Genomic DNA, 115,343 nt, shown 5'->3' on the forward strand with positions numbered 1-115,343 from the left:
AAGCAGCTTGAAAACATGCTGGCGAACTTCCTCGGGATGGAAGATGCCATTCTGTACTCCTCCTGTTTCGACGCCAACGGCGGTCTGTTTGAGACCCTGCTCGGCGCAGAAGATGCCATTATCTCCGATGCTCTGAACCATGCCTCCATTATCGACGGCGTGCGCCTGTGTAAAGCAAAGCGTTTCCGCTATGCCAATAACGACATGGCAGAGCTGGAAGCCCGCCTGAAAGAGGCGCGTGAAGCGGGCGCTCGTCACGTAATGATCGCTACCGATGGCGTATTCTCAATGGACGGCGTGATCGCCAACCTGAAAGGCGTATGCGACCTGGCAGATAAATACGCTGCGCTGGTGATGGTCGACGACTCCCACGCGGTCGGTTTTGTTGGCGAAAACGGCCGGGGTTCTCACGAATACTGTGACGTCATGGGCCGCGTGGACATCATCACCGGTACGTTGGGCAAAGCGCTCGGCGGCGCATCGGGTGGCTATACTGCTGCGCGTAAAGAGGTGATTGAGTGGCTGCGCCAGCGCTCTCGCCCATATCTGTTCTCCAACTCCCTGGCGCCAGCCATTGTTTCAGCGTCGATCAAAGTGCTGGAGATGGTTGCGTCCGGTGCTGAACTGCGCGATCGCCTATGGTCCAATGCCCGGCTGTTCCGCGAAAAAATGAGCACTGCAGGGTTTACGCTGGCTGGTGCCGATCACGCCATTATCCCGGTCATGCTGGGCGATGCGGTGGTCGCGCAGAACTTTGCGCGTGAGTTGCAGAAAGAGGGCATCTACGTGACCGGGTTCTTCTTCCCGGTAGTACCAAAAGGTCAGGCGCGTATCCGCACGCAGATGTCTGCGGCGCATACGCCTGAACAAATTGAACGTGCGGTGGAAGCCTTTACCCGCATCGGCAAACAGCTGGGCGTAATTGCCTGAGGACGTGTAATGAAAGCGTTATCCAAACTGAAAGCAGAAGAAGGGATTTGGATGACCGACGTGCCGGAGCCGGAAGTCGGTCATAACGATCTGCTGATCAAAATTTGTAAAACGGCCATCTGCGGGACTGACGTACACATCTACAACTGGGACCAATGGTCGCAGAAAACTATTCCGGTGCCGATGGTTGTTGGTCACGAATATGTCGGCGAAGTGGTCGGAATGGGTCAGGAAGTGAAGGGGTTTGAAATTGGCGACCGCGTGTCTGGCGAAGGCCATATTACCTGCGGTCACTGCCGTAACTGTCGCGGCGGACGTACGCACCTGTGCCGCAATACTGTCGGCGTGGGTGTTAACCGTCCGGGCTGTTTCGCTGAATATCTGGTGATCCCTGCATTCAACGCCTTCAAAATTCCGGATAACATTTCTGACGATTTGGCCTCCATTTTTGACCCGTTTGGCAATGCAGTGCACACCGCGCTCTCCTTCGACCTGGTGGGAGAAGATGTGCTGGTCTCTGGCGCAGGTCCAATCGGTATTATGGCGGCAGCGGTCGCTAAACACGTAGGCGCGCGCAACGTCGTGATCACCGATGTGAATGAATATCGCCTGTCGCTGGCGCGCAAAATGGGCGTCACCCGCGCGGTGGATGTTTCTAATGAGAGCCTGAACGACGTCATGGAAGAGCTGGGCATGACGGAAGGCTTCGACGTGGGCCTTGAGATGTCCGGCGCGCCACCGGCGTTTCGGACCATGCTCGACACCATGAACCACGGTGGTCGTATTGCGATGCTGGGTATTCCCCCGTCCGATATGTCCATCGACTGGAACAAAGTCATCTTCAAAGGGCTGTTCATTAAAGGTATTTATGGCCGCGAGATGTTCGAAACCTGGTACAAAATGGCGGCACTGATTCAGTCTGGTCTGGATCTGACCCCCATAATCACGCACCACTTCTCTATCGATGAGTTCCAGAAGGGCTTCGACGCGATGCGGTCAGGCCAATCCGGGAAAGTTATCCTGAGCTGGGATAAGTAATCTACAGGGGCCTGAGGCCCCTTTTCATTACAGAGCTGTGCGCTCGCCGCCAAGCTTACTCGTGACGTTTGACGAGATACTACCAATATCGATTTTATTGTGGCGCTTATCATAAATCAGCTGCTCTGCGTTCTGACCAATCGGCGAAAATATCGTATTGCCTTCAAAATTTTTATTATGATCAAGCAGCATTGAAAAATAGATGGCAATGAGCTTTTTATCAAAAGCACAGGCGATATGAACGATGGCTGTATCCACAGACACCACCAGATCAGCTTTTTTGATGAGCGTGATGGCATCCCACAGCGAACTGAATCGACAAACCGTAATATTCGCGTTATCGAAGCGTAGGTCGGCTAATTTTCGCCCTTCGCCAATAATGAAAACGTGCGTATCCGGGTGCTGCACAATATCATTAGCCAGTTTTTCCAGCTGCACGTGCGAGAGACTGCGTTCGTCAACGCTGGCGAAAGGGTTTAGCACAACGATTTTTTTGCCAGCATAAGGTTGCAGATAATGGTCTATAAAATCCTCATGCTCGGGCAACACAGGCAAAGCGTAACGAAGAGATTCAGGCTTAACGTTTAATGCGTTAAGGATCTGTTTTTGCGGATGGGTAATGTGGAAATCAGAATTCACAGGAAGCATTAAGTTATAAGGCTTGTTCAACCAGCCGCCAAACCCAATTGCATATTTATAATGGATTTTATGCAGCAGTTGCGTATTGAATAACTCCTTTCTTTTCATCCATGAATAATGGCTGATCACCAAATCAGTGTCGATAGGCTTTATTGCATCGATATTTTTGATATCAGCAATATAGACCTCATCGATATCGGATATCTTTTCAAACAGATCGCGATTTCGCTCCTCAACCACAACCTGTAGCGTATAGCCCGCTTGTTTCAAACTATGCCAGGTTCCTGTGTGGCACACGGCATCGCCAATACCGAGATCAACAAACGGAAATAAAATCCGCTTAATGCTGGGAATGTTTATATCTTCGTGGCGTTTATCCTGTAATTGCCGCGATAAAGACAGAAGCTTTAACCGCCTTTTTAATTCTTTGGTTTTATGGTTTCGCTGTCTGTTGATTTCCTTTAAATAGCCGATTATTTTCTTCATGATCCCACTAAACCAAATTAAGTATTAAACTTTGGTTAGTATAATCTTAAGTTTCACGAAAAGGAATGTCAGCGAGAACAGCGTGGCACTTACACAAATTTAACCTTATTTAACAATGGATTAAAGAATGTGCCTTCAAGGGTATTTTCCATTTTTTTGGTGCAGGACAGTACCCGGCTCAACGCGAAAATAATAAAAAAGGTTTGGATTGGGCAGTGACAATGATGGTGGCTGGCGCTATCTTACGCTTATTATCAGCGAATGAATATCTCGAGTGGGAGATAACATGTTCAGGCTCACTGTATGTCTTTTGACATACAACTCTGCACGTTTATTACGTGACGTATTAACGCCTTTAATGCGCATTGCAGATGAGATAATTGTTATTGATTCTGGTAGTACGGATGACACATTATCTATTCATGAAGAATATGGAATTACTCCAATATATAACCCATACACTATGCACGGTGAGCAGATGAATATGGCTATTTCGCATGCCTCTAATGATTGGGTGTTATGTATGGATAGCGACGAAATACTCGATGACGAGACGCTAAAGTATATTCTCAGGTTAAAATCTGGAGATGAACCGCCTGCAGACAGAGGCTGGTGCTTATCGCGTTACTGGTATGTCTTAGGTGAGCAAACCCGAACCCTCTATCCCATTTCCTCCCCGGATTACCCCTTGAGGTTGTTTAATCGTCATCATGTCAGGTTTAATCACCGCCCCGTGGATGATAAAGCGACAGGAGCCGCGCAGGTTACGCGGATACCGGGCCACGTACGACACGATACCTTCTATTCTCTGCATGAAGTGTTCAGTAAATTAAATATTTACACAACCCGAGTGGTGAAATATCAGAATCTCCGGCCTCCAATCGCACGTGGCGTAGCCAGCGCAGTGGGTGCTTTTTTCAAATGGTACCTGTTTAGCGGTGCGTGGCGAAGGGGAAAAGTCGGGGCCGTTACGGGGCTTTATGCGACGCTATACAGCTTTATGAAATATTTCAAAGCCTGGTATCAACATCAGGATAAACGAGAGTCGGCAGCCCGGGAGCGTACCGACTCTCATCTTATAGACTAGCTAGCTTTTCTTGCCCCAGCCCTGCCACTGATGCTGAAAATACTGCACCAGGGTGCTTTGATTCACGCTTTCGCTAAGCACGGCAAAGAACCGGGTGGCATATACCGGCTCCGGTGCGAGCTTCGCTTTACAGAGCCTGACCCCTGTGAAGGGATTTCGCGGCTGCGTTGAAGGTGGCTGAGAACTGCCGGGACGAGACGTATCGACCTGCGGTTCGTTGAGTAGGTCGCTCGGACGTACCAGCGTGATATCCGAAGGTAGTGTCGGCAGCATTTGTTGCAGAACGCGAACGGTCGAGGGATGAGGGTGGCCGATTGCAATCGCCGAGCCATTGCGGCGCGCCAGCTGCACTGCGCGATTAAACTGCTTGCGAATGTCGGCGTCGTTCTGGGTATCATCCAGGAACACCTTGCGCTTAATCACCTTCACGCCGGTCCCCTGAGCTGCACGCATCGCCTGGCTGTTGCCGATGGTCATGCTGTCAAGGAAATAGAGATTATAACGTTCCAGCGACTGCATCACTTTTAGCATACCGTACAGGCTGGACGTCATCGCGCTGCCCATGTGGTTGTTCAGCCCCACGGCATACGGCACTTTGTTATACGCGTCGCTGATGATGCGATCGATCTCATCGCTGCTCATCTCCGGGCGCAGGGTGTCTTTTTCCAGCGGCTGCTTGCTGATCGGCGCCATTGGCAGATGGATAAGCACCTCATGCCCGCTGTTGTGGGCTTTGGTCGCCATCTCACGGGCGTGCGGGGCATTAGGCAGAACAGCGACAGAGATGGCCGGCGGCAGGGCCAGCACCTGATTTTCGTAGTGTGGACGATAACCAAAGTCATCAATCACGATGGCGAGTTTGCCTGCGTATACCGGTGCAGCCAGCGCCAGTGCGCTGGCGACGGAGAGCATAATTCGACGAAATTGAAGCAAAACTTATCTTCCCAACCACGGCTGTGGATTGACCGCCTGACCCTGGCGACGAATTTCGAAATAGAGTGACGGGCGGCCCTGACCGCCACTGCTGCCCACAAGGGCGATGGGTTGGCCTGCGCGCACCTGAGTGCCCACGCTGACCAGCGCGCTCTGGTTGTAGCCATAAAGACTCATATCGCCTTTACCGTGCTCTACCACCACCACAAGCCCGTAGCCCTGCAGCCAGTCGGCCAGGATCACGCGGCCATCGGCAATGGCTTTCACTTCGCTACCCTCAGACGCGCCGATAACTATCCCTTTCCAACGTAGTTCACCCTGCAGCTGTTCGCCATAGCGATGCAGAATTGACCCACGAACGGGCCAGAAAGCCTGACCGCGAGGCGCGCCTAAACCGCCGGTACGCGATATCAGGGAGCGTTCGCTTTCACTTGGCTTATAGGTGGTGCCTTTACGAGAGGCTTCCTGCTGCTTGTTGCGAACGGCCTGCGCCTCACGCGCTTCTTTTTCGGCACGCGCTTTAGCCGCGGCTTGCGCACGGGCAATACTGTTGCGCAGCTTCGCTTCGTTGGCGCGCATTTCGCTCAGCTGGCTTTGGCCTGCCTGGATGGAGGATTCAAGGCCTGAAAGGGTTTTCTTACGCTCGTTGCGCGCCTGCTCAAGCTTTGCCTGCTGGGCCTGCTGCTCGTAGAGCAGTGTCTGCTGCTGGCTCTGCTTCTCTTCCAGCTCGGCTTTCTGGCTGGCGACCTCTTCACGCGTCTGTTTTAGCTGGGCGATAGTCTCCTGACGCGCCTGGTTCAGGTAGCCAAAGTAGGCCTGCAGGCGCTGCCCGCGCTGGCTCTCTTCGCCGCTGAGGATCAATTGAAGGCCCGTGTGTTCACCCTGGCGGAACGCGGCATCAAGCTGTGCGGAAAGGTTACGTTCCTGGGCGTCGCGCTGGCGCTCGAGTCTGGCAATCGACGCGTTCATCTCATCGATCTGCTTATTCAACTGTGCGAGGGTATTTTGCGTTTCACGCAGATTTCGCGTGGCGGCGGAGATTGCCTCTTCCTGCTTTTTCAACTGGGCCAGAAGCGAGGCGCGTTGCTGTTGTTGCTGGCGAACCACACGCTCTTTGGCGGCGATATCGGCCTGAATAGATTTTAGCTGGTCGCGATCGTCCGCATGAGCGGATGCGGCGCACAGCAATACGCCAGCGCTGAGTGCGCTGGCGCAAAGCAGGGGCCTGACTGATAACCTAAGCGGCTTCACGACCCATGTGATTGAAAAATTCGCCTTTCCCCTCATGGGGAGCGATTATTCCACGATGAACAGCGGCTTACCAGTCATCTCTTCAGGGATTGGCATACCCATCAGCGTCAACATGGTTGGCGCGATGTCGGAAAGCTTACCGCCTTCCACTGCTTTCAATGATTTATCACCAATATAAATCAGTGGAACCGGCAGGTTGGTGTGGGCGGTGTGCGCCTGGCCGGTGGCCGGGTCACGCATTTGCTCCGCATTGCCGTGGTCAGCGGTAATCAACAGCTGACCGCCAACGGATGCCACCGCTTTCGCCACCTGCTCAACGCAGTGATCCAGCGCTTCAACAGCTTTGACTGCGGCTTCCATCACGCCGGTATGGCCGACCATATCACCGTTAGGGTAGTTACAAATGATGGTGTCGTACTTGCCGCTTTCGATTGCCGCGACCAGTTTTTCTGTCAGTTCGGCAGAGCTCATTTCGGGCTGCAGATCGTAGGTTGCAACTTTCGGCGAGTTGATCAGAATGCGGTCTTCGCCTTTGAACGACTCTTCAACACCGCCGTTGAAGAAGAAGGTCACGTGCGCGTATTTCTCGGTTTCGGAGATTCGCAACTGTGTTTTATCGTTTTTCGCTATCCACTCGCCGAAGGTGTTAGTCAGTGACGCGGGTGGGTATGCGCAAGGTACCGGGATATCTGCGGCGTATTCGGTCAACTGTATAAAATCGAGATTGACCCCTTTCTTACGGGTAAAACCGTCGAAATCGCTGTTCACGAATGCACGGGTAATTTCACGCGCGCGGTCAGCACGGAAGTTCATGAAAATCAGCGCATCGCCATCTTCCATTGCGGCATCGGCCTGACCTTGCGCGCGAATCACGGTCGCTTTGACGAATTCGTCATTTTCTTCACGCGCGTAAGCGGCTTCCAGACCTTCCACGGCGGTGGCGAACTGGAACTCACCTTTTGCCAGCGTCAACAGGTCATAGGCTTGTTCAACGCGATCCCAGCGGTTGTCGCGGTCCATGGCGTAGTAACGGCCAATGATGGAGGCCACCCGGCCCTTGCCCAGCGCGGCAAATTTGTCATCAAAGGCTTTGAGTGAACCTTCTGCGCTGCGAGGTGGAGTATCGCGACCATCAAGGAAAGCATGCAGATAGATTTTTTCAGCGCCGCGTTCCGCTGCCAGTTCAACCATCGCCATGATGTGATCCTGGTGGCTGTGAACCCCGCCCGCAGAGAGCAGGCCCATAATGTGCACCGCTTTACCTGCACCAACGGCTTTATCTACCGCACCACACAGAATCGGGTTGCGAAAGAACGTGCGTTCTTTGATCTCAACGTCCAGACGGGTAAGGTCCTGATACACGATACGGCCCGCGCCCAGGTTTACATGGCCCACTTCGGAGTTGCCCATCTGACGATCCGGCAGACCCACTTCCAGGCCAGATGCATCAATCAGAGTATGGGGACGTGTTGCCCATAGCGCATCCATAACCGGAGTTTTGGCGTTGAAAATAGCGTTATCCTGGCTATCTTCACGGTAGCCATAGCCATCCAGAATCACCAGTACCATAGGTTTTTTAGAAACTGACATTGCGACAACCTCATGCTCAAGAGACGAAAAATAGGCGTAATTTTACTATAGCTGAATCGATATAATAGCCGCAGAAGATCAAAGAATACGCAGGGACAAGGGCGGCCACTGACGATTTTGCGTCTTTTTTTTCGTGGCATGCCGCATAAAATGGATTAGCTTATTGTCGCTGGCTGTATTTGCCACAACGCACAGGTATACTCTTGTCCTGGTTTTTTTAATCACTTAGTCGGGAGTTGTTACCCTCCATGCAAGAAATTATGCAATTTGTAAGCCGCCACCCGGTTCTGAGCATCGCGTGGATTGGCCTGCTGGCCGCAGTGCTTTTCACCACCTTTAAAGGCCTGACGTCTAAGATTAAGGTGATCACCCGTGGCGAGGCCACGCGGCTGATCAACAAAGAAGACGCCGTAGTAGTCGATCTGCGTCAGCGCGACGATTTCCGCAAAGGTCACATTGCAGGCGCTATCAACCTGCTGCCGGCTGAAATCAAAGCAAACAATCTTGGTGAGCTGGATAAGCATAAAGCTCAGCCGATTATCGTGGTTGACGGGACCGGGATGCAGGCGCAGGAGTCCGCTAACGCTCTGCATAAAGCCGGTTTCGAAAACGTAACCGTACTGAAAGAAGGTATTTCCGGCTGGAGCGGGGAAAACCTTCCGCTGGTGCGGGGTAAATAAGGAGTGCAGTGATGGCCAATATTGAAATCTACACCAAAGCGACCTGCCCGTTCTGCCATCGCGCGAAAGCGCTGCTGAACAGCAAAGGCGTAACCTTCCAGGAACTGCCGATCGATGGTGACGCGATCAAGCGCGAAGAGATGATTCAACGTAGTGGTCGTACGACGGTTCCGCAGATTTTCGTTGATGCGCAGCACATTGGTGGCTGCGATGACTTGTATGCGCTCGACGCCCGTGGTGGACTCGATCCACTGCTGCGCTAAGAGACTTTAGGACAATTAAAAAGGGTTTTTCCATGTCAGAACAAAACAACACCGAAATGACTTTCCAGATCCAGCGCATCTATACCAAAGATGTTTCTTACGAAGCGCCAAATGCGCCACACGTTTTCCAGAAAGATTGGCAGCCAGAGGTTAAACTTGATCTGGATACCGCATCCACCCAACTGGCAGATGATGTGTATGAAGTCGTATTGCGCGTGACCGTTACCGCTTCTCTGGGCGAAGAGACTGCATTCCTGTGCGAAGTACAGCAGGGCGGCATCTTCTCCATCGGCGGCATCGAAGGCAACCAGATGGCGCATTGCCTGGGTGCATACTGCCCGAACATCCTGTTCCCGTATGCGCGTGAATGCATCACCAACCTGGTTTCTCGCGGTACATTCCCGCAACTGAACCTTGCGCCAGTTAACTTTGATGCGCTGTTCATGAACTATCTGCAGCAGCAGTCTGGCGAAGGTGCCGAACAACATCAGGATGCCTGATGAGCATTGTTAATGCGTCAATGACTGTGATCGGTGCCGGTTCTTACGGCACCGCTCTTGCCATCACGCTGGCAAGAAATGGTCACGAGGTGGTCCTTTGGGGCCACGATCCTAAACATATCGCCACGTTGCAACACGACCGCTGCAACGTGGCGTTTCTTCCGGACGTTCCGTTCCCTGACTCTCTGCATCTGGAAAGCGATCTCACGGCTGCCCTGGCGGCCAGCCGTAACATTCTGATTGTGGTGCCGAGCCACGTGTTTGGCCAGGTGTTACATCAGATTAAGCCGCTGATGCGGGCGGATGCGCGCATTGTATGGGCGACGAAAGGGCTGGAGGCGGAAACCGGGCGCCTGTTACAGGATGTGGCCCGCGAAGCGCTGGGCGATACCATTCCGCTGGCGGTGATTTCCGGGCCGACGTTTGCCAAAGAACTCGCTGCGGGCCTGCCGACCGCCATTTCACTGGCATCGACCGACCAGACTTTCTCTGACGACCTTCAGCACCTGCTGCATTGCGGCAAAAGCTTCCGCGTCTACAGTAATCCCGATTTTATCGGCGTGCAGCTAGGCGGGGCGGTGAAAAACGTGATTGCGATTGGTGCCGGGATGTCCGACGGTATCGGTTTTGGCGCGAATGCGCGCACTGCGTTGATCACCCGTGGGCTGACAGAAATGTCCCGCCTGGGGGCGGCGTTGGGTGCCGATCCCGAGACCTTTATGGGGATGGCGGGACTGGGCGATCTGGTGTTGACCTGTACCGACAACCAGTCGCGTAACCGCCGTTTTGGCATGATGCTCGGACTGGGCAGCGATGTGCAAAGCGCGCAGGAGAATATTGGTCAGGTGGTTGAAGGCTACCGCAATACCAAAGAAGTTCGCGAATTGGCGCACCGTTTTGGTGTCGAAATGCCAATAACCGAGGAAATTTATCAGGTACTGTATTGCGGAAAAAATGCGCGCGAGGCAGCATTGACCTTATTGGGTCGCGCCCGCAAGGACGAGCGCAGCAGCAACTAACCGAGAACACTCGTCACCTGAATGACCCAGCCAGCGCAGAACTGGCTGGTCATTATATTATCGTCTGGAGCAAGCAATGCCGTGTGAAGAACTGGATATCGTCTGGAACAATATTAAAGCTGAAGCCCGGGCTTTGGCCGACTGCGAGCCTATGCTGGCCAGTTTTTACCACGCGACGCTACTCAAGCACGAAGACCTCGGCAGCGCCCTGAGCTATATGCTCGCCAACAAGCTGGCCTCATCAATTATGCCTGCTATCGCCATTCGTGAAGTAGTGGAAGAGGCCTATGCCGCTGACCCGGAAATGATCGCCTCCGCCGCCTGTGACATTCAGGCCGTGCGCACGCGCGACCCGGCGGTGGACAAGTACTCTACGCCGCTGCTGTATCTAAAGGGGTTTCATGCGCTTCAGGCTTACCGCATTGGTCACTGGTTATGGAATGAAGGCCGCCGCGCGCTGGCTATCTTCCTGCAAAACCAGGTTTCGGTGACCTTCCAGGTTGACATCCACCCGGCGGCGAAAATTGGTCGCGGGATCATGCTCGATCACGCCACCGGAATTGTTGTGGGTGAAACGGCGGTGATTGAAGATGACGTGTCTATCCTGCAATCGGTCACGCTGGGCGGTACCGGTAAAACCAGCGGCGACCGCCATCCTAAAATTCGTGAAGGGGTGATGATTGGCGCAGGCGCCAAGATCCTCGGCAACATCGAAGTTGGACGTGGGGCGAAGATTGGGGCGGGTTCAGTTGTACTGCAGCCGGTTCCTCCGCACACCACCGCCGCTGGCGTTCCGGCGCGTATCGTCGGCAAGCCAGGCAGCGAAAAACCGTCAATGGATATGGATCAGCACTTCAACGGCATTCACCATACGTTCGAATACGGTGACGGTATTTAACGTCTAAGAATGGCGCCAGGATAACCTGACTGACGCCAGGCTTCATACACCACCACCGATACCGCATTTGAAAGGTTCATGCTCCGGCTATCCGGCATCATAGGGATCCGTATTTTCTGCTCAGCGGGCAGGGCGTCCAAAATGGTCGCTGGCAGGCCGCGTGTTTCCGGGCCAAACATCAGATAATCATCGTCCTGATAGCTTACCGCGCTGTGTGCAGGCGTGCCTTTGGTGGTCAGAGCAAAGATGCGCTGCGGTTTTTCGGCTTCCAGGAAAGTGGAATAATCGTGATGGCGAACCACTGCCGTAAATTCATGATAATCCAGCCCCGCACGGCGTAGACGCTTGTCGTCCCACGTAAAGCCCATTGGCTCAATGATATGCAGTCGAAAGCCGGTGTTAGCGCACAGGCGGATGATGTTGCCGGTATTCGGCGGAATTTCTGGTTCGAATAAGACGATGTTAAGCATGCAGCCCCCTTAAAAAACGGGGGCAGCATACCACCCCCTTTCACCAAAGGGGAGACTAAGCCGCATCCCCCTGCGCCAGCGGTGCCAGCGCCGCAGGAATTTTACTCAACTCTTGTACCAGCGAATCTTTACTGATTCCACCAATTGTTTTTGCCCCGGTCAGCGTCATCGCCACTTTCATCTCTTTTTCGATCAGGTTCAGCAGATTTGCCACTCCCGCCTGGCCGTATGTCGCCAGCGCGTAAAGGTACGCTCGGCCCAGCAGCACCGTGTCCGCGCCGAGCGCAATCATGCGTACCACGTCCAGTCCGTTACGAATGCCGCTGTCGGCCAGAATGGCGATATCGCCTTTCACCGCATCGGCTATCGCAGGCAGGGCGCGCGCAGAGGAAAGTACACCATCGAGCTGGCGCCCGCCGTGGTTCGACACTACGATCCCATCCGCGCCAAAGCGCACCGCGTCGCGCGCGTCTTCCGGATCGAGGATCCCCTTGATCACCATCGGGCCATCCCAATATTCGCGGATCCACTCCAGGTCTTTCCACGAAATCGACGGATCGAAGTTATTCGCCAGCCAGCCGATGTAATCTTCCAGGCCCGTCGGTTTACCAAGATAAGCCGAGATATTCCCCAGATCGTGCGGACGACCGTTAACGCCCACGTCCCACGCCCACTGCGGGTGCGTCACCGCCTGCCAGTAACGACGCATCGCCGCATTGGCACCGCTCATGCCGGAGTGCGCATCACGGTAGCGCGCGCCCGGGGTGGGCATATCGACGGTAAACACCAGCGTTGAACAGCCTGCCGCTTTGGCGCGCTCAAGCGCATTGCGCATAAAGCCGCGATCGCGCAGGACATACAGCTGGAACCACATCGGGCGCTTTATCGTCGGCGCGACTTCTTCAATTGGGCAGACGGAAACCGTGGAGAGAGTGAACGGAATGCCTTTGGCATCCGCCGCTGCAGCTGCCTGGACTTCGCCCCGACGGGCATACATGCCGCACAGGCCGACAGGCGCGAGCGCCACCGGCATGGAGAGCGTTTCGTTAAACAGCCTTGTCTCAAGGCTCAGGTCGGACATATTTTTCAGCACCCGCTGGCGCAGGGCCACGTTCGAGAGATCTTCTACGTTACGACGCAGGGTATGTTCGGCATAGGCGCCGCCGTCGATATAGTGGAACAGGAACGGCGGCAAAATACGCTGCGCCGCGGCGCGATAGTCACTGGCTGCGGAAATAATCATGCTTTTTTCTCCCAGGAAGTCTCGTTGTCGCCGGGCAGACGGGTTATGCGCGCCTGCCGGGCCTGATCTTCATCGAATTGTTTAATGGTGGTGTGAACGAACCCCAGATGCGTCATCATGGCTTTGCGCGCGGCATCGGCATCAGCCGTCAGAATGGCGTTGAGCACCGCCTCGTGCTGCTCGGTCAGCCGGGCAAAGACCGGTGGGACCAGATACATACGCTGGCGGCTCTGTTTGACGGAGGATTGCAGCAGGTCAAAGAAGCCGCGCATGGTCTGGAGCAGAACCACGTTGTGCGATGCTTCGGCAATCGCCAGGTGAAAACGCACGTCCGCCTGTGAGGCGATATCCGGGTTGCTGCTTTGCGTGGCCTCGAAGCAGGCTCTGAGCTTCTCTTTATCGGCTTCTGTCGCCCGCATCGCTGCATGCCAGGCTGTACTGGTTTCAATAGCGTGACGCGCTTCAAGGATATCGAAGCTGTAATCAGGGTCGTTCTCCATCAGGGACTTGAGCGGCTGGATAATGTTTTGCTCTGACCACTCATCATGTTGCCAGCGGACAAAGGTGCCGCCGCCGCGACGGCTCAGCAGTACCCCTTCGTTGGCAAGCGTCGCCAGCGCCTCGCGCAGTGAATTTCGCGACACGCCAAGCTGGGCGGCAAGCTGGCGTTCGGCGGGCAATTTCATGCCTGCTTCCAGATTTTGTTCTTCAATTAGCGCCCGAACGCGAGTGGCTATCTCGTCGGACAGGCGTCTGGGCATCACTATCATGGAATCATCCAGGTTAAGACATAGGCCTGCAGGGTGGTTATCACCCCCACCATGCAGGTAAATATCAGGCTGTGTTTAACGGTAAAGCGAAACAGATCCGACTCTTTCCCCACCAGACCCACCGCCGCACAGGCAATGGCGATGGATTGTGGAGAGATCATTTTGCCGGTCACGCCGCCGGTGGTATTCGCGGCCACGAGCAGCACGTCCGAGACGCCAATTTGCTGAGCGGCTGTCGCCTGAAGTGCGGCAAAAAGGGCATTAGACGAGGTATCCGAACCGGTCAGGAACACCCCCAGCCAGCCGAGGAACGGCGAGAAGAAGGTAAACGCGTGGCCGGTATGCGCCAGCGCCAGCGCCAGGGTTGACGACAGGCCGGAGTAGTTCGAAATAAAAGCAAACGCCAGCACCATGCCGATGGAATAGATCGGCAGCATCAGCTCTTTAAGGGTAGCCACAAAAGTCTGGACCGCGGCGGCAGGCTTCATGCGCAGCCACACCACAGAAAGGAGGGCGGCAAACAGGATGGCGGTACCGGTTGCGGAGAACCAGTCGAACTTGAACACAGCCGCATAGGGCGTGGCGTCATGCACGACTGGCGGCATACGGGCGATCATCTTGTCGAGGAACGGCACAGGGATGTTAATTACCATGTCGTACAGCGCCCCCCCAGGGGCAAATAGCGCTTTAAACGGGGGGATGCTCCACAGCGTAACGGTTGCGGTCAGGAACAGGAACGGTGACCAGGCACGAACGACTTGTCCGACGGTATAACCGGTGCGGGCCAGAGTCTGATCGACATGCGAAGCGCCCATATCGGCAAAACGGAAGATGCGTACCGGCTTCCAGCGTTTCAGGAACAGCGTCAGGCAGACCAGCGAAACCAGGGAGGAGATAATGTCTGGCAGCTCAGGGCCGAGGAAGTTAGAGCTGAGATACTGGGCAACCGCGAACGAGCCACCTGCGACCATTACCGCAGGCCAGGTCTCTTTCACGCCGCGCCAGCCGTCCATAATCGCCATGATCCAGAACAGTACAATAATGGTCAGGAACGGCAACTGACGACCGACCATCTGGCCTATTTCAAAGCTGTCCAGCCCGGTGACTTGTCCGGCGACCAGAATCGGAATGCCCATCGCGCCGAAGGCCACCGGGGCGGTATTGACAATCAGGCACAGTCCCGCGGCATACAGCGGGTTAAAACCCAGGCCAACCAGCAGTGCTGCCGTTATGGCTACCGGCGCACCAAAACCTGCCGCCCCTTCAAGAAATGCCCCGAAGGAGAAGCCGACAATCAGCATCTGCAAACGCTGGTCCGGCGTGATAGAGAGGATTGACGAGCGAATGATGTCGAACTGTCCGGTTTTCACCGAGATTTTGTAGACAAATACTGCGGCGATGATTATCCACGCTATCGGCCACAGGCCGTAGAAGAAGCCGTACACAACGGACGCCAGTGCGCGGTCGACCGGCATTTTGTAGAACAACAGCGCGACCATCAGAGCAATGGCAACGGTGTAAGTCGCCGCCAGGTAGCCTTTCAACTTGAGCTTAATCAGCGCGAAAAAGAAAAACAGGATCGGAAGCGATGCGATCAGGCTCGATAGCCAAATATTCCCGGCCGGATCGTAATTTTGTTGCCAGAGGCTCATGCAGGTCTCCTGGGGACCACACGGACTGCGTTGCGGTGAGTCTGTGCTCATCTCTGCGTCACGGTCAGTGTAAAAGTGGTCCTGCCAATATTGTGATGTAGGGTTAATGACAACGAATGGTTAACCAAATGTTATTTTTGGGCAATGGCTTTGTGATTTGGAATGATGAAAGTGTGAACCAGGGAAGGGTTGATTGGTGGATTGGTTGGGCCAATTTGAGCGGGGCTTGATGGTCATATTGACAAGCCCCGGAATAGCGGTTAGTTCAAAAACGTTCACTCAAACAACGTTTTGAATTTCTTCTGATTCTTCTACCATTATGAGACCATCATTTTGTTTGAGTTGCTTATTTTTAATCTGTTGCTCAATAACTTCCGAAATAACACGCCTAAGAACACTGCTGGTTGATTTGAAACCAAGCATTCTGGATACGGCTAAAATAATCTCATCTTCTGTTGCCCCCAGACTGGTTCTGACAATTTCTATTGCCCCAGCCGCGATTTCTCCTGGAGCGATCAGTTCAGGTTTACGTAAACCCGCAGACAAAACATTCTGCCTGTTTCTTAGCCTAATCACTGAACCTGAATGGAAGAAGAAGCTATTGTCTTCGTAAATATTGCCTTTCTTACAGGCCATTTGAGCGGCTTGACCGACGACGCTTTCAATGCGAGCCCCTGCTCGCTGTAATCCCCATGCTGAACGAAGACGTGTAATAATTTCGTTCATATGAATTGGCGATTCTGTGAAGACAATTTTTTCAATCATATCTGCAAGTATACCCGTTGGTGTTTCATGCAATGCATATGAAAGATTGGCTTCAGGCTTGGCTTCTTCATAATTAACATACTGGTCATTCGCGGAATGGGTTCGATCTAAGCCAACTTCAATAACATCTTCTCGTTCAACCGTGACGATACCTACAGGAACGGCACGCGAGCGTCCCGATAAATATTCCGCTCTGCTATTAAGCTCTATTTTTGCATTATCAATGGCATTGATTACTCTTTGCAGTTGCTCCTCAGGTCTTTGGAACCAATCGGTACTCCAGATTCGGTGTATAATCCATCCGTGGTCTTCAAGAACGGCCTGACGGAGACGGTCGCGTTCTCGGGCAGAACGGGAGGAATGATAAGCGCTTCCATCGCATTCAATGCCCAGCAGATAACGACCCGGTAATTCAGGATCGGCGATTGCTAAATCGATAAAGAAGCCCGCAATCCCCACTTGCGGATGTACTTGATAGCCTCTGGCCTGGAGAGCAGAAGCGACTTGCTCTTCGAATACGCTGTCCATAGGGCGACCAGAAGGGGTGGACATTGATAACCGACCAGTGCGGGCGTATCGAAGGAAGAGTTTAAATGCCAGAACGCCAACCCCTTTGACACGCTCAATATCGATATCTTCGTCAGTGATTGAGGCAAAAACCTCACAGCGACGTTTAGCTCGGCTGATCAGAACATTCAGGCGACGCTCACCGCCCTGTGATCCTAATGGCCCAAATCGCATTGCGAGATAGCCTTGTTTGTTTCGTGCATATCCCACTGAAATCATTATCACATCACGTTCATCACCCTGAATATTCTCCAGGTTTTTGATGAAGAATGGCTCGCCAGGGTGAGCGTTAAAGAAATCTTCATATTGCGGGTTTAAACGACGGAGTAGTTCTAATTCATCCTGAATAGCTTTACGTTGTGAAACGGAGAATGTTGCAACTCCCAAGGACAGCTCTGGATTTAGTTGAACATGCTCAAGGATTGCAGTGGCAATTTTCTTAGCTTCGATAGGATTGGCATTACCTGCACCTGATTCAAAAACACCGTCTTCAACATAATGGAATCGTAGCCCCATGCCTGCTTCTTCGGTATATGGGCTAGGAACGATAAACAATTTATTCTCGTAAAACTGGCTGTTTGAAACTGCAATCAGCGATTGGTGTCTGCTACGATAATGCCAGCGTAGCATTCTTTGTGGTAAACCTCGTGCAACAAATAATCCAAGAATACTTTCAATATCAGCAACCTGGGTTGCATCATCATCGTTATCATCATTGCTAGCTTCAGTCATACGAGAGAAGAAACTCGTGGGCGGCAATTGACGTTCATCACCAACGACGACGACTTGCTGGCACCGCGCAATTGCGCCAATGGCATCGACGGGTTGTATCTGGCTGGCTTCATCCATTACAAGTAAATCAAATGTTTGCTTTCCTGGTATCAGAAATTGTGCGACAGAAAGCGGGCTCATCATCATGACGGGTTTCAGCGCCTGAATTGCAGGACCTGCCTTAAGCATTAACTGGCGGATAGGCATGTGACCTCTTTTCCTCGCCATTTCAGCTCGCAATACTCCTACGGGACCCGCAGCTCCGATTTTCGAAGGGATACGGCGATGATGCGCGCGGGCAACTTCAAGGCTTGAGGTTTTAATGCGACGTAGATCCATTTCGGCAAAGTGATTCACTTTTCGGGTATGCAACTCACCATCAAAACGTGAAAGGGAAGGCGTCTGCTTAGCCATTTGACTAAATAGCGATTCATAATAGGTATATTCGGCGGCACTGTAGCAAACGGAAAGAGATAAGCGACCATCCTCAAGTCTCTCTACAACTTCAGAAAGGCCCTGCTCATTAGCCTGGTTAAGTCTGTGCTGCCAGGCAACCCATTTCGAAAGTTGTTCAGCATTCTCAATCCATGATGTTAGCTTGTTTATTACGCTATCCATTCGTAGGCGATTATCATCTGATGGGAAGAGCAGGTCAGAGGTGGATTTTAGTTCGTTGGTCAGAGTATCTAATTCCTCCATAATGGATGAACTTGCCGATAAAATCTTGTTGGCAGAGGCCAGAAGTTCAGTACGATCGTTAATGGTCGCGCAAATGAAGCGTAGATCTCCGTGTTTTTCCATCCATGCATGATCGCGACGTAGCCCCTGCCAATCAGATAGGCTGCTAAGCCATTCACTACCAAATGCTTTACTCCCCAATTCCGATTGGGATTCAATTACCGACTTTTGATGCTGAAGATTGATAATTTTGTTAATAAGCTCCAGACGTTCACCCGGCTGGTCTGCGGGAACTTTTATTATCTGATGAGACATTGAATCGATACGATCGAGTTTTTGAACCATCGCTTCAGTGAAACCCAATGGAACGCGCTTAATTGAATAATGGTTATCAAACCAAGAATCCACAGTAGAGCCAAATGATTTCCAGAGTAGTTCAAGCTCAATACTGGCTTTATTAAGAAGCTGTTCAAGATGATGGTTAAGATGCTTTACCGTATCACGATCTGACAGTTGGCTCGCAAGGATACGCGCTTCAGACCCGACATCTTTAAGCGTAGCCATCCATTCAACTAACGCTTTTAAGGTATCGCTTTCACTGTTTTCCCCACGCCAGTGCGAACCAAACGCGCTAGCACCAAATTCGCTACTGTTTGCGATTTTTTTCCGTAATGTTTGAGCCTGAATAACGTTATCTAAAAGTTCAATTTGCTGCTGTACGGGTTGGCTTGAATCTCGAATCAGAGTGCGGACAAGTGCATGCGAACGGCGCCACTCGCCGCTCATAATTTTAAATACTCCAGTGTGTATCGCGAGGTTATGTCGAATTTGTGTTAGCTCTGTATCCCATACAGCATCAGATATATGGGGATCTATTTTCTGGGGTAGTGAATGTAAAGTAGCAATAGAATCCACCAGATCCATGGCTTGTTCAACGCCGTGTTCCCATACTGAAGCAATGAAAGCTTGGGGACTTGCATCAGGTGCATCCGCAACGCGTGAACTGAGTGCGATTAGATTTTTGATTTCCTGAGGTGTTTGATAAAGAGATTCCGTACCCAATTCTTTAGTCAGATTTGCCACTGCTGCAGAGATTTGTGGTACTAGCGTTAGCAGTGTTCTTGCTGCGGCAAAACCCTCAGGCAACAGGTTCGAAGGTATAGTTTGCAGCTCATCACGAAGTTGCAAAAGTGGGGTATCAAACTGATCGTCGTGAATAAGATTTTTGATCTCTTCAAAATTAATCAGATATGACGTGCCCTGTTCGGTAAGAGCTTTTATTTCGAAGAGCGCAGTAGACCATATAGGGCTTATTAATGATGCCTCTTCAAATTTTGGTGCCTGATAAACCTGTTCTGCAATTTCAACAATTTTTTCTACTTCACTGAAGCGGATCGGCTCAGGGGTTACGCCTACGCGCACAGCAATAGCCACTATTGCAGTTTGAAATTCATAGACATCATTCAATAAGGCATTCATTTTTGGCACCAGCCGATCAAGTTCACCAGGCAAAATTGATTCTCGTTTTACGCCATTCCAGGGATGAATGTGTGGTAGCCCAATGTCTTCTATTCGTTCGACAAGCTCTTTGACGAGATCTAAACGTTTAATCAGGTCGTTATTAGTCCATTCTTCGAAACCATGAAGATGGAAGTCTGTTGGCGTTTGTCCATTTTGACGTAATCGTACTAACTGCCCAATCACCTGATAAGGGCTTAAACCTGAAGGGATATACATTTTGTGAAGTTGGACAGGATGAGCATTCAGCGAATCACGGGCTTCTGTTAAGTTCTCAATCAATTCATCAGGGTATTCGCCACGTGGAGAGCCTAACTCCCATACTCGCTTTAGCTCTTCCAGTAATATCCTTTTATTAGCCTTGTTGCTATGAAGCTCAAGGCAAGCATCCCCCACGCCAGTTTGGTCTAAACGTCGTTTTACGACTTCCAGTGCGGCCATTTTTTCAGCAACAAAAAGCACTGTTTTACCATCAGCAATGGCCGAGGCAATAATATTAGCGATTGTTTGTGATTTACCGGTTCCGGGAGGTCCCTGGATTACAAGGTTTCTACCTTTTCTGACTTCATGGATAGCTAATGTTTGAGAACTATCGCTGTCCATTATATGGAGCATATCTTTTGGCATTATGATGGGATCGATAGGACTGTCTTCAGAAAGAAGCCCATCGCTTTCGTCAAACCCCTCTTCCATCAACGCACGTATAAGGTACTTTGAGGTAATTGCTTCGTTACCGGGCCAATTGGCAGGATCTAAATCGCGATACATTAGAAATTTAGAGAATGAGAACAGTCCCAGGATAATATCGTTAGACTTAACCTCCCAGTCGGGCTTCAATGTTATAGCTTGTTTGATAGCATTAAAGTAATCACTCACGTTTATTTCATCGCTATCACCAGGTTGCAGTTCTGGCAGGGTAATATGATGCACACGCTCAAGAAAAGCGTCTAATGAGAGATTAGGGATAATGTCTTCTTGCCGTGCTTTTAATTTAAACCTCTCACCAGCATTTCCTCGTTCCAGGCTAACGGGCACGAGTATTAACGGTGCATAACGAATATTTCCTTTGTTAGCCGGATCGACCCATTTCAGTGTTCCCAGGGCAAGGAAAAGTATGTTTGCACCTTGTTCTTCTTCCAGCGTTTTTGAGTCGTGATACAAATCGAGTAAACGACTCTGCAAACCTTTAGGTGTTAGACGGGTCTGAAGTTTTGTATCAAAGTGCTGTGACTTAGCTTCAGGGCTAGTTTCATCAAATTGATATATAAATCTTTTTTCGTCAGTCGAATCTTCTTCTGAATCGATATTTTCTTCTTTACCTGACTTACCATGAAGGAATGTGAAGGTCTTTTTTTCATTAAAGAGAAGGTCATAGATTAGCTCAGAACGTTCATCAATCACCTCCAGAAAACGGGTGTTTTTAGACCGGGGGATGTTCAGCAGGCGGTTCCTTGCCCCTAAGTCAAGGAGTTCAGCCCTGGCTTTTTCAAGTTTTTGTTCCAACGAAAGGGCGCTATTCTGGAAGGTTGAGCTCTCAGTAGAATTCATAAAATTTATAACCTAATGCAATGACAAACCATCAGGCCAGAGAAAATATACTATATTTCAATGGCATGCCGTGTGTATTAATTTAGATTCGAAAGAAATGAATATCCACTCTACTCTCATGCAAGAGAATTGTGAATCTATCAAATTTCGATATTACATGTTTACATTCATTCAGTGGAGATTGGGTTTGTTGCATATATAAAAGCCCAATACATTTATATGATGAATGTATTGGGCTTAAGTTGATGGGGCCTAAGTTAAATTGATTAGAACGCCGTCCTACAAAAACCCGTCATCTCTTTCAGGCCCATTTCGCGGCCAAGTTCGGTCATTGGGTGCACCACCACCAGGCCACGGACGCTTTTCTTCAGCTTGCCCATATCAGCCTGCTCTTTTTTGGTGATGGCGCGACGGTGCGGCATATCCATCAGCTTCTGCGCTTCTTTGCTGAGCTTCTGGCCTTTGACGTCGCGCAGACGCTCAATCTCCGTTTCCAGCGTTGCCGCCTCTTTCTCAAGCTCGGCATACTTCTCAGCGGAATCCACCAGTGAGAGACCCGCCATCTGGTGGCGGATCAGATCCAGGCGGTCGCTCAGGCGTTTAATTTCATTCTTTTCGACTTCTTTCATGACAAATGACTCTGAATCGGGGGAATTTACAGGAAGGATACACCAATGTGAGCAGGCTTACTTCTGAAACGCTTTTTTTAAGCTGATTCGGGAAATCAGCTCAGTCAGGGAAAGAACCATTGTCGAACGGACAACCTGTTGATAGCGCTGCTTTTGCATGGCGTAAAGCTCTGGGTCGCTGCTATCAAAACGGGGAGCAGGAGGCAGTGCGCTAACGCAATGCAACTCACCGAAGGGACCTAAAATTTCATCGTCGGTAAAGGAATACTCATTACCGTCATGATTGAGCTCCTCGCGTAGCGCCATCAACAGTTCAGCGTCTTCGTACTCTGACCTGTTTAGTACGCCGAGACCATAAATCAGCTTCAGACGTACTGATAAATCGCCCAGCGGTCCGTCTCCGTCCAGTAACGGTTCTACAGCATATTTTACCGCATAGTCGTCTTTGCGAAACACCTGAAGCACCAGAATATTCACTGCCTCGGTTAATAGTTCGACGGCAGCAATCAGGAAGCTTCGTACGGTTTTGCCAGCATTCAGACGCTCAAGCACACGATTTTCAAAGGCCTGGGTTTGTTCCATTATTGCCTGCATATCTGACAATCTGTTATCTGGGCGCAGGATAACCTGCGCCGCATTCTGCATCATTTGGTTGCGTGATAAGCAGTTACCGCCTCCACAACCACGCTACTGTTGGCATCCAGACCGGAAATCTGCGCCAGTGCGGCCTGCGGGCCTTGATCGTCAATCAACTGAGCCAGTTCCAGCGCTTGCGGATCTTGCTCGCTGCGGTAGTGCATCGCGGCGGCAATTCCTTTTACCAGGTTAGCGTGCGGCAGGCCGTATTCCAGCGTACCCAGCAGCGGCTTAATCAGGCGATCGCCTGCGCTTAGCTTACGCAGCGGCTGACGACCCACGCGCTCAACATCATCTTTCAGATACGGGTTTTCAAAACGACCGAGGATTTTGTGGATGTACGCCGCATGTTTTTCTGCATCAAAACCGTAGCGTTTGACAAGCACCGCGCCGCTCTCTTCCATGGCCCCTTTTACCACCGCGCGGATCTTCTCATCGAGAATAGCGTCACGAATGGTCTGATGACTGGCCAATTTTCCGAGGTACGCGGTTATAGCATGACCCGTGTTCAGCGTGAAGAGTTTACGTTCGACAAATGCCATCAGGTTATCCGTTAACTCCATACCCGTGATGGCCGGCAGGTCGCCTTTAAATTGGGTTTTGTCCACGATCCACTCGCTGAACGTTTCCACAGTCACTTCCAGCGGGTCATGGGTGGAGGATTCTGACGGAGGAACGATACGGTCGACGGCGGAATCAACAAAGCCGACATGTGCTTCCACCCAGGCTTTATCTTCATCGGCGACGGCCGCCAGCACGTGGCCTTTCAACTGCGTCGTACCGCGCACCATGTTTTCACAGGCGATAATGTTCAGCGGCGTGTCGTTCCCTTGTGCCTTACGTTTTGCCAGCCCTTTTGCCAGCGCAGGGGCGATGCGTTCAAGTACCACTGGACCAACGGCCGTGGTGATAAGGTCTACGTTAGTGATGAGGTCAATAACCTCGTCGCTAATGCTACTCACTGCGTTAACGCCTGATACGGTGTCGACCTGCTCGTTTTCTCCCACCACATGCACCTGGTAGCTATGACGGGCATTCAGGGCATCCAGGACCACCTGATTCACATCGGCGAATGTCAGCGTAATGCCCGCGTCAGCCAGCAGTTTGCCGATAAAGCCACGACCAATGTTACCTGCGCCAAAATGTAATGCTTTCATAGAGTTAACCTTAATCAATGTTTTTACCCGAGAGGGCTGGGGTGAGGAACTGTCTCCCCTCACCCTAGCCCTCTCCCCAGAGGGGAGAGGGTAGAGAAGTTACTTGTTCAGCAGCGCCAGAACTTCTTCCACGCTGGTGGTGCTGGCCAGACGCTCAATGACCGTTTCATCGTCCAGGGCGTTGGTCAGGCTGGTAATGACCTGGATGTGCTCATTGTTACGCGCGGCGATACCAATCACCAGACGGGCAATGTCATCATCTTCTTCACCGAAGCGCACGCCATCAGGGTACTGACAGAACACAACGCCGGTTTTCAGCACCCGGTCTTTTGCCTCAACCGTACCGTGAGGAACCGCGATGCCTTCACCCAGATAGGTCGGGGTCAGTTTTTCACGTTCCAGCATCGCATCTACATATTCAGGCTGAACGTAACCGCCTTTCACCAGTTGTTCACCGGCAAAGCGAATCGCTTCTTCTTTATGAGTCGCAGTACGGCCGAGGAAGATGTTCTCCGCGCCCAGTTTAAACAGGTGGCTGTCATTCGCATCGAAGCTGTCTTTCAGGCTGTCGCGGACTCTGACCTGGTTCTCTTCGTGGCGTTGTGCTGCAACCAGACGCTCGGTCAGGCTGGAGTACAAACCGCTGTCGAGGAAGTTAGTCAGCGAAATATGCTGCGCCTGCGGTACCTGGCGCATGGCGCGCTCGGTCAGATCGCGGTGGGTGATAACCAGGTCAACATCCGGTGGCAGGCTGTTGATCGCGCAGTTGGTCACAGAGATGTTGCTCAGGCCCGCATCCTGCACTTTCTTACGCAGCACGCCCGCACCCATTGCGCTGGAACCCATACCGGCGTCACAGGCAACGATGATTTTCCGCACATGGCTCAGGTCGTTTGAAACCTCGCCAGCGGCCAGCGGCGTAGCGCCTTTGGATTCCGCTTTCATATCGTGCATACGACGAGTTGCCGCTTCGATATCATCTTCTTCTTTCACTTTGCTGGTTTTCAGCAGAATGGCCGATACCACGAAGGAGACCGCCATTGCCGCACAGATAGCTGCAATGTTAGCGAAGTAAGCGCCTTTCGGGGTCATTGCCAGCACCGCCAGGATAGAGCCCGGAGATGCAGGAGAAACCAGGCCGCCGCCCAGCACGCTCAGGGTGAATACGCCAGTCATACCGCCGAGGATAACGGCCAGGATCAGACGTGGGTTCATCAGCACGTACGGGAAGTAAATTTCGTGAATACCACCGAGGAAGTGGATAATAGCCGCGCCGCCAGCAGACTGCTTCGCGCTGCCGCGACCAAAGAACATGTATGCCAGCAGCACGCCCATACCCGGACCCGGGTTGGCTTCAATCAGGAAGAAGATAGACTTGCCGATATCATGAGACTGCTGAATACCCAGCGGTGAGAAAATACCGTGGTTAATGGCGTTGTTGAGGAACAGGATTTTAGCCGGTTCAACAAAGATAGACGCCAGCGGCAGCATGTCGTGCGCAACCATAAAGTTAACGCCGGCTGCCAGCAGTTTGGACAGTATCTCAACGGCAGGACCAATGCCGAGGAACGCCAGAATCGCGAGGATCATCCCGATGATGCCCGCAGAGAAGTTGTTCACCAGCATTTCGAAGCCGGATTTGATCTTGCCATCAACCCAGACGTCGAATTTCTTAATTGCCCAGCCGCCCAGAGGACCGGCAATCATGGCACCGAGGAACATCGGCATATCCGCACCGACGATAACTCCCATGGTGGTGATAGCACCCACCACGCCACCGCGGTCACCGCCCACCAGACGACCACCGGTATAACCGATGAGCAGAGGCAGCAGATAGGTAATCATCGGGCCGACCAGTTTCGCCAGCGTTTCGTTTGGCAACCACCCTGTCGGAATGAACAATGCAGTGATGATACCCCACGCGATAAACGCGCCGATATTTGGCATCACCATATTGCTGAGAAATCGACCAAAGCTTTGAACTTTGATCTTGAAATCGGATGACATAAAACACCCCTTCTTATGTTTACGCTTAGGCTTGCGGCCCGAGGTTTATCGTTAGTGTGCGGCGGCAGGGTAGCCGGGCCCTGTTCTGATGCTGTGAAATCTGGCACTGAATCGTTCAACTGTCCAGACAGCGAAAATTTATGTGATCTCAGTCACGTAAATGTAGGGGGTGTAGGGATTAATGCAGTGATCCGTATCACATAATGGGTGGGTAAAAAAAAGCCAATGTGCAGAAATAGAGCAAAACCCGCGTATTTTTGTGATGCTTATCACTTTTTGTGGCCGCGGGTTTGTTTATTAATTGTGATGAAATTCACAAAATATTTTTATGCAGATTTCTCCGGATGTGATCGACACCAAACTTTGCTTTGTCGTTTACCGCACGGATATCCGGGAAACGCGCAGGAATACGACGACCCTACCTGCCCTTTTTTCAGCGCTTGATCCATACTGAGCTCTTTATGGGCATTCCGGAGCAGGCAATGCAACTCATCGGCAGTTATACCAGTCCCTTCGTGCGTAAAATCTCGATTCTCCTGCTGGAGAAGGGGATTGAATTTGAATTCGTGAACGAGCAGCCCTACAACGCTGAAAATGGCGTGGCGCAGTACAATCCGTTAGGAAAGGTCCCGGCGCTGGTGACGGACGAAGGCGAATACTGGTTCGATTCGCCGATTATTGCGCAATACATTGAACTGCTGGACGTGGCGCCGGCCATGTTACCGGCCGATCCGCAAGCGGCACTGGCGGTGAAGCAAACAGAGGCGCTTGCCGATGGCATTATGGATGCGGCGTTAACCTCCGTGCGCGAGCAGGCAAGACCGGCTGGGCAGCAGTCGGAAACGGAACTGGTACGCCAGCGCGATAAAATCAGCCGTAGTCTGGACTTGTGCGAGCAGCTTATGCGTGAAGGCAAAATTCAACCCGATAGCCTGAACCTGGGGACGATTGCCATCGCCTGCGCCATTGGCTACCTCAACTTTCGTCGTGTGACACCGGGCTGGTGCGTTGAGCGTCCGCTGCTGGTGAAACTCGCCGGGACGCTGTTCCAGCGTGAAAGCTTCGCCCGTACTGAACCGCCAAAGGCTTGATGCGGGTTATAACAAGTTTGTGGCTGGAGGCGGTACAATCCCTCCACATGTTAACTCCCTCTCCCGTCGGGAGGGGGGAAGATATCTACTCGCCAGGCGCTTTCATGACTACTCATCACTCCCTGTACAGCCAAATCCCTGCTACTGACCGTCTCCTGCGAGAGCCTCAGGTTCTCACCACGCTGGAGCGGTTCGGCCATACTGCGACAGTCAATATGCTCCGTTTGCTTCAGGACGAAGCCCGGGCCTCTATTCAGGCACAAAATGCATTGCCCGGCTGGTGCGCTGCATGGGGGCTGGAGGTTGAAAAAAGGCTGGCTGAGAAAGCGCAAAGCGCCTTACGCCCGGTCATTAACCTGACGGGGACAGTGTTGCACACCAATCTGGGACGTGCGCAGCAGGCGGAAGAGGCGGTCACGGCGGTCGCGCAGGCCATGCGTTCGCCGGTAACGCTGGAGTACGATCTGGACGGGGCGGGGCGCGGGCACCGCGATCGGGCGCTGGCTGATATTCTGTGTCAGCTTACGGGTGCAGAAGACGCCTGTATCGTCAACAACAATGCGGCGGCGGTACTGTTGATGCTGGCGGCTACTGCCAGCGGCAAAGAGGTTGTCGTCTCACGCGGCGAGCTGTGGAGATTGGCGGCGCGTTCCGTATTCCGGACGTGATGCGCCAGGCTGGCTGCACGCTGCATGAAGTGGGCACCACTAACCGTACCCATGCGAAAGATTATCGTGGCGCGGTGAATGAAAATACTGCGCTGCTGATGAAGGTACACACCAGCAATTATCATATCGAAGGTTTTACTAAAAGCGTTGAAGAGGCGGAACTGGCGGCTATCGGCCAGCAGCTGAATGTTCCGGTGATTGCCGACCTCGGTAGCGGTTCGCTGGTGGAGTTGACTCAGTACGGTCTGCCGAAAGAGCCAATGGTGCAGGAGATGATTGCGGCCGGCGTCAGTCTGGTCAGTTTTTCCGGCGACAAACTGTTGGGTGGGCCACAGGCGGGGATTATCGTCGGTAAGCGCGATCTGATTGCCAGGTTACAGCAGCATCCGCTCAAACGCGCCCTGCGTGCAGATAAAATGACCCTCGCGGCGCTGGACGCGACGCTGCGTCTGTATCTTCATCCGGAAAAACTGGCCGAGCGTTTGCCCACGCTGCGCCTGTTAAGTCGCGATGCCGCCTCAATTCGCGCCCAGGGTGAATTAGTGTTAGCGAAAGTCGCCCCAGGCTATCCCGATTTTGATGTAAGTATTGAACCTTGCCTGTCGCAAATTGGCAGCGGCTCGCTGCCGGTCGACAGGCTGGCGAGCGAAGCGCTTACGTTCACCCCGCGCGACGGGCACGGTAGCCAGCTTGACGCACTGTCGGCGCGCTGGCGCGCCTTGCCAACGCCGATTATCGGGCGTATATACGACGGCCGCATGTGGTTAGATCTACGCTGCCTTGAAGATGAAGAGCGGTTTCTGGAGATGTTGTTGAAATGATTATTGCCACCGCCGGTCACGTTGACCACGGAAAAACCACCCTATTGCAGGCGATTACCGGCGTAAATGCTGACCGTCTGCCGGAAGAGAAAAAGCGCGGCATGACCATCGATCTCGGTTATGCCTACTGGCCGCAGCCAGAGGGGCGCGTGCTGGGTTTTATCGACGTACCGGGGCACGAAAAATTTCTTTCCAATATGCTGGCTGGCGTGGGTGGTATTGATCACGCCCTGCTGGTGGTGGCGTGCGATGACGGCGTGATGGCGCAAACCCGGGAGCATCTGGCGATCCTGCAACTGACGGGTAACCCGCAGCTGACCGTGGCGCTGACCAAAGCCGATCGCGTGGATGAGGCGCGCGTAAATGAGGTACGTCATGAGGTGCAGGCCACAGTGCGTGAATTCGGTTTTGCCGATGCACCGTTGTTTGTCACCGTGGCGACAGAGGGCCGTGGCATTGATGCCCTGCGCGTGCATTTGCAGCAACTCCCGTCGCGTGAACACGCCAGCCATCACCGCTTTCGTCTGGCGCTCGACCGGGCGTTTACCGTGAAAGGGGCGGGTCTGGTCGTTACCGGTACCGCGCTGAGCGGTGACGTTAAGGTGGGCGATACGCTATGGCTGACCGGTGTCAATAAACCGATGCGTGTGCGTGGTTTACATGCGCAAAACCAGCCCGTCGGGGATGCCCATGCCGGGCAACGCATTGCGCTGAATATTGCGGGTGATGCTGAAAAAGAGCGGCTTAACCGCGGCGACTGGCTGTTAGCCGATGCGCCGCCTGAGCCTGCAGAGCGGGCGATCGTCTCTTTGCAGACCCACGTCTCGCTCACGCAGTGGCAGCCGCTGCATATCCACCACGCGGCCAGCCATATCACCGGGCGCGTATCGCTGCTGGAAAATAATCTCGCTGAGCTGGTTTTCGACGCTCCGCTCTGGCTTGCGGATAATGACCGCCTGGTGTTGCGCGATATCTCGGCACGGGAAACGTTGGCTGGCGCACGCGTGGTGACGCTCAATCCGCCGCGTCGTGGCAAGCGGAAGCCTGAGTATCTCCAGTGGCTGGCTACGTTGGCGCAGGCCACGGATGATAACGCCGCGCTGCTAGCACATCTCGAACGGGGCGCCATCGATCTGGCCGATTTCGCATGGGCACGTCAGCTCAGTGGAGAAGGCTTGCGTCAACTGACCCAGGCGCCTGGTTTTATTCAGGCAGGTCACAGCCTGTTGAACGCGCCGGTTGCGGCACGCTGGCAGCGTAAAATCCTGAGCACGCTCGGTACCTACCATGAACAGCATCAGGATGAGCCTGGCCCGGGGCGTGAACGTCTGCGGCGTATGGCCTTGCCGATGGAAGACGACGCGCTGGTGCTGCTGTTGATTGAAAACATGCGTGAAAGCGGCGTGATTAAAAGTCACCACGGCTGGCTGCATCTGCCCGATCATAAAGCTGGCTTTAGCGCAGAGCAGGACGCGGTGTGGCAGAAAGTGGCGCAACTGTTTGCCGATGAACCCTGGTGGGTGCGCGATCTCGCGCGTGAAGCGAACACCGATGAGCAGATGATGCGTCAGGTATTGCGCCATGCGGCGCAGCAGGGGTTGATAGTCGCGATCGTTAAAGATCGTTATTACCGTAACGATCGAATTGTGGCGTTTGCTAACCTCATCCGCGAAATGGATCGGGAGAAAGGCTCTACCTGTGCGGCTGACTTCCGCGATCGTCTGAACGTCGGGCGTAAGCTTGCTATCCAGATTCTGGAATATTTTAACCGTATCGGATTTACGCGTCGTCGGGGCAACGACCATACGCTTCGCGACGCGCAGTTATTCCCGTAAGGCGCTAAGCCCGGCGTGCAAACTTCTGCTTAGCCAGCCAGACCGCGCCCAGCCTTCCCGCCTGATTACCCAGCTCGCAGGGAAGGATGGGGACCTTGAGCGCCTCCCACTCTTCGAAGCGCTGGAGATATTTATCGAGCAGGAGATAGATTTTTTCCTGCTCGCTGATACCGCCGCCAATCAGTACCGCCTGCGGGTCAAACATGGAGATTACGCTGTAGACCCCGCGTGAAAGAAAATGTGCCCACTCCTCAATGGCTTCACGCAGATGTACATCGCTTTCCATCCGTTTGAAGAGTTCTTCACCGTGGGGCATCTCGTCTTCGGTAAGCCGCAGCGCGCGGCTACAGGCTTTCATCAGCCCGCTGGTCGATGCCACTTCGTGCATACATTCGCCGTTATTGCCGACGGGAAGCACGCCAAACTCACCCGCCCGATAATGCGAGCCGCGATACAGATCGCCTTCCATCACGATCCCACCGCCGATACCGGTTCCGATAGTGATGCAGACGAAATTTTCATAATCTGTACCCGCACCCCGCCAACGCTCTCCTAATGCCGCGCAGTTTGCGTCGTTTTCAGCGGTGACGGGAAGATCGGTTAGCTCGCCAAAAAGCGCACACAAGTTTACGCCATCAAGAAACGTAAGTGCGCCCGCTTTTGCGGCTTCGCCAGTATGGTGGTTAATGTGGCCGGGGAAACTCACGCCGATACCCACGATGTCATGATCTTTGCCGTAGTCTTCCACCACCGCTTTCCATTTCTGTTTAAACGTCTCTTTATCGTCTGGAGTATCGTACTCATCGGACGTCAGTTCGTTACCGTTTTCGTCAATCACACCGTGTTTGATGTGAGTTCCACCCACGTCAAAGCCAATAAATAGCCGCATCGCATCGTTCCTCATGAGCCCTTTAACTGTTAAGTATGGCTCAGCGGTAGAAACGAAACGTAAAGTACGGTAATCGGTGATAGACCGCGTAAATACGCCCTTAGGGTTATTTCGGCGGGTGGCGGGCAAGACGCTCTTTTTATAAAAAATAAATAACAAGCCCGGCGTTACCGAGCTTAATTGATTCTTCATATGTGATGTAACGAAACAGAGTTCTCGGCTATGCTTCATCAACCCAAATACGCATTTCTCCCTCGCCCCGGTTGGCCCAGCTAAACCATGGAATAAAGGTTAACCTTTGGGGCTGACGCTGCACCGGCGAGCGATCGTATTGCCAGAGCGCTTCTGAACCTGTGGCCTGACAACCGATGCCTTCCGCCTGAATCAGCATCTTATGCGCGAATATGCCTTTACCCTCAAAGACGCTGAATACACTCTCTTTAGGCAGGGAGAGATTATGCAGGTTTGCACCGTTGTCGGCCTCCTCGAGGCAGTAAACCAGTGGGCCGCGCTGGAGGGCGACTTTTCCAGCCTGCTGGCGTACCTGTGGATGGCCATACACGCGGCGCACCGGCATGGGTAGCGTCAGCGTGAGTGTGTCACCCTCCTGCCAGCTACGGGTAAGGTAGAGATAGCCACGCGATACCTCGCCTGTAACCCCAACACCATTCAGCGAAACTTCAGGCTTCTCGCACCAGTCCGGTAGCCGCAGGGCCAGCGTGTGGGCCACCGCAACAGGAGAGGTGACCTCAATGTTTACCTGTTCATGCCACGGATAATTGCCGCTTATCCGCAGCTGTAGCTCCCGACCGCCAACCGGTATGGCGACGTCATTCCCCACGTACAGGTTGATAAACAGCGCATCCGGACGAACGGTATAAATATAATGGCCTAATGACGTCAGCACGCGGGCGATATTTGGTGGACAGCAGGCGCAGCCGAACCAGCGCTGGCGAACCGGCTTTACGTGATCGTAGAGATGGTTAAAGGCCAGGGTTTTCGGGTGCGCCTCCAGCGGATTCACATAGAAAAAGTGCTTACCGTCCAACGCCATACCGGCCAATACCGTATTGTATAAGGCCCGTTCCATGACGTCGGCGTACTGGCTGTCCGCTTCCATCTCAAGCATCCTGCGGGCAAACATCATCAGACCGATCGAGGCACAGCTTTCGGCATACACCGTATCGTTGGGCAGGTCGTAATCGCTGCTGAAGGCTTCGCCACTGCTCTGTGCGCCGATTCCGCCGGTAATATACAGCTGGCGTTGCGCCATATTTTTCCAAAGACGTAAACAGTCCTGCCGCTTGCCTTCGTCGTTGCTCAGGCGTGCCAGGTGCGCCATGCCCGCCATCAGGTAAACAAAACGCACCGCGTGGCCGATGGCGGCCTGCTGTTCTACAAGCGGTTGATGCGCCTGGCTATAGGCTTTGTCTTTGACCATCCATGCCGGACCGTAGGTGTGCCAGTGTGATGTCTTGCCGCGTTTTTCATATTCGATATCGTAGAAGTGAGGCTGTGCGCCGCGCTCCTCAATGAAGTATTTCGCCAGCTTCAGGTAACGTGGTTGACGGGTGATGTCATAGAGCCGCATCAGCGCCAGCTCGATTTCCGGATGGCCGGGGTAACCGTGCAGTTGGTGCTCGCCGGGACCAAACACGCTGTCGACATGGTCCGCCAGCTTGCATACCACCTCCAGCAGGCGGCGTTTGCCCGATCCCTGAAAATAGGCCACGCCTGCTTCAATCATATGCCCGGCGCAGTAAAGCTCGTGGCATTCGGCCAGATTAGTCCAGCGTTCGACCGGCGCTTTAACGGTGAAATAGGTGTTGAGGTAGCCATCTTCACACTGCGCCGCCGCGACCAGTTCGATAACCTCATCAGCCGTTCTTTCCCGTTCCGCGTCGGGTTTCTGGCACAGCGACCATGCTACCGCTTCCAGCCATTTCGCCACGTCGCTGTCCTGAAACACCATGCCGTAGAACTCACCTGTTTCCAGCCCTGCCGCGATACGAAAGTTAGCGATCGCGTGGCTGGGTTCGGCTTCCGTGACGCGGTCGTTGAGCGCATCCCATTGATAGGGAATGACCACATCACGCACCAGCCGTTGATACTGGCCAAGAAACGGATCGTTAATCTTCAGTTTGTGCAGGTCGGCTTCCATTATGGACATCTCATTTTCCTCAGGAGGGTACATGACGCTGGCGCAGATCAATGGAGATGCGCGACATCATCGGATTGTTAAGTCTGCACCAGCGAACAGAGAGGGCCAGTAGCAGATGGAAAAGGGCAGGGAGTAGGGTCTCCATCGTAGTGATGCCTTGCAGCGAGGCAGGCGTCTGATTACTCACGCCCGGCTGGTAGGCCACGATGATAAATACCAGGCTTACGATCCCGGCGCTGGAGGCCCACGCGAGCTTGATGAAAAACAGGTTGAAAGCGAAGTTCATGCCCGAAGAACGCACGCCTGTTTTCCACTCGCCGTAATCATCGGCAAAAGCCATTAGCGAGAAGTGCAGCGGCAGGGTAAAACCAAGGATCACGCCGTTACTTAAAATCACTATCAGCCAGAGCGTCTGGTCATCCGGGCCGGTTGGCAGGAACCACATCCCCACAGCCAGCGCGGCGAGCGCCAGGTTGGTGGCGTAATAAAGTTTGACGGTATCAATCCGGCGCGTCAGCGGATTAACAATCACCGCGCCCAGAATCGCGGCAAAGGTCACCATGGTGAAAAAAAGCGAGGTGTAAGCGGTACTGCCCTGCAGCACGTAGGTGATGAAATACATGTACCCGCTGCCGCGAAGGTTGAAAACGTTGATCAGCAGAAATGACATCACCAGCATCAGCAGCAGTTGGTCGTTTTTACACAGACTAGCCAGATGTTCACGTAACGTGTATTTGCCCATCCGCGCCAGCGGTACGCGTTCGCGAACCCAGAAGAAGCAGCACAGGAACATCACCACGGCGATGGCGCACAGTATGCCAACCCCAAGCTGATAACCCCGCGCGGCATTACCCTGACCGAGCGCCGCGACCAGCCACGGCAGGCCAACCGAGACTAAAAAACCTGACACACCGCAAAGCACAAAGCGCCAGGACTGACAGGAAATCACTTCATTTTGGCGCGTCGTCAAGGTGTTGATAAGCGCACAGTAAGGCACGTTGATGGCGGTATAGCCCACCGACAGCAGCAGATACGTCCCGAATGCCCAGGCAATTTTTATGCCCATACTGGCTTCAGGAACGGTGAAGGTCAGTATGCCGATAACCCCAATCGGGAACGCAACCCATAGCTGCCAGGGACGAAAACGCCCCCAGCGGCTTTGTGTGCGGTCAGCTATGACGCCCATCACCGGGTCGGAAACGGCGTTAAATACGCGCAGGGCAATAAACAGCGTGCCCACCAACGCAGGGGTCAGGCCAAAAACATCGGTGTAGAAAAAGGTCAGAAAATTCATGATAAGACAGGTTATGACCGTACCGCCCGCATCGCCAAGGCCGTAGCCAATTTTCTCACGGACGGACAAACGCTCGCCCGGTATCCGCTGTGCAACGTCAGATTCTGTTATCGGTGTAGAAGTCATGAGGTAACTCCTCGGTAATCGATTTTTATCGTATTTATGCAAGGTACCTTATTTATTCTGCACTGAACCCGGGGACCAACAAGGGAAGGGAAAAGTATAAAAAGGTGACGATTCCGACTTGATGGTAAATTTGTGATGTCGATTGGGCAGGTAAATGAATATTTATTAATAATCAACGGGTAAATTACATAAATAGGGTGATTAACGCGGAATAATGTCTATCTATGCTCGAATTATCCGTAGCGCTTCCGATTAACGTACAAAATGGCGGCTTATTTATCTCCCGGGGTGTTGGCCGTCATCCTGCGCGTAAACTGAGGTCGTGGGAGATTATTTTTGTCGAAAAAGGGTTATTAACGATCCAGGAAGAAAAGAATGTCTTTGAAGTGAAAGCAGGAGAAAGTTTGTTGCTCTGGCCGGACCGTCGACATGTGGGTATTGAAGACTTTGCGCCCGACCTGCGCTTTTACTGGCTCCATTTTGAGATTGAGCTTCATCGCACACAGCAGGCCAATCTGGCAATAGAGCAACATTGCTGCGTGAAAGATGCACAATATGTTATAACGCTTTTTCGCCAGTTCCTGAGCGAGCAGGAAAAATTACAGCGAAACGTGGCGCTGGAAATAATTTTACTGCTCATATTACAGCAACTATCCCTTTCAACGGAATATGACGATAAGACGGACGAAGCCGGGGCGGCAATGGCCTGGAAGGCAAAACAGCTTATTCACACCCAGTTTCATTTACCGTTGTCCACGTCGCAACTGGCAAAAGAGTTGCACTGTAATGCCGATTATCTCGGTCGTGTGTTTCGCCGGACATTTCATTTAACCCTGACGGAAGCGATCCATCGTCAACGCGTCAGGGCGGCAGAAAAATTATTATTGAACGACTCCGCATCATTAAGCGAAGTGGCACGCCGCTGTGGATTTAATGACGTAGGCTATTTTCGGCAGATATTTTCGAAGCATACCGGGCTTACACCCGCCGTGTGGAAACGGCGGTACTGTAAAGAGCACATCAATTCTGGTTGATCACTGTCCAGGCCCGATTTGTGGTGAAAACCTTACTGACCGTCTTCTCGCCAGGCGCTTTCAATCTCCTCGGCAAGAATTTTCACCCCCGCTTCGATTTTTTCCGGATCCGGGACGTAGTTCATGCGCATGCACTGATGCGTATGTGGCCAGGGTTTATCCAGCCCTGGGAAGAAGTAATCGCCCGGCACCATCAGCACGCCGCGTTTTTTCAGCCGCTGGTAGAGAAGCTCTGTTGTAATCGGCAGATCCTTAAACCACAGCCACAGGAAAATAGCCCCTTCCGGTTTGTGGATCAGGCAGCGTTCTTCCGGTAAATAGCGGCGAAGTAGCGCGATCGTTTGCTGAACACGTTGATAATAGAACGGTTTAATGACCTCGTTTGACAGACGTAGCAGATCGTTGCGTTTAATCATTTCGCACATCATCGCCGGGCCGATACCGCCTGGAGAAAGGCTAATAATGCCGTTCATGTTGGTCACGGCAGTGATGATTTTTTCATTAGCGATGATGATGCCGCAGCGGCTGCCGGGCAGCCCCAGCTTGGAGAGGCTCATGCACAGAACGATGTTCGGATTCCACAGCGGACGGGCTTCGCTGAAAATTATCCCCGGGAACGGTACGCCGTAGGCGTTATCGATCACCAGTGGAATGCCGTGCTGGTTAGCCAACGCGTCCAGTTTCATCAATTCGTCGTCGGTGATGACATTGCCCGTTGGATTGGTTGGACGCGATACGCAGATCATGCCCGTCTCCTCACCAATGTGCAGATGTTCAAAATCGACGTGATATTTGAACTGGCCTTCCGGCAGCAATTCAATATTAGGACGCGCAGAGACAAACAGATCGTCTTCGAGCCCGGAATCGGCATAACCGATGTACTCCGGTGCCAGCGGGAACAGGACTTTTTTAGTGGTGCCGTCGGCACGTCGTCCTGCGAAAAGGTTGAACAAGTAGAAAAACGCGCTCTGACTGCCGTTTGTCAGTGCAATATTCTGTGGTTCGATATCCCAACCCAGCTCTTCGCGTAGCAAATCAGCGAGGAGCCTAAGCAACTCGGTTTTACCCTGCGGACCGTCGTAATTGCAGAGTGCGTCGGTCGCTTTGCCGCTTTCCAGCATCTGCGCAAGCAAAGTCTGGAAATAGGTGTTCATCTCCGGGATTTGAGCCGGATTTCCACCGCCGAGCATGATTGCGCCCGGTGTGCGCAGCCCGTCGTTGAGGTCCTCCATCAGGCGGGTAATGCCTGAATGGCGGGTAAATTTGTCGCCGAAAAGTGAAAACGTCATAGCAGGTGTTCTGTCGTGCTTATTATGAAAGGGGGTAACCATAACGCGAGCATCGTGCTGGTGCAAATCGAGACAGGCGGGAGGCTTTGTCGTTTTGTGTTGTGGGTTTTGGTTTATGCAGTGTAAAGCTCCGGCAGGCCTCACGCTAGCCCTCTCCCCAAAGGGCGAGGGGGGGTATACATGTCTACCGATCTCCTGCCCACACGACCATCACTTTATCGCCATTATGCTCACGCACAAAGCCGTACCCTTCCTTCAGGGACAGCGTGGTTTGCCTGCCTTCGCCAATCGCCGGATGGCGAGCGCGATACTGTCCCAGACGCTGCCAGTGGGCGACGGTTAAAGCCTGTTTGCCCGCTACGTCCTGCCAGTTCATCTCCGAGCGGGTTCCCTGTAACGGGTCCGAGCCCGTTGGGCCGAACGGGCGCTCAGATTCATCTCCGTAGAAGATTTGTACGCTGCCCGGTGCCAGTAACAGCAATTCAGCGGCACGTTGGCCCCCTTCGCGGAACAGGCGTGTATCGTGCGATGAGAGATAGCTGAGGACGTTAAAGCTTTGCAGTTTATCCGCCATTTGCTGCCAGGTCATATCGATATCGGCCAGGCAATCTACCGCTTTAGCCGCCTGCTCCTGATAGTCGAAGTTGATCATCGCATCGAATCCGTGGCGGTAGTAATCGCTTTGCATAACGCCGTGGCCCCAGGATTCCCCGGTCATCCAGAATGGCGCATCGTCGCGCTTTTTATCCGGATTCTCGGCTTTCCACGCAGCCAGCGCCTGGTTTGCCTGGTCTTTTAACTGCTGCCATGCTTCAGGCTCGACGTGTTTAGCCGTATCGACGCGAAAACCATCGATGCCGTATTCCCGCACCCACCGGCTTAGCCAATGGGTCAGGTAATCGCGTGGGGTGTAGCCGGGGAGAGCTTTCGCTTCTGTATCGGGTTTATGTTGATAAAAATGAGGTAAGCCGGAAAGCGTTGTGGAATCTGTTTTCAGATCCGGTAAAAAGGCCAGCGACAGGGTCAGGTCGTCAAAGCCTGGGTTGTCGTAGTCGCCGATGTCGGTACGGATCCACTTTTTACCCCACCATTTTTCCCATGCCGCTTTGTCGCTAAAGTTGATGTAATCGTTAAAACTGTGCCAGCTTTGCCCTGCGTCCGGCTTCCAGTCCGTCCAGCGTTCACCCAGCGTTTTTTTCAGCTCATCACCCCGCAGGTACAAGGCACCAAACTGGTACTCCTGCATGTCGGCAAGCGTTGCATAACCCACGTGGTTCATGACGATATCAAAGAGAATACGGATGCCGCGCCTGTGGGCTTCGTCGACCAGATGCCGTAAATCATCTTCGGTGCCCATATTGGCATCAAGCCTGGTCCAGTCCTGGGTGTAGTAGCCGTGATAGGCGTAGTGGGGGAAATCCCCCTTTGTACCGCCGCCAACCCAGCCGTGGATCTGCTCCAGTGGGGAGCTTATCCAGAGTGCGTTAACCCCCAGTTGCTGTAGATAATCAAGCTTACTGGCAAGTCCTTTCAGATCGCCTCCGTGGAAGGTGCCAATTTCCTGGATGCCATCTTTATGCCGTCCATAGCTGTTGTCGTTGGCGGGGTTACCATTAACAAAGCGATCAGTGAGGACAAAATAGACGGTGGCATTCTGCCAGCTAAACGGGGCGAGTTTGTCAGTCCCGGCACGTTCAAGCAGCAGCAGACCGTTGCTGTTGGCGGCAGGCTGTAGGGTGATTGTTCCATTCGTAACCGTCGCGGTCTGCTGACTGTAGAAATCGCGCACCACGGAGCCTTCCGGGAAGGTATGGCTGACGTCCATCGTGAGCGGTTTGCCGTCCCACTTCGGACACTGGCGGGTAACGTTTGCGACAGGTTTATCGGCTACGCTGTGGATCGTCAGCATCAGTGTCGGCGTACCGGAGCGGGTATCAATACGCATCTGGTACTCACCATCGCGGAAAAGACGCCATTGCGGCGGGGCGCCCTTACAGGGTTTCAGCGAAAGCATTTCATTGAGTTTTATCGCCTCTGTTGGTTGCCAGCACGCGTTGTCAAAACTTAGCGTTAGAGGACGCGTACCCTTCGAAAGCTGGGCCTGACTGGTAAAGATCCCGCTTCCTTCAGCACTAAAAACGCTAAACCCCGGTGATGACCAGCCTGCGTGTGCCAGTGCGGGTAACATCAGATAAGCGAATGCAGTGCGTTTCATCCCATTTTCCTGTCGCGGCATTTTTAACCAGTTTGCCATTACGGCATAAGGAAAAACTCATCCTCTGGGGCTTTCTACCAGGAGGATGCGAAGGGATGAGTGATCCCGCGCAAAATTAGGCTGTTATCTGCGATATCGCGCACGTTTTTTTTATGAAATCACGCTTCATTGAGCATCTTTCGGATGACATGGTTTCGGAATTGGACTATTTCTGGACGTGCTCTTGAGGTCTATTTTTGCTATGATTTGAGATTCCGCTCTCAATATTGTGAAAAAATAAGGTGTTGGAATGTTTATATCCGACCAGGAGACTTAATGATATCGACTCCCATTCGACGATATGGGGCTGCGATACTCATGTTACTCACCCTGGCATTTTCGGGTGAGGTGCTTGCAAAGACGCACACGGACACAACGAGTAAAAAAGCCCACGTCATAAAGACGACAAGTAGTAAGGTTAGCAGTAAACAAGAGTATTCTCGCAATAGTGCAAAGAGTCGTTCACTTCCTGATTTGCGAAAATACCCTTCCGGGACGCCAAGAAAAAAAGCGTTTCTCCGGACGGTAATGCCTTACATAACGAGTCAAAATTCCGCGATTACGGCGGATCGCAACTGGCTGATTTCAAAACAGTACGATAGCCGCTGGTCGCCGTCTGAGCGCACGCGCCTGAAAGCAATCTCCAAACGCTATAAAGTTAGCTGGAACGGAAACACGCGTCGTGTGCCGTGGAACACACTGTTAGAGCGTGTAGATATCATTCCAGGCAGTATGGTCGCGACGATGGCCGCAGCCGAAAGTGGCTGGGGGACCTCGAAGCTGGCGCGCAATAACAATAACCTGTTCGGCATGAAATGTGCGAAAGGTCGCTGCAGTAACGCGCCTGGCAAAGTGAAAGGCTACTCACAGTTTGAATCTGTTAAAGATTCCGTGAATGCCTATGTGGTGAATCTGAATACCCACCCGGCCTATGCGTCGTTCCGTAAGTCTCGCGCTCAGTTGCGTAAAGCGGATCAGGAAGTGACGGCGAGCGCGATGATCCACAAGCTTAAAGGCTATTCCACACAAGGGCAGCGCTATAACAACTATCTGTTTGCGATGTACCAGGATAACCAACGCTTAATTGCAGCACATATGTAATTCCTGAGAACGCCTTCCGCTGGAAGGCGTTTTGCTTTCTATATCAATACCTCACTGTGGCGTTCCCGATACTCTTTTGGTGTGGTGTCGTACTCTTTCCTGAACACCGAGTAAAAATACTGCAGCGAGGGATAACCACACATCTGCGAGATTTCGTTGATCGACAGCGAGGTGGATATCAGCAAGCTGCGCGCTTTCTCCAGCTTTTCTGCATGTATCACGGCATGAATGGTTTCGCCCACTTCCTCTTTAAAACGTTTTTCCAGGTTCGAACGGGAGATGCCGACAGAATCCAGCACCTGATCGACTTTTATCCCTTTACAGGCGTGGTTGCGAATGTAGTGCATGGCCTGAATAACCGCAGGATCGCTTAAAGAGCGATAGTCCGTCGAGCGGCGTTCTACCACCCGAACGGGGGGAACCAGCAAGCGCTGAAGCTGAAGGGATTCGTTATCCAGCAGGCGGTGCAGCAGCTTTGCGGCCTGGTAGCCCATCTGACGTGTCCCCTGAGCCACCGAAGAGAGCGCCACGCGAGAAAGATAACGGGTAAGCTCTTCGTTATCAATGCCAATCACGCACAGCTTTTCAGGCACCGGAATATGCAAATGTTCGCAAACCTGCAGCACGTGGCGGGCGCGAGCATCCGTTACCGCAATAATCCCGGTTTGGGGCGGCAGCGTTTGCAGCCAATCGGCCAGACGATTCTGAGCGTGTTGCCAGTTTTCAGGGGCAGTTTCCAGCCCCTGATAGACCACCCCGCGATACTTCTCCTGCGCTACCAACTGACAAAACGCGTACTCGCGCTCCATCGCCCAGCGCTTTCCGCTGGTGGTGGGTAAACCGTAGAAGGCGAAGCGGTGAACCCCCTTTTCCTTCAAATGCAAAAAGGCGGTTTCGACCAGAGCGTGGTTATCGGTAGCGATATAGTGGACCGGGGGATAATGTTCCGGCGCATGGTAAGAACCGCCGACGCCCACGATGGGAACGTCGACGTCTGTCAGCAATTGCTCAATAACAGGATCGTCATAATCAGCGATAACGCCATCGCCCAGCCAGTCTTTAATGTTCTCCAGCCGGGTGCGAAAATCTTCTTCAATGAAGATGTCCCATTCGGATTGCGACGCCTGCAAATATTCGCCAACCCCCTCCACCACCTGGCGGTCGTAGGCTTTGTTGGCATTGAATAACAACGTAATGCGGTGACGCTTTTCAAACATGGCTTACTTTCCCATTAAAGTCACGATACTGTTCTCAGGCGCGTCGTTTGGTGGCTGAGTCCATCCAGACTGCCAGCAGAAGAATGGCCCCCTTGACGATATACTGCCAAAATGTCGGAACGTCCATCATACTCATTCCGTTATCCAGCGAAGCCATAATAAATGCGCCCATCACGGCTCCGGCTACGCTGCCGATACCGCCAGCGAGGCTGGTACCGCCAATAACGCAGGCGGCAATCGCATCCAGCTCGGCGATATTACCGGCGGACGGAGAACCGGCCCCCAGACGCGAGCTGAGGATCAACCCGGCAATGGCGACCATCAGGCCGTTAATGGCAAAGACGGCGAGTTTGGTACGCTCCACGTTGATACCCGACAGGCGTGCTGCCTCAAGGTTGCCACCGATGGCATAAATTCTGCGACCAAATGCAGTGCGCGTAGCCATAAACATCCCCCCCAGCAATAACAGCGCCAGCAGCAGGACGGGCGTCGGCACGCCGCGATAATCGTTAAGAAGCCAGATGGCCCCCAGCACAATTACCGCGGTGAGCGCCTGTCGCCCCACCGTAGATGTTGATGCAGGCGAGGCCAGCCCGAGCGCCTGACGGCGCAAACGTCCACGCCACTGCCAGCCGATAAATGCCATCAGACCTATCACGCCAATCGTAAAGCCCACGCCATCAGCGAGGTAGCTTTGGCCAATCTGCGACATGGCCGCACTGGTGGTGGAAACGGTGGTACCGTTAGTGATGCCAATGAGTATCCCGCGGAAGGCTAGCATCCCGGCCAGCGTGACGATGAACGAGGGCACTTTACGGTAGGCTACCCACCAGCCATTCCAGGCTCCACAAACCAGACCCAGCACCAGGGTTACGGCAATAGTCAGCGGCAGCGGCCAGCCGAGCCAGACGTCAAATATCGCCGCCACGCCGCCGAGCAGACCCATCATCGAGCCTACCGACAGGTCGATTTCCGCAGAGATAATCACGAACACCATCCCCACTGCTAAAATGCCGGTAATGGCGGTCTGGCGCAGCAGGTTAGAGATGTTTCGCGCGCTCAGATATGAGCCATCGGTCATCCAGGTAAAGAACAGCATGATGACGACAATGGCCGCGATCATCACAAAAATCTGCAGGTTAAGCGCTTTTAGCCCCGCGAACGCGCCGGGCGCTGGAACAGCGGCTTTGATATCAGACGGATTGATTTTCGACATGACGTTCGCTCCTTAAAGCGGCTTCCATCACCTGCTCCTGCGTCAGGTTCTGGTTTTTCAGGTTGGCTTTTAATTTTCCTTCATGCATGACCAGCACACGGTCGCTCAGGCCCAGCACTTCAGGTAGTTCAGATGAAATGACGATGACGGAAATCCCTTGCTGCACGAGCTGGTTAATCAGCTTGTAGATTTCATACTTCGCGCCGATATCAATTCCGCGGGTCGGTTCATCGAGGATTAAGATGCGTGGGTTAAGGAGCAGGCAGCGAGCCAGAATCGCCTTTTGCTGGTTGCCACCGCTAAGACGTCCTATGGCCAACTCAGGAGAGGATGTTTTGACCTTGAGCCTGGCAATCGACTGAAGAATGCACTGCTGCTCGGCGGCATCATCCAGGCTCGTTAGCGCCCCGGAGAACTGATTAAGCGCCGCCAGGGTAATATTTTTACCCACGGCCATCACCGGCACGATGCCGTCTTTTTTGCGATCTTCCGGGACCATGGCAATTCCACGGGCAATCGCCTGCTGGCAGGTATTGATTTTCACTGACTGGCCGTCGATATAAACGCTGCCCTCCCAGCGGCCTGGCCATACGCCAAAAAGGCACTGCACGGCTTCGGTGCGCCCGGCGCCGACTAAGCCCGCAATCCCCAGGATCTCTCCCCGGTGGAGTGAGAAGGAGATATTATTAACGCGCTTAATGTGACGGTTTATAGGGTGCCAGGCGGTCATGTTTTCCACGCGTAGTACCTCTTCACCAATGGTGTGAGGTTCATTCGGGTAGAGTGCCGTAAGCTCGCGTCCCACCATCATGGTGATGATGTCATCTTCACTCATGCCCTCTGCGTCACGGGTGCCGATATGTTGTCCGTCGCGGATGATGCAGATCGTGTCCGAAATGGCTTTGACCTCATTGAGTTTGTGCGAGATGTAAATGCAGGCGATACCGTGGTTTTGCAGGTCGCGAATAATATTAAGCAGGACGGCTGTTTCTTGTTCGGTGAGCGAAGCCGTCGGCTCATCAAGGATCAACAGCCTCACCTGTTTGTTTAGCGCCTTGGCAATCTCCACCAGCTGTTGTTGACCCAGGCCTAACTCTCCCACGCGGGTATCAGGTGAAATCGCAAGGCTAACCTGAGCCAGCAGTTTTTCGCAGCGCAGCGTCATGGTGTCGTAATCCAGCACGCCATGGCGCGAAATCTCGGCCCCGAGGAAGATATTTTCCAGCACAGTGAGATGCTTCACCAGCGCCAGCTCCTGGTGAATGATGGCGATGCCTTTGCGTTCAGTATCGCGAATGTGGGTGGCCTGGATGACCTCACCTGCAAAGACGATCTCGCCGTCGTAGCTGCCGTACGGATAGATCCCGCACAACACTTTCATCAACGTTGACTTGCCTGAGCCATTTTCCCCGCACAGTGAAACCACTTCGCCAGGGTTTAACCGCAGGCTCACGTTATCGACCGCTTTCACGGCGCCAAAGGCTTTGGTGATACTTTTCATTTCAAGTAAATAAGACATAGCTGCTCCACGTGACCCAGGTAAGAACAGGACAAGTCAGTGCGCCCCCACAGGGCAGGGGCAGCGCTGGTTTACAGATCGCTTTTCTTGTGGAAGCCGTCTTTCACCACGGTGGCATCAATGTTCTCTTTATTGACTTCAAGAGGCGTTAGCAGACGAGATGGAACATCTTTGAGCCCATTGTTCAGGGAGGCGTCTGCTTTGGGCTGCTGGCCATTACCCAGCTCGACGGCAATGTCCGCGGCCGTATTAGCAAGCTCGGTAATGGGTTTGTAGACCGTCATGGTTTGTGTCCCCGCAATAATACGCTTTACCCCTGCGAGATCGGCATCCTGGCCCGAAATAGCCACTTTCCCCGCCAGGCCCTGGGCGCTTAACGCCTGAATGGCGCCGCCTGCGGTGGCATCGTTAGAGGCGACAACCGCGTCAATTTTGTTGTTGTTGGCGGTTAAGGCGTTTTCCATAATTTTTAGTGCATTTTCTGGCAGCCAGCCGTCAGCCCATTGATCGCCAACCACTTTAATCTTGCCGGCGTCAATATACGGCTTAAGGACTTTCATCTGTCCTTCGCGGAATAATTTGGCGTTGTTATCAACCGGTGAACCGCCCATCAGGAAATAATTTCCCTGAGGCACTTTGTTGATCAGACTTTTAGCCTGTAATTCACCGACTTTTTCATTATCGAACGAAATATAAAAATCAATATCCGCGTTATTAATCATACGATCATAGGCCAGAACTTTTATCCCTTCTTGTTTGGCTTCTTTCACCACGTTACTTAATACCTGACCGTTGTACGGGATAATGACCAGCACATCGACGCCGCGGTTGATCATATTCTCAATTTGCGACATTTGCGTCTCTTCGTTGCCATTCGCCGACTGAACAAACACGCTTGCACCCAGTGATTCCGCTTTTTTCACAAAGATATCGCGATCTTTTTGCCAGCGCTCCAGGCGTAAGTCGTCTATCGCCATGCCGATTTTGACCTCTTTAGCATGCCCGGCGAAGCTTGCAAGCAGAAGAGTAGTGCAGAGTGTAAGGGACAGGTTCTTTATCTTCATAATTATTTGGCCTTTTTGTAGGGGTAGGTGATGTCGAGATAAAAGAAACATTCACTGCTGAGACGCAGCAAATTTTTAACGTGGAAAGGCCTGCTGGCAATTACAGATTTTTATCTTCTCGTTATGATATTTCGTTTATTTCTGAATTTATGACCGCGATCGGATTTTAAAATACGTAACTTATTAATTACATGTGAATCTGGAATCTGTGCCGAAAAATAGTTCGTCTGCACAGTATTTTGCGAGCCAGCGCACAGTTGTGCATTCTCTCAATAGCAGTGTGAAATAACGTAATTGAGCAACCTCGAATGTGTATTCACTATTACTCTTGTTTCTATGACTCGCCGCATACCCTGATTATGGAGCTCAATATGCAAGCTTATTTCGACCAACTCGATCGTGTTCGTTACGAAGGCCCGAAAACGACCAATCCTTTAGCATTTCGTCACTACAACCCGGATGAGCTGGTGCTGGGTAAGCGCATGGAAGATCATTTGCGCTTTGCCGCCTGCTACTGGCATACCTTCTGCTGGAACGGAGCCGATATGTTCGGCGTGGGTGCCTTTGACCGTCCATGGCAGCAGCCGGGTGAGGCCATTGAGCGGGCGAAGCGCAAAGCGGATGTCGCCTTTGAATTCTTCCACAAGCTGAACGTACCGTACTACTGCTTCCATGATGTGGATGTCTCGCCGGAAGGTGCTTCCCTGAAAGAGTATTTGAACAACTTTGCGCAAATGGTGGATGTGCTGGCTGCAAAACAGCAGCAAAGCGGCGTTAAGCTGCTCTGGGGCACGGCTAACTGCTTCACCAACCCACGTTATGGCGCGGGTGCGGCAACAAATCCGGATCCAGAAGTGTTTAGCTGGGCGGCGACTCAGGTCGTCACCGCCATGAACGCAACGCACCAGCTCGGCGGTGAGAACTATGTACTGTGGGGCGGACGTGAAGGTTATGAAACGCTGCTGAACACCGACCTGCGTCAGGAGCGTGAGCAGATTGGCCGCTTTATGCAGATGGTTGTTGAGCATAAGCACAAAATTGGCTTCCGCGGCACGCTGCTGATTGAACCAAAACCTCAGGAGCCGACCAAGCACCAGTACGATTACGATGTGGCAACCGTGTACGGCTTCCTGAAGCAGTTTGGTCTGGAAAAAGAGATCAAAGTGAACATTGAGGCCAATCACGCGACGCTTGCCGGGCACTCATTCCATCACGAAATTGCATCGGCGATTGCGCTGGGCATCTTCGGTTCTGTGGATGCAAACCGCGGCGATCCGCAGCTTGGCTGGGATACTGACCAGTTCCCAATCAGCGTAGAGGAGAACGCGCTGGTGATGTACGAAATTATCAAAGCGGGCGGCTTCACGACGGGCGGCCTGAACTTCGATGCCAAAGTCCGTCGTCAAAGCACCGATAAATACGACCTGTTCTACGGCCACATTGGCGCGATGGACACCCTGGCGCTGGCGCTGAAGGTGGCGGCGCGTATGATTGAAGACGGAGCGCTGGATAAGCGCGTTGCCCGGCGTTATAGCGGCTGGAACAGTGAGCTGGGCCAGCAAATTCTGAAAGGGCAGTTATCACTTGCGGATATCGCGAAGTACGCTGAACACCATCAACTGGCTCCGCAACACCAGAGCGGGCATCAGGAACTGCTGGAAAACCTGGTCAATCACTATCTGTTCAATAACTAGCAGATAGTTGAGTACAACGCAGGCCCGGTCGCTGTGCGCCATCGGGCATTTTGGTTAAAGGAGTCACCGAATGTATATCGGGATCGATCTTGGCACATCGGGCGTGAAAGCCATCCTGCTCAGCGAGCAGGGCGACGTGTTAGCAACGCAGACAGAAAAACTACAGGTTTCACGTCCGCATCCGCTATGGTCGGAGCAGGACCCGGAGCAGTGGTGGCAGGCGACGGATCGTGCAATCACAGCGCTAGGCGAACAACACAGTCTGCGAAACGTTAACGCGCTGGGGATTGCCGGACAAATGCATGGCGCAACGTTGCTGGATAACCAGCATCGCGTATTGCGCCCTGCGATCCTCTGGAACGATGGCCGCTGCGCAGAAGAGTGTGCCATCCTTGAGGAGCGCCTACCTGCCTCCCGCGAGATCACCGGTAACCTGATGATGCCGGGTTTCACCGCGCCGAAATTGCTGTGGGTACAACGCCATGAGCCGGAGATTTTCCGCCAGGTGGCGAAGGTGCTCCTGCCAAAAGATTATTTGCGCTTTCGCATGACGGGTGATTTCGCCAGCGATATGTCAGATGCCGCAGGCACGATGTGGCTCGACGTGGCGAAGCGCGACTGGAGCGAGGCAATGCTTGATGCCTGCCACCTGACACGCGAGCATATGCCTGAACTTTTCGAAGGCAGTGAAATTACCGGAACGTTGCAGCCAGCCATTGCAAAGCGCTGGAATATGCCTGCCGTGCCGGTGGTTGCCGGAGGCGGCGATAACGCGGCCGGTGCGGTGGGCGTCGGGATGGTTGACGCCGGTCAGGCCATGCTCTCGCTGGGCACCTCTGGCGTCTATTTTGCCGTCAGCGACGGCTATCGCAGCAATCCTGAAAGCGCGGTACACAGTTTCTGCCATGCGCTCCCTGGGAAATGGCATCTGATGTCGGTCATGCTGAGTGCGGCGTCCTGCCTCGACTGGGCAGCGAAGCTCACCGGGATGGCTGATGTGACAGCACTGATTGCAGCCGCTCAGCACGCGGATGAAAACGCGGGTCCCGTCTGGTTCTTACCGTATCTTTCCGGCGAACGAACGCCGCACAACAATCCGGAAGCGAAAGGGGCGTTCTTTGGCCTAACGCATCAGCATGGCCCCGCCGAACTGGCGCGCGCGGTTCTGGAGGGGGTGGGGTACGCCCTGGCGGATGGGATGGACGTAGTCCACGACTGCGGTCTTAAACCCGCAAGCATTACGCTCATTGGCGGCGGAGCACGCAGCAGCTACTGGCGGCAGATGTTGGCCGATATCAGCGGTTTACAGCTGGACTATCGCACGGGTGGTGATGTTGGGCCAGCCCTCGGCGCAGCGCGACTGGCGCAGATAGCCGTGAACCCAAACACGCCGCTTTCACACCTGTTGCCGCAGCTTGCCCTGGAACAGGCACATTTGCCTGATGCCACTCGGCATACGAATTACGCAGAAAGACGCGGCGTGTTCCGCAAAATCTACCAGCAGCTACTGCCGTTAATGTCATAAAATCGATTGTCCGGAAGCGGCACGAGGATGTCCTTTTTTGGTCTGTTCGTGCGCTCAAGTCCTCGCCAGGATAAGATCATACCCACTGGCGAGGAGTACCATCATGTCACGCACTGCTTTACTCAACATCGATACCCAACAGTCTTTCCAGCATCGCGATTACTGGCAGGAGAAGGATACACCCGCCTTTCAACAGGCGATGCTGGGTCTGATTGAAGGCTGCGCGTCGCGTAGTATTCCTGTGGTCGATATTTTTCATGTGGATGAAGACGGCCCCTTCTCACTGCAAAGTGGCTACGTCAAGCCCATGGCCTTTTTATGTCATCAGCCTGCCGTTATATTTCACAAGCACGTTCACAATGCGTTTACCGATACGGGGCTTGACCGTTGGCTGCGCGAACGTGATATCAACCGCCTAATAGTGTGTGGCATCCGCACCGAGCAGTGCTGCGAAACAACGGCACGGGTGGCCTGCGATCTGGGCTATGCTGTGACCTTTGTGGGTGAGGCGACGCTGACGTTTCCGATGACGCACAAGGTGATCGCCCTTAGCGCGGATGATTTGCGCCATCGTACTGAAACGGTGCTGGACGGGCGGTTTGCCGACATTAAAACCGTAGTGGAGACGCTGGAGTCACTTTAATGAGTATCGACGTCTGGTTTGTCATGCAGCCAGGAATATTGTCACTAGATATGACCGGCCCGGCAGAGACCTTTTCGCTGGCGGGCGGGGCATTTCGCCTGCATTTCATTGGCCCGCAACCGGACGTCTCAACCTCTATTGGCCTGACGATGAGCGGCATCCAGCCGCTGCCGGAAACGTTGCCGAAGGGAAGCTTGCTGGTGCTGTCTGGCGTGAGTGACTCCAGCTATCAGTTCTCGACGCCGTTGACGCATCGCATTCAGCACTGGCTTATGCGCCTGCAGCCACAGATCCAGCGTGCGGATATTACCTTGATGTGCGTGTGTTCAGGGGCGCTGCTGGCGGCGAAATCAGGCCTGCTGAATGGCAGACAGTGCACGACCCATCATGATGTAATCAGCCGGTTGCGCCGCGCTGCCCCCACGGCAATGATTAAAGAAAACCGCATTTTTGTTCAGGATGACAATATCTGGACCAGCGCCGGGATTACATCGGGCATCGATCTGGCATTGCATATGATTAACCGCCTGTGCGGGCCGGAAAAAGCGCTGGCCGTGGCGCGGGAGATGGTGGTCTGGTTTCGCCGGTCCGGCGAGGATCCGCAGCTATCCCCTTGGTTACGCTATCGTAATCATATTCATCCTGCTATCCACCGTGCTCAGGATGCCCTGACCGCCGAGCCGCAAAAGGCATGGAATGTCCCGGATATCGCAGAGCAGGCGCACGTTAGTCCGCGCCATTTAACCCGGCTTTTTCAGGCGCATTTAGGGATAAGCGTCCGGGATTATCTTGAGCAACTGCGGCTGGCGGTGGCTGAACAGTGGCTATTGCAGGGCCGTGGCGTCGAGCAAGCGTCACTGGCGGCGGGGTTTTCCTCCCCGCGCCAGTTTCACCGCGCCCGTCAGCGGTTCGTCAGCTCACGAAGCGGCGCGTATCGATCCTCTCTGCAGCAGCATCGACAGCAGCAGGCTCAGGGCAATCGTAACGATGAAAATCCACGCAATATCCAGCACCGGCCAGCTTTTCAGCTCAACGCCCCGGGTGCGCAGGGCATGGATCACCAGCGCATGAAAACCGTAAATCCCCAGAGAGTGGCGCGAGATAAACCCCAGTACGGGCAGTGGGCGAGCGTTTAGGGTGTTTTTGACCAGCGTCAGTAGCGATACCGCGCAGATAAACACCATTGGGCCGCAGTACAGATACCAGGTGTCGGCAAAATTACCGCGCCATTGCAGCTCATGCAGCGTCCCGCGTGAAATCACCGCTACACCGATGATAAACAAGACTGCGCACAGCGCGTTCATCCCGCGTTTTTGGGTATCCAGCATGCCGATGGCGCGTCCCAGCATGCCGTACACAACGTAGTAAAAGGTATCGCCGTTGATGTAGAGGTTAACCGGCAGCCATTCAAAGCCGTCAATTTCCTGCGAAAGCGTATTCGGGTTTGCGACTACGCCAATCACCACCATTAGCGCCAGAAGCATTTTACCGCTGACATTTTTGACCTGAATGAGCGGTGAAACCAGGTAAATAACGATAATGGCGAAGAAAAACCACAGATGGTAGAACACCGGCTTTTGCAGTAAATACGTAAGCGATAGCCCGGCGTTAATCGAGGTGAACAGGGTGATATAAAGAAAAGCGACGGTGCTATAGAACCCCAGGCACGCAGCGATGCGGATAAAATGCCTCGGCTGGGCGCTGCGTTCACCAAAAAAAAGAAAGCCAGAAATCATGAAGAATAGCGGCACGCTCACCCGCGAGGCGGCGTTGAGAATATTGGCGATATCCCAGTTAACGGGGCTGATACTGTGTGCGTTTGTGACATACCAGGTCGTCGTGTGGATCATCACCACCATCAGACAAGCTATTCCTCGCAGATTATCAATCCAGTTAATTTTTGACTGCATCAGTTCCTCTTATTCCCTGTAAAGAGAGTGTGACTGTTATTGTGTAAAAGTCTTGCTATGGAAAAATCTGAGATTGATTACCCAGGCTTGTGTGAAGGCCGAGAGATTCGCAGAATGCCTGACCATAATCTATAAAAGTGTAGATACTAAAAATAACAGCCATTGGGCAGGGCGGTAACCAAAATGATGACAAAGCGAGTCGCACCCCTCTTTCTGCTGCTAACGCTTGCAGGATGCAGTGCGTCGCAGGACGCTCCTGCGCAAAAAGCCCAGCAGGGCAGAGTGAGCCCGGAACGTTCGCTGAATATGGAGCAAATCTGCAAAGACCGGGCGGCCCACCGTTATAACTCCGCTGTTCAGAAAATTGATGTCACCGGGTTTGAGCGCTTCCAGGGGAGCTATGAGCTGCAGGGCTATACATCCCGTAAAGAGGGCTTTGTCTGTTCTTTTGATGCGGACGGCCAGTTTTTGCATCTCTCGATGCGCTAACGTGCTCGCATAATCAGCAGCCAGACGCTTCTGCCGTTCTGGCTGAAAGGCTTATTTTCTAATTTTGCCTAAACAACCCCGTTTCGTACTGTATATCTTGCAGCCAGCGGGTATACTGATCCCTTCCTTTTGAAACCACACGTATCCAGCACGAAATATTATGCAAAAGTTTGATACCAATACCTTTCAGGGCCTGATCCTGACCTTACAGGATTACTGGGCTCGTCAGGGCTGCACCATTGTTCAACCTTTGGACATGGAAGTTGGCGCAGGCACCTCACACCCGATGACCAGCTTACGCGCGTTGGGGCCGGAGCCAATGGCGACCGCCTATGTGCAGCCATCCCGTCGTCCAACCGATGGCCGTTACGGCGAAAACCCGAACCGACTGCAGCACTATTATCAGTTCCAGGTCGTCATTAAGCCATCGCCTGACAATATTCAGGAACTGTACCTTGGGTCACTGAAAGAGTTGGGTCTGGATCCCACCATTCACGACATTCGTTTCGTGGAAGATAACTGGGAAAACCCAACGCTGGGTGCCTGGGGTCTGGGCTGGGAAGTGTGGCTGAACGGGATGGAAGTGACGCAGTTCACTTACTTCCAGCAGGTTGGCGGTCTGGAGTGTAAACCGATTACGGGTGAAATCACCTACGGTCTGGAACGTCTGGCCATGTATATTCAGAGCGTAGACAGCGTTTACGACCTGGTCTGGAGCGACGGCCCGCTGGGTAAAACCACCTACGGCGACGTTTTCCATCAGAACGAAGTGGAGCAATCCACCTATAACTTCGAATACGCGGACGTAGACTTCCTGTTCACCTGCTTTGAGCAGTACGAGAAAGAAGCGCAGCAGTTGCTGGCGCTGGATACGCCGCTGCCGCTCCCTGCTTACGAGCGTATTCTGAAGGCCGCCCACAGCTTCAACCTGCTGGACGCCCGCAAAGCCATCTCCGTGACGGAACGTCAGCGCTACATTCTGCGCATTCGTACCCTGACTAAAGCCGTTGCAGAAGCTTACTATGCGTCCCGTGAAGCCCTTGGCTTCCCGATGTGCAACCGAAACAAATAAGAGGCGGCCATGTCTGAGAAAACTTTCCTGGTGGAAATCGGCACTGAAGAGCTGCCACCAAAAGCCCTGCGCAGCCTGGCGGAGTCTTTTGCTGCGAACGTGACCGCTGAGCTGGATAACGCTGGCCTGGCACACGGCAAAATTGAATGGTTTGCCGCACCGCGCCGTTTGGCCCTGAAAGTGGCGAACCTGGCTGGATCTCAGCCGGATCGCGAAGTCGAAAAGCGTGGCCCGGCGATTGCCCAGGCGTTCGACGCTGAAGGCAAGCCGAGCAAAGCGGCAGAGGGCTGGGCGCGTGGTTGCGGTATCACCGTTGACCAGGCCGAGCGCCTGACCACGGACAAAGGCGAATGGCTGCTGTATCGTGCCCATGTCAAAGGCGAGATCGCAGAAGCGCTGCTGCCGGACATGATTGCGACTTCGCTGGCTAAGCTGCCGATTCCAAAATTGATGCGCTGGGGGGCGTCGGATGTTCACTTTGTGCGTCCGGTTCACACCGTGACGCTGCTGCTGGGCGATACCGTTATTCCTGCCACTATTTTAGGTGTGGCATCCGATCGCGTGATCCGTGGTCACCGCTTTATGGGCGAGCCGGAGTTCACCATCGACAATGCCGACCAGTATCCAGCTATCCTGCTGGAGCGCGGTAAAGTGATCGCTGACTATGAACAGCGTAAAGCCAAAATCAAAGCCGACGCGCAAGCTGCGGCGCGCCAGATTGGCGGTAACGCTGATTTGAGCGAAAGTCTGCTGGAAGAAGTGACTTCGCTGGTTGAATGGCCTGTCGTACTGACCGCGAAGTTTGAAGAAAAATTCCTGGCCGTTCCGGCAGAAGCGCTGGTGTACACCATGAAAGGTGACCAGAAGTATTTCCCGGTATATGCCAACGACGGCAAGCTGCTGCCAAACTTCATCTTCGTGGCGAACATCGACTCTAAAGATCCGAGCCAGATTATCTCTGGTAACGAGAAAGTGGTTCGTCCGCGTCTGGCGGATGCCGAGTTCTTCTTCAATACTGACCGTAAAAAGCGTCTGGAAGATAACCTGCCGCGTCTGCAGACCGTGCTGTTCCAGCAACAGTTGGGTACGCTGCGCGACAAGACCGACCGTATCGCGGAGCTGTCAGGCTGGATCGCCCGTGAAATCGGTGCGGACGTGAACCATGCGACGCGTGCGGGCCTGCTGTCCAAATGCGACCTGATGACCAACATGGTGTTTGAATTTACCGACACCCAGGGCGTGATGGGGATGCACTACGCGCGTCACGATGGCGAAGCGGAAGATGTGGCGGTGGCACTGAACGAGCAATACCAGCCGCGCTTTGCGGGTGACGATTTGCCGTCTAACCCTGTTGCCTGCGCCGTAGCGATCGCCGATAAGATGGACACCCTGGCGGGTATCTTTGGTATTGGTCAGCATCCGAAAGGCGATAAAGATCCGTTCGCGTTGCGCCGTGCTGCGCTCGGCGTGTTGCGTATCATTGTTGAGAAGAACCTTAACCTCGACCTGCAGACCCTGACCGAAGAGGCCGTACGTCTGTACGGTGATAAGCTGACGAACGCGAAGGTCGTGGATGAGGTGATCGACTTTATGCTCGGCCGTTTCCGCGCGTGGTATCAGGACGAGGGTTACACCGTCGATACGATTCAGGCGGTACTGGCGCGACGTCCGACGCGCCCGGCAGATTTCGATGCGCGCATGAAGGCGGTTTCTCACTTCCGTACGCTGGAAGCGGCCTCTGCGCTGGCTGCGGCCAACAAGCGTGTATCAAACATTCTGGCAAAATCCGACGAAACGCTAAACGAGCGAGTTAACGCCGCGACGCTGAAAGAGCCAGAAGAGATCGCGCTCGCGATGCAGGTCGTGGTACTGCGCGACAAGCTGGAACCGTATTTCGCAGAAGGCCGTTACCAGGACGCGCTGGTTGAACTGGCTGAACTGCGTGAGGTTATTGACGCTTTCTTTGAGAAAGTGATGGTGAACGTAGACGATAAAGCTCTGCGTATTAACCGTCTCTCTATGCTCGAGAAACTGCGCGAACTGTTCCTGCGCGTGGCGGATATCTCGCTCCTGCAGTAACCTGCCCTGTGCCCGGCGGCGCTTCGCTTGCACGGGCCTTCTGATAGTAGTATGACTTGCGCCACTGGAGATGCCAGGCTCGCTGGTGGCGGAACCCGACAGGGTTGGAACGACTGGCCTGATGATGTGGCGTTAAACATAAACCCCCGCAGAGGCGGGGGCGTACAACGCGGTGTTACGCGATATGCTTACTGAGCGCTGGGTTTGTCTGAATCAGACGCATCAGTTTTAGCTCAGCTGGCGTAGGTTTTTCACGTTTCGACTCCCACTCCAGCACCATGGCTACACTGACACCCATTGCTCTGGCGAATTCGTCATTTTTGAGGCCTGACCCTTTGCGCAATTGCTCAAATTCTGTAAAGGGGTTGGGCTTTTGTTGCAGAGTAATTGTCTGCGGGACATCTTTAAAAATAATCTGTTCCAGGCTGCTCAGCAGCTCAAACTCAGGATCTTTATATTCCATTGAGAACTCCTCTTAAATCACAAACAGGGATCAAGAACATCAGAGAGCAATATAAGAATAGTCATTAATAAGCAGGCAGGATCGTCACGGCGGTGATTAATCGTGCGGTAAGTATCGCTTTACGCGTTTCAGCTACAAAAACAGATATGCTAATTACTTGATTAACCCTATGTTGGTTTCGCCAGGTATTTTTTTGTAAATAGTTAGACGTAAAACGGCATTACCCGTTTTGCATGAAAAGAGTATCTTGCCGGGCTGACCTGGACTATCCTTGTCAGCGTTGGGCACGCGTGTGCCGGTGTGCGCTTTTTGGGTGAAAGGAGTAATAAAATGGCGACAGGAAAGTCCTGCTCTCGCTGGTTTGCGCCTATTGCGGCGTTGTTGATGGTGGTTAGCCTGAGTGGGTGTTTTGATAAAGAAGGCGATCAGCGCAAAGCGTTTATCGATTTTCTACAGAATACAGTGATGCGCAGCGGCGAGCGTCTGCCTACGCTGACTGCGGATCAGAAAAAACAGTTTGGTCCTTTCGTGTCTGATTACGCCATTCTGTATGGTTATTCACAGCAGGTGAGTCAGGCGATGGATTCCGGTCTGCGTCCCGTGCTGGATAGCGTTAACGCCATCCGGGTGCCACAGGATTATATGACCCAGCGTGAACCGCTGCGCCAGTCTAACGGTGCGCTCGGTGTACTGAGCCAGCAGTTGCAGAATGCGAAGATGCAAGCCGATGCCTCGCGCTCCGCGCTGAAACAGAGCGACGATCTCAAACCGGTTTTCGACAAGGTGTATGAGAAAGTAGTGACCAAACCGTCTGACGCGATGCAACCGTTGATCCCTGCCGCGCAGATCTTCACGCAGCAACTGGTGCAGGTTGGCGATTTTATCTCCGGACAGGGGACCCAGGTGAGCTTCGTTGCTAACGGCATCCAGTTCCCTACTTCCCAGCAGGCGAGCCAGTACAATACCCTGATTGGGCCGCTGGCAGCACAGCACCAGGCCTTTAGTCAGGCGTGGAGTGCGGCAGTCGCCGCAACGGATTAAGAAAAAACCCCGCGCAAAGCGGGGTTTTTTATGCCCGTTTAAAATAAAGCTTGCTATCCTTCTACCACATCGGTATAACTATGCCTGTCGGTTTGTTACACAGACCTAAAGCAGTTTAGTTAAGCAGTCCAGATTGTTATCCATAGATACCCTTCGTAGTGACCCTTCCTTCATCGCTTAAAAATCTGTAACGCAACCATCGTGCCGGAAGGCAAAACAAATTTTTAATAAGGTAATTTCTATGTCTGGTAAAATGACTGGTCTGGTAAAATGGTTCAACGCTGATAAAGGTTTCGGCTTCATCACTCCTGACGATGGCTCAAAAGACGTGTTCGTACACTTCTCTGCTATCCAGAACGATGGCTACAAATCTCTGGACGAAGGTCAGAAAGTTTCCTTCACCATCGAAAGCGGCGCTAAAGGCCCAGCAGCTGGTAATGTTGTAAGCCTGTAAGCTTCCAGCTCAGTAGCAAAAATTCAAAAACCCGCCTTCTGGCGGGTTTTTTCATTTCTACTGTCGTACCTGCGGGTTTACACAGTTCTTCTCAACGCGTCCTTCCAGGGCGGCAATAAGATTATCCACCGCAGTAGCGGCCATGTTATAGCGCGTTTCATGCGTTGCCGAGCCGATGTGCGGCAGGGCGACGACGTTTGGCAACGTTAACAGCGGGGAATCTACCGGCAGCGGCTCCTGTTCAAACACATCCAGACCTGCAGCGTGGATCGCGCCGTTTTGCAGCGCGTCAATTAACGCTTTTTCGTCTACTACAGGACCACGTCCGGCATTGATGAAAATGGCGGATTTCTTCATCTTTTTAAACGCGGATTTGCCAATCAGATGATGGGTTTCGTCCGTCAGCGGCAGGATCAGACAGACATAGTCCGCTTCCTGCAGCAGGGTATTCAGTTCACAATAGCGGGCGTTGAAGCGTTCTTCGGCTTCAGGGTGATGGTGACGCGCGTTATACAGAACAGGCATGTTAAAGCCGAAATGCGCGCGCTGCGCCAGCGCCATACCGATACGGCCCATGCCAACAATCCCCAGCGTTTTGCCGTGAACATCAACGCCAAACCAGTCCGGGCCAATGCTTTTGTTCCATTCGCCAGCTTTAACGCGTTCAGCCACTTCCACCACCCGGCGAGCGGTGCTGAGCACCAGTGCCATCAGGGTGTCAGCCACGGTTTCCGTCAGGGCGAAGGGGGTATGCATCAGCAGAATTTTGCGGACATTCAGGGCATCCACGTCGAAATTATCATAACCCACTGAAATGGTTGAGGTCGCCCGAAGCTTCGGCATTTTCTTCAGCAAAGCGGCATCTACTTTTTCGCTTGAACCCAGCAGCCCTTCGGCACTGGCGAACGCATCCGCATATTGCGCCAGGGTATCCGGGCTAAGGTTTTCCACCTGTGTGACGGTGAAATGTTCTTCCAGGCGTTTTCGCAGATCGTCGGGCAGCGCTTTATATAAAATGACGGACGGCTTCATGCTAATCTCCGTTGATTTAAAGGGTTCAGGCGTGTCGGGTGCCCACTGGGTGTTGTTGATTATTATCAGGCTTAACAATCAGAGTAAGCCACACCGAGCCAAAAAGTGCCACCCCCATAAAGATATCAAAGAACGAGCCCAGCGCGCCCATGCTGTTGATCAAGGCCATTGCGCCACCCGCGACATTACGTGGCAGCATCTCCGGGATAATGGCAAAGAATGGACCATAGGGGCGTACATGGCTGCGCCGGCAATCACCAGAAGAGTGTAAGAAGCCCAGAAATTATTCCCCCCATGGCCCAGGAGCAGGCAATCATGGCGAGGGTTGCGGCCAGATAGGGCACGGACGACAGCCAACCCACCTCTACCATGCCGAGATTTTCACCACCGCTACGGATAATCGATGGTCGCCACAGCACAAAACCGTACACGCCTATGCACCATGCAAAATACTGCGCGCACAACAGAATCACGTTGCGGGAACGGAAGGCTTCACCATAGTTGCGTACCGCCTTCAGCCCCTGCTGCTCTTTATCCAGTTGCGCCTGCAGTGCCGCTTTTTGCTCTTCGGAAAGCCATTTCACCTGCGCAGGCTTATCTTTAACCAGCACCCACCAGCAGAACGCCCAGATAACCGCAGGCACACCTTCGATAATAAACATTTCTTGCCAGCCGAAAGACTGGATCAAATAGCCGGAAACGACCGACATCCACAGCACCGTGACCGGATTACCGAGGATCAGGAAGGTGTTGGCGCGGGAACGCTCGGACTGAGTAAACCAGTTGCTGATGTAGATAAGCATGGCAGGCATGACTGCCGCCTCAACCACACCGAGGATAAAGCGGATAGCGGCCAGCGCGGGAATGTTGTTCACCACACCGGTGAGTGACGCACATCCGCCCCACAGGATTAGGCAGATGAAGATCAGTTTGCTTACGCTGCGGCGTTTCGCATAAATAGCGCCGGGGATCTGGAAGAAGAAGTAGCCGAGGAAGAAAAGGGCACCCAGCAGCGAGGAGACCCCTTTGGTTATCCTGAGATCTTCGGTGATCCTAGCGGCAGATGAGAAACTGAAGTTGGCACGATCAAGATACGCCAGGCTGTACGTGATAAACACGATTGGCATGATGTACCACCAGCGTTTTTTGCATGGTTTACGTCTCACGCAGCAGGTTGACGTAATGACGGGTAACGGCGTTCAAATCGTCCCCTTCCAGAGGGAATTCAACGCCGCGCGGGCCTCGGTCGGCAACTGGTCCAATAGTGCCAGCCAGCGAGCATCGGCGTGGTCCGGCGCAACGGCAGACCGCTTCGAAGCGCTGCATTGGCGCCAGTCGGCCGCAGTTGGTCTGGTCGTTCTCGACCACCAGCGTCATGCCCCTTTCAATGAGCAACGTGCGCAAGGTTTCCAGCGGTTGATTATTGCTGAAATGCCCCAGCGAGACTTTCAGCCACAGGGCGTTAAGGGCGCTGGCCTCTTGCAAATAGCGCGGAAGGTCTGGATTGAGCATGCCATCAGGCATAAACAGGGCGGCGGACGCCAGCAGCCCAGTTGTTCGATGTCGCCCCCCAGCGCAGGTAATGCCTGTAACTCAGCGCTGTTGAACAGTTCGCGGCGGATCTCAACCCCCTCGGCCCTTGCCCGCGCAATGACGGCAAGCATGGCATGTTGTCCGCCTTTCTGCCGTACCCGGTCGGCGCCATGTGCAGGCCAATGCGCTTCAGGGAATGCCGCTCCTGGTCCACCTCGTTATTGGTGTTACAGACCAGCGGCGTAAAACCTTTTTCGCGACAGGCAGCTTCAATCCCGCTGAGTACGTTGACGGAGTAGGGATTGGTGATATCGGCGATAATAAGCCCGATAAGACGGGTTCTGCCACGCTTGAGGCCGCGCGCCATAATGCTGGGGCGGTAGTCGAGGTCGGCAATCGCCTGCTCAATACGTGCCAGTAGCGCATCGGACAGCAGGTGTTTTTCGCCACGTCGCTGATAGTGGCCCGTGTTGGTTTGTTCATCGCTGATGTCCCTGGAGTGCGTGACAACACCTTAGCGGGAAAATCAACGTTGGCTAGCTGCTTAATGCCGAAGGAATATCATGACAAGGGTATTTCTGCCAGAGACTATAACGTCTGTACCGAATGAGTCACGCTCTCAGCAGTCTTTGGACAATTCACTCTATATCTGTTCCGTCATTTACAACGAGACAGTCATTGGAAGTGGGCGGGTTGTCTGAGACGGTGTTCTGGCATTCAGTATGTAATGGTATAACCTGAATATCAGAAATGTTTTGGTGTTGGCAAAAGTATCATGCGGAAATTGCTTTCATACATTACAACGTTACATTCTACCAGGTCGCTGATCTTTACAACAGTGCCCTTCGGCGGTTGTTTCACGACAGTCGTCGAAGGGCTTTCGCCCTTATGGCGAGAATAGTGTCCGCAGTAAAATCTCATCTTAATGGGTTTAGCATGACTGTCTTTGAAAAGAGCAATTCGATGGCCATTGGTGGCTACTGGATGAGAATCCGGGGCCAGTGGTATTATGCTGATCGTACTGGCACTGGCGGTAGTCAGCCTGAAGTACCGTCAGACCCAGCTACAGGGCTAGTGACCGGGTAGCTGCCCCACGACGCCGGGCTGTTCCGAATTAGCCCGTTCGCGTGCATCGCTGTAAGGGTTTGTTGTACAGCCAGAAACAGCCACAGCGGCAATAACGGGTACGCGTTTTTTCATCTTATTTCCTTAATCCTTTTTATTCTTTGCCTCAGCGCACGTGGCAGTTGATTATGATGTCCAGAGATGAAGAAAATTCAGCGTATCACGCTGAAATTTGTCACAAACCATAAACCGCCTCAATGAGAAGGCCGTCAACCTGCACGCAATCAGGAGCGCACGCTTGAGCACCTCAACGAAAACTATTCTGACCGCCGCCCACTGGGGGCCGATACGGGTTGAAACCGATGGTGAGAATGTTCTCTCATCCTGCGGGGCATTGCCCACTCAACATCCCAACTCGTTACAGACCGTCGTTCGCGAACAGGTGCACAGCAAGACCCGCGTGCGTTGGCCCATGGTGCGAAAAGGGTTTCTGGCGTCGCCGGAAACGCCGCAGGGTATTCGCGGCCAGGATGAATTTGTTCGCGTGAGCTGGGACCAGGCGCTGGCGCTTATCCACGCGCAGCACAAACGTATCCGCGACAGTTACGGACCATCGTCCATTTTTGCCGGTTCTTATGGCTGGCGCTCGAACGGCGTGCTGCATAAAGCCTCTACGTTGCTTCAGCGCTATATGAGCCTTGCCGGGGGATATACAGGCCATCTGGGAGACTATTCGACTGGCGCGGCGCAGGCGATCATGCCGTATGTCGTCGGGGGAAATGAGGTTTACCAGCAGCAGACCAGCTGGCCGCTGGTGCTGGAACATACTGACGTGGTGGTACTGTGGAGCGCCAACCCGATCAACACGCTGAAAATTGCCTGGAACGCCAGCGACGAGCAGGGCATTCCTTATTTCGACGCCCTACGTAAAAGCGGTAAGCGCATCATTTGTATTGACCCGATGCGCTCAGAAACCCTGGATTTCCTCGGCGAAAGCGCCGAGTGGCTGGCGCCACATATGGGCACTGACGTGGCAATGATGCTGGGTATTGCCCACACGCTCGTCGAGAATGGCTGGCAGGATAGCGATTTCCTCGCGCGTTGCACCACTGGCTTCGACACATTTGCTGACTATCTGACGGGCAAAGCGGACGGTACCGCCAAAACGGCAGAGTGGGCCGCCGACATTTGTGGTATTGAAGCGGGTAAAATCCGCGAACTGGCCGATATTTTTCATAAAAACATCACTATGCTGATGGCGGGCTGGGGAATGCAGCGTCAGCAGTTTGGTGAGCAAAAGCACTGGATGCTGGTTACGCTTGCCGCGATGCTGGGGCAAATTGGCACGCCGGGCGGAGGATTTGGCCTTTCATATCACTTCTCGAACGGCGGCAACCCTACTCGCAAAGCCGCCGTGCTGGCCTCTATGCAAGGTTCGGTGCAGGGCGGTATTGATGCTGTCGATAAAATCCCGGTGGCGCGTATCGTCGAGGCCCTGGAAAATCCCGGTGGGTTTTACCAGCACAACGGACAGGACCGCCACTTCCCGGACATTCGCTTTATCTGGTGGGCTGGTGGGTCCAATTTTACCCATCATCAGGACACCAACCGTCTGATCCGTGCCTGGCAGAAGCCTGAGTTGGTGGTGATCTCCGAAGGCTTCTGGACCGCCTCGGCTAAGCACGCCGATATCGTTCTGCCAGCTACTACCTCGTTTGAGCGCAACGATCTCACCATGACCGGCGACTACAGCAACCAGCATATGGTGCCGATGAAGCGCGTCGTGCCCCCCCGCGATGAGGCGCGTGATGATATGGAGATCTTTGCCGAACTGAGCGAGCGGTGGGAAGCGGGCGGTCGTGAGCGCTTCACCGAAGGCAAAACCGACATGCAGTGGCTGGAAACCTTCTACCAGATCGCCGGTCAGCGGGGCGCTTCCCAGGGGGTGACGTTACCGCCGTTTAGCCAATTCTGGGAAGCGAATGACATTTTCGAAATGCCGGAAAGCGAGCAGAACGCGCGGTTTATTCGTTTTGCGGATTTCCGCCGCGATCCGGACAACCATCCGCTGAAAACCGAGAGCGGGAAGATTGTCATTTTCAGCCAGCGCATCGCCAGCTTTGGGTATGCCGACTGTCCGCCGCATCCGGCGTGGCTGGAGCCAGACGAATGGCATGGCAATGCCAAAGCGGAGCAGCTCCAGGTCTTGTCGGCCCATCCGGCGCATCGTCTGCATAGCCAGCTTAACTATTCCTCTTTGCGCGAGCTGTACGCCGTGGGCGGACGTGAGCCAGTCACAATCCATATCGACGATGCGAAAGCGCGCGGCATTGTCCAGGGGGACGTGGTACGCGTGTGGAACCCGCGTGGACAGGTGCTGGCGGGGGCGGTGGTTAGCGACGGGATCCGCCCGGGGGTGATCTGCATTCACCAGGGGGCATGGCCCGATCTGGCGCTCAGCAACGGCGGTATTTGCAAAAACGGGGCGGTCAATGTGCTAACCAAAGATCTCCCCAGCTCGAAGCTGGGTAATGGCTGTGCGGGAAATACCGCGCTTGCCTGGGTCGAGAAATATCAGGGGCCGGATCTCAGGTTAACGGCGTTTGATCCCCCTGCCAGCTCATGATCCACGTCGGGTGTTGGGTTTCATCTTGCCAGGCGCTGTCTTCAATGCGAAAACCCTGAGCATGGTAGAAATTTACCGCCCGGGTGTTTTTCTGGTATACCTCCAGGGTTAACCAGGGGAAGCGCTGTTGAACATGCTTCAGCAGTGCGCGGCCAATCCCTCGCCCAATAAAGGGCGTGGCGACAAACAGTGCACCCACAAACTGCGGCTGCATCACGCTAATAAATCCGCGCAGTTTGCCGTCTTCCTCCCAGACCCAGGTTTGCGCGGCAGGAAGGTAATCGTCCCGCACTGTGCTTACGCTCTCCTTCCAGTAGCCTGCATCAATAAACGGATGGGCCTGGATGGTGCTTTCAAGCCATAAGCTCAGGAGCGGCTCAGTATTTTCACTTTGCCATGTGCGGATCATGGTGGCCCCCCGGGTGACAGAAGCAGTCCGTAATATGGTCATTGACCAGCCCACAGGCCTGCATAAAGGCGTAACAAATAGTGGAGCCGACAAATTTAAAACCGCGTTTTTTCAGCGCCTTAGACAGTGCATCTGACACAGGGGTAGAGGCCGGGATCTCCGCGAGCGTCGCGGCTTGCGTGACGAGCGGGGGAGTATCGGCAAATGACCAGACAAACGCCGGGAACGATTCGCCGTTTTGCTCCATAGCGAGATACGCTCGTGCGTTGCCGATGATGGCCTGAATTTTACCGCGATGACGGATGATGCCAGCATCCTGCACCAGACGTTCTACGTCTTCGTCGGTCATGGCGGCGACGGCGACAGGATCAAACTGATGAAAGGCGTTGCGGTAGTTTTCACGCTTTTTCAACACCGTAATCCATGACAAACCCGCCTGCTGGCCCTCAAGACAAATCATCTCGAAAAGCTTTTTGCCGTCCGTTTCCGGCACACCCCATTCCCGATCGTGATAGTCAATATAAAGTTGATCCTGGTTTACCCAACCGCAACGCTGCATAGTTATCTCCCCTGGTGACGCTGTTATCGCAAAAATTTCATTCCGTCAGTCTTGACGTGTCGACGATAAAGACAATAGTTAATACAGGGCTATATGCCTCAAAACCTCTTCAACAAAATGATAAATATCGCCGAGTTCGGCTCTCTATGGAGTCGTTTTGATGATGATAAAAAAAATCAGTGGCTGCCATGTTGTTTTTGGCCTTGTGGGCGTTTCATCCTGCTTATTTTTTAGTAATACCGCACGGGCCTGGCAACAGGAGTATATCGTTTCGGATGCGCAAAGCACCACGGTGGAACGCTATACCTGGGATGCAGATCGCCAACCGCGGTATGACGATATTCTCGCTGAACGTATTCAAACGTCGCAAAATGGAGCAGGACTTGCTCTGTCTGTTCCTTCCGGGCCGACGGCGGAAAGCGCCATGAGCGTGGGCTGGAATATGCCGGTTGATGGTCAGACGACGACCGGCCCGGTAATGGCGTGGCGTTATGACAGTACCACGGCCGTAATGACCAATGCGTTTGGCGATGGCATAACAACGCAGGCGCTCACCAACCCACTCTGGCACGCCAGCGTAAGCACGCTTGGCTGGCGCGTAGACACGCAATATGGCGATCTTCGTTCGTGGGCGCAGATTAGCTACAACCAGCAGTTTGGCGAAAACCAGTGGAAAGCGCAGTTTGGTCGGCCACAAACGCCTGCGCCCGCCCAAAACAGTAACTGGATGGATGTGACCGTCGGCACGGATATACCCTTTACTACCCGCATGGCGGCCTGGGCGACTTTAGCACAGGGTGAGAATACCCTGACAGGGGAGCAATATATGTATACCCTTGGGGTGAGCGCGAACTTTTAAGATTGTTACTTTTTTAAACGTTGCCATAACATCTTGAACACAACAGCCACGGGGCTTGTAGCGATAGCAGACGCTAACACACGCTAACACACGTTCGCTTCAGTTCCCCGTAAGGCCATTCATTCCCAATTTCAGGCATTTCATTCCGTCCTCTCTGCATCTCATGCCGTTTTCCCCCACCTGTTTTAAGGTTTTGTTTATCGTTGTCCTCAGCGAATTCCTTTACTTTCTCTTGCAGGACAACTGCCATGAACACATCAACTTATAACCGTACGCGCTGGCTGACACTCATTGGCACCATCGTCACCCAGTTTGCGCTGGGTTCGGTTTATACCTGGAGCCTGTTTAACAGCGCGCTGTCTGATAAGCTCGGCGCTCCGGTAAGCCAGGTCGCTTTCTCCTTCGGCCTGCTGAGCCTGGGGTTAGCGCTGTCTTCTTCCATCGCCGGTAAATTGCAGGAGCGTTTCGGTGTTAAGCGCGTGACGATGGCTTCCGGGATCCTGCTTGGCGTCGGCTTTTTCCTGACGGCGCACTCAAGTAATTTGATGATGTTGTGGCTGAGCGCCGGGGTGTTGGTGGGTCTGGCCGACGGCGCCGGTTACCTGCTGACGCTGTCGAACTGCGTAAAGTGGTTCCCGGAGCGTAAAGGTTTAATCTCCGCCTTTGCCATCGGTTCTTATGGGCTGGGCAGCCTCGGGTTCAAATTCATCGATTCTCATCTGCTGAGCACCGTGGGCCTTGAAAATACCTTTATGATCTGGGGCGTTATTGTTCTGGTGATGATCCTGTTCGGCGCCATGCTGATGAAAGACGCGCCTTTGCAGGAGGTTATATCCGTTGACGGTGTGGTGGAGAACGACTTTACGCTGGCTCAATCCATGCGCAAACCGCAATACTGGATGTTGGCGGTGATGTTCCTCACGGCGTGCATGAGCGGTCTGTACGTGATTGGGGTGGCAAAAGATATCGCCCAGGGAATGGTGAAACTCGATGCCGCAACGGCGGCCAACGCGGTTACCGTGATCTCAATCGCTAACCTTTCTGGCCGTCTGGTGCTGGGCATTCTCTCTGACAAAATCGCCCGTATCCGCGTGATTACGATTGGCCAGGTGGTATCGCTGGTGGGCATGGCGGCGCTGCTGTTTGCGCCGCTGAATGAAGCAACCTTCTTTGCCGCGATTGCCTGCGTAGCATTCAACTTCGGCGGTACCATTACCGTCTTCCCGTCACTGGTGAGCGAGTTCTTTGGACTGAATAATCTGACGAAAAACTACGGGGTCATTTACCTGGGCTTCGGTATCGGCAGTATTTGCGGCTCGCTAATCGCCTCGCTGTTTGGCGGTTTCTATATCACGTTCTGCGTAATATTTGCCCTGTTGATTATCTCTCTGGCGCTGTCGACCATGATTCGCCAGCCGCAGCGCGAAGTCTATAAAGAAGCGCATGCGTAAGCGTTGAATACAGAGGCCGGGTTTCCGGCCTTTTTAATGTTTATTACGGCTCTACTTAGACGATAATCTCGCCGCGCGGATTGCCTTTTTTGTAAAAAACTGTACCGATCACATTCTCTGTTGCCACTTTTTCCTTTCCCTGTGGTCTACTTACCACGCTTATAGACGTTTATTAGAACGATCCCCTGAGCGAATTTCAAATCTGCCTTCCAGTCATATCCGGCGGGTGGCGGTACAGTCCCTTTTTCCGGGTAGCATGCATGAAATACATTAAATCGATGGCGCAACAAAAGCTCTGCTTTTTGCTGGCGTTGTACATCGGCCTGTTTATGAATGGCGCAGTCTTTTTCCGTCGGTTTGACGGTTATGCGCACGATTTTACCGTCTGGAAAGGAATTGCAGCGGTTGTCGAATTGGTCGCTGCGGTATTGGTCACCTTCTTTTTGTTTCGCATTCTCTCTCTGTTTGGTCGCCGCGTATGGCGGGTGCTGGCAACGCTTATCGTGCTCTGTTCGGCGGGCGCCAGCTATTATATGACCTTTATGAACGTGGTGATTGGCTACGGCATTATTGCTTCGGTTATGACCACAGATATCGATCTCTCGAAAGAGGTGGTCGGGTTGCACTTTATTCTCTGGCTGGTGGCGGTGAGCGCTTTGCCGCTGTTGCTCATCTGGAGCAACCGGTGCCGGTATACGCTGGTGCACCAGATCCGTACCCCCGGTAAACGTTTCAGGAGCGTCGCGGTCGTTCTGCTCGCAGGGCTGCTGGTCTGGGGACCTATCCGTCTTCTGGACGTGAAGCAGAAGAGTGATGAGCGCACTTCAGGTGTGGATATGCCAAGCTATGGCGGCGTGGTGGCGAACTCGTATCTGCCCTCTAACTGGATTTCTGCGCTGGGGCTGTACGCCTGGGCGCAGGTGGATGAATCCTCGGATAACAAATCGCTGATGAACCCGGCGAAGAAGTTTACCTATGACGCGCCAAAAGACATCGATGATACCTATGTTGTCTTTATTATTGGCGAAACCACCCGCTGGGATCACATGGGCATTCTGGGCTATGACCGCGACACGACGCCGAAGCTGGCACAGGAGAAAAACCTGATTGCTTATCGCGGTTATTCTTGCGACACGGCAACAAAGCTTTCACTGCGCTGCATGTTCGTACGGGAAGGGGGGGCAAGCGATAACCCGCAGCGAACCCTGAAAGAACAGAACGTTTTCTCGGTGCTGCATCAGCTTGGGTTCACCTCTGACCTTTATGCCATGCAAAGCGAAATGTGGTTCTACAGTAATACCATGGCGCAGAATATTGCCTACCGCGAGCAGATTGGTGCTGAGCCGCGTAACCGCGGCAAGGCGGTCGATGACATGCTGCTGATCGATGAGATGAAAATCTCCCTCAACGGCAATCCTGACGGTAAACATATGATTATCCTGCACACCAAAGGGTCGCATTTCAACTATACCCAACGCTATCCGCGCAGCTTCGCCAAATGGACGCCGGAGTGCGTGGGGGTTGATAAAGACTGTTCCAAAGAGCAACTGATTAACTCCTACGATAATTCCGTCATGTATGTTGACCACTTTATCGATGCGGTGATTGACCAGGTGCGCGATAAAAAAGCGATTGTGTTCTATGCTGCTGACCACGGGGAATCGATCAATGAGAAGGAGCACTTGCACGGTACGCCGCGCAAAATGGCGCCACCTGAACAGTTCCGCGTGCCCATGATGGTGTGGATGTCGGACAAGTATCTGGAAGATCCCGAGAAAGCGAAGATGTTTGCCCACCTGAAGAAAGAGGCAGAGATGAAGGTGCCGCGTCGTCATGTTGAACTTTACGACACCATCCTGGGCTGCCTGGGATACACCTCTCCGGACGGCGGTATAAATGAAAATAACAACTGGTGCAAACTCCCTGATAGCACCGTAAAAGCCGCGCAATAGCGTGTCTGGCGAGATTATCGCCAGTTGAATGGCTTTTTTAATTTAAGGGATTGACGGAGGCGCACCTTAGCAGTACGATGCGCTCCGCATTCGGCGAGTAGCGCAGCTTGGTAGCGCAACTGGTTTGGGACCAGTGGGTCGGAGGTTCGAATCCTCTCTCGCCGACCACATTCGAAAAAAGGGCTAACCGCAAGGTTAGCCCTTTTTGCATTAGTGGGTTATTCATCCCGACCATCCAAAACGCCCCTTAGCGCTGCTTCACCCTGACTGTTAACGCTTTTGTGACATAATCCATTGTATTTTTTTATATATAGTTTGATCTTTTTTCGCGTTGCTTATGGATAACCTCAGCATTTTTCGCTGTGCGTTTTAACGTTCGCGGTATTTAGTGCTCAGATAATCACCATTCTACAAGAAAATTTACCCATTCTGAATAAAAGTTAATCACTGATTGTTGCTAAATATGAAGGTATTTGTGCTGCAACATGGGCTGTAGCATAAATTTCCCTGCTAAAAACTGAGGCCTTAGGTTTTTTTAATCTTTGTTTGCGGTTTCTCACACTCCGCGTAAATCCCCGTCACCTGTATTGACGTTTTCACATTCTGTTGACAGATTGTAGGGCACGAGGGGCATTTCAGGGAGGATCTGCGCTGCAACTCTAACGCTCTTCTGAAAGGATTCTCCATCCCTTATAACGCCTTCGGGCATCACCGACCGGACCGGGTAAAAAATAAATAAAGGTCAGGCGGCGTAACACAACAAAGCAAAACATCACATTGGAGCACAATAATGAGTATTTCCTTGAAGAAGTCAGGGATGCTGAAGCTTGGTCTGAGCCTGGTGGCTATGACCGTGGCAGCAAGCGTACAGGCAAAAACCCTGGTTTACTGTTCTGAAGGCTCGCCGGAAGGCTTTAACCCACAGCTCTTTACCTCTGGTACAACGTATGACGCAAGCTCTGTACCGATCTATAACCGTCTGGTGGAATTTAAAACCGGTACCACAGAAGTTATTCCAGGTCTGGCTGAGAAGTGGGATATCAGCGAAGACGGCAAAACCTATACCTTCCACCTGCGCCCGGGCGTGAAGTGGCAGGACAGCAAAGAATTCAAACCTACGCGCGATTTTAATGCCGACGACGTTGTGTTCTCTTTCGACCGTCAGAAAAACGCGCAGAATCCGTACCACAAAGTGTCTGGCGGCAGCTATGAATACTTCGAAGGGATGGGTCTGCCAGAACTGATAACCGACGTGAAAAAAGTTGACGACAACACCGTTCAGTTCGTGCTGTCTCGCCCGGAAGCGCCATTCCTGGCCGACCTCGCCATGGACTTCGCCTCTATTCTGTCTAAAGAGTATGCGGACAACATGCTGAAAGCCGGCACCCCGGAAAAAGTGGACCTGAACCCAATCGGTACCGGTCCGTTCCAACTGATGCAGTATCAGAAAGACTCCCGTATTCTGTACAAAGCCTTTGACGGCTACTGGGGCACTAAACCGCAGATCGACCGTCTGGTCTTCTCCATCACGCCAGATGCCTCTGTACGTTATGCAAAACTGCAGAAAAACGAATGCCAGGTTATGCCCTACCCGAACCCGGCTGATATTGCTCGTATGAAGCAGGACAAAAATATCAACCTGCTGGAGCAGGCTGGCCTGAACGTGGGCTATCTCTCTTTCAACACCGAGAAAAAACCGTTTGATGACGTAAAAGTTCGCCAGGCGCTGACTTACGCGGTGAATAAAGACGCGATCATTAAAGCGGTTTATCAGGGCGCAGGCGTTGCCGCCAAAAACTTGATCCCACCGACCATGTGGGGCTACAACGACGATATTAAAGACTACACCTACGATCCTGAGAAAGCGAAAGCGCTGCTGAAAGAAGCGGGCCATGAAAAAGGCTTTACCGTTGAGCTGTGGGCGATGCCTGTCCAGCGCCCATATAACCCGAACGCTCGCCGTATGGCGGAAATGGTTCAGGCCGACTGGGCTAAAGTCGGCGTTCAGGCCAAGATCGTGACCTACGAGTGGGGCGAGTATCTGAAACGCGCCAAAGCGGGTGAGCATCAGGCAGTCATGATGGGCTGGACCGGCGACAACGGGGATCCGGACAACTTCTTCGCGACCCTGTTCAGCTGCGCAGCGGCGAAAGACGGTTCTAACTACTCTCGCTGGTGCTACAAGCCGTTTGAAGACCTGATCCAGCCGGCGCGCGCGACCGACGATCACAACAAACGTATTGAACTGTACAAGCAGGCTCAGGTTGTTATGCACGAGCAGGCTCCGGCGCTGATCGTTGCTCACTCCACCGTTTACGAGCCAGTGCGCAAAGAAGTGAAAGGCTACGTGGTTGATCCGCTGGGCAAACACCACTTCGAAAACGTATCAATTGAATAATCAGTAGGGCTTTATCCCTCTCCCTGGCGGGAGAGGGAATTTACATTTGTGAGCAATACAGACGCCACGCCCTTGGTGGTGCGTCATCAGAGAGAATCCGGGTTATGTTGCAGTTCATCCTCCGACGTCTGGGACTTGTCATCCCCACGTTTATCGGTATCACCCTTCTCACGTTTGCCTTCGTCCATATGATCCCCGGCGACCCGGTAATGATTATGGCGGGCGAGCGTGGTATTTCGCCTGAGCGTCATGCGCAGTTGCTGGCGGAGCTTGGCCTGAACAAGCCGATGTGGCAGCAATACCTCAACTATATCTGGGGGGTGTTGCACGGCGATTTGGGTATTTCGCTGAAAAGCCGTCTTCCGGTGTGGGACGAGTTCGTGCCGCGTTTTAAAGCGACGCTGGAACTCGGCATCTGCGCCATGATGTTTGCCACTGCGGTGGGTATTCCTGTTGGGGTACTGGCTGCCGTAAAACGTGGCTCTATCTTTGACCATACTGCCGTTGGCCTGGCGCTAACAGGTTACTCCATGCCTATCTTCTGGTGGGGCATGATGCTGATCATGCTGGTCTCCGTGCAGTGGAACCTGACGCCGGTCTCCGGACGCGTCAGCGATATGGTGTTCCTTGATGATACGAATCCGTTGACCGGCTTTATGCTGATCGATACGGCCATCTGGGGAGAAGAGGGGAACTTCATTGATGCCGTGGCGCATATGGTCCTGCCCGCAATGGTGCTGGGCACCATTCCTTTAGCCGTTATTGTGCGTATGACCCGTTCCTCCATGCTGGAAGTCTTGGGCGAGGACTACATCCGTACCGCCCGCGCTAAAGGCCTGACCCGCATGCGCGTGATCATCGTCCACGCACTGCGTAATGCCATGCTGCCGGTGGTGACCGTGATTGGCCTGCAGGTTGGGACACTGCTGGCAGGGGCGATCCTGACCGAAACCATCTTCTCCTGGCCGGGTCTCGGACGCTGGCTGATTGATGCGCTGCAGCGCCGTGACTATCCGGTTGTGCAGGGCGGGGTGCTGCTGGTCGCGACGATGATTATTCTCGTCAACCTGCTGGTCGATTTGCTCTACGGCGTGGTGAACCCGCGTATTCGTCATAAGAAGTAAGGGGCCATCATGTCACACGTTTCTGAAAATAAAGTGGTTGCGGCGCCAGTTCCGATGACGCCGCTGCAGGAGTTCTGGCACTACTTCAAGCGCAACAAAGGCGCGGTGGTAGGGCTGGTGTATGTCACCATCATGATTCTTATCGCGGTATTCGCGAACTTCATCGCACCCTATAACCCGGCGGATCAGTTCCGTGATGCGCTGCTCGCGCCACCTGCATGGCAGGACGGCGGTAGCCTGACGCATCTGTTGGGGACCGATGACGTAGGCCGCGATGTGCTCTCTCGTCTGATGTATGGCGCGCGCCTGTCGCTGCTGGTTGGCTGTCTGGTGGTGGTGTTGTCGCTGGTCATGGGCGTGGTGCTCGGCCTGGTTGCCGGTTACTTCGGTGGTCTCGTCGATAACATCATTATGCGCATCGTCGACATCATGCTGGCGCTGCCTAGCCTGCTACTGGCCCTGGTGCTGGTGGCGGTTTTTGGGCCATCGATAGGTAACGCCGCGCTGGCGCTGACCTTCGTGGCGCTTCCTCACTACGTGCGCTTAACCCGTGCGGCCGTGCTGGTGGAGGTCAACCGCGATTATGTGACGGCCTCTCGCGTGGCGGGTGCCGGCGCAATGCGTCAGATGTTCGTTAATATTTTCCCGAACTGCCTTGCGCCGCTGATCGTTCAGGCGTCGCTTGGTTTCTCTAACGCCATTCTCGATATGGCTGCTCTTGGCTTCCTGGGCATGGGTGCTCAACCGCCAACACCCGAGTGGGGCACTATGCTCGCCGATGTGTTGCAGTTTGCACAAAGCGCCTGGTGGGTTGTCACCTTCCCGGGTCTGGCAATCCTGCTGACGGTGCTGGCATTTAACCTGATGGGTGATGGTCTGCGTGATGCGCTTGATCCCAAACTGAAGCAGTAAGAGGCAAGAGATGGCGTTATTAAATGTAGATAAATTATCGGTGCACTTCGGTGACGAGGGCACACCGTTTCGCGCCGTGGATCGCATCAGCTACAGTGTAAATCAGGGCGAAGTGGTCGGTATCGTAGGGGAGTCGGGTTCCGGTAAATCCGTCAGCTCACTGGCGATTATGGGGCTGATTGATTATCCGGGCCGCGTCATGGCAGAAAGCCTGGCGTTTAACGGCCAGGATTTGAAGAGCATTTCTGAAAAGCAGCGCCGCCAGCTGGTGGGCGCGGAAGTGGCGATGATCTTCCAGGACCCGATGACCAGCCTGAACCCGTGCTACACCGTCGGCTTCCAGATTATGGAAGCCATCAAGGTGCATCAGGGGGGGAATAAGAAAACCCGTCGTCAGCGTGCGATTGACCTGCTGACGCAGGTGGGTATTCCTGACCCGGCGTCGCGTCTGGACGTTTACCCGCACCAGCTGTCGGGAGGAATGAGCCAGCGCGTGATGATCGCCATGGCGATTGCCTGTCGGCCAAAGCTGCTGATTGCGGATGAACCGACAACCGCGCTGGACGTAACCATTCAGGCGCAAATCATCGAACTGCTGCTGGAACTCCAGCAGAAAGAGAATATGGCGCTGGTGTTGATTACGCACGATCTGGCGCTGGTGGCTGAAGCCGCGCACAAAATCATCGTGATGTACGCAGGCCAGGTGGTCGAGGCTGGCAGTTCGAATGATATCTTCCGCGCGCCTCGCCACCCGTATACGCAGGCGTTGTTGCGTGCCCTGCCGGAGTTTGCTCAGGACAAAGCGCGTCTGGCCTCGCTGCCGGGCGTGGTACCGGGCAAATATGACCGTCCGCTGGGCTGTCTGCTCAATCCGCGCTGTCCATATGCCACGGACAAGTGCCGTGCAGAAGAGCCCGAACTGAATCTGCTCGCTGACGGTCGTCAGTCGAAATGCCACTATCCACTCGATGATGCCGGGAGGCCAACACCATGAGTTCGCAACAGGCCACCACGCAACAACCACTGTTGCAGGCCCACGACCTGAAAAAACACTACCCGGTGAAAAAGGGCTTCTTTGCCCCCGAGCGCCTGGTAAAAGCGCTTGATGGCGTCTCCTTTACGCTGGAGCGTGGAAAAACGCTGGCGGTGGTTGGGGAGTCTGGCTGTGGGAAATCCACGCTGGGCCGACTGCTGACAATGATCGAAACGCCAACCGGCGGAGAACTTTATTATCAGGGGCAGGATCTGCTTAAGCACGATCCGCAGGCGCAAAAACTGCGTCGGCAGAAAATCCAGATTGTGTTTCAGAACCCGTATGGCTCTCTTAACCCGCGCAAGAAAGTGGGGCAGATTCTGGAAGAGCCGCTGCTGATCAACAGCAATCTGAGCAAAGAGCAGCGCCGTGAAAAGGCGCTGGCGATGATGGCGAAAGTCGGCCTTAAAACCGAGCATTATGACCGCTACCCGCATATGTTCTCCGGCGGGCAGCGGCAGCGTATTGCTATCGCCCGCGGTCTGATGCTGGACCCGGACGTGGTGATTGCTGACGAACCGGTTTCGGCGCTCGATGTCTCCGTGCGTGCGCAGGTGCTGAACCTGATGATGGATCTGCAGCAGGAACTGGGGCTGTCGTACGTCTTTATTTCACACGATCTGTCAGTAGTGGAACACATTGCCGATGAAGTGATGGTGATGTACTTAGGGCGCTGTGTGGAGAAGGGGACGAAAGATCAGATCTTTACGAACCCTCGTCATCCTTACACCCAGGCGCTACTGTCCGCCACGCCGCGCCTGAACCCGGACGACCGTCGTGAGCGCATTAAGCTCACCGGCGAGCTGCCAAGCCCGCTGAATCCGCCACCGGGATGTGCGTTCAACGCGCGCTGCCGTCGTCGCTTTGGTCCTTGCACTCAGTTGCAACCGCAGTTGAAGGATTACGGTGGACAACTGGTGGCCTGTTTCGCCGTGGACCAGGATGAAAACGGTGAAAAGCCGCAGGCATAAACAAAGAAACCGGCGCCAGGCTAATGCTGGTCACTTAAGGTGACCAGCAGCCTTTTTATCCGGATACTTTTTGCATTTTTTCCTCACCTCTCGCGGGTAACTTCGTTCCCGTCTTAACGGCAACACGCAGTGTTTCGCCTGCTCGTAAAACCTTTTCAGTTCCCCCGGTACGGTTCCCGATGAGGCCCACGGCAGCGTTATCATTAACCGCATCATCTCCGTTGTTGCACTGCTAAAACTCAACTGGTACGGCAGATAATCGCCTTTCTGATGGAACGCCATCCTGACCATCTGATAGCGCACCAGATTATACGTCAGCAGCACTCCCCACAGCTCCTGGCGCACCATTTCCGGTAACCGGCTGCGCGGCGTCCACCTGTTGCACAGAAGACCCTGTTTCGCCTCCCGGTATCCCAGCTCGTTTTCCCACCGGTGCCGGTTTTCGCCTGCATTCTGCCAGTGATGCAGCAACCCGGGTGAGTAAAAACCAATATCGAACAGTGTGATACTGTTATCTGATGCGCTGCTGATCAGACGGGCCGCCAGCCGCATTTCATTGACGTCATAACGGTCAAATTCACTGCCCTGTATCAGGTGGCTGCTCAGCTCCATCAGGCACATCATCCGCACCTGCGGGTAACCTCTTTCGCCATGCTGGTTTGACGCCTTACCGAAAGCATTGTTATTTTCCGGGGTATCCTGTGTCCGCCAGACCACACCGTCAACACCACAGAGCTTCAGCCCGTGTCAGCGTGGGTGATTTGTAAGCGTACAGCGCGAACCGTCTGGTCATAATCTGATGTATTCGACAAAGTGGTGTCCACCAAATAAGTAGTGGGAACCAAAGTGTCAGATATGCAGAAAAATGTGACCCCCGGCAGGCGTAAGGGCTGCCCTAATTATTCTCCTGAGTTTAAGCAGCAGCTCGTTGCTGCCTCCTGCAAACCCGGAATATCCATTTCAAAACTGGCGCTTGAAAACGGCATCAACGCCAATTTGTTATTTAAATGGCGCCAGCAGTGGCGCGACGGAAAGCTACTGTTACCTTCCTCAGAGAGTCCTCTGCTACTTCCTGTGACTCTCGATGCCACTGCCGTACAGCCAGAATCGCTCGCAGAAGACCCGGGGCTCAGTATCAGCTGTGAGGTAACGTTCCGGCACGGGACGCTTCGCCTCAACGGCACTGTCAGCGAAACGTTCCTGGCTCTGCTGATACAGGAACTGAAGCGATGATCCCGCTACCTTCAGGTACTAAAATCTGGCTGGTTGCCGGTATCACCGACATGCGTAACGGCTTCAACGGCCTGGCCGCAAAGGTGCAGACCGCGCTGAAAGATGACCCGATGTCCGGCCACGTCTTCATCTTCCGGGGACGCAGCGGCAGTCAGGTCAAACTGCTCTGGTCCACCGGTGACGGGCTGTGCCTGCTGACAAAGCGACTGGAACGTGGTCGCTTCGCCTGGCCCTCAGCCCGCGATGGCAAAGTGTTCCTGACGCCGGCGCAGCTGGCGATGCTGATGGAAGGTATCGACTGGCGACAGCCAAAGCGGTTACTGACGTCCCTGACCATGTTGTAGCGCTCTTTATCCTGGTTGTCGCAGAATAAGCCTGGTAAAATACGGGCTTATGAACGACACCTCTTCTGACGACATCCTTCTGCTGAAACAGCGCCTGGCCGAACAGGAAGCGCTGAACCGCGCCCTGCTGGAAAAGCTGGCCGACCGGGAACGCGAAATAGACCATCTGCAGGCGCAACTGGATAAGCTGCGCCGGATGAACTTCGGCAGTCGTTCCGAAAAGGTATCCCGCCGTATCGCGCAGATGGAAGCTGACCTGAACCGGCTGCAGCAGGAAAGCGATACGCTGACCGGTCGGGTTGATGATCCGGCGGTGCAGCGCCCGCTGCGTCAGACCCGCACCCGCAAACCGTTCCCTGAGTCACTCCCCCGTGATGAAAAGCGGTTGTTACCCACAGAGTCCTGTTGCCCGGAGTGCGGTGGTTCGCTGAGCTACCTGGGTGAGGATGCCGCCGAACAGCTGGAGCTGATGCGCAGCGCCTTCCGGGTTATCCGGACAGTACGTGAAAAGCATGCCTGCCGTCGGTGCGATCGCATCGTTCAGGCCCCGGCGCCTTCGCGCCCCATCGAACGGGGTATCGCCGGACCGGGGCTGCTGGCCCGCGTGCTGACCTCAAAGTATGCAGAGCACACACCGCTGTATCGCCAGTCGGAGATCTATGCCCGCCAGGGTGTGGTGTTGAGTCGTTCTGTACTGTCGGGCTGGGTGGATGCGTGTTGTCGTCTGCTGGCACCGCTGGATGAAGCCCTTCAGGACTATGTCCTGACCGACGGCAAACTCCATGCTGACGATACGCCTGTCCCGGTGCTGTTGCCGGGTAATAAGAAGACGAAGACCGGGCGCTTATGGACGTACGTTCGCGACGACCGCAACGCCGGCTCAGCGCTGGCCCCCGCAGTGTGGTTCGCTTACAGCCCGGACAGAAAAGGTATCCACCCTCAGACCCATCTTGCAGGCTTCAGTGGCGTACTGCAGGCTGATGCCTACGCCGGGTTCAACGAGCTCTACCGCGACGGTCATATAAAGGAAGCCGCGTGCTGGGCCCATGCCCGGCGTAAAATCCATGATGTTCACGTTCGCACTCCCTCAGCGCTCACAGATGAAGCGCTGAAACGGATAGGCGAGTTGTATGCCATCGAAGCGGATATCAGGGGAATGCCAGCAGAACAGCGGCTTGCTGAACGCCAGTTAAAAACGAAAGCGCTTCTTAAATCACTGGAAAACTGGCTGCGTGAAAAAGTGAAAACCCTGTCGCGACACTCAGAGCTGGCAAAAGCGTTCACCTATGTACTGAACCAGTGGCAGGCGTTGACATACTACGCAGACGACGGCTGGGCTGAAGCCGATAACAATATCGCTGAAAATGCGCTGCGGACGGTCAGTCTGGGGCGTAAAAACTGGCTGTTCTTCGGCTCAGACCACGGTGGTGAGCGGGGAGCGCTGCTGTACAGTCTGATCGGGACGTGCAAACTGAATGGAGTAGCTCCAGAACGTTACCTTCACCATATCCTTGACGTCATTGCTGACTGGCCGGTAAACCGGGTTGGTGAACTGCTGCCGTGGCGGATCACACTGCCTGCCGAATAACCCATCCTCGTCACGTCAATACGGTTCGCGCTATACGCTTACGGTGATTTGCCTGCCCATGCCAGTGTTGTTGAGTGAGTTCAAACAGTTCCCTGACAGCATTTTCCCCCAGCGTCTTGCGACGTTGAATGACAGAGCTTCTGGCCGTCAAAGGTGAGCCGATGCCGTCCACAATATCCATCAGATTAACAATTTCAGTCAGCGGGCGGTTGCAGAAAACAGACATGCCGACGACAAGCCATATCATTGATTCAAGCGACAGTTTGCGTTTGCGCAGCGTAACGGTGTCGGAGAGCGTCAAAGCCTGACGGATAAGGTCTTCGGGAATGAGGTCAGCGAGATTGATGATGCCGAGGGCTTGTGAAAGTTCCATTTAAAAAGGGTTCCATGATGAACATGATACCCTTTTATACCAGCCACCGGATCGGTCAACCGATCCTTAAACGATCGGCATTAGGCGCCAGGCCGGTTTTTTACGTCTGCTTGATTATTTACGCAACCGAATCTGGTCGACAGCGTGTTTCTCACTTTTGGTGAGGATCAGGCTGGCGCGCTCGCGTGTCGGCAGAATGTTCTCTTTCAGGTTTACGTAGTTGATCTCATTCCACAGCCCCATCGCGACGTTTGTGGCCTCTTCTTTAGAGAGCTGGGCGTAATTATGAAAGTAAGAATCGGGATCGGTGAACGCCCCTTCACGGAACTTGAGGAAGCGGTTGATATACCAGCTTTGCAGTAAATCTTCCGGCGCATCGACATAGATAGAGAAATCAACAAAATCGGAAACAAATACGTGATGCGGGTCGTGGGGGTAGTCCATCCCGCTCTGCAGGACGTTTAAACCTTCCAGAATCAGGATATCCGGCTGCACAACGGTTTTATCACCGTCCGGGATGCGATCGTAAATCAGATGCGAATAGACCGGCGCGGTAACGTTTGGCGCGCCTGACTTCAGGTCAGAAACAAATTTCACCAGTCGATGCATATCATAAGAGAGCGGAAAGCCTTTTTTCTTCATCAGGCCACGTTCTTTTAAGACTTCATTCGGATGCAGGAAGCCGTCGGTAGTGATCAGCTCGACGCTACGGTGTTCCGGCCAGCGGCTCAGCAATGCCTGCAGTACGCGCGCGGTGGTACTTTTACCGACTGCGACGCTGCCCGCAATACTGATGATATAAGGAATACGTTGACCGTTAGTTCCAAGGAACTGCTCCAGTACCGCCTGGCGCCGCAGGTTGGAGCTTATATAGAAGTTAAGTAGGCGAGAGAGGGGGAGATAAATTTCCGCCACTTCTTCCAGTGAGAGATCTTCGTTTATCCCTTTTAACCGTGCGATTTCGCCTTCCGTCAGCGTCATAGGGACGGAGTCACGCAGGGCAGCCCACTGGCTGCGGTTAAACTGAAGATAAGGCGTCATTAACGTTTGCTCTTTTTTGCTCATAAGCATGCTTCAGTGAACCATCAACAAAACAGCCTGCCACGGTTCATCACATAGTTAATTTTGGACAATGGGCAGGAGGTTAACACCAGATGACAGGAATAATAAGAAAAAAGATGGGGAAGCGCTGCTTTACGCGGGAGCCATCACGTGACGATAGATACCGGTTAAATCACGCAGCAACGCTGAATATTTAACCTCGAATGACTGTTTTTGCAGCACTCAGCGCTTCTTTCGCATAAAATGTGAGCGAAAGAACGTTTTATGCAATTTTTTAGTTGCATGACTGCGCAGGTCTCCATAGAATGCGCGCTACTTGATGCCGACTTAGCTCAGTAGGTAGAGCAACTGACTTGTAATCAGTAGGTCACCAGTTCGATTCCGGTAGTCGGCACCATCAAGTCCGGTGGGGTTCCCGAGCGGCCAAAGGGAGCAGACTGTAAATCTGCCGTCACAGACTTCGAAGGTTCGAATCCTTCCCCCACCACCACTTTCTGGCAGCGTAAATGCCGCCGGAGCTGGTTGGAAAAATTAACCAGCTCGAACTTGAAAAGAGAGAAATCTCTTTTTTTGTTACAGAAAGAACTGGGTAGCCGAGTTTCAGGATGCGGGCATCGTATAATGGCTATTACCTCAGCCTTCCAAGCTGATGATGCGGGTTCGATTCCCGCTGCCCGCTCCAATACGTGCTGATATGGCTCAGTTGGTAGAGCGCACCCTTGGTAAGGGTGAGGTCCCCAGTTCGACTCTGGGTATCAGCACCACTTCACTTCTCCCTCCCGTTTCTCTCTGTTTCAATTTAAATGTATTCAACTGTTCAGGCATTTCGCCTGGTTGATGTGGTGATATCACCGATTTATCCGTGTCTTAGAGGGACAATCGATGTCTAAAGAAAAGTTTGAACGTACAAAACCGCACGTTAACGTCGGTACTATCGGCCACGTTGACCATGGTAAAACAACGCTGACTGCTGCAATCACTACCGTTCTGGCAAAAACCTACGGTGGTTCCGCTCGTGCATTCGATCAGATCGATAACGCACCAGAAGAAAAAGCGCGTGGTATCACCATCAACACGTCTCACGTTGAATATGACACCCCGACTCGCCACTACGCACACGTAGACTGCCCAGGCCACGCCGACTATGTTAAAAACATGATCACCGGTGCTGCGCAGATGGACGGTGCGATCCTGGTTGTTGCTGCGACTGACGGCCCTATGCCTCAGACGCGTGAGCACATCCTGCTGGGTCGTCAGGTAGGCGTTCCTTACATCATCGTGTTCCTGAACAAGTGCGACATGGTTGATGACGAAGAGCTGCTGGAACTGGTAGAGATGGAAGTGCGTGAACTGCTGTCTCAGTACGATTTCCCAGGCGATGATACCCCAATCATCCGTGGTTCTGCGCTGAAAGCGCTGGAAGGCGAAGCAGAGTGGGAAGCGAAAATCGTTGAGCTGGCTGGTTTCCTGGATTCTTACATCCCAGAACCAGAGCGTGCGATTGACAAGCCATTCCTGCTGCCAATCGAAGACGTATTCTCCATCTCCGGTCGTGGTACCGTTGTTACCGGTCGTGTTGAGCGCGGTATCGTTAAAGTTGGCGAAGAAGTTGAAATCGTTGGTATCAAAGAGACTGTTAAGTCTACCTGTACTGGCGTTGAAATGTTCCGCAAACTGCTGGACGAAGGCCGTGCTGGTGAGAACGTAGGTGTTCTGCTGCGTGGTATTAAACGTGAAGAAATCGAACGTGGTCAGGTTCTGGCTAAGCCAGGCTCAATCAAGCCGCACACTAAGTTCGAATCTGAAGTTTATATCCTGTCTAAAGACGAAGGCGGCCGTCATACTCCGTTCTTCAAAGGCTACCGTCCACAGTTCTACTTCCGTACAACTGACGTGACCGGAACCATCGAACTGCCAGAAGGCGTTGAGATGGTAATGCCAGGCGACAACATCAAGATGGTTGTGACGCTGATCCACCCAATCGCGATGGACGACGGTCTGCGTTTCGCAATCCGTGAAGGCGGCCGTACCGTTGGCGCGGGCGTTGTTGCTAAAGTTCTCGGCTAATTGCTGATAACATTTGACGCAATGCGCATGAAAAGGGCATCATTTGATGCCCTTTTTGCACGCTTTCACATCAGAACCTGGCTCATCAGTGATTTTTTTTGTCATAATCATTGCTGAGACAGGCTCTGCAGAGAGCGTATAATCCGTAAAGGGATTACGTATCGATTTGGCTCGCCTCGCAATCGCGGGGTGAAATTATTTGTAGAATTCTTCTGACAGGTTGGTTTATGAGTGCGAATACCGAAGCTCAAGGGAGCGGGCGCGGCCTGGAAGCGATGAAGTGGATCGCTGTTGCCGTGCTGCTGATTGTGGCAATCGTTGGCAACTATCTTTATCGTGACATGATGCTGCCGCTCCGTGCGCTGGCAGTGGTGATTCTGATTGCTGCAGCGGGCGGTGTCGCGCTGTTAACGATTAAAGGTAAAGCAACCGTTGCTTTCGCGCGCGAAGCGCGTACCGAAGTCCGCAAGGTAATTTGGCCGACTCGCCAGGAAACATTGCATACCACGCTGATTGTGGCTGCAGTGACTGCGGTAATGTCACTGATCCTGTGGGGGCTGGATGGTATTCTGGTTCGCCTGGTTTCCTTTATCACTGGCCTGAGGTTCTAAGATGTCTGAAGCCCCTAAAAAGCGTTGGTACGTCGTTCAGGCGTTTTCCGGTTTTGAAGGCCGCGTAGCAACGTCGCTGCGTGAGCATATCAAATTACACAATATGGAAGAGTTGTTTGGCGAAGTGATGGTTCCGACCGAAGAAGTGGTCGAGATCCGTGGCGGCCAGCGTCGCAAAAGCGAACGTAAATTCTTCCCGGGTTACGTGCTGGTTCAGATGGTGATGAACGACGCAAGCTGGCACCTTGTGCGCAGCGTACCGCGCGTAATGGGCTTTATCGGCGGCACGTCTGACCGTCCGGCGCCAATCAGCGATAAAGAAGTTGATGCGATTATGAACCGCCTGCAGCAGGTGGGTGATAAGCCGCGTCCGAAAACGCTGTTTGAACCGGGTGAAATGGTTCGTGTTAGCGACGGTCCGTTTGCTGACTTTAACGGCGTGGTGGAAGAGGTGGACTACGAGAAGTCCCGCCTGAAAGTGTCTGTGTCTATCTTCGGTCGCGCGACCCCGGTAGAGCTGGACTTTGCGCAGGTTGAAAAAGCCTAAGCAGCGTTCAAAAAAGCAACGATTAAACCGTTGCACAAGGCGCGAGATTGGAATACAATTTCGCGCCTTTTGTTTTTATGGGCCCGGCCCGTAAAACGAATTTTATTCACGGGGAGCCTCCTTGAGGCGCTATTACCCAATCAGAGGATTTTAGAATGGCTAAGAAAGTACAAGCCTACGTCAAGCTGCAGGTTGCAGCTGGTATGGCGAACCCAAGTCCACCAGTTGGTCCAGCTCTGGGTCAGCAAGGTGTGAACATCATGGAATTCTGTAAAGCGTTTAACGCAAAAACTGAATCCATGGAAAAAGGTTTGCCAATCCCGGTTGTTATTACCGTTTACGCTGACCGTTCTTTCACTTTCGTTACCAAAACCCCTCCAGCAGCCGTTCTGCTGAAGAAAGCGGCTGGTATCAAGTCTGGTTCCGGTAAACCGAACAAAGACAAAGTGGGTAAAATTTCCCGCGCCCAGCTGCAGGAAATCGCGCAGACCAAAGCTGCCGACATGACTGGTTCTGACATTGAAGCGATGACTCGCTCAATCGAAGGTACTGCACGTTCCATGGGCCTGGTAGTGGAGGACTAAGAAATGGCTAAACTCACCAAGCGCATGTCCGTGATCCGTGACAAAGTTGATGCGACCAAACAGTACGACATCAACGAAGCTATCGCTCTGCTGAAAGAACTGGCTACTGCTAAGTTCGTTGAAAGCGTTGACGTTGCCGTAAACCTTGGCATCGACGCGCGTAAATCCGATCAGAACGTTCGTGGCGCAACTGTACTGCCACACGGTACTGGCCGTTCAGTTCGCGTAGCTGTATTTGCTCAGGGTGCAAACGCTGAAGCTGCTAAAGCTGCCGGCGCTGAACTGGTAGGTATGGAAGATCTGGCTGATCAGATCAAGAAAGGCGAAATGAACTTTGACGTTGTTATTGCTTCTCCGGATGCAATGCGCGTTGTTGGCCAACTGGGCCAGGTTCTGGGTCCACGCGGCCTGATGCCAAACCCGAAAGTGGGTACTGTAACCCCTAACGTTGCTGAAGCGGTTAAGAACGCTAAAGCAGGTCAGGTTCGTTATCGTAACGACAAAAACGGCATCATCCACACCACCATCGGTAAAGTGGACTTTGACGCTGACAAACTGAAAGAAAACCTGGAGTCTCTGCTGGTTGCGCTGAAAAAAGCAAAACCAACTCAGGCGAAAGGCGTGTACATCAAGAAAGTTAGCATCTCCACCACCATGGGTGCAGGTGTCGCAGTTGACCAGGCTGGCCTGAGCGCTGCTGCAAACTAATGCCTTTACGTGGGCGGTGATTTTGTCTACAATCTTACCCCCACGTTTGCTAACGAAAGTTAGCGGCTAACAGAATTGTTCGTTGGAGCCTGGCCTATCCAGGCCTCCGTCGAAGACCGCAGGTGTTTCGCAAGAAACTTAATCCCCTGCGTAGACGGTGACAGAACGCTAAGATTATTTTTTGAATACTCTGGCTTGTTTCTGCTCACCGTATTAAGACGCTCTTCCCGTTGGGTTGAGTGAAGTGAGTTCCAGGGCATGAGCCCTGGCAAACATCCAGGAGCAAAGCTAATGGCTTTAAATCTTCAAGACAAACAAGCGATTGTTGCTGAAGTCAGCGAAGTAGCCAAAGGCGCGCTGTCTGCAGTGGTTGCGGATTCCCGTGGCGTTACTGTAGACAAAATGACTGAACTGCGTAAAGCAGGTCGTGAAGCTGGCGTATACATGCGTGTTGTTCGTAACACCCTGCTGCGTCGCGTAGTTGAAGGTACTCAGTTCGAGTGCCTGAAAGACACGTTTGTTGGTCCGACCCTGATTGCATACTCTATGGAACACCCGGGCGCTGCTGCTCGTCTGTTCAAAGAGTTCGCGAAAGCGAATGCAAAATTTGAGGTCAAAGCTGCAGCCTTTGAAGGTGAGTTGATCCCGGCATCGCAAATCGATCGCCTGGCAACCCTGCCGACCTACGAAGAAGCAATTGCACGCCTGATGGCAACCATGAAAGAAGCTTCGGCTGGCAAACTGGTTCGCACTCTGGCTGCTGTTCGCGATGCGAAAGAAGCTGCTTAATCGCAGTTGTCTTTATAACGCACTCGCTTACGTATAAACTTATTCTGATTTTCAGGAACAATTTAAATGTCTATCACTAAAGATCAAATCATTGAAGCAGTTGCAGCTATGTCCGTAATGGACGTTGTAGAACTGATCTCTGCAATGGAAGAAAAATTCGGTGTTTCTGCTGCTGCTGCTGTAGCTGTAGCTGCGGGTCCGGCTGAAGCTGCTGAAGAAAAAACTGAATTCGACGTAATTCTGAAAGCTGCTGGCGCTAACAAAGTTGCTGTTATCAAAGCAGTACGTGGCGCAACTGGCTTGGGTCTGAAAGAAGCTAAAGACCTGGTAGAATCTGCTCCAGCTGCGCTGAAAGAAGGCGTGAGCAAAGACGACGCAGAAGCACTGAAAAAATCTCTGGAAGAAGCTGGCGCTGAAGTTGAAGTTAAATAAGCCAACTTTTCTGGTTGCAGCCTAAGCAATTAGGCTGATGGCTGGTGACTTTTTAGTCACCAGCCTTTTTGCGCTGTAAGGCGCCAGCAGCATTTCACACTGTTTGACTGCTGGTTGTCCTGACAATGCTTGTTTCTATCGACGCCTTAATATATTGCGACAGGGTGTTCGCTCTGTGTAAATCGCAATGAAATGGTTTAAGCGTGATAGCAACAGGTATTGCGGAAAGTATTCAATTTTCCGGTCAACAAAATAGTGTTGCACAAACTGTCCCTCCGTCGGGCAGATGGGTCGACTTGTCAGCGAGCTGAGGAACCCTAATGGTTTACTCCTATACCGAGAAAAAACGTATTCGTAAGGATTTTGGTAAACGTCCACAAGTTCTGGATATACCTTATCTCCTTTCTATCCAGCTTGACTCGTTCCAGAAGTTTATCGAGCAAGATCCTGAAGGGCAGTATGGTCTGGAAGCAGCTTTCCGTTCCGTATTCCCGATTAAGAGCTATAGTGGTAATTCTGAGCTGCAATACGTCAGCTACCGCCTTGGCGAACCGGTGTTTGACGTTCAGGAATGTCAGATCCGTGGCGTGACCTATTCCGCACCGCTGCGCGTAAAACTGCGTCTGGTGATCTACGAGCGCGAAGCGCCTGAAGGCACCGTTAAGGACATTAAAGAACAAGAAGTCTACATGGGTGAAATTCCACTCATGACGGACAACGGTACTTTTGTTATCAACGGTACTGAGCGTGTTATCGTTTCCCAGCTGCATCGTAGCCCGGGCGTCTTCTTCGACAGCGATAAAGGTAAAACACACTCTTCCGGTAAAGTGCTGTATAACGCGCGCATCATTCCTTACCGTGGTTCCTGGCTGGACTTCGAGTTCGATCCTAAAGACAACCTGTTTGTCCGTATCGACCGTCGTCGTAAACTGCCTGCGACCATTATCCTGCGTGCGCTGCAATACACGACTGAGCAGATCCTTGACCTGTTCTTCGAGAAAGTTATTTTTGAAATCCGCGACAACAAGCTGCAAATGGAGCTGGTGCCGGAACGTCTGCGTGGTGAGACCGCGTCGTTCGACATCGAGTCCGACGGCAAAGTGTATGTGGAAAAAGGTCGCCGTATCACTGCGCGCCATATCCGTCAGCTGGAAAAAGATGATATCAAACTCATCGAAGTACCGGTTGAGTACATTGCAGGAAAAGTGGCCGCGAAAGATTACGTTGATACCGCAACCGGCGAACTGATCTGCCCGGCGAACATAGAACTGAGCCTGGATCTGTTGGCGAAGCTGAGCCAGTCCGGCCACAAACGTATCGAAACGCTGTTCACCAACGATCTGGATCACGGCGCATACATGTCTGAGACCATTCGCGTCGACCCAACGACCGATCGTCTGAGCGCGCTAGTAGAGATCTACCGCATGATGCGTCCTGGTGAGCCACCGACTCGCGAAGCGGCTGAAAGCCTGTTCGAGAACCTGTTCTTCTCCGAAGACCGCTACGATCTGTCCGCGGTGGGTCGTATGAAGTTCAACCGTTCTCTGTTACGCGACGAAATCGAAGGTTCTGGTATCCTGAGCAAAGACGACATCATTGAAGTGATGAAGAAGCTCATTGATATCCGTAACGGCAAAGGCGAAGTGGACGATATCGACCACCTCGGCAACCGTCGTATCCGTTCCGTAGGCGAAATGGCGGAAAACCAGTTCCGCGTTGGCCTGGTACGTGTAGAGCGTGCGGTGAAAGAGCGTCTGTCTCTGGGCGATCTCGATACCCTGATGCCTCAGGATATGATCAACGCCAAGCCGATTTCTGCAGCAGTGAAAGAGTTCTTTGGTTCCAGCCAGCTGTCTCAGTTCATGGACCAGAACAACCCGCTGTCTGAGATTACGCACAAACGTCGTATCTCTGCACTCGGCCCAGGCGGTCTGACCCGTGAACGCGCAGGCTTTGAAGTTCGAGACGTACACCCGACTCACTACGGTCGCGTATGTCCAATCGAAACGCCTGAAGGTCCAAACATCGGTCTGATCAACTCCCTGTCCGTGTATGCACAGACAAACGAATACGGCTTCCTCGAAACGCCGTACCGTAAAGTGACCGATGGTGTTGTTACCGACGAAATTCATTACCTGTCTGCTATTGAAGAAGGCAACTACGTTATCGCTCAGGCGAACTCCAACCTGGATGATGAAGGCCACTTTGAAGAAGACCTGGTAACCTGCCGTAGTAAAGGCGAATCCAGCTTGTTCAGCCGCGACCAGGTTGACTATATGGACGTTTCCACCCAACAGGTGGTATCCGTCGGTGCATCCCTGATCCCGTTCCTGGAACACGATGACGCCAACCGTGCATTGATGGGTGCGAACATGCAACGTCAGGCCGTCCCAACATTGCGTGCTGATAAGCCGCTGGTTGGTACGGGTATGGAACGTGCTGTTGCTGTCGACTCCGGTGTTACTGCAGTTGCTAAGCGTGGCGGTACCGTTCAGTACGTCGATGCATCCCGTATCGTTATTAAAGTTAACGAAGACGAGATGCACGCGGGCGAAGCGGGTATCGACATCTATAACCTGACCAAATACACCCGTTCTAACCAGAACACCTGTATTAACCAGATGCCATGTGTGTCTCTGGGTGAACCGATCGAGCGCGGCGACGTGCTGGCAGATGGTCCATCTACCGACCTCGGTGAGCTGGCGCTCGGTCAGAACATGCGCGTGGCATTCATGCCATGGAACGGTTACAACTTCGAAGACTCCATCCTCGTATCCGAGCGTGTGGTTCAGGAAGACCGTTTCACGACTATTCACATCCAGGAACTGGCATGTGTGTCCCGTGACACCAAGCTGGGGCCAGAAGAGATCACTGCCGACATCCCGAACGTGGGTGAAGCTGCGCTCTCCAAACTGGATGAGTCCGGTATCGTTTACATTGGTGCGGAAGTCACCGGTGGTGACATTCTGGTGGGTAAGGTAACGCCGAAAGGTGAAACCCAACTGACACCAGAAGAGAAACTGCTGCGTGCAATCTTCGGTGAGAAAGCGTCTGACGTTAAAGACTCTTCTCTGCGCGTACCAAACGGTGTTTCCGGTACGGTTATCGACGTTCAGGTCTTCACTCGTGACGGCGTTGAGAAAGATAAGCGTGCGCTGGAAATCGAAGAGATGCAGCTCAAGCAGGCTAAAAAAGACCTGTCTGAAGAACTGCAGATCCTCGAAGCAGGTCTGTTCAGCCGTATTTATGCGGTGCTGGTTGCCGGTGGCATTGAAGCTGATAAGCTCGATAAACTGCCACGCGATCGCTGGCTGGAACTGGGCCTCACCGATGAAGAGAAACAAAATCAGCTGGAACAACTGGCTGAGCAGTATGACGAACTGAAACACGAGTTCGAGAAAAAACTCGAAGCGAAACGCCGTAAAATCACTCAGGGCGACGATCTGGCACCCGGCGTGCTGAAGATTGTTAAGGTTTATCTGGCGGTTAAACGTCAGATCCAGCCTGGTGATAAAATGGCAGGTCGTCACGGTAACAAGGGTGTTATTTCTAAGATCAACCCGATCGAAGATATGCCGCACGATGCTAACGGTACGCCGGTAGATATCGTACTGAACCCGCTGGGCGTACCGTCTCGTATGAACATTGGTCAGATCCTGGAAACACACCTGGGTATGGCTGCGAAAGGTATCGGCGACAAGATCAACGCCATGCTGAAACAGCAGCAGGAAGTCGCAAAACTGCGTGAATTCATCCAGCGTGCCTACGATCTGGGTACCGACGTTCGTCAGAAAGTCGACCTGAACACCTTCAGCGATGATGAAGTTCTGCGTCTGGCGGAAAACCTGCGTAAAGGTATGCCAATTGCAACGCCGGTATTCGACGGTGCAAAAGAAGCTGAAATCAAAGAGCTGCTGCAACTGGGTGGTCTGCCATCTTCTGGTCAGATTACGCTGTTTGATGGTCGCACCGGCGAGCAGTTTGAGCGTCAGGTAACCGTAGGTTACATGTACATGCTGAAACTGAACCACCTGGTTGATGACAAGATGCACGCGCGTTCTACCGGTTCTTACAGCCTGGTTACTCAGCAGCCGCTGGGTGGTAAGGCTCAGTTCGGTGGTCAGCGCTTCGGGGAGATGGAAGTGTGGGCGCTTGAAGCATACGGCGCAGCATACACCCTGCAGGAAATGCTCACCGTTAAGTCTGATGACGTGAACGGTCGTACCAAGATGTATAAGAACATCGTGGACGGCAACCATCAGATGGAACCGGGCATGCCAGAATCCTTCAACGTACTGTTGAAAGAGATTCGTTCGCTGGGTATCAACATCGAACTGGAAGACGAGTAATTCTCGCTCAAACAGGTCACTGGTGTCGGATTAACCCCCGACACCAGATTGTGCTAACTCCGACGGGAGCAAATCCGTGAAAGATTTATTAAAGTTTCTGAAAGCGCAGACTAAAACCGAAGAGTTTGATGCGATCAAAATTGCTCTGGCTTCGCCAGACATGATCCGTTCATGGTCTTTCGGTGAAGTTAAAAAGCCGGAAACCATTAACTACCGTACGTTCAAACCTGAGCGTGACGGCCTTTTCTGTGCGCGTATTTTCGGGCCAGTAAAAGACTATGAGTGCCTGTGCGGTAAGTACAAGCGCCTGAAACACCGTGGTGTGATCTGTGAGAAGTGCGGCGTCGAAGTGACCCAGACCAAAGTGCGCCGTGAGCGCATGGGCCACATCGAGCTGGCGTCTCCTACTGCTCACATCTGGTTCCTGAAATCTCTGCCGTCCCGTATCGGTCTGCTGCTGGATATGCCGCTGCGCGATATCGAACGTGTTCTGTACTTCGAATCTTATGTGGTTATCGAAGGCGGTATGACGAACCTGGAACGCCACCAGATTCTGACCGAAGAACAGTACCTGGATGCGCTGGAAGAGTTCGGTGACGAATTTGACGCGAAGATGGGTGCGGAAGCTATTCAGGCCCTGCTGAAAAGCATGGATCTGGAGCAAGAGTGCGAGCAGCTGCGTGAAGAGCTGAACGAAACGAACTCCGAAACCAAGCGTAAAAAACTGACCAAGCGTATCAAACTGCTGGAAGCGTTCGTTCAGTCTGGTAACAAACCAGAGTGGATGATCCTGACCGTTCTGCCGGTTCTGCCGCCAGATCTGCGTCCGCTGGTTCCGCTGGATGGTGGTCGTTTCGCGACGTCTGACCTGAACGATCTGTATCGTCGCGTTATTAACCGTAACAACCGTTTGAAACGTCTGCTGGATCTGGCTGCGCCGGACATCATCGTACGCAACGAAAAACGTATGCTGCAGGAAGCGGTTGACGCCCTGCTGGATAACGGTCGTCGCGGTCGTGCGATCACTGGTTCTAACAAACGTCCTCTGAAATCTTTGGCCGACATGATCAAAGGTAAGCAGGGTCGTTTCCGTCAGAACCTGCTCGGTAAGCGTGTTGACTACTCCGGTCGTTCTGTTATCACCGTAGGTCCATACCTGCGTCTGCATCAGTGCGGTCTGCCGAAAAAAATGGCGCTGGAGCTGTTCAAACCGTTCATCTACGGCAAGCTGGAACTGCGTGGCCTCGCCACCACCATCAAAGCTGCTAAGAAAATGGTTGAGCGTGAAGAAGCTGTCGTTTGGGATATCCTGGACGAAGTGATCCGCGAACACCCGGTACTGCTGAACCGTGCGCCAACGCTGCACCGTCTGGGTATCCAGGCTTTTGAGCCCGTACTGATCGAAGGTAAAGCTATCCAGCTGCACCCGCTGGTTTGTGCGGCTTATAACGCCGACTTCGATGGTGACCAGATGGCAGTTCACGTACCGCTGACGCTGGAAGCCCAGCTGGAAGCGCGCGCGCTGATGATGTCTACCAACAACATCCTGTCTCCAGCGAACGGCGAACCTATCATCGTTCCTTCTCAGGACGTTGTATTGGGTCTGTACTACATGACCCGTGACTGTGTTAACGCCAAAGGCGAAGGCATGGTGCTGACGGGGCCGAAAGAAGCTGAGCGTATTTACCGTGCTGGTCTGGCCTCTCTGCATGCGCGCGTTAAAGTACGTATCACTGAATACGAAAAAGAGGCTAACGGCGAATTCGTTGCGACAACCAGCCTGAAAGACACGACCATCGGCCGTGCTATTTTGTGGATGATCGTACCGAAAGGTCTGCCTTTCTCCATCGTCAACCAGGCGCTGGGCAAGAAGGCTATCTCCAAAATGCTGAACACCTGTTACCGCATTTTGGGCCTGAAGCCGACCGTTATCTTCGCTGACCAGACAATGTACACCGGCTTTGCGTATGCAGCGCGTTCAGGTGCCTCTGTTGGTATTGATGACATGGTCATCCCAGAGAAGAAACACGAGATCATCTCTGAAGCGGAAGCCGAAGTTGCTGAGATCCAGGAGCAGTTCCAGTCTGGTCTGGTTACCGCGGGTGAACGCTATAACAAAGTTATCGATATCTGGGCTGCGGCAAACGATCGTGTATCTAAAGCGATGATGGACAACCTGCAAACCGAAACCGTGATTAACCGTGACGGCGTAGAAGAGCAGCAGGTTTCTTTCAATAGCATCTACATGATGGCCGACTCCGGTGCGCGTGGTTCTGCAGCGCAGATCCGTCAGCTGGCAGGTATGCGTGGTCTGATGGCGAAGCCAGATGGTTCCATCATCGAGACGCCAATCACCGCGAACTTCCGTGAAGGCCTGAACGTACTCCAGTACTTCATCTCCACGCACGGTGCGCGTAAAGGTCTGGCGGATACCGCACTGAAAACGGCGAACTCCGGTTATCTGACGCGTCGTCTGGTTGACGTGGCGCAGGATCTGGTTGTTACCGAAGACGATTGTGGCACCCTCGAAGGTATCACCATGACCCCGGTTATCGAGGGCGGTGATGTTAAAGAGCCGCTGCGCGATCGCGTTCTGGGTCGTGTTACTGCGGAAGATATTCTGAAGCCGGGTACGGCAGACATTCTGGTTCCACGTAACACGCTGCTGCACGAGCACTGGTGTGACCTGCTGGAAGCGAACTCTGTTGACTCAGTGAAAGTACGTTCCGTTGTATCCTGTGACACCGACTTTGGTGTATGTGCGCACTGCTACGGTCGTGACCTGGCGCGTGGCCACATCATTAACAAAGGTGAAGCTATCGGCGTTATCGCGGCACAGTCCATCGGTGAGCCGGGTACACAGCTGACGATGCGTACGTTCCACATCGGTGGTGCGGCATCGCGTGCGGCTGCTGAGTCCAGCATCCAGGTGAAAAACAAAGGTAGCATTAAGCTCATCAACGCGAAGTCTGTTATTAACTCTACAGGCAAGCTGGTTGTGACCTCTCGTAACACCGAGCTGAAGCTGATCGACGAATTCGGTCGTACCAAAGAGAGCTATAAAGTGCCTTACGGCGCAGTAATGGCTAAAGGTGATGGTGAGCAGGTTGCCGGCGGTGAAACCGTTGCAAACTGGGATCCGCACACCATGCCGGTCATCACCGAAGTGAGTGGTTTCATCCGCTTTACTGACATGCTTGACGGCCAGACCATTACTCGTCAGACCGACGAACTGACCGGTCTGTCTTCTCTGGTGGTTCTGGATTCTGCAGAGCGTACTGCGGGTGGTAAAGATCTGCGTCCGGCCCTGAAAATCATTGATGCCAACGGTAATGACGTTCTGATCCCAGGCACCGATATGCCTGCTCAGTACTTCCTGCCGGGTAAAGCGATTGTTCAGCTGGAAGATGGCGTTCAGATCAGTGCGGGTGATACCCTGGCACGTATTCCTCAGGAATCCGGCGGTACCAAGGACATCACCGGTGGTCTGCCGCGCGTTGCGGATCTCTTCGAAGCACGTCGTCCGAAAGAGCCTGCAATTCTGGCGGAAATCAGCGGTATCATCTCCTTCGGTAAAGAGACCAAAGGAAAACGTCGTCTGGTTATCACCCCGTTAGACGGTAGTGATCCGTACGAAGAGATGATTCCTAAGTGGCGTCAGCTCAACGTGTTCGAAGGCGAACGTGTAGAGCGTGGTGACGTGGTTTCCGATGGTCCAGAAGCGCCGCACGACATTCTGCGTCTTCGTGGCGTGCATGCGGTAACGCGTTACATCACCAACGAAGTACAGGACGTTTACCGTCTGCAGGGCGTTAAGATTAACGATAAGCACATCGAAGTTATCGTTCGTCAGATGCTGCGTAAAGCAACCATTGAAAGCGCGGGCAGTTCCGACTTCCTGGAAGGCGAACAGGTTGAATACTCACGCGTTAAGATCGCTAACCGCGAGCTTGAAGCGAACGGCAAAAACAGTGCGACCTTCGCACGCGATTTGCTGGGTATCACCAAAGCGTCTCTGGCAACCGAGTCCTTCATCTCTGCTGCATCGTTCCAGGAAACAACGCGTGTCCTGACCGAAGCCGCTGTTGCAGGTAAACGTGATGAACTGCGCGGTCTGAAAGAGAACGTTATCGTGGGTCGTTTGATCCCGGCAGGTACCGGTTATGCGTACCACCAGGATCGCATGCGTCGTCGTGCAGCGGGCGAACAGCCAGCCGCACCGCAGGTGACTGCTGAAGATGCATCCGCGAGCCTGGCAGAACTGCTGAACGCAGGTCTGGGCGGTTCCGACAACGATTAGTCGTTGATAATGCTACTAAAAAACCCGCTTCGGCGGGTTTTTTTATGGTGCAGTCTGGGCACGATAAGCGTAGTCGCCAGCGGGCGTTCTTTAGTTAATCAGCGGGATCCGGCGATAAAGCTCAATCATATCGCCCGCCAGATCCTGAATGACCATCGCGTTCATCAGGTGATCCTGTGAATGAACGGTAATCAGGTTAACCGGTAGTTTCCCTGTTCCTTCGTCAAAGCCAATGAGCTGGGTCTGAATGACGTGCGCATGCTTCACGAATTCGCGCGACTCTTCCATCGCTTTTTCCGCTTCTTCAAATTCACCTTTACGGGCCATCTGCAACGCCGTGAGGGCTGCGCTACGGGCCGCACCCGCGTTAACCAGCAGCTCCATAATCGTTGTTTCTAAATCTTCCATGGGCTACTCCAGCAGTTTGAGGGCTTTTTCGAGAACGACATCACCTTTCATCATGCCGTAATCCATCATATCGATCACCACGACTTTTTTACCCAGCGGCTCGGCCTGCGCTTGCAGTTTTGCCAGCTCGTATTTAACCTGTGGCCCCAGCAATACGATGTCTGCCGTCGCGAGGTTGTCTTTAAACTCCGCGACCGGAACGGCTTTAATGGTTACTTCAACCCCTTTTTTCTGCGCGGCGTCTTTCATGCGTTGTACCAGCATGCTGGTTGACATCCCTGCTGCACAGCATAAAACGATGTTCTTCATAGTCAGCCTCGATCAACATGTGTTTAGTGATAATTATCCCGTGCAGTCCGCTTCAACAACCGCTTTACCGCGATTGTGTGTCAGGCATCACAAAGAAATCGGCATTTTTCTGAAACCGGTTACAATTCTGCGGCAGAGAGCAATCTGCCCGTGAAAATGGGCAGATTGAAGAGCGGAAGTTAGTGGGCGGGCATATGAATAATACGGTTTTTTCCCTGCTGTTTTGCCGCGTAAAGAGCGGCATCAACGCTTGCCACGAACTGTTCCAGAGGTTCGAAGCGCCACTCACCCAGCCCCGCGCTAAAGGTCACGTGGAGGTTTTCTTCCCGCCATTCGCGTTTTCTAACGGCGTGGCGCCACGTCTCGAGCAGTGAATGGGCGGAATTTATCAGCTCATCCTGGAAGATTACCGCGAACTCTTCGCCCCCATAGCGGTAAAGGGAGACGTCATGTGGCTTCATTATCTTAATCCCCTCGCGCGCGACGTTACGCAAGACAATGTCGCCGCTCACGTGGCCCCAGGTGTCGTTGATCGACTTGAAATTATCAATATCAACCAGCGCCAGCGCGAACGGCTGATGGCTTTTTAGCAGCTCATCAACATCGCTATCGAAAGCGCGGCGGTTTTTGCACCCCGTCAGCGCATCGTGGGTCGCCTGGCGCACATACGCCATCTCGCGCTCTTTGTTCGACTTGATAGTATGGCTAAGCATCGCTTCAAGCCGCGGAGCCTGGTTGACGTCCCCGGTTTTAATGGCGTTGATAATGTTCATCAGCACGGTGCGCGAGGCATGGCGCAGGTATAAACCGAACAGGATGATAATGATGGCCGCAAGGGCAAATCCCCAGCCGACGATGGTGGTTTGATGGCGGGTGATATCGGTGAGTGTCGCGCCAGATACCCGGTAGATAACAAACCAGTCCGGGTTGGTGAAAGAGTAATAGTAATACCAGCTTTGGCTTTGCGGATCGTAAAGATGACCTTCGCCGCTGGTCATTTTGTCCATGAGCGCTTCACTGACGTAGGATTTAAAGAGTGCTCCCGTATCGGGATGAAGCACCACGGCGCCATCGCGCTCGACGACAAAGAATTCACCCTGTACCGGGGCCACCATCTGACGAAGGGTAAAGCCCATTGATGCCAGATCAAGATGAAAGGCGAGGGTGCCTTTTAATCGTCCTTCTGGCGAAAGCACGGGCTTGAAGAGGGTAACAGTAGGATGCCCGGTGAAATAGTCCGTATAGGGGCGGGTATAGCGACTGAAAATACTGGCTTCAGCTTGCCCAATAAACCAGGGACGGATCCGGGCATCGAAAGTTTTGCTCTTCTCCGTCGGGAGCACTTCCGGCGCGCGCAGATAATGGCCCTGCGTGTCGGCCAGAGAGATAGACGACACGGAAGGCATCAGATTCTGCAAATACATCAACATCTGCAGCCCTTCTGCAGGGTTAGTGCTTACCGTGGCCTCGAGCCGGTTATTGCGTGCGAAGAAGGTCGCCGCACGACCGAGGATATAGTCATTTTCATGCAGAATTGATTCGGTATAGTTCACCGCAAGATTATGGGTGAAGTTACCGTTAATCTTATGAAAATATTCAATAAAATCCTTTCTTTGCATTATCGTAACGAACACGGCGATCAGAATGAAGCTGAGCATGATCCCTACGAAGCTGACCATTATCGGCCGGGTAAAAGAGAGTTTTCTACTGTGACGAGCCATAAGCTGTACATCAATCCTGATGGTGTAACGCATTACGTGAATGGATATCCTCTCAGCATAGTCGCTGCCCGGAGGTTAGCGGTTAATTATACAGATGCAGTTTTCAACTGAGATGATTTATCTTAAGAATCGATAGGAAATTACGCATTCGTTTTGTGAATTCATTTAGTGCCGCACTGCGCCGGAAGCAGGGCGAAACGAGGAAGAAGCTTTTCGCCCTGGTCGGCATCCGTTGCTGACGAAAGCAGAATAAAAAAGTGGGAGATATCTGACAATCTCCCGATTATCACGTTACGAGCAGCCTCGTAATATTTCAATGCGGTTACAGCGCGTTTCAACGCATTTGCGATGCTCTTCCCAGCCAGCTATCCCAGTCTTTCCAGACGGGCTGCAGCCCTTGCCCGATCAGCGCTCGTGCCACCTCTTCCGGGCGGCGTCCATCATGCGGCGCGAATTGTTCCAGCTCCGGATGGTCATCGGCGTAACCCCCTGGCTGGGTTTTGGAAAAGGCGCTGACGTTATTGATTGCCAGCGGGATCACCCGATCGCGAAACGCCGGTGATTCCCGCGTGGAGAGGGATAATTCGACCTCCGGTGCGAGCAGACGAAAGGCGCAGATGGTTTGTACCAGCTGGCGTTCATCCATCAGCGACGTCGGTTCAATCCCTCCTGCACAGGGGCGCAGCCGGGGAAAGGAGATCGAGTAACGGCTCTGCCAGTAGCGCTGCTGTAGCCACAAAAGATGCTCCGCCACCATGTAGCAATCCACGCGCCAGTTGTCAGACAGCCCGCTCAGCGCGCCAAGACCGATTTTATCGATTCCGGCACGTCCCAGCCTGTCTGGCGTCTCAAGCCGAAAGTAGAAATCCTGTTTCTTCCCCTGCAGGTGGTGTCGCGCATAGGTCGCCTCGTGGTAGGTTTCCTGATAAACCATCACCCCGTCCAGCCCGAGCGTTTTAAGCTCGGCGTATTCGTCCAGCGTCAGGGGCTGCACTTCCATCTGTAACGAGGCGAACTCACGGCGGATGGTGGGCAGGTGCTGACGGAAATAGTCCATCCCGACTTTGCTTTGATGCTCACCCGTCACCAGCAGCAGATGTTCGAACCCCATTTCGCGGATGGCCGCACACTCGCGCGCAATTTCACCTTCATCTAGCTTCTTACGTTTGATGCGGTTGCTCATGGAAAAACCGCAGTAGGTACAGTCATTGGCGCACAGGTTAGAGAGATAGAGCGGCACGTAAAAACTCACCGTGTTGCCAAAACGCTGGCGGGTGAGGCGCTGGGCGCGCTGGGCCATCGGTTCAAGATACGCGCTGGCTGCCGGAGAGAGCAGGGCCATCATGTCCTCGCGGGTCAGGTGGCGGGCGTCAAGCGCGTGCTGTACGTCGGCTGACGTTTTGCTGTGAATGCGCAGGGCAATATCATCCCACTGTAGCTGTCGCCAGCGATCGCTAAAGGTGCTCATGAAAGTACCTCCAGAAAGCCGGTCAGCGGGCTGGTGGCTTGCGCCTGAAAACTCTGTGAGCCTGGGCCTGATGCTTTCGCCAGCCTGCCTGCCTCTACCGCCAGACGAAACGCGCGGGCCATCATTACCGGGTTGTCGGCAACCGCAATCGCCGTGTTCACCAGCACTGCGTCAGCGCCCATCTCCAGCGCCTGCGTCGCATGGCTGGGCACACCAATACCGGCATCCACCACGACGGGTACGGTGGCCTGTTCGATAATGATCTCCAGCATCGCGCGGGTCTCCAGCCCCTGGTTAGAGCCGATAGGCGCGCCCAGCGGCATCACGGCCGCGCAGCCCACCTCCTCCAGTCGTTTACACAACACGGGGTCGGCACCGCAGTAAGGCAGGACGGTAAAGCCCTGCTGCACCAGCTTCTCTGCCGCTTTCAGGGTTTCGATCGGGTCGGGCAATAGCCAGCGGGCGTCCGGATGAATTTCCAGCTTCAGCCAGCGTGTACCGAGCGCCTCGCGTGCCAACTGGGCGGCGAAAATCGCCTCCTCTGCCGTTTTCGCACCGGAGGTGTTAGGTAAAAGCGTTACGCCTGTCTCCAGCAGCGGCGCCAGGATCGCATCGCTATGATGGCGCAGATCCACGCGCTTTAGCGCCAGCGTCACCAGTTGGCTACCGCTTTCACGAATGGCATCCACCATCAGCCGTGGAGAGGCGAACTTCCCGGTTCCGGTAAATAGATGTGAGTCAAAGACTTTATCGGCAATACGTAACATTCATCCCCCTGCGATAACCTGAAACAGCAGGATCTGATCGCCTTCGCTGACCTGCTGACGATCCCACCGTTCGCGCGGCAGGATGTGTTGATTAAGCGCCAGCGCCATTCCCGGCTTGAGCTGACGTAGCGTGTCGAGCAGTGCGGCAACGCTGAGGCCCTCATCGCACTGTATTGGTTCATCGTTAAACAGAATGCGCATCGCATCCTCCGCATACCGGGCAGTGGCTGGCGCGATGCAGCGCCAGGTGTCGCCAGCTGCCAGAGCGGGCGTCAAACAGGCGCAGGGTATTACGCTGAGTCTCCATCCCGCTGAGCAACGTGATGGTTTCCAGCGCTTGCAGGGTGCCCATCATCCCTACCACGGGGCCAGGAATGCCCGCCGTGCGACAGTTGCGCTCTGGCTCGGCATTATCTGGCCACAGACAGCGATAGCAACCTTGTGCCCAGGGCGGCGTCAGAACCATCATCTGCCCGCCAAACCCGACCGCACTGGCGGTAATCAGTGGCGTATTCTGCGCGACACAGGCGGCGTTGATGGCCTGTCGCGTTGCCATATTGTCAGTGCAATCCAGCACCACGTCGGCAAGCGCGACTTCACGCTGCAGGTCTTCGCCACTCAGTCGCGCCTGTCGTGCTATCAGTTCAATATCCGGATTTAGCTGATGCAGCCGCTGGCGAGCGATCAGTGCTTTAGGCTGGTTGATATCTTCGGTAGTAAAGAGGATTTGCCGCTGCAGGTTACTGATGTGCACCTTGTCGTCATCGGCCAGCACCAGCGTGCCGATGCCGGCACCTGCCAGATACAGCGCGGCAGGCGCGCCCAGCCCGCCGAGTCCGACAATGAGCACCCGGCTGGCGAGCAGCTTTTGCTGTCCCTCGATGGCGATATCCTCCAGCAGGATCTGGCGGCTGTAGCGCATAAAATCACGGTCATTCATCGCCTGCTCCTGCCAGCCTTAAAAGCTGTGCGGTGGCGGCCTGCCAGTCTGCCGCCTGGGTGATGGCGCTGACGACGGCGATACTGCCGACACCGGTCTCCAGCACCGTAGGGGCGCGTTCAAGGCTAATTCCGCCAATGGCGACGGTGGGGTAATTTCCAAGTCGTTTAACGTGACTTGCCAGCTGTATTAACCCCTGAGGTGCGGACGGCATTTGCTTGGTTTGCGTCGGGAAGACGTGGCCGAGGGCGACGTAGGAGGGGCGAGCCGCCCGCGCCACGTCGATCTCTCTATTGTCGTGCGTTGAAACGCCCAAACGCAGACCCGCTTCGCGGATAGCATCCAGATCCGTCGTCTCAAGATCTTCCTGGCCCAGATGTACGCCGTAAGCCTGGTGCTTAACCGCCAGCCGCCAGTAGTCGTTGATAAACAGACGAGCACCGTAACGACGACCCAGCGCAATGGCGGCGATCACATCGGCCTCCACCTCTTCCTCGCGTTTATCCTTGATGCGTAGCTGGATTGTTCGAACGCCGGCCTCCAGCAGACGTTCTATCCACGTCACGCTCTCCACGACTGGGTAAAGCCCTAAACGAAAGGGGACGGAAGGGAAATTGGGCTGGTACATTACACCTCCTCTTTTTTGAGATAAATTTCGCCACCTTTGGCGCGGAAATTTTCTGACATGTCGGCCATTCCAACTTCAATCGCCTGTGCGGCCGTGTAATCACGGACTTCCTGACTGATTTTCATCGAGCAGAATTTTGGCCCGCACATGGAGCAGAAGTGCGCCACTTTGCCGGACTCTTGCGGCAGGGTTTCGTCGTGGTACGCGCGTGCGGTGAACGGGTCGAGGGCAAGGTTGAACTGGTCTTCCCAGCGGAACTCAAAACGCGCCTTCGACATAGCGTTGTCGCGGATCTGAGCTCCCGGATGGCCTTTGGCCAGGTCGGCTGCATGCGCGGCGATTTTGTAGGTAATCAGTCCCTGCTTCACGTCTTCTTTGTTAGGAAGCCCGAGGTGCTCTTTCGGCGTCACGTAGCAGAGCATGGCGCAGCCGAACCAGCCGATCATCGCCGCGCCAATGCCGGAGGTGAAATGGTCGTAGCCCGGCGCAATGTCCGTGGTCAGCGGCCCGAGGGTATAGAACGGCGCTTCGTGGCAGTGCTCCAGCTCTTCGGTCATGTTGCGGCGGATCATCTGCATCGGCACATGGCCCGGGCCTTCAATCATCACCTGAACGTCATACTCCCAGGCGATTTTGGTCAGTTCGCCCAGCGTGGACAGTTCGGCAAACTGCGCTTCGTCGTTGGCGTCGCGAATCGATCCCGGACGCAGGCCGTCGCCCAGTGAAAGAGAGACATCGTAAGCGGCACAAATTTGGCAGATTTCGCGAAAGTGCGCATAGAGGAAGTTTTCCTGATGATGCGACAGGCACCACTTCGCCATAATTGAGCCGCCGCGCGAGACAATCCCGGTCAGGCGTTTGGCGGTCATCGGCACGTAGCGCAGCAGCACACCAGCGTGGATGGTGAAATAGTCCACACCCTGTTCAGCCTGCTCCAGCAGCGTGTCGCGGAACGCTTCCCAGGTGAGGTTCTCGGCGATGCCGTTCACTTTTTCCAGCGCCTGATAAATGGGCACAGTGCCAATCGGTACCGGGCTGTTACGCAGGATCCACTCGCGGGTTTCGTGGATATAACGCCCGGTAGAAAGGTCCATCACCGTGTCCGCGCCCCAGCGCGTTGACCAGACCAGTTTTTCCACCTCCTCCTCAATGGAGGAGGTCACGGCCGAGTTACCGATGTTAGCGTTGACCTTGACCAGAAAGTTACGCCCGATAATCATCGGCTCCGATTCCGGGTGATTGATGTTGGCAGGGATAATGGCGCGACCGGCGGCCACTTCGTCACGTACAAACTCCGGCGTGATATTTTCCGGCAGGCGAGCGCCAAACCCTTCGCCGGGATGCTGGTGGCGCAGCACTTCGCTACGGATGCGCTCGCGGCCCATGTTTTCGCGGATGGCAATGAACTCCATCTCCGGGGTGACGACACCCCGGCGCGCGTAGTGCAACTGGGTCACGCATTTTCCCTTTTTAGCGCGTTTTGGCGTTAGCAGGCCGGTGAAGCGCAGTGCGTCCAGACCGTCGTCAGCCAGACGTTCTTTAGTATAGGTCGAGCTGCGGTTTGTTAGTGCTTCGCTATCGTTACGCGCATCAATCCACGGCTGGCGCAGTTTTGCCAGACCAAGCTGTACGTCGATGGTAACCGAAGGATCGCCGTACGGGCCTGATGTGTCATACACTGGCACGGCTTCGTTGTCTTCAAACTGCGGGTGCTCTTTGCTACCACCGAGAAGCGTCGGGCTGAGCTGGATTTCGCGCATCGGTACGCGGATATCGGCCTGCGAGCCGGCGAGGTAGATACGCTTTGAGTTCGGGAAAGCGGTGCCTTCCAGGGTATCAATGAAGTGTTGTGCCTGTGCGCGCTGTTCGCGGCGGGTCAGTTTAGTAGTAGACATAGCGCATTCCAAAAGTGAAGGACATGGCTTGTCAGACGACGGATGAAGCAAGAGAGGATCGCCTCTGGGCGATAAAACAGCAGAGTGACTCTTGTTCCCTTCGCAGGTATTAGCCTGATCAGGTTCCGCGGATCCCGAATTAACGGTCTCAGCCCGGCTTTCGCTCTGGGCACTCCGACAAGAAAAATCCCCCTCGTGAGAGGGGCGAATGATTGTAAATTACGCGTTAACGTTTAAGAACTCAAGCGGGCCACGCAATGTTCTCTTCGCCGCTGAGAGGCAGATTGTTATCCAGCGCGAGGGCGATCAGCTTGTCTTCCAGCGTGAATCGCTCTTCCAGCGCTTCGCCAAGGCCGGAAAGCGCTTGCTGAAACTCGAGATAATTATCGTGATCGATAGCGTTCTCAAGAGAGGAATCGTAGTAATCCATAATCAGTTGGGTATTGGTTTCCAGCAACGGATAGAGCTTACTTGCCGCTAAATAAGGAGGAGTCCCTTCCATTTCGCGGATAATGCGTTCATAAATATTGAAATGGCCGTCGGACAGATAATCGACCAGGCTTTGACAAAAATCATCCAGCGCCTTTTCATTCAGCCGCATCCAGGATTCTTTGCCAGGCTTAAGACCGACCAGATTGTAATACGCCACGAGCAGATGCTTGCGTACATGTAGCCAGCGATCCACCAGTTTGTTACTGCCTCCAACGCGCTCAGTCAGATTTTCTAGCTGGTTTAACATGTTCGACTCCATAAGGTTTAGAATTGAATCTGCTTACCCAAAATGTAACCACAATGCTAACAACATGTCAGTGAAGCGAAGGTAGTGCAATAGATATGGATCGTATTATTGAAAAATCAGATCTGGGTTGGTGGTTAGTCAGCCACGAACAAAAAATATGGCTGCCCGGCGGGGAGATACCCCATGGCGCGGCAGAGAAATTCGATCTTATGGGAGTATCCGCGCTGAAGATCGGCGAGTGGCAGGGCGATCCCGTATGGTTAGTTCAGCAGCCTCGCCGCCACGATATGGGATCCGTTCGTCAGGTGCTGGATCATGATGTGGGGCTGTTCCAGCTGGCCGGTCGCGGCGTGCAACTGGCAGAGTTTTATCGCTCACATAAATACTGCGGCTACTGCGGGCACACCATGCACCCGAGCAAAACCGAATGGGCCATGCTCTGCAACCACTGCCGTGAACGATATTACCCGCAAATTGCGCCGTGCATTATCGTGGCTATCCGGCGCGAGAATTCCATTCTGCTGGCGCAGCATACCCGGCATCGCAACGGCGTGCATACCGTCCTCGCCGGATTCGTTGAGGTGGGCGAAACGCTGGAACAGGCGGTGGCACGCGAGGTGATGGAAGAGAGCAGCATCAGGGTGAAGAATCTACGCTATGTGACTTCTCAGCCCTGGCCCTTTCCGATGTCGCTGATGACCGCCTTCATGGCCGATTACGACAGCGGCGAGATTGTCATCGACCCGAAAGAACTGCTGGAAGCGAACTGGTATCGTTACGATGATTTACCGCTGTTACCGCCGCCCGGAACCGTGGCGCGTCGGCTGATAGAAGATACCGTGGCAATGTGTCGGGCCGATGATGAGTGACATGTTACACTGAGGCCATGACGCTTAAGGAACTGCAAAAATGACCGAACTGAAGAACGATCGTTATCTGCGTGCGCTGCTGCGCCAGCCCGTTGATATCACCCCGGTGTGGATGATGCGCCAGGCGGGGCGCTATCTGCCAGAGTACAAAGCCACGCGCGCCGTGGCTGGGAATTTTATGTCGCTGTGCAAGAATGCCGAGCTGGCTTGCGAAGTGACGCTCCAGCCGCTGCGCCGCTTCCCGCTCGATGCCGCCATTCTCTTTTCGGACATTTTGACCATCCCGGATGCGATGGGCCTTGGACTTTATTTCGAAACTGGCGAAGGTCCGCGCTTTACATCGCCCATCAAGCGCAAAGCCGACGTCGATAAGCTGCCTATTCCCGATCCTGAAGGCGAACTGGGTTACGTGATGAATGCGGTGCGCACCATTCGCCGTGAGCTGAAGGGCGACGTGCCGCTGATTGGCTTCTCCGGCAGCCCGTGGACGCTGGCGACCTACATGGTGGAAGGCAGCAGCAGCAAAGCTTTTACCGTGATCAAAAAGATGATGTACGCCGAGCCGCAGGTCCTGCATGCGTTGCTCGATAAGCTGGCGAAGAGCGTGACGCTCTATCTCAACGCGCAGATCAAGGCGGGCGCGCAGTCGGTGATGATTTTCGATACCTGGGGCGGCGTGCTGACCGGGCGTGATTATCAGCAGTTCTCGCTGTACTACATGCATAAAATTGTCGATGGTCTGTTGCGTGAAAACGAAGGCCGTCGTGTACCGGTGACGCTGTTTACCAAAGGCGGCGGTCAGTGGCTGGAAGCGTTAGCCACAACCGGTTGTGACGCGCTGGGACTCGACTGGACGACCGATATTGCCGACGCGCGCCGTCGCGTAGGCGACAAAGTGGCGCTACAGGGGAATATGGATCCCTCCATGCTTTACGCGCACCCCGCACGTATCGAAGAAGAGGTGGCAACGATTCTCGCAGGCTTCGGCCAGGGGGAAGGGCACGTTTTCAATCTCGGCCACGGTATTCATCAGGATGTACCGCCAGAACACGCTGGCGCGTTTGTGGAGGCGGTGCACCGACTTTCTGCGCAATATCACAATTAAGGAGTGGTTATGGATCTCGCGTCATTACGCGCTCAACAGATAGAACTGGCTTCATCAGTGGTCCGTGAGGATCGTCTGGATAAAGACCCGCCGCAGTTTATTGGCGGGGCAGACGTGGGGTTTGAGCAGGGCGGTGAAGTGACGCGAGCGGCAATGGTGATACTGAAGTATCCCTCGCTTGAGCTGGTAGAGTACAAGGTGGCACGTATCGCCACCACTATGCCCTATATTCCAGGCTTTCTCTCCTTTCGCGAATATCCCGCGCTGCTGGCTGCGTGGGAGCAACTCTCGCAAAAACCTGACCTGCTGTTCGTTGATGGACACGGTATTTCCCATCCGCGCCGTTTAGGCGTGGCCAGCCACTTTGGCCTGCTGGTAGATGTGCCGACGATTGGCGTAGCCAAAAAACGGTTGTGCGGCGCGTTTGAGCCGCTTTCCGCCGAGCCGGGCGCCCTGGCGCCGCTCATTGATAAAGGTGAACAACTGGCGTGGGTCTGGCGCAGCAAAACGCGCTGTAACCCGCTGTTTATCGCCACCGGGCATCGGGTCAGTATGGATAGCGCGCTGTCCTGGGTACAACAGTGCACAAAAGGCTACCGTTTACCGGAGCCGACGCGCTGGGCTGACGCCGTTGCGTCGTCGCGTCCGGCATTTGTTCGTTGGCAGGAAATTCACCCCTGATTCAGGTAAACTGCGGCTAATTTTCGATTCGAGATACCAACATGTTACAAAACCCGATTCATCTGCGCCTTGAGAAGCTGGAAAGCTGGCAGCACGTCACCTTCATGGCTTGCCTGTGTGAGCGCATGTACCCCAATTATGCCGCGTTCTGCAAGCAGACGGCGTTTGGCGAAGGCCAGATCTATCGCCGGATTCTGGATCTGATCTGGGAAACGCTGACGGTCAAAGATGCAAAGGTTAACTTCGACTCCCAACTGGAGAAACTTGAAGAGGCCATTCCGGCCGCGGATGATTACGACCTGTATGGTGTCTACCCGGCGATCGATGCCTGTGTGGCGTTAAGCGAGCTGATTCACTCCCGTCTGAGCGGCGAAACCCTCGAGCATGCCATTGAAGTCAGTAAGGCATCCATTACGACCGTGGCGATGCTGGAAATGACCCAGCAAGGTCGTGAAATGACCGACGAAGAGCTGCGGGTTAATCCGGCTGTTGAGCAAGAATGGGACATCCAGTGGGAGATCTTCCGCCTGCTGGCAGAGTGTGAAGAACGCGATATCGAACTGATAAAAGGGCTGCGTGCGGACTTACGCGAGGCCGCTGAAAGCAATATCGGTATAATTTTTAATCAATGAGACAACAAAACGTGATTTAACGCCTGTTTTGTCGCACCTCGACTCTTCCCTTCTGCCCCCCGTCTGGTCTACATTTGGGGGGCGAAAAAAAGTGGCTATCGGTGCGTGTATGCAGGAGAGTGCTTTTTTGGCATTTTCGTCGCACTCGATGCTTAGCAAGCGATAAACACATTGAAAGGATAACTTATGAACAAGACTCAACTGATTGATGTAATTGCGGACAAGGCTGATCTGTCTAAAGTGCAGGCTAAAGCTGCTCTGGAATCTACCCTGGCTGCTATTACTGAGTCTCTGAAAGAAGGCGATGCTGTACAACTGGTTGGTTTCGGAACCTTCAAAGTGAACCACCGCGCTGAGCGTACTGGCCGCAACCCGCAGACCGGTAAAGAAATCAAAATTGCCGCAGCTAACGTGCCGGCATTTGTTTCTGGTAAAGCACTGAAAGACGCAGTTAAGTAAGACGCGTGGCAGTGAAAAGTTTTAACGAAGGGGCGGCAACGCCCCTTTTGTCTGTCTGGCGTGGAACACTCGCGCTGGCAGGCACGCTGTTGCTTTCCGCCTGTAGCCACGACGCTTCTCTGCCCCCTTTTACCGCCAGCGGCTACGCAGATGACCAGGGTGCGGTGAGGATCTGGCGCAAAGATTCCGACGGTGAAGTGCATCTGCTCTCCGCTTTTAGTCCGTGGCATAACGGCAATACGTCCACCGCAGAGTATCGCTGGCAGGGAAATGACCTGTCGCTGATCGAACTGAATATCTATAGCAAGACCCCCGAACATGTGAAAGTGCGTTTTGATGATCATGGCGAGCTGAGCTTTATGCAGCGCGAAGTTAGCGGTCAAAAACAGCAGCTTTCCAGCGATCAAATCGCCCTGTATCGTTACCGTGCTGAACAAATTCGCCAGACCAGCGACGCGCTGCGTCAGGGACGCGTTGTGCTGCGCCAGGGGCGCTGGCATGCCGATGGTACGGTCACTACCTGTGAAGGGCTGACAACGAAGCCTGACCTTGAATCCTGGGCGACCGAACATGTTCAGCGTCGTCAGCGTCATTCATCAATGGAAGTGAGTGTGGCGTGGCTTGAAGCGCCGGAAGGCTCTCAGCTACTGCTGGTGGCGAACGAAGATTTCTGCACCTGGCAGCCGAAAGAAAAAACTTTCTGATTTACGTCCCCTCTCCCTTGAGGGAGAGGGCTAAAGTGAGGGGGAAATTACTCCTCCTGCTCCCGCGCAATCGCGCGATAACCAATATCCTGACGGCTAAAGCTGCCGTTCCAGTGAATATCCGCCATCAGCGCGTAGGCACGCTTCTGTGCTTCTGCCACGGTATGACCCAGCGCCGTGGCACACAGCACGCGACCGCCGTTGGTGAGTACGCGATCGTCGTCTGACAGCGTCGTACCGGCGTGGAACACCTTCGTGCCGTCAATTCCTTCCAGCGGCAGGCCGTGGATTTCGTCACCGGTAGTGTAGTTGCCGGGATAACCGCCCGCAGCAATCACTACCCCGAGAGAAGCACGTTCATCCCACTCGGAGGTTTTTTTATTCAGTTTGCCTTCACAGGCCGAAAGGCAGAGATCGACCAGGTCTGATTTCATGCGCAGCATGATCGGCTGCGTTTCCGGATCGCCAAAGCGGCAGTTGAATTCAATCACCTTCGGGTTGCCCTGCTTGTCGATCATCAGGCCTGCATAGAGGAAACCGGTGTAAGTATTGCCTTCCGCTGCCATGCCTTTTACGGTTGGCCAGATGATACGGTCCATGGTGCGCTGATGGACTTCATCAGTGACTACCGGAGCAGGGGAGTAGGCACCCATCCCACCGGTGTTCGGGCCGGTATCGCCATTGCCCACGCGTTTGTGATCCTGGCTGGTGGCCATCGGTAGCACATGCTCGCCGTCGACCATCACGATAAAGCTCGCCTCTTCGCCGTCGAGGAACTCTTCAATCACGATGCGGTGGCCCGCATCGCCGAAAGCGTTGCCCGCCAGCATATCCTGAACCGCGGCTTCCGCTTCTTCGAGCGTCATCGCGACGATAACCCCTTTACCGGCTGCCAGACCGTCGGCCTTGATAACAATCGGCGCGCCTTTTTCACGTAAATAGGCGAGGGCTGGCTCTACGTCAATGAAGTTCTGATATTCCGCCGTCGGGATGTTATGACGCGCGAGGAAATCTTTGGTGAAAGCTTTGGAGCCTTCAAGCTGCGCGGCGCCTTCTGTTGGCCCGAAGATTGTCAGGCCTGCGGCGCGGAAGGCATCAACGACGCCAATCACCAGCGGCGCTTCCGGGCCGACGATGGTCAGATCGATTTTCTCACTCTGGGCAAAGCTCAGCAGTGCCGGGATATCGGTGACGCCGATAGCGACGTTCTGCAGTGTGGGTTCCAGGGCAGTTCCAGCATTACCCGGCGCCACAAAGACGGTTTTGACCTGCGGCGACTGCGCCGCTTTCCACGCCAGAGCGTGCTCGCGCCCGCCGTTACCAATCACTAGTACTTTCATTTTCTGCTCCCTGAATTAATGGCGGAAGTGACGCATGTCGGTGAAGATCATCGCAATGCCGTGTTCATCGGCGGCGGCAATCACTTCGTCATCGCGGATAGAACCGCCAGGCTGGATAACACAGGTGATACCCACAGCCGCCGCCGCGTCGATACCATCACGGAACGGGAAGAAGGCGTCAGACGCCATGGCAGAGCCTTTCACTTTCAGACCTTCATCGGCTGCTTTAATACCGGCGATTTTGGCCGAATAAACGCGGCTCATCTGGCCTGCGCCTATTCCGATGGTCATGTTCTCTTTGGCGTAGACGATGGCGTTGGATTTCACGAACTTCGCCACTTTCCAGCAGAACAGCGCGTCTCGCAGTTCCTGTTCGGTCGGCTGGCGTTTGGTCACCACGCGCAGGTCGGCTTCTGTAACCATACCCAGATCGCGATCCTGTACCAGCAGGCCGCCGTTCACACGCTTGAAGTCCAGGCCCGGAACGCGTTCCGCCCACTGACCGCAAATCAGCACGCGCACGTTTTGTTTCGCCGCAGTGATTTTCAGCGCGTCTTCGGAAGCGGATGGCGCGATGATCACTTCGACGAACTGGCGGGAGATGATGGCCTGCGCGGTTTCAGCATCCAGCTCGCGGTTGAAGGCAATGATGCCGCCGAACGCGGAGGTCGGGTCGGTTTTGTACGCGCGGTCGTAGGCATCCACAATAGAGCTACTTACCGCCACGCCGCACGGATTGGCGTGTTTGACGATAACGCAGGCAGGCTCGCTGAACGCTTTCACGCACTCCAGCGCGGCGTCGGTGTCGGCAATGTTGTTATAGGAGAGCGCTTTGCCTTGAACCTGCCGTGCAGTGGCAACAGAGGCTTCTTTTACCTCTTCTTCTATATAGAAGGCTGCCTGCTGGTGGCTGTTCTCACCGTAACGCATCTCCTGCTTCTTAATGAAGTTCAGATTCAGCGTGCGCGGGAAACGGCCAGAAGGATCTTTGCTTTCACTGTGGTAAGCCGGTACCAGGCTACCGAAGTAGTTGGCGATCATGCTGTCATACGCCGCGGTGTGCTCGAAGGCTTTGATGGCAAGGTCGAAACGGGTAGCAAGCTGAAGTGACCCTTCATTGGCATCCATCTCGTTAATAATGGTGTCGTAATCGCTGCTCTTCACCACGATAGCCACATCTTTATGATTCTTGGCTGCCGAGCGCACCATGGTCGGGCCGCCGATATCAATATTCTCAACGGCATCCTCAAGAGAACAGCCTTCGCGGGCAACGGTCTGGGCGAACGGGTAAAGGTTAACGACTACCATGTCGATCGGCGCGATGCCGTGTTGATCCATAATGCCGTCGTCCTGGCCGCGACGACCCAGAATGCCGCCGTGGACTTTTGGGTGCAGGGTCTTGACGCGTCCATCCATCATTTCCGGGAAACCGGTGTAATCGGAGACTTCAGTTACCGACAGACCTTTATCTGCTAACAGGCGAGCGGTACCCCCTGTTGAAAGCAGCTCCACACCACGTGCGGAAAGTGCCTGAGCGAATTCGACGATACCGGCTTTATCAGAAACACTGAGCAGAGCGCGGCGGACTGGACGACGTTGTTGCATGGTAAATCCCCTGGATTTCACGATTACAGAGAGCGTTAGATGAATTTTCTTTAAAAAAACTCAGCTAACACACCTGGCAGGGTCACTGTATTTAGCGCGAGCATTTTAACGAAAACGTTTGCGCAGCGCTCGCATAATTTCACTTTTTCGTGCTATTGTGGATAAGTCTGTGCGTAAAAGGGTATAAGGCGGGTTTTTGCTGTGTAATTCAGCAGTCAGTCATTTTTGTGTCATTTAGCGGTTGCGGTGGCATGAGAACTCCCTATAATGCGCCTCCATCGACATGGCAGATGTGAATCACTTCACAAACACCCCGGTCGGTTGAAGAGAAAAAATCCTGAAATAACGGGTTGACTCTAAAAGAGGAAAGCGTAATATACGCCACCTCGCAACGGTGAGCGAAAGCCGCGTTGCACTGCTCTTTAACAATTTATCAGACAATCTGTGTGGGCACTCAAAGTGACATGGATTCTTAACGTCGCAAGACGAAAAATGAATACCAAGTCTCTGAGTGAACATACGTAATTCATTACGAAGTTTAATTCACGAGCATCAAACTTAAATTGAAGAGTTTGATCATGGCTCAGATTGAACGCTGGCGGCAGGCCTAACACATGCAAGTCGAACGGTAGCACAGAGAGCTTGCTCTCGGGTGACGAGTGGCGGACGGGTGAGTAATGTCTGGGAAACTGCCTGATGGAGGGGGATAACTACTGGAAACGGTAGCTAATACCGCATAACGTCGCAAGACCAAAGAGGGGGACCTTCGGGCCTCTTGCCATCGGATGTGCCCAGATGGGATTAGCTTGTTGGTGAGGTAAAGGCTCACCAAGGCGACGATCCCTAGCTGGTCTGAGAGGATGACCAGCCACACTGGAACTGAGACACGGTCCAGACTCCTACGGGAGGCAGCAGTGGGGAATATTGCACAATGGGCGCAAGCCTGATGCAGCCATGCCGCGTGTGTGAAGAAGGCCTTCGGGTTGTAAAGCACTTTCAGCGGGGAGGAAGGCGGTGAGTTTAATAAGCTCACCGATTGACGTTACCCGCAGAAGAAGCACCGGCTAACTCCGTGCCAGCAGCCGCGGTAATACGGAGGGTGCAAGCGTTAATCGGAATTACTGGGCGTAAAGCGCACGCAGGCGGTCTGTCAAGTCGGATGTGAAATCCCCGGGCTCAACCTGGGAACTGCATTCGAAACTGGCAGGCTAGAGTCTTGTAGAGGGGGGTAGAATTCCAGGTGTAGCGGTGAAATGCGTAGAGATCTGGAGGAATACCGGTGGCGAAGGCGGCCCCCTGGACAAAGACTGACGCTCAGGTGCGAAAGCGTGGGGAGCAAACAGGATTAGATACCCTGGTAGTCCACGCCGTAAACGATGTCGACTTGGAGGTTGTGCCCTTGAGGCGTGGCTTCCGGAGCTAACGCGTTAAGTCGACCGCCTGGGGAGTACGGCCGCAAGGTTAAAACTCAAATGAATTGACGGGGGCCCGCACAAGCGGTGGAGCATGTGGTTTAATTCGATGCAACGCGAAGAACCTTACCTGGTCTTGACATCCACAGAATTCAGCAGAGATGCTGAAGTGCCTTCGGGAACTGTGAGACAGGTGCTGCATGGCTGTCGTCAGCTCGTGTTGTGAAATGTTGGGTTAAGTCCCGCAACGAGCGCAACCCTTATCCTTTGTTGCCAGCGGTTAGGCCGGGAACTCAAAGGAGACTGCCAGTGATAAACTGGAGGAAGGTGGGGATGACGTCAAGTCATCATGGCCCTTACGACCAGGGCTACACACGTGCTACAATGGCGCATACAAAGAGAAGCGACCTCGCGAGAGCAAGCGGACCTCATAAAGTGCGTCGTAGTCCGGATTGGAGTCTGCAACTCGACTCCATGAAGTCGGAATCGCTAGTAATCGTGGATCAGAATGCTACGGTGAATACGTTCCCGGGCCTTGTACACACCGCCCGTCACACCATGGGAGTGGGTTGCAAAAGAAGTAGGTAGCTTAACCTTCGGGAGGGCGCTTACCACTTTGTGATTCATGACTGGGGTGAAGTCGTAACAAGGTAACCGTAGGGGAACCTGCGGTTGGATCACCTCCTTACCTTAAAGAACCTGCCTTTGTAGTGCTCACACAGATTGTCTGATGAAATACAGCAGTAAAAATCTCTGCAGGCTTGTAGCTCAGGTGGTTAGAGCGCACCCCTGATAAGGGTGAGGTCGGTGGTTCAAGTCCACTCAGGCCTACCAAATTTTTGCTGATGCTGCGTTGCGGTGACACTCACATACCTGAGTATGCTCCGTGTCACCACGCCTTGCCTCAACAAAAATTACCGGTAGAGAGATAACTACGATGGGGCTATAGCTCAGCTGGGAGAGCGCCTGCCTTGCACGCAGGAGGTCTGCGGTTCGATCCCGCATAGCTCCACCATCCTTTTACTGCACAAAACAAGAAAACTTCAGAGTGAACCTGAAAAGGTGCACTGCGAAGTTTTGCTCTTTAAAAATCTGGATCAAGCTGAAAATTGAAACGACACATCTTTAATGGTGTGTTTGAGTCTCTCAAATTTTCACAATCAGAGGCGAAACAGCTTCGGGTTGTGAGGTTAAGCGACTAAGCGTACACGGTGGATGCCCTGGCAGTCAGAGGCGATGAAGGACGTGCTAATCTGCGATAAGCGCCGGCGAGGTGATATGAACCTTTGACCCGGCGATGTCCGAATGGGGAAACCCAGTGTGATTCGTCACACTATCATTATGTGAATACATAGCGTAATGAAGCGAACCGGGGGAACTGAAACATCTAAGTACCCCGAGGAAAAGAAATCAACCGAGATTCCCCCAGTAGCGGCGAGCGAACGGGGAGCAGCCCGGAGTCTGAATCAGCTTGTGTGTTAGTGGAAGCGTCTGGAAAGTCGCAGGGTACAGGGTGATACTCCCGTACACGAAAGCACACTTGCTGTGAACTCGAAGAGTAGGGCGGGACACGTGGTATCCTGTCTGAATATGGGGGGACCATCCTCCAAGGCTAAATACTCCTGACTGACCGATAGTGAACCAGTACCGTGAGGGAAAGGCGAAAAGAACCCCGGCGAGGGGAGTGAAACAGAACCTGAAACCGTGTACGTACAAGCAGTAGGAGCCTCCATGTGGGGTGACTGCGTACCTTTTGTATAATGGGTCAGCGACTTATATTCTGTAGCAAGGTTAACCGTATAGGGGAGCCGCAGGGAAACCGAGTCTTAACCGGGCGTTAAGTTGCAGGGTATAGACCCGAAACCCGGTGATCTAGCCATGGGCAGGTTGAAGGTTGGGTAACACTAACTGGAGGACCGAACCGACTAATGTTGAAAAATTAGCGGATGACTTGTGGCTGGGGGTGAAAGGCCAATCAAACCGGGAGATAGCTGGTTCTCCCCGAAAGCTATTTAGGTAGCGCCTCGTGAACTCATCTTCGGGGGTAGAGCACTGTTTCGGCTAGGGGGTCATCCCGACTTACCAACCCGATGCAAACTACGAATACCGAAGAATGTTATCACGGGAGACACACGGCGGGTGCTAACGTCCGTCGTGAAGAGGGAAACAACCCAGACCGCCAGCTAAGGTCCCAAAGTCATGGTTAAGTGGGAAACGATGTGGGAAGGCACAGACAGCCAGGATGTTGGCTTAGAAGCAGCCACCATTTAAAGAAAGCGTAATAGCTCACTGGTCGAGTCGGCCTGCGCGGAAGATGTAACGGGGCTAAACCATGCACCGAAGCTGCGGCAGCGACGCTTATGCGTTGTTGGGTAGGGGAGCGTTCTGTAAGCCGTTGAAGGTGGCCTGTGAGGGTTGCTGGAGGTATCAGAAGTGCGAATGCTGACATAAGTAACGATAAAGCGGGTGAAAAGCCCGCTCGCCGGAAGACCAAGGGTTCCTGTCCAACGTTAATCGGGGCAGGGTGAGTCGACCCCTAAGGCGAGGCCGAAAGGCGTAGTCGATGGGAAACAGGTTAATATTCCTGTACTTGGTGTTACTGCGAAGGGGGGACGGAGAAGGCTATGTTAGCCGGGCGACGGTTGTCCCGGTTTAAGCATGCAGGCGGAGGTTCCAGGTAAATCCGGAACCTTATTAACGCTGAGGTGTGATGACGAGGCACTACGGTGCTGAAGTAACAAATGCCCTGCTTCCAGGAAAAGCCTCTAAGCATCAGGTAACACGAAATCGTACCCCAAACCGACACAGGTGGTCAGGTAGAGAATACCAAGGCGCTTGAGAGAACTCGGGTGAAGGAACTAGGCAAAATGGTGCCGTAACTTCGGGAGAAGGCACGCTGGCGCGTAGGTGAAGTGACTTGCTCACGGAGCTGAAGCCAGTCGAAGATACCAGCTGGCTGCAACTGTTTATTAAAAACACAGCACTGTGCAAACACGAAAGTGGACGTATACGGTGTGACGCCTGCCCGGTGCCGGAAGGTTAATTGATGGGGTTAGCTGTAAGGCGAAGCTCCTGATCGAAGCCCCGGTAAACGGCGGCCGTAACTATAACGGTCCTAAGGTAGCGAAATTCCTTGTCGGGTAAGTTCCGACCTGCACGAATGGCGTAATGATGGCCAGGCTGTCTCCACCCGAGACTCAGTGAAATTGAACTCGCTGTGAAGATGCAGTGTACCCGCGGCAAGACGGAAAGACCCCGTGAACCTTTACTATAGCTTGACACTGAACACTGGTCCTTGATGTGCAGGATAGGTGGGAGGCTTTGAAGCGTGGACGCCAGTCTGCGTGGAGCCATCCTTGAAATACCACCCTTTAATGGCTGGTGTTCTAACGTAGACCCGTAATCCGGGTTGCGGACAGTGTCTGGTGGGTAGTTTGACTGGGGCGGTCTCCTCCCAAAGAGTAACGGAGGAGCACGAAGGTCAGCTAATCCTGGTCGGACATCAGGAGGTTAGTGCAATGGCATAAGCTGGCTTGACTGCGAGCGTGACGGCGCGAGCAGGTGCGAAAGCAGGTCATAGTGATCCGGTGGTTCTGAATGGAAGGGCCATCGCTCAACGGATAAAAGGTACTCCGGGGATAACAGGCTGATACCGCCCAAGAGTTCATATCGACGGCGGTGTTTGGCACCTCGATGTCGGCTCATCACATCCTGGGGCTGAAGTAGGTCCCAAGGGTACGGCTGTTCGCCGTTTAAAGTGGTACGCGAGCTGGGTTTAGAACGTCGTGAGACAGTTCGGTCCCTATCTGCCGTGGGCGCTGGAGAATTGAGGGGGGCTGCTCCTAGTACGAGAGGACCGGAGTGGACGCATCACTGGTGTTCGGGTTGTCATGCCAATGGCACTGCCCGGTAGCTAAATGCGGAAAAGATAAGTGCTGAAAGCATCTAAGCACGAAACTTGCCCCGAGATGAGTTCTCCCTGACTCTCTGAGAGTCCTGAAGGAACGTTGAAGACGACGACGTTGATAGGTCGGGTGTGTAAGCGTAGCGATACGTTGAGCTAACCGATACTAATG

The 115,343-nt window shown here is 53.6% G+C and carries 86 protein-coding genes, 7 tRNA genes, 2 rRNA genes, 9 pseudogenes and 1 riboswitch (2 of these 105 cut by a window edge); of the genes and pseudogenes, 58 read left to right on the forward strand and 46 right to left on the reverse strand.

What is annotated here, in order from left to right:
• On the forward strand, nucleotides 1-930 hold the 3' portion of the coding sequence (kbl, locus tag NL510_RS01125) for a glycine C-acetyltransferase (RefSeq protein WP_253380909.1). 267 nt of this gene lie to the left of the window's left edge; only the last 930 of its 1,197 coding nucleotides appear in the window; the start codon falls outside the window, past its left edge; the stop codon is at nucleotides 928-930.
• Nucleotides 931-939: 9 nt separating this feature from the next.
• On the forward strand, nucleotides 940-1,968 hold the full coding sequence (gene tdh, locus NL510_RS01130; protein ID WP_253380911.1) for an L-threonine 3-dehydrogenase: 1,029 nt from the start codon (nucleotides 940-942) through the stop codon (nucleotides 1,966-1,968).
• A 27-nt stretch (nucleotides 1,969-1,995) separates the two neighbouring features.
• On the opposite strand, the gene NL510_RS01135 is transcribed toward tdh, so the two are convergent.
• Nucleotides 1,996-3,093 carry a glycosyltransferase family 9 protein gene (locus tag NL510_RS01135; RefSeq protein WP_253380913.1) on the reverse strand — a complete coding sequence of 366 codons (1,098 nt, stop codon included), beginning with the start codon at nucleotides 3,091-3,093 and terminating at the stop codon, nucleotides 1,996-1,998.
• A 286-nt stretch (nucleotides 3,094-3,379) separates the two neighbouring features.
• On the opposite strand from NL510_RS01135, the gene NL510_RS01140 reads away from it, so the two are divergent.
• Nucleotides 3,380-4,180 (forward strand): glycosyltransferase family 2 protein, encoded by an 801-nt coding sequence (locus NL510_RS01140; protein ID WP_253380915.1) that lies wholly within the window; start codon nucleotides 3,380-3,382, stop codon nucleotides 4,178-4,180.
• Here the strand turns inward: NL510_RS01140 and NL510_RS01145 are convergent, their stop codons facing one another.
• The 3 genes from NL510_RS01145 to gpmM are packed head-to-tail and all read right to left on the reverse strand — an operon-like array spanning nucleotide 4,181 to nucleotide 7,954.
• Complete coding sequence (locus NL510_RS01145; RefSeq protein WP_253380917.1) at nucleotides 4,181-5,113, reverse strand: divergent polysaccharide deacetylase family protein; 933 nt, start codon at nucleotides 5,111-5,113, stop codon at nucleotides 4,181-4,183.
• A 3-nt stretch (nucleotides 5,114-5,116) separates the two neighbouring features.
• Nucleotides 5,117-6,376 carry a murein hydrolase activator EnvC gene (envC, locus tag NL510_RS01150; protein ID WP_253384700.1) on the reverse strand — a complete coding sequence of 420 codons (1,260 nt, stop codon included), beginning with the start codon at nucleotides 6,374-6,376 and terminating at the stop codon, nucleotides 5,117-5,119.
• Nucleotides 6,377-6,409: 33 nt separating this feature from the next.
• Nucleotides 6,410-7,954, reverse strand: a complete 1,545-nt coding sequence (gene gpmM / locus NL510_RS01155; protein WP_253380919.1) for a 2,3-bisphosphoglycerate-independent phosphoglycerate mutase — start codon at nucleotides 7,952-7,954, stop codon at nucleotides 6,410-6,412.
• Between the two features lie 248 nt (nucleotides 7,955-8,202).
• Here gpmM and NL510_RS01160 point away from each other — a divergent pair, with 248 nt between their 5' ends.
• From NL510_RS01160 to cysE, 5 genes are all read left to right on the forward strand, one after another.
• The gene (locus NL510_RS01160) at nucleotides 8,203-8,634 is read left to right on the forward strand and encodes a rhodanese-like domain-containing protein (RefSeq protein ID WP_253380921.1); all 432 of its coding nucleotides are present in this window, start codon (nucleotides 8,203-8,205) and stop codon (nucleotides 8,632-8,634) included.
• Between the two features lie 11 nt (nucleotides 8,635-8,645).
• Complete coding sequence (gene grxC / locus NL510_RS01165) at nucleotides 8,646-8,897, forward strand: glutaredoxin 3 (protein ID WP_253380923.1); 252 nt, start codon at nucleotides 8,646-8,648, stop codon at nucleotides 8,895-8,897.
• Between the two features lie 32 nt (nucleotides 8,898-8,929).
• The gene (gene secB, locus NL510_RS01170) at nucleotides 8,930-9,397 is read left to right on the forward strand and encodes a protein-export chaperone SecB (RefSeq protein ID WP_253380925.1); all 468 of its coding nucleotides are present in this window, start codon (nucleotides 8,930-8,932) and stop codon (nucleotides 9,395-9,397) included.
• Nucleotides 9,397-10,416, forward strand: a complete 1,020-nt coding sequence (gene gpsA, locus NL510_RS01175; protein WP_253380927.1) for an NAD(P)H-dependent glycerol-3-phosphate dehydrogenase — start codon at nucleotides 9,397-9,399, stop codon at nucleotides 10,414-10,416. The genes secB and gpsA overlap by 1 nt, the downstream gene beginning before the upstream one ends.
• Nucleotides 10,417-10,492: 76 nt before the next feature.
• The gene (gene cysE / locus NL510_RS01180; RefSeq protein ID WP_253380929.1) at nucleotides 10,493-11,314 is read left to right on the forward strand and encodes a serine O-acetyltransferase; all 822 of its coding nucleotides are present in this window, start codon (nucleotides 10,493-10,495) and stop codon (nucleotides 11,312-11,314) included.
• Here cysE and trmL read toward each other — a convergent pair.
• The 9 genes from trmL to NL510_RS01225 all read right to left on the reverse strand — a co-directional run bounded on the left by trmL (nucleotide 11,311) and on the right by NL510_RS01225 (nucleotide 25,725).
• Nucleotides 11,311-11,784, reverse strand: a complete 474-nt coding sequence (trmL, locus tag NL510_RS01185; RefSeq protein ID WP_253380931.1) for a tRNA (uridine(34)/cytosine(34)/5-carboxymethylaminomethyluridine(34)-2'-O)-methyltransferase TrmL — start codon at nucleotides 11,782-11,784, stop codon at nucleotides 11,311-11,313. The genes cysE and trmL overlap by 4 nt on opposite strands.
• Before the next feature lie 55 nt (nucleotides 11,785-11,839).
• Entirely contained in the window at nucleotides 11,840-13,027 is a 1,188-nt protein-coding gene (gene lldD, locus NL510_RS01190; protein WP_253380933.1) for an FMN-dependent L-lactate dehydrogenase LldD, read from the reverse strand.
• The gene (gene lldR, locus NL510_RS01195) at nucleotides 13,024-13,797 is read right to left on the reverse strand and encodes a transcriptional regulator LldR (RefSeq protein WP_253380935.1); all 774 of its coding nucleotides are present in this window, start codon (nucleotides 13,795-13,797) and stop codon (nucleotides 13,024-13,026) included. Before lldR ends, lldD begins: the two co-directional genes overlap by 4 nt.
• On the reverse strand, nucleotides 13,794-15,449 hold the full coding sequence (lldP, locus tag NL510_RS01200) for an L-lactate permease (protein ID WP_253380937.1): 1,656 nt from the start codon (nucleotides 15,447-15,449) through the stop codon (nucleotides 13,794-13,796). Before lldP ends, lldR begins: the two co-directional genes overlap by 4 nt.
• Before the next feature lie 279 nt (nucleotides 15,450-15,728).
• Nucleotides 15,729-21,296, reverse strand: a complete 5,568-nt coding sequence (locus tag NL510_RS01205) for a DUF3320 domain-containing protein (RefSeq protein WP_253380939.1) — start codon at nucleotides 21,294-21,296, stop codon at nucleotides 15,729-15,731.
• 266 nt (nucleotides 21,297-21,562) lie between these two features.
• Nucleotides 21,563-21,925, reverse strand: coding sequence for a YibL family ribosome-associated protein (locus NL510_RS01210; protein WP_253380941.1), 363 nt, complete (start codon nucleotides 21,923-21,925; stop codon nucleotides 21,563-21,565).
• 57 nt (nucleotides 21,926-21,982) lie between these two features.
• Nucleotides 21,983-22,573, reverse strand: a complete 591-nt coding sequence (gene mtlR, locus NL510_RS01215) for a mannitol operon repressor MtlR (protein ID WP_253380943.1) — start codon at nucleotides 22,571-22,573, stop codon at nucleotides 21,983-21,985.
• Nucleotides 22,570-23,718 carry a mannitol-1-phosphate 5-dehydrogenase gene (mtlD, locus tag NL510_RS01220; RefSeq protein ID WP_494546342.1) on the reverse strand — a complete coding sequence of 383 codons (1,149 nt, stop codon included), beginning with the start codon at nucleotides 23,716-23,718 and terminating at the stop codon, nucleotides 22,570-22,572. The genes mtlR and mtlD overlap by 4 nt, the downstream gene beginning before the upstream one ends.
• 99 nt (nucleotides 23,719-23,817) lie before the next feature.
• Nucleotides 23,818-25,725, reverse strand: a complete 1,908-nt coding sequence (locus NL510_RS01225; RefSeq protein WP_253380945.1) for a PTS mannitol transporter subunit IICBA — start codon at nucleotides 25,723-25,725, stop codon at nucleotides 23,818-23,820.
• Nucleotides 25,726-26,207: 482 nt separating this feature from the next.
• Between NL510_RS01225 and NL510_RS01230 the strand changes: the two genes are divergently transcribed.
• From NL510_RS01230 to selB, 3 genes and pseudogenes are all read left to right on the forward strand, one after another.
• Entirely contained in the window at nucleotides 26,208-26,816 is a 609-nt protein-coding gene (locus NL510_RS01230) for a glutathione S-transferase (RefSeq protein WP_253380947.1), read from the forward strand.
• Between the two features lie 104 nt (nucleotides 26,817-26,920).
• Nucleotides 26,921-28,305 (forward strand): annotated as a pseudogene (selA, locus tag NL510_RS01235) (L-seryl-tRNA(Sec) selenium transferase).
• Entirely contained in the window at nucleotides 28,302-30,140 is a 1,839-nt protein-coding gene (gene selB / locus NL510_RS01240) for a selenocysteine-specific translation elongation factor (protein WP_253380949.1), read from the forward strand. The pseudogene selA and the gene selB overlap by 4 nt, the downstream one beginning before the upstream one ends.
• A gap of 4 nt (nucleotides 30,141-30,144) precedes the next feature.
• On the opposite strand, the gene NL510_RS01245 is transcribed toward selB, so the two are convergent.
• The 3 genes from NL510_RS01245 to NL510_RS01255 all read right to left on the reverse strand — a co-directional run bounded on the left by NL510_RS01245 (nucleotide 30,145) and on the right by NL510_RS01255 (nucleotide 34,610).
• On the reverse strand, nucleotides 30,145-31,029 hold the full coding sequence (locus NL510_RS01245) for an ROK family protein (protein ID WP_253380951.1): 885 nt from the start codon (nucleotides 31,027-31,029) through the stop codon (nucleotides 30,145-30,147).
• Nucleotides 31,030-31,249: 220 nt separating this feature from the next.
• Complete coding sequence (locus NL510_RS01250) at nucleotides 31,250-33,199, reverse strand: glycoside hydrolase family 127 protein (RefSeq protein ID WP_253380953.1); 1,950 nt, start codon at nucleotides 33,197-33,199, stop codon at nucleotides 31,250-31,252.
• A gap of 10 nt (nucleotides 33,200-33,209) precedes the next feature.
• Entirely contained in the window at nucleotides 33,210-34,610 is a 1,401-nt protein-coding gene (locus NL510_RS01255) for an MFS transporter (RefSeq protein WP_253380955.1), read from the reverse strand.
• 224 nt (nucleotides 34,611-34,834) lie between these two features.
• Here NL510_RS01255 and NL510_RS01260 point away from each other — a divergent pair, with 224 nt between their 5' ends.
• The gene (locus tag NL510_RS01260) at nucleotides 34,835-35,644 is read left to right on the forward strand and encodes an AraC family transcriptional regulator (RefSeq protein ID WP_253380957.1); all 810 of its coding nucleotides are present in this window, start codon (nucleotides 34,835-34,837) and stop codon (nucleotides 35,642-35,644) included.
• Between the two features lie 32 nt (nucleotides 35,645-35,676).
• Here the strand turns inward: NL510_RS01260 and avtA are convergent, their stop codons facing one another.
• Together avtA and NL510_RS01270 are read right to left on the reverse strand one after the other, a co-directional pair.
• Nucleotides 35,677-36,933: a valine--pyruvate transaminase gene (gene avtA, locus NL510_RS01265; protein ID WP_253380959.1), complete on the reverse strand. Its 1,257-nt coding sequence runs from the start codon at nucleotides 36,931-36,933 to the stop codon at nucleotides 35,677-35,679.
• Nucleotides 36,934-37,117: 184 nt separating this feature from the next.
• Nucleotides 37,118-39,148: an alpha-amylase gene (locus NL510_RS01270; RefSeq protein ID WP_253380961.1), complete on the reverse strand. Its 2,031-nt coding sequence runs from the start codon at nucleotides 39,146-39,148 to the stop codon at nucleotides 37,118-37,120.
• 315 nt (nucleotides 39,149-39,463) lie between these two features.
• Here NL510_RS01270 and NL510_RS01275 point away from each other — a divergent pair, with 315 nt between their 5' ends.
• The gene (locus tag NL510_RS01275; RefSeq protein WP_253380963.1) at nucleotides 39,464-40,288 is read left to right on the forward strand and encodes a protein bax; all 825 of its coding nucleotides are present in this window, start codon (nucleotides 39,464-39,466) and stop codon (nucleotides 40,286-40,288) included.
• 38 nt (nucleotides 40,289-40,326) lie between these two features.
• Here NL510_RS01275 and xylR read toward each other — a convergent pair whose 3' ends face one another.
• The 4 genes from xylR to xylF form a co-directional block, all read right to left on the reverse strand.
• The gene (gene xylR, locus NL510_RS01280) at nucleotides 40,327-41,505 is read right to left on the reverse strand and encodes a D-xylose utilization transcriptional activator XylR (RefSeq protein ID WP_253380965.1); all 1,179 of its coding nucleotides are present in this window, start codon (nucleotides 41,503-41,505) and stop codon (nucleotides 40,327-40,329) included.
• Nucleotides 41,506-41,539: 34 nt separating this feature from the next.
• Nucleotides 41,540-42,721 carry a xylose ABC transporter permease XylH gene (gene xylH / locus NL510_RS01285; protein WP_253380967.1) on the reverse strand — a complete coding sequence of 394 codons (1,182 nt, stop codon included), beginning with the start codon at nucleotides 42,719-42,721 and terminating at the stop codon, nucleotides 41,540-41,542.
• Nucleotides 42,699-44,240 (reverse strand): xylose ABC transporter ATP-binding protein, encoded by a 1,542-nt coding sequence (locus tag NL510_RS01290; RefSeq protein WP_253380969.1) that lies wholly within the window; start codon nucleotides 44,238-44,240, stop codon nucleotides 42,699-42,701. Before NL510_RS01290 ends, xylH begins: the two co-directional genes overlap by 23 nt.
• A 71-nt stretch (nucleotides 44,241-44,311) precedes the next feature.
• Nucleotides 44,312-45,304 (reverse strand): D-xylose ABC transporter substrate-binding protein, encoded by a 993-nt coding sequence (gene xylF, locus NL510_RS01295; RefSeq protein ID WP_253380971.1) that lies wholly within the window; start codon nucleotides 45,302-45,304, stop codon nucleotides 44,312-44,314.
• Between the two features lie 371 nt (nucleotides 45,305-45,675).
• Here xylF and xylA point away from each other — a divergent pair, with 371 nt between their 5' ends.
• The 4 genes and pseudogenes from xylA to NL510_RS01315 all read left to right on the forward strand — a co-directional run.
• Nucleotides 45,676-46,998, forward strand: coding sequence for a xylose isomerase (gene xylA, locus NL510_RS01300; RefSeq protein ID WP_253380973.1), 1,323 nt, complete (start codon nucleotides 45,676-45,678; stop codon nucleotides 46,996-46,998).
• Nucleotides 46,999-47,068: 70 nt separating this feature from the next.
• Nucleotides 47,069-48,523 (forward strand): xylulokinase, encoded by a 1,455-nt coding sequence (xylB, locus tag NL510_RS01305; RefSeq protein ID WP_253380975.1) that lies wholly within the window; start codon nucleotides 47,069-47,071, stop codon nucleotides 48,521-48,523.
• A 103-nt stretch (nucleotides 48,524-48,626) separates the two neighbouring features.
• Entirely contained in the window at nucleotides 48,627-49,166 is a 540-nt protein-coding gene (locus NL510_RS01310) for an isochorismatase family protein (protein ID WP_253380977.1), read from the forward strand.
• Nucleotides 49,166-50,083 (forward strand): annotated as a pseudogene (locus NL510_RS01315) (GlxA family transcriptional regulator); the annotation flags it as partial. The gene NL510_RS01310 and the pseudogene NL510_RS01315, both read left to right, overlap by 1 nt.
• Here NL510_RS01315 and NL510_RS01320 read toward each other — a convergent pair.
• Nucleotides 50,079-51,076: pseudogene (locus tag NL510_RS01320) on the reverse strand (acyltransferase). The pseudogenes NL510_RS01315 and NL510_RS01320 overlap by 5 nt on opposite strands.
• 183 nt (nucleotides 51,077-51,259) lie before the next feature.
• Between NL510_RS01320 and NL510_RS01325 the strand changes: the two are divergent.
• The 3 genes from NL510_RS01325 to glyS all read left to right on the forward strand — a co-directional run bounded on the left by NL510_RS01325 (nucleotide 51,260) and on the right by glyS (nucleotide 54,716).
• On the forward strand, nucleotides 51,260-51,565 hold the full coding sequence (locus NL510_RS01325; protein WP_253380981.1) for a YsaB family lipoprotein: 306 nt from the start codon (nucleotides 51,260-51,262) through the stop codon (nucleotides 51,563-51,565).
• 160 nt (nucleotides 51,566-51,725) lie between these two features.
• Nucleotides 51,726-52,637, forward strand: a complete 912-nt coding sequence (gene glyQ, locus NL510_RS01330) for a glycine--tRNA ligase subunit alpha (protein WP_253380983.1) — start codon at nucleotides 51,726-51,728, stop codon at nucleotides 52,635-52,637.
• 9 nt (nucleotides 52,638-52,646) lie between these two features.
• A complete protein-coding gene (gene glyS, locus NL510_RS01335) occupies nucleotides 52,647-54,716 on the forward strand; it encodes a glycine--tRNA ligase subunit beta (protein ID WP_253380985.1) in 2,070 nt (689 codons plus the stop codon).
• A 175-nt stretch (nucleotides 54,717-54,891) separates the two neighbouring features.
• Here glyS and NL510_RS01340 read toward each other — a convergent pair whose 3' ends face one another.
• On the reverse strand, nucleotides 54,892-55,179 hold the full coding sequence (locus NL510_RS01340; RefSeq protein ID WP_253380987.1) for an HTH-type transcriptional regulator: 288 nt from the start codon (nucleotides 55,177-55,179) through the stop codon (nucleotides 54,892-54,894).
• Between the two features lie 330 nt (nucleotides 55,180-55,509).
• Here NL510_RS01340 and NL510_RS01345 point away from each other — a divergent pair, with 330 nt between their 5' ends.
• Nucleotides 55,510-56,220, forward strand: coding sequence for a DUF3053 domain-containing protein (locus tag NL510_RS01345; RefSeq protein WP_253380989.1), 711 nt, complete (start codon nucleotides 55,510-55,512; stop codon nucleotides 56,218-56,220).
• A 241-nt stretch (nucleotides 56,221-56,461) separates the two neighbouring features.
• The gene (cspE, locus tag NL510_RS01350) at nucleotides 56,462-56,674 is read left to right on the forward strand and encodes a transcription antiterminator/RNA stability regulator CspE (RefSeq protein ID WP_032615822.1); all 213 of its coding nucleotides are present in this window, start codon (nucleotides 56,462-56,464) and stop codon (nucleotides 56,672-56,674) included.
• Nucleotides 56,675-56,731: 57 nt separating this feature from the next.
• Here the strand turns inward: cspE and ghrB are convergent, their stop codons facing one another.
• The 5 genes and pseudogenes from ghrB to NL510_RS22965 form a co-directional block, all read right to left on the reverse strand.
• Nucleotides 56,732-57,706 (reverse strand): glyoxylate/hydroxypyruvate reductase GhrB, encoded by a 975-nt coding sequence (gene ghrB, locus NL510_RS01355; RefSeq protein ID WP_253380991.1) that lies wholly within the window; start codon nucleotides 57,704-57,706, stop codon nucleotides 56,732-56,734.
• Nucleotides 57,707-57,731: 25 nt separating this feature from the next.
• A pseudogene (locus tag NL510_RS01360) lies at nucleotides 57,732-58,833 on the reverse strand (MFS transporter).
• A 28-nt stretch (nucleotides 58,834-58,861) separates the two neighbouring features.
• Nucleotides 58,862-59,370, reverse strand: a pseudogene (locus NL510_RS01365) (hypothetical protein).
• A 59-nt stretch (nucleotides 59,371-59,429) separates the two neighbouring features.
• Nucleotides 59,430-59,687, reverse strand: a pseudogene (locus NL510_RS01370) (LacI family transcriptional regulator); the annotation flags it as partial.
• A 629-nt stretch (nucleotides 59,688-60,316) separates the two neighbouring features.
• A pseudogene (locus NL510_RS22965) lies at nucleotides 60,317-60,439 on the reverse strand (OmpA family lipoprotein); the annotation flags it as partial.
• 163 nt (nucleotides 60,440-60,602) lie between these two features.
• Between NL510_RS22965 and NL510_RS01380 the strand changes: the two are divergent.
• A complete protein-coding gene (locus NL510_RS01380) occupies nucleotides 60,603-62,930 on the forward strand; it encodes a molybdopterin guanine dinucleotide-containing S/N-oxide reductase (protein WP_253380993.1) in 2,328 nt (775 codons plus the stop codon).
• On the opposite strand, the gene NL510_RS01385 is transcribed toward NL510_RS01380, so the two are convergent.
• Both NL510_RS01385 and tag read right to left on the reverse strand, forming a co-directional pair.
• Nucleotides 62,893-63,339 carry an N-acetyltransferase gene (locus NL510_RS01385; protein ID WP_253380995.1) on the reverse strand — a complete coding sequence of 149 codons (447 nt, stop codon included), beginning with the start codon at nucleotides 63,337-63,339 and terminating at the stop codon, nucleotides 62,893-62,895. The two genes, NL510_RS01380 and NL510_RS01385, sit on opposite strands and share 38 nt — an antisense overlap.
• On the reverse strand, nucleotides 63,317-63,898 hold the full coding sequence (gene tag, locus NL510_RS01390; protein WP_253380997.1) for a DNA-3-methyladenine glycosylase I: 582 nt from the start codon (nucleotides 63,896-63,898) through the stop codon (nucleotides 63,317-63,319). Before tag ends, NL510_RS01385 begins: the two co-directional genes overlap by 23 nt.
• Nucleotides 63,899-64,058: 160 nt before the next feature.
• On the opposite strand from tag, the gene NL510_RS01395 reads away from it, so the two are divergent.
• From NL510_RS01395 to dppF, 9 genes are all read left to right on the forward strand, one after another.
• Nucleotides 64,059-64,757, forward strand: a complete 699-nt coding sequence (locus tag NL510_RS01395; protein ID WP_253380999.1) for an autotransporter outer membrane beta-barrel domain-containing protein — start codon at nucleotides 64,059-64,061, stop codon at nucleotides 64,755-64,757.
• Nucleotides 64,758-65,005: 248 nt separating this feature from the next.
• Complete coding sequence (locus NL510_RS01400) at nucleotides 65,006-66,208, forward strand: L-lactate MFS transporter (protein ID WP_253381001.1); 1,203 nt, start codon at nucleotides 65,006-65,008, stop codon at nucleotides 66,206-66,208.
• A 260-nt stretch (nucleotides 66,209-66,468) separates the two neighbouring features.
• Nucleotides 66,469-68,160 carry a kdo(2)-lipid A phosphoethanolamine 7''-transferase gene (gene eptB / locus NL510_RS01405; RefSeq protein ID WP_253381003.1) on the forward strand — a complete coding sequence of 564 codons (1,692 nt, stop codon included), beginning with the start codon at nucleotides 66,469-66,471 and terminating at the stop codon, nucleotides 68,158-68,160.
• 91 nt (nucleotides 68,161-68,251) lie between these two features.
• Nucleotides 68,252-68,328, forward strand: a tRNA-Pro gene (locus NL510_RS01410).
• A gap of 622 nt (nucleotides 68,329-68,950) precedes the next feature.
• Nucleotides 68,951-70,558 (forward strand): dipeptide ABC transporter periplasmic-binding protein DppA, encoded by a 1,608-nt coding sequence (gene dppA / locus NL510_RS01415; RefSeq protein ID WP_253381005.1) that lies wholly within the window; start codon nucleotides 68,951-68,953, stop codon nucleotides 70,556-70,558.
• A 104-nt stretch (nucleotides 70,559-70,662) separates the two neighbouring features.
• Nucleotides 70,663-71,682 carry a dipeptide ABC transporter permease DppB gene (gene dppB, locus NL510_RS01420; RefSeq protein WP_253381007.1) on the forward strand — a complete coding sequence of 340 codons (1,020 nt, stop codon included), beginning with the start codon at nucleotides 70,663-70,665 and terminating at the stop codon, nucleotides 71,680-71,682.
• Between the two features lie 9 nt (nucleotides 71,683-71,691).
• Nucleotides 71,692-72,594 carry a dipeptide ABC transporter permease DppC gene (gene dppC, locus NL510_RS01425; RefSeq protein ID WP_253381009.1) on the forward strand — a complete coding sequence of 301 codons (903 nt, stop codon included), beginning with the start codon at nucleotides 71,692-71,694 and terminating at the stop codon, nucleotides 72,592-72,594.
• A 10-nt stretch (nucleotides 72,595-72,604) separates the two neighbouring features.
• A complete protein-coding gene (dppD, locus tag NL510_RS01430; RefSeq protein ID WP_253381011.1) occupies nucleotides 72,605-73,588 on the forward strand; it encodes a dipeptide ABC transporter ATP-binding protein in 984 nt (327 codons plus the stop codon).
• Nucleotides 73,585-74,598 carry a dipeptide ABC transporter ATP-binding subunit DppF gene (dppF, locus tag NL510_RS01435; RefSeq protein ID WP_253381013.1) on the forward strand — a complete coding sequence of 338 codons (1,014 nt, stop codon included), beginning with the start codon at nucleotides 73,585-73,587 and terminating at the stop codon, nucleotides 74,596-74,598. The genes dppD and dppF overlap by 4 nt, the downstream gene beginning before the upstream one ends.
• 30 nt (nucleotides 74,599-74,628) lie before the next feature.
• On the opposite strand, the pseudogene NL510_RS01440 reads toward dppF, so the two are convergent.
• Nucleotides 74,629-75,345 (reverse strand): annotated as a pseudogene (locus NL510_RS01440) (transposase); the annotation flags it as partial.
• A gap of 108 nt (nucleotides 75,346-75,453) precedes the next feature.
• Between NL510_RS01440 and tnpA the strand changes: the two are divergent.
• The 3 genes from tnpA to tnpC are packed head-to-tail and all read left to right on the forward strand — an operon-like array spanning nucleotide 75,454 to nucleotide 77,763.
• Nucleotides 75,454-75,831, forward strand: a complete 378-nt coding sequence (gene tnpA / locus NL510_RS01445; protein ID WP_253380548.1) for an IS66-like element accessory protein TnpA — start codon at nucleotides 75,454-75,456, stop codon at nucleotides 75,829-75,831.
• The gene (tnpB, locus tag NL510_RS01450) at nucleotides 75,828-76,175 is read left to right on the forward strand and encodes an IS66 family insertion sequence element accessory protein TnpB (protein ID WP_052908738.1); all 348 of its coding nucleotides are present in this window, start codon (nucleotides 75,828-75,830) and stop codon (nucleotides 76,173-76,175) included. Before tnpA ends, tnpB begins: the two co-directional genes overlap by 4 nt.
• Nucleotides 76,176-76,224: 49 nt before the next feature.
• Nucleotides 76,225-77,763, forward strand: a complete 1,539-nt coding sequence (gene tnpC, locus NL510_RS01455) for an IS66 family transposase (RefSeq protein ID WP_253377880.1) — start codon at nucleotides 76,225-76,227, stop codon at nucleotides 77,761-77,763.
• 43 nt (nucleotides 77,764-77,806) lie between these two features.
• Here tnpC and NL510_RS01460 read toward each other — a convergent pair.
• Together NL510_RS01460 and coaA are read right to left on the reverse strand one after the other, a co-directional pair.
• A pseudogene (locus NL510_RS01460) lies at nucleotides 77,807-78,136 on the reverse strand (transposase domain-containing protein); the annotation flags it as partial.
• 114 nt (nucleotides 78,137-78,250) lie between these two features.
• Complete coding sequence (gene coaA, locus NL510_RS01465; RefSeq protein WP_253381015.1) at nucleotides 78,251-79,201, reverse strand: type I pantothenate kinase; 951 nt, start codon at nucleotides 79,199-79,201, stop codon at nucleotides 78,251-78,253.
• A 318-nt stretch (nucleotides 79,202-79,519) separates the two neighbouring features.
• Between coaA and NL510_RS01470 the strand changes: the two genes are divergently transcribed.
• The 13 genes from NL510_RS01470 (at nucleotide 79,520) to rpoC (ending at nucleotide 93,585) form a co-directional block, all read left to right on the forward strand.
• Nucleotides 79,520-79,595: transfer RNA gene (locus NL510_RS01470), tRNA-Thr, on the forward strand.
• Between the two features lie 8 nt (nucleotides 79,596-79,603).
• A tRNA-Tyr gene (locus NL510_RS01475) sits at nucleotides 79,604-79,688 on the forward strand.
• Nucleotides 79,689-79,805: 117 nt separating this feature from the next.
• A tRNA-Gly gene (locus tag NL510_RS01480) sits at nucleotides 79,806-79,880 on the forward strand.
• Between the two features lie 6 nt (nucleotides 79,881-79,886).
• Nucleotides 79,887-79,962: transfer RNA gene (locus tag NL510_RS01485), tRNA-Thr, on the forward strand.
• A 118-nt stretch (nucleotides 79,963-80,080) separates the two neighbouring features.
• Nucleotides 80,081-81,265 (forward strand): elongation factor Tu, encoded by a 1,185-nt coding sequence (gene tuf, locus NL510_RS01490; RefSeq protein ID WP_243544814.1) that lies wholly within the window; start codon nucleotides 80,081-80,083, stop codon nucleotides 81,263-81,265.
• A 227-nt stretch (nucleotides 81,266-81,492) separates the two neighbouring features.
• Nucleotides 81,493-81,876 carry a preprotein translocase subunit SecE gene (secE, locus tag NL510_RS01495; RefSeq protein ID WP_253381018.1) on the forward strand — a complete coding sequence of 128 codons (384 nt, stop codon included), beginning with the start codon at nucleotides 81,493-81,495 and terminating at the stop codon, nucleotides 81,874-81,876.
• A gap of 1 nt (nucleotide 81,877) precedes the next feature.
• Nucleotides 81,878-82,423: a transcription termination/antitermination protein NusG gene (gene nusG / locus NL510_RS01500; protein WP_002438628.1), complete on the forward strand. Its 546-nt coding sequence runs from the start codon at nucleotides 81,878-81,880 to the stop codon at nucleotides 82,421-82,423.
• A 155-nt stretch (nucleotides 82,424-82,578) separates the two neighbouring features.
• A complete protein-coding gene (rplK, locus tag NL510_RS01505; RefSeq protein WP_003862340.1) occupies nucleotides 82,579-83,007 on the forward strand; it encodes a 50S ribosomal protein L11 in 429 nt (142 codons plus the stop codon).
• Between the two features lie 3 nt (nucleotides 83,008-83,010).
• The gene (rplA, locus tag NL510_RS01510) at nucleotides 83,011-83,715 is read left to right on the forward strand and encodes a 50S ribosomal protein L1 (RefSeq protein WP_006176745.1); all 705 of its coding nucleotides are present in this window, start codon (nucleotides 83,011-83,013) and stop codon (nucleotides 83,713-83,715) included.
• 291 nt (nucleotides 83,716-84,006) lie between these two features.
• Nucleotides 84,007-84,504: a 50S ribosomal protein L10 gene (rplJ, locus tag NL510_RS01515; RefSeq protein WP_001207203.1), complete on the forward strand. Its 498-nt coding sequence runs from the start codon at nucleotides 84,007-84,009 to the stop codon at nucleotides 84,502-84,504.
• Nucleotides 84,505-84,570: 66 nt separating this feature from the next.
• Nucleotides 84,571-84,936, forward strand: coding sequence for a 50S ribosomal protein L7/L12 (gene rplL / locus NL510_RS01520; RefSeq protein WP_006176746.1), 366 nt, complete (start codon nucleotides 84,571-84,573; stop codon nucleotides 84,934-84,936).
• Nucleotides 84,937-85,256: 320 nt separating this feature from the next.
• Complete coding sequence (rpoB, locus tag NL510_RS01525) at nucleotides 85,257-89,285, forward strand: DNA-directed RNA polymerase subunit beta (protein ID WP_253381020.1); 4,029 nt, start codon at nucleotides 85,257-85,259, stop codon at nucleotides 89,283-89,285.
• A gap of 76 nt (nucleotides 89,286-89,361) precedes the next feature.
• The gene (rpoC, locus tag NL510_RS01530) at nucleotides 89,362-93,585 is read left to right on the forward strand and encodes a DNA-directed RNA polymerase subunit beta' (protein ID WP_253381022.1); all 4,224 of its coding nucleotides are present in this window, start codon (nucleotides 89,362-89,364) and stop codon (nucleotides 93,583-93,585) included.
• Nucleotides 93,586-93,675: 90 nt separating this feature from the next.
• Here rpoC and NL510_RS01535 read toward each other — a convergent pair whose 3' ends face one another.
• From NL510_RS01535 to rsd, 10 genes are all read right to left on the reverse strand, one after another.
• Nucleotides 93,676-93,993: a PTS lactose/cellobiose transporter subunit IIA gene (locus NL510_RS01535; RefSeq protein ID WP_253381024.1), complete on the reverse strand. Its 318-nt coding sequence runs from the start codon at nucleotides 93,991-93,993 to the stop codon at nucleotides 93,676-93,678.
• Nucleotides 93,994-93,996: 3 nt separating this feature from the next.
• Entirely contained in the window at nucleotides 93,997-94,302 is a 306-nt protein-coding gene (locus NL510_RS01540; protein ID WP_253381026.1) for a PTS sugar transporter subunit IIB, read from the reverse strand.
• 179 nt (nucleotides 94,303-94,481) lie between these two features.
• Entirely contained in the window at nucleotides 94,482-96,023 is a 1,542-nt protein-coding gene (locus tag NL510_RS01545) for a sensor domain-containing diguanylate cyclase (protein WP_253381028.1), read from the reverse strand.
• Nucleotides 96,024-96,357: 334 nt separating this feature from the next.
• The gene (thiH, locus tag NL510_RS01550) at nucleotides 96,358-97,491 is read right to left on the reverse strand and encodes a 2-iminoacetate synthase ThiH (protein ID WP_253381030.1); all 1,134 of its coding nucleotides are present in this window, start codon (nucleotides 97,489-97,491) and stop codon (nucleotides 96,358-96,360) included.
• Complete coding sequence (thiG, locus tag NL510_RS01555; RefSeq protein WP_253381032.1) at nucleotides 97,488-98,258, reverse strand: thiazole synthase; 771 nt, start codon at nucleotides 98,256-98,258, stop codon at nucleotides 97,488-97,490. Before thiG ends, thiH begins: the two co-directional genes overlap by 4 nt.
• Nucleotides 98,259-98,459, reverse strand: a complete 201-nt coding sequence (gene thiS / locus NL510_RS01560; protein WP_253381033.1) for a sulfur carrier protein ThiS — start codon at nucleotides 98,457-98,459, stop codon at nucleotides 98,259-98,261.
• Nucleotides 98,443-99,198, reverse strand: coding sequence for a HesA/MoeB/ThiF family protein (locus NL510_RS01565; RefSeq protein ID WP_253381036.1), 756 nt, complete (start codon nucleotides 99,196-99,198; stop codon nucleotides 98,443-98,445). The genes thiS and NL510_RS01565 overlap by 17 nt, the downstream gene beginning before the upstream one ends.
• Complete coding sequence (gene thiE / locus NL510_RS01570) at nucleotides 99,191-99,826, reverse strand: thiamine phosphate synthase (RefSeq protein WP_253381038.1); 636 nt, start codon at nucleotides 99,824-99,826, stop codon at nucleotides 99,191-99,193. Before thiE ends, NL510_RS01565 begins: the two co-directional genes overlap by 8 nt.
• Nucleotides 99,826-101,721, reverse strand: a complete 1,896-nt coding sequence (gene thiC / locus NL510_RS01575; RefSeq protein WP_253381040.1) for a phosphomethylpyrimidine synthase ThiC — start codon at nucleotides 101,719-101,721, stop codon at nucleotides 99,826-99,828. Before thiC ends, thiE begins: the two co-directional genes overlap by 1 nt.
• Before the next feature lie 78 nt (nucleotides 101,722-101,799).
• Nucleotides 101,800-101,908, reverse strand: a riboswitch (TPP riboswitch).
• Between the two features lie 54 nt (nucleotides 101,909-101,962).
• The gene (gene rsd, locus NL510_RS01580; protein ID WP_253381042.1) at nucleotides 101,963-102,460 is read right to left on the reverse strand and encodes a sigma D regulator; all 498 of its coding nucleotides are present in this window, start codon (nucleotides 102,458-102,460) and stop codon (nucleotides 101,963-101,965) included.
• Nucleotides 102,461-102,555: 95 nt separating this feature from the next.
• Here rsd and nudC point away from each other — a divergent pair, with 95 nt between their 5' ends.
• From nudC to NL510_RS01610, 6 genes are all read left to right on the forward strand, one after another.
• Nucleotides 102,556-103,329 (forward strand): NAD(+) diphosphatase, encoded by a 774-nt coding sequence (gene nudC, locus NL510_RS01585; RefSeq protein ID WP_253381044.1) that lies wholly within the window; start codon nucleotides 102,556-102,558, stop codon nucleotides 103,327-103,329.
• A gap of 40 nt (nucleotides 103,330-103,369) precedes the next feature.
• Nucleotides 103,370-104,434, forward strand: a complete 1,065-nt coding sequence (hemE, locus tag NL510_RS01590; protein ID WP_253381046.1) for a uroporphyrinogen decarboxylase — start codon at nucleotides 103,370-103,372, stop codon at nucleotides 104,432-104,434.
• Nucleotides 104,435-104,443: 9 nt separating this feature from the next.
• The gene (gene nfi / locus NL510_RS01595) at nucleotides 104,444-105,115 is read left to right on the forward strand and encodes a deoxyribonuclease V (RefSeq protein ID WP_253381048.1); all 672 of its coding nucleotides are present in this window, start codon (nucleotides 104,444-104,446) and stop codon (nucleotides 105,113-105,115) included.
• 41 nt (nucleotides 105,116-105,156) lie between these two features.
• Nucleotides 105,157-105,747, forward strand: a complete 591-nt coding sequence (locus NL510_RS01600) for a YjaG family protein (RefSeq protein WP_253381050.1) — start codon at nucleotides 105,157-105,159, stop codon at nucleotides 105,745-105,747.
• Between the two features lie 186 nt (nucleotides 105,748-105,933).
• The gene (gene hupA, locus NL510_RS01605; RefSeq protein WP_002445246.1) at nucleotides 105,934-106,206 is read left to right on the forward strand and encodes a nucleoid-associated protein HU-alpha; all 273 of its coding nucleotides are present in this window, start codon (nucleotides 105,934-105,936) and stop codon (nucleotides 106,204-106,206) included.
• A gap of 11 nt (nucleotides 106,207-106,217) precedes the next feature.
• Nucleotides 106,218-106,910, forward strand: coding sequence for a DUF1481 domain-containing protein (locus NL510_RS01610; RefSeq protein WP_253384705.1), 693 nt, complete (start codon nucleotides 106,218-106,220; stop codon nucleotides 106,908-106,910).
• A 47-nt stretch (nucleotides 106,911-106,957) separates the two neighbouring features.
• Here the strand turns inward: NL510_RS01610 and purD are convergent, their stop codons facing one another.
• Nucleotides 106,958-108,250, reverse strand: coding sequence for a phosphoribosylamine--glycine ligase (gene purD / locus NL510_RS01615; RefSeq protein WP_253381052.1), 1,293 nt, complete (start codon nucleotides 108,248-108,250; stop codon nucleotides 106,958-106,960).
• A 15-nt stretch (nucleotides 108,251-108,265) separates the two neighbouring features.
• Nucleotides 108,266-109,855 (reverse strand): bifunctional phosphoribosylaminoimidazolecarboxamide formyltransferase/IMP cyclohydrolase, encoded by a 1,590-nt coding sequence (gene purH / locus NL510_RS01620; protein ID WP_253381055.1) that lies wholly within the window; start codon nucleotides 109,853-109,855, stop codon nucleotides 108,266-108,268.
• 560 nt (nucleotides 109,856-110,415) lie between these two features.
• On the opposite strand from purH, the gene NL510_RS01625 reads away from it, so the two are divergent.
• The 4 genes from NL510_RS01625 to NL510_RS01640 form a co-directional block, all read left to right on the forward strand.
• A 16S ribosomal RNA gene (locus NL510_RS01625) occupies nucleotides 110,416-111,955 on the forward strand.
• Nucleotides 111,956-112,024: 69 nt separating this feature from the next.
• A tRNA-Ile gene (locus NL510_RS01630) sits at nucleotides 112,025-112,101 on the forward strand.
• 105 nt (nucleotides 112,102-112,206) lie between these two features.
• Nucleotides 112,207-112,282 (forward strand) — tRNA-Ala (locus NL510_RS01635).
• 173 nt (nucleotides 112,283-112,455) lie between these two features.
• Nucleotides 112,456-115,343: ribosomal RNA gene (locus NL510_RS01640) — 23S ribosomal RNA — on the forward strand; it runs 19 nt beyond the window's last position.
• The 16S and 23S rRNA genes sit together here with 2 tRNA genes alongside, the layout of an rRNA operon.

Origin of the sequence: unidentified bacterial endosymbiont (assembly GCF_918797525.1) — a bacterium.
Taxonomy (GTDB): Bacteria; Pseudomonadota; Gammaproteobacteria; order Enterobacterales; family Enterobacteriaceae; genus Enterobacter.

What these genes read in the sequence shown, in the direction of transcription:
- tdh (WP_253380911.1), top strand. Translation starts at nt 940, where the DNA reads ATGAAAGCGTTATCCAAACTGAAAGCAGAAGAAGGGATTTGGATGACC.
- NL510_RS01135 (WP_253380913.1), bottom strand. Translation starts at nt 3,093, where the DNA reads ATGAAGAAAATAATCGGCTATTTAAAGGAAATCAACAGACAGCGAAAC.
- NL510_RS01140 (WP_253380915.1), top strand. Translation starts at nt 3,380, where the DNA reads ATGTTCAGGCTCACTGTATGTCTTTTGACATACAACTCTGCACGTTTA.
- gpmM (WP_253380919.1), bottom strand. Translation starts at nt 7,954, where the DNA reads ATGTCAGTTTCTAAAAAACCTATGGTACTGGTGATTCTGGATGGCTAT.
- NL510_RS01160 (WP_253380921.1), top strand. Translation starts at nt 8,203, where the DNA reads ATGCAAGAAATTATGCAATTTGTAAGCCGCCACCCGGTTCTGAGCATC.
- grxC (WP_253380923.1), top strand. Translation starts at nt 8,646, where the DNA reads ATGGCCAATATTGAAATCTACACCAAAGCGACCTGCCCGTTCTGCCAT.
- secB (WP_253380925.1), top strand. Translation starts at nt 8,930, where the DNA reads ATGTCAGAACAAAACAACACCGAAATGACTTTCCAGATCCAGCGCATC.
- gpsA (WP_253380927.1), top strand. Translation starts at nt 9,397, where the DNA reads ATGAGCATTGTTAATGCGTCAATGACTGTGATCGGTGCCGGTTCTTAC.
- cysE (WP_253380929.1), top strand. Translation starts at nt 10,493, where the DNA reads ATGCCGTGTGAAGAACTGGATATCGTCTGGAACAATATTAAAGCTGAA.
- trmL (WP_253380931.1), bottom strand. Translation starts at nt 11,784, where the DNA reads ATGCTTAACATCGTCTTATTCGAACCAGAAATTCCGCCGAATACCGGC.
- lldD (WP_253380933.1), bottom strand. Translation starts at nt 13,027, where the DNA reads ATGATTATTTCCGCAGCCAGTGACTATCGCGCCGCGGCGCAGCGTATT.
- lldR (WP_253380935.1), bottom strand. Translation starts at nt 13,797, where the DNA reads ATGATAGTGATGCCCAGACGCCTGTCCGACGAGATAGCCACTCGCGTT.
- lldP (WP_253380937.1), bottom strand. Translation starts at nt 15,449, where the DNA reads ATGAGCCTCTGGCAACAAAATTACGATCCGGCCGGGAATATTTGGCTA.
- NL510_RS01205 (WP_253380939.1), bottom strand. Translation starts at nt 21,296, where the DNA reads ATGAATTCTACTGAGAGCTCAACCTTCCAGAATAGCGCCCTTTCGTTG.
- NL510_RS01210 (WP_253380941.1), bottom strand. Translation starts at nt 21,925, where the DNA reads ATGAAAGAAGTCGAAAAGAATGAAATTAAACGCCTGAGCGACCGCCTG.
- mtlR (WP_253380943.1), bottom strand. Translation starts at nt 22,573, where the DNA reads ATGATGCAGAATGCGGCGCAGGTTATCCTGCGCCCAGATAACAGATTG.
- mtlD (WP_494546342.1), bottom strand. Translation starts at nt 23,718, where the DNA reads ATGAAAGCATTACATTTTGGCGCAGGTAACATTGGTCGTGGCTTTATC.
- NL510_RS01225 (WP_253380945.1), bottom strand. Translation starts at nt 25,725, where the DNA reads ATGTCATCCGATTTCAAGATCAAAGTTCAAAGCTTTGGTCGATTTCTC.
- NL510_RS01230 (WP_253380947.1), top strand. Translation starts at nt 26,208, where the DNA reads ATGCAACTCATCGGCAGTTATACCAGTCCCTTCGTGCGTAAAATCTCG.
- selB (WP_253380949.1), top strand. Translation starts at nt 28,302, where the DNA reads ATGATTATTGCCACCGCCGGTCACGTTGACCACGGAAAAACCACCCTA.
- NL510_RS01245 (WP_253380951.1), bottom strand. Translation starts at nt 31,029, where the DNA reads ATGCGGCTATTTATTGGCTTTGACGTGGGTGGAACTCACATCAAACAC.
- NL510_RS01250 (WP_253380953.1), bottom strand. Translation starts at nt 33,199, where the DNA reads ATGTCCATAATGGAAGCCGACCTGCACAAACTGAAGATTAACGATCCG.
- NL510_RS01255 (WP_253380955.1), bottom strand. Translation starts at nt 34,610, where the DNA reads ATGACTTCTACACCGATAACAGAATCTGACGTTGCACAGCGGATACCG.
- NL510_RS01260 (WP_253380957.1), top strand. Translation starts at nt 34,835, where the DNA reads ATGCTCGAATTATCCGTAGCGCTTCCGATTAACGTACAAAATGGCGGC.
- avtA (WP_253380959.1), bottom strand. Translation starts at nt 36,933, where the DNA reads ATGACGTTTTCACTTTTCGGCGACAAATTTACCCGCCATTCAGGCATT.
- NL510_RS01270 (WP_253380961.1), bottom strand. Translation starts at nt 39,148, where the DNA reads ATGAAACGCACTGCATTCGCTTATCTGATGTTACCCGCACTGGCACAC.
- NL510_RS01275 (WP_253380963.1), top strand. Translation starts at nt 39,464, where the DNA reads ATGATATCGACTCCCATTCGACGATATGGGGCTGCGATACTCATGTTA.
- xylR (WP_253380965.1), bottom strand. Translation starts at nt 41,505, where the DNA reads ATGTTTGAAAAGCGTCACCGCATTACGTTGTTATTCAATGCCAACAAA.
- xylH (WP_253380967.1), bottom strand. Translation starts at nt 42,721, where the DNA reads ATGTCGAAAATCAATCCGTCTGATATCAAAGCCGCTGTTCCAGCGCCC.
- NL510_RS01290 (WP_253380969.1), bottom strand. Translation starts at nt 44,240, where the DNA reads ATGTCTTATTTACTTGAAATGAAAAGTATCACCAAAGCCTTTGGCGCC.
- xylF (WP_253380971.1), bottom strand. Translation starts at nt 45,304, where the DNA reads ATGAAGATAAAGAACCTGTCCCTTACACTCTGCACTACTCTTCTGCTT.
- xylA (WP_253380973.1), top strand. Translation starts at nt 45,676, where the DNA reads ATGCAAGCTTATTTCGACCAACTCGATCGTGTTCGTTACGAAGGCCCG.
- xylB (WP_253380975.1), top strand. Translation starts at nt 47,069, where the DNA reads ATGTATATCGGGATCGATCTTGGCACATCGGGCGTGAAAGCCATCCTG.
- NL510_RS01310 (WP_253380977.1), top strand. Translation starts at nt 48,627, where the DNA reads ATGTCACGCACTGCTTTACTCAACATCGATACCCAACAGTCTTTCCAG.
- NL510_RS01325 (WP_253380981.1), top strand. Translation starts at nt 51,260, where the DNA reads ATGATGACAAAGCGAGTCGCACCCCTCTTTCTGCTGCTAACGCTTGCA.
- glyQ (WP_253380983.1), top strand. Translation starts at nt 51,726, where the DNA reads ATGCAAAAGTTTGATACCAATACCTTTCAGGGCCTGATCCTGACCTTA.
- glyS (WP_253380985.1), top strand. Translation starts at nt 52,647, where the DNA reads ATGTCTGAGAAAACTTTCCTGGTGGAAATCGGCACTGAAGAGCTGCCA.
- NL510_RS01340 (WP_253380987.1), bottom strand. Translation starts at nt 55,179, where the DNA reads ATGGAATATAAAGATCCTGAGTTTGAGCTGCTGAGCAGCCTGGAACAG.
- NL510_RS01345 (WP_253380989.1), top strand. Translation starts at nt 55,510, where the DNA reads ATGGCGACAGGAAAGTCCTGCTCTCGCTGGTTTGCGCCTATTGCGGCG.
- cspE (WP_032615822.1), top strand. Translation starts at nt 56,462, where the DNA reads ATGTCTGGTAAAATGACTGGTCTGGTAAAATGGTTCAACGCTGATAAA.
- ghrB (WP_253380991.1), bottom strand. Translation starts at nt 57,706, where the DNA reads ATGAAGCCGTCCGTCATTTTATATAAAGCGCTGCCCGACGATCTGCGA.
- NL510_RS01385 (WP_253380995.1), bottom strand. Translation starts at nt 63,339, where the DNA reads ATGATCCGCACATGGCAAAGTGAAAATACTGAGCCGCTCCTGAGCTTA.
- tag (WP_253380997.1), bottom strand. Translation starts at nt 63,898, where the DNA reads ATGCAGCGTTGCGGTTGGGTAAACCAGGATCAACTTTATATTGACTAT.
- NL510_RS01395 (WP_253380999.1), top strand. Translation starts at nt 64,059, where the DNA reads ATGATGATAAAAAAAATCAGTGGCTGCCATGTTGTTTTTGGCCTTGTG.
- NL510_RS01400 (WP_253381001.1), top strand. Translation starts at nt 65,006, where the DNA reads ATGAACACATCAACTTATAACCGTACGCGCTGGCTGACACTCATTGGC.
- eptB (WP_253381003.1), top strand. Translation starts at nt 66,469, where the DNA reads ATGAAATACATTAAATCGATGGCGCAACAAAAGCTCTGCTTTTTGCTG.
- dppA (WP_253381005.1), top strand. Translation starts at nt 68,951, where the DNA reads ATGAGTATTTCCTTGAAGAAGTCAGGGATGCTGAAGCTTGGTCTGAGC.
- dppB (WP_253381007.1), top strand. Translation starts at nt 70,663, where the DNA reads ATGTTGCAGTTCATCCTCCGACGTCTGGGACTTGTCATCCCCACGTTT.
- dppC (WP_253381009.1), top strand. Translation starts at nt 71,692, where the DNA reads ATGTCACACGTTTCTGAAAATAAAGTGGTTGCGGCGCCAGTTCCGATG.
- dppD (WP_253381011.1), top strand. Translation starts at nt 72,605, where the DNA reads ATGGCGTTATTAAATGTAGATAAATTATCGGTGCACTTCGGTGACGAG.
- dppF (WP_253381013.1), top strand. Translation starts at nt 73,585, where the DNA reads ATGAGTTCGCAACAGGCCACCACGCAACAACCACTGTTGCAGGCCCAC.
- tnpA (WP_253380548.1), top strand. Translation starts at nt 75,454, where the DNA reads ATGCAGAAAAATGTGACCCCCGGCAGGCGTAAGGGCTGCCCTAATTAT.
- tnpB (WP_052908738.1), top strand. Translation starts at nt 75,828, where the DNA reads ATGATCCCGCTACCTTCAGGTACTAAAATCTGGCTGGTTGCCGGTATC.
- tnpC (WP_253377880.1), top strand. Translation starts at nt 76,225, where the DNA reads ATGAACGACACCTCTTCTGACGACATCCTTCTGCTGAAACAGCGCCTG.
- coaA (WP_253381015.1), bottom strand. Translation starts at nt 79,201, where the DNA reads ATGAGCAAAAAAGAGCAAACGTTAATGACGCCTTATCTTCAGTTTAAC.
- tuf (WP_243544814.1), top strand. Translation starts at nt 80,081, where the DNA reads ATGTCTAAAGAAAAGTTTGAACGTACAAAACCGCACGTTAACGTCGGT.
- secE (WP_253381018.1), top strand. Translation starts at nt 81,493, where the DNA reads ATGAGTGCGAATACCGAAGCTCAAGGGAGCGGGCGCGGCCTGGAAGCG.
- nusG (WP_002438628.1), top strand. Translation starts at nt 81,878, where the DNA reads ATGTCTGAAGCCCCTAAAAAGCGTTGGTACGTCGTTCAGGCGTTTTCC.
- rplK (WP_003862340.1), top strand. Translation starts at nt 82,579, where the DNA reads ATGGCTAAGAAAGTACAAGCCTACGTCAAGCTGCAGGTTGCAGCTGGT.
- rplA (WP_006176745.1), top strand. Translation starts at nt 83,011, where the DNA reads ATGGCTAAACTCACCAAGCGCATGTCCGTGATCCGTGACAAAGTTGAT.
- rplJ (WP_001207203.1), top strand. Translation starts at nt 84,007, where the DNA reads ATGGCTTTAAATCTTCAAGACAAACAAGCGATTGTTGCTGAAGTCAGC.
- rplL (WP_006176746.1), top strand. Translation starts at nt 84,571, where the DNA reads ATGTCTATCACTAAAGATCAAATCATTGAAGCAGTTGCAGCTATGTCC.
- rpoB (WP_253381020.1), top strand. Translation starts at nt 85,257, where the DNA reads ATGGTTTACTCCTATACCGAGAAAAAACGTATTCGTAAGGATTTTGGT.
- NL510_RS01535 (WP_253381024.1), bottom strand. Translation starts at nt 93,993, where the DNA reads ATGGAAGATTTAGAAACAACGATTATGGAGCTGCTGGTTAACGCGGGT.
- NL510_RS01540 (WP_253381026.1), bottom strand. Translation starts at nt 94,302, where the DNA reads ATGAAGAACATCGTTTTATGCTGTGCAGCAGGGATGTCAACCAGCATG.
- NL510_RS01545 (WP_253381028.1), bottom strand. Translation starts at nt 96,023, where the DNA reads ATGGCTCGTCACAGTAGAAAACTCTCTTTTACCCGGCCGATAATGGTC.
- thiH (WP_253381030.1), bottom strand. Translation starts at nt 97,491, where the DNA reads ATGAGCACCTTTAGCGATCGCTGGCGACAGCTACAGTGGGATGATATT.
- thiG (WP_253381032.1), bottom strand. Translation starts at nt 98,258, where the DNA reads ATGTTACGTATTGCCGATAAAGTCTTTGACTCACATCTATTTACCGGA.
- thiS (WP_253381033.1), bottom strand. Translation starts at nt 98,459, where the DNA reads ATGCGCATTCTGTTTAACGATGAACCAATACAGTGCGATGAGGGCCTC.
- NL510_RS01565 (WP_253381036.1), bottom strand. Translation starts at nt 99,198, where the DNA reads ATGAATGACCGTGATTTTATGCGCTACAGCCGCCAGATCCTGCTGGAG.
- thiE (WP_253381038.1), bottom strand. Translation starts at nt 99,826, where the DNA reads ATGTACCAGCCCAATTTCCCTTCCGTCCCCTTTCGTTTAGGGCTTTAC.
- thiC (WP_253381040.1), bottom strand. Translation starts at nt 101,721, where the DNA reads ATGTCTACTACTAAACTGACCCGCCGCGAACAGCGCGCACAGGCACAA.
- rsd (WP_253381042.1), bottom strand. Translation starts at nt 102,460, where the DNA reads ATGTTAAACCAGCTAGAAAATCTGACTGAGCGCGTTGGAGGCAGTAAC.
- nudC (WP_253381044.1), top strand. Translation starts at nt 102,556, where the DNA reads ATGGATCGTATTATTGAAAAATCAGATCTGGGTTGGTGGTTAGTCAGC.
- hemE (WP_253381046.1), top strand. Translation starts at nt 103,370, where the DNA reads ATGACCGAACTGAAGAACGATCGTTATCTGCGTGCGCTGCTGCGCCAG.
- nfi (WP_253381048.1), top strand. Translation starts at nt 104,444, where the DNA reads ATGGATCTCGCGTCATTACGCGCTCAACAGATAGAACTGGCTTCATCA.
- NL510_RS01600 (WP_253381050.1), top strand. Translation starts at nt 105,157, where the DNA reads ATGTTACAAAACCCGATTCATCTGCGCCTTGAGAAGCTGGAAAGCTGG.
- hupA (WP_002445246.1), top strand. Translation starts at nt 105,934, where the DNA reads ATGAACAAGACTCAACTGATTGATGTAATTGCGGACAAGGCTGATCTG.
- purD (WP_253381052.1), bottom strand. Translation starts at nt 108,250, where the DNA reads ATGAAAGTACTAGTGATTGGTAACGGCGGGCGCGAGCACGCTCTGGCG.
- purH (WP_253381055.1), bottom strand. Translation starts at nt 109,855, where the DNA reads ATGCAACAACGTCGTCCAGTCCGCCGCGCTCTGCTCAGTGTTTCTGAT.